The 111,631-nt window shown below is 63.1% G+C and carries 111 protein-coding genes and 4 pseudogenes (1 of these 115 cut by a window edge); 75 read left to right on the plus strand and 40 right to left on the minus strand.

The window, feature by feature from the left end:
- From ACSR1C_RS14110 to ACSR1C_RS14120, 3 genes and pseudogenes are all read right to left on the minus strand, one after another.
- Positions 1-121 (minus strand): annotated as a pseudogene (locus tag ACSR1C_RS14110) (electron transfer flavoprotein subunit beta/FixA family protein); the annotation flags it as partial.
- Between the two features lie 55 nt (positions 122-176).
- Entirely contained in the window at positions 177-1,304 is a 1,128-nt protein-coding gene (locus ACSR1C_RS14115) for a CaiB/BaiF CoA transferase family protein (RefSeq protein ID WP_460260020.1), read from the minus strand.
- Positions 1,301-1,885, minus strand: a pseudogene (locus ACSR1C_RS14120) (SDR family NAD(P)-dependent oxidoreductase). The gene ACSR1C_RS14115 and the pseudogene ACSR1C_RS14120 overlap by 4 nt, the downstream one beginning before the upstream one ends.
- Here ACSR1C_RS14120 and ACSR1C_RS14125 point away from each other — a divergent pair.
- From ACSR1C_RS14125 to ACSR1C_RS14160, 8 genes are all read left to right on the plus strand, one after another.
- A complete protein-coding gene (locus tag ACSR1C_RS14125; protein WP_460260021.1) occupies positions 1,845-2,276 on the plus strand; it encodes a hypothetical protein in 432 nt (143 codons plus the stop codon). The pseudogene ACSR1C_RS14120 and the gene ACSR1C_RS14125 sit on opposite strands and share 41 nt — an antisense overlap.
- A 10-nt stretch (positions 2,277-2,286) precedes the next feature.
- Positions 2,287-3,444 (plus strand): acyl-CoA dehydrogenase family protein, encoded by a 1,158-nt coding sequence (locus tag ACSR1C_RS14130; RefSeq protein ID WP_460260022.1) that lies wholly within the window; start codon positions 2,287-2,289, stop codon positions 3,442-3,444.
- Positions 3,445-3,545: 101 nt separating this feature from the next.
- The gene (locus tag ACSR1C_RS14135; RefSeq protein ID WP_460260023.1) at positions 3,546-4,778 is read left to right on the plus strand and encodes an ABC transporter substrate-binding protein; all 1,233 of its coding nucleotides are present in this window, start codon (positions 3,546-3,548) and stop codon (positions 4,776-4,778) included.
- A 230-nt stretch (positions 4,779-5,008) separates the two neighbouring features.
- Positions 5,009-5,704: a branched-chain amino acid ABC transporter permease gene (locus ACSR1C_RS14140; RefSeq protein ID WP_460260024.1), complete on the plus strand. Its 696-nt coding sequence runs from the start codon at positions 5,009-5,011 to the stop codon at positions 5,702-5,704.
- Between the two features lie 4 nt (positions 5,705-5,708).
- Positions 5,709-7,781 carry an ATP-binding cassette domain-containing protein gene (locus tag ACSR1C_RS14145; RefSeq protein ID WP_460260025.1) on the plus strand — a complete coding sequence of 691 codons (2,073 nt, stop codon included), beginning with the start codon at positions 5,709-5,711 and terminating at the stop codon, positions 7,779-7,781.
- A 143-nt stretch (positions 7,782-7,924) separates the two neighbouring features.
- Positions 7,925-9,184, plus strand: coding sequence for a cytochrome P450 (locus tag ACSR1C_RS14150; RefSeq protein WP_460260026.1), 1,260 nt, complete (start codon positions 7,925-7,927; stop codon positions 9,182-9,184).
- A gap of 18 nt (positions 9,185-9,202) precedes the next feature.
- Entirely contained in the window at positions 9,203-9,517 is a 315-nt protein-coding gene (locus tag ACSR1C_RS14155) for a 2Fe-2S iron-sulfur cluster-binding protein (protein ID WP_460260027.1), read from the plus strand.
- Positions 9,518-9,617: 100 nt separating this feature from the next.
- On the plus strand, positions 9,618-10,559 hold the full coding sequence (locus ACSR1C_RS14160) for an AraC family transcriptional regulator (RefSeq protein WP_460260028.1): 942 nt from the start codon (positions 9,618-9,620) through the stop codon (positions 10,557-10,559).
- Positions 10,560-10,573: 14 nt separating this feature from the next.
- On the opposite strand, the gene ACSR1C_RS14165 is transcribed toward ACSR1C_RS14160, so the two are convergent.
- The 6 genes from ACSR1C_RS14165 to ACSR1C_RS14190 form a co-directional block, all read right to left on the minus strand.
- The gene (locus tag ACSR1C_RS14165; protein WP_460260029.1) at positions 10,574-11,668 is read right to left on the minus strand and encodes a cytochrome P450; all 1,095 of its coding nucleotides are present in this window, start codon (positions 11,666-11,668) and stop codon (positions 10,574-10,576) included.
- A 155-nt stretch (positions 11,669-11,823) separates the two neighbouring features.
- The gene (gene ribB / locus ACSR1C_RS14170; RefSeq protein WP_460260125.1) at positions 11,824-12,912 is read right to left on the minus strand and encodes a 3,4-dihydroxy-2-butanone-4-phosphate synthase; all 1,089 of its coding nucleotides are present in this window, start codon (positions 12,910-12,912) and stop codon (positions 11,824-11,826) included.
- Between the two features lie 260 nt (positions 12,913-13,172).
- On the minus strand, positions 13,173-13,400 hold the full coding sequence (locus ACSR1C_RS14175) for a hypothetical protein (RefSeq protein ID WP_460260030.1): 228 nt from the start codon (positions 13,398-13,400) through the stop codon (positions 13,173-13,175).
- A 19-nt stretch (positions 13,401-13,419) separates the two neighbouring features.
- The gene (locus ACSR1C_RS14180; protein WP_460260031.1) at positions 13,420-13,731 is read right to left on the minus strand and encodes a hypothetical protein; all 312 of its coding nucleotides are present in this window, start codon (positions 13,729-13,731) and stop codon (positions 13,420-13,422) included.
- Complete coding sequence (locus ACSR1C_RS14185; protein WP_460260032.1) at positions 13,719-14,003, minus strand: hypothetical protein; 285 nt, start codon at positions 14,001-14,003, stop codon at positions 13,719-13,721. Before ACSR1C_RS14185 ends, ACSR1C_RS14180 begins: the two co-directional genes overlap by 13 nt.
- Positions 13,942-15,018 (minus strand): phytoene desaturase family protein, encoded by a 1,077-nt coding sequence (locus ACSR1C_RS14190; protein WP_460260033.1) that lies wholly within the window; start codon positions 15,016-15,018, stop codon positions 13,942-13,944. The genes ACSR1C_RS14185 and ACSR1C_RS14190 overlap by 62 nt, the downstream gene beginning before the upstream one ends.
- 277 nt (positions 15,019-15,295) lie before the next feature.
- On the opposite strand from ACSR1C_RS14190, the gene ACSR1C_RS14195 reads away from it, so the two are divergent.
- The gene (locus ACSR1C_RS14195) at positions 15,296-15,739 is read left to right on the plus strand and encodes an acyl-CoA dehydrogenase family protein (RefSeq protein WP_460260034.1); all 444 of its coding nucleotides are present in this window, start codon (positions 15,296-15,298) and stop codon (positions 15,737-15,739) included.
- Positions 15,740-15,930: 191 nt separating this feature from the next.
- Positions 15,931-16,455, plus strand: a complete 525-nt coding sequence (locus ACSR1C_RS14200) for an acyl-CoA dehydrogenase family protein (protein WP_460260035.1) — start codon at positions 15,931-15,933, stop codon at positions 16,453-16,455.
- Between the two features lie 86 nt (positions 16,456-16,541).
- Here ACSR1C_RS14200 and ACSR1C_RS14205 read toward each other — a convergent pair whose 3' ends face one another.
- On the minus strand, positions 16,542-17,033 hold the full coding sequence (locus ACSR1C_RS14205; RefSeq protein WP_460260128.1) for an SDR family oxidoreductase: 492 nt from the start codon (positions 17,031-17,033) through the stop codon (positions 16,542-16,544).
- A 15-nt stretch (positions 17,034-17,048) separates the two neighbouring features.
- Between ACSR1C_RS14205 and ACSR1C_RS14210 the strand changes: the two genes are divergently transcribed.
- The 6 genes and pseudogenes from ACSR1C_RS14210 to ACSR1C_RS14235 all read left to right on the plus strand — a co-directional run bounded on the left by ACSR1C_RS14210 (position 17,049) and on the right by ACSR1C_RS14235 (position 19,956).
- The gene (locus ACSR1C_RS14210) at positions 17,049-17,360 is read left to right on the plus strand and encodes a zinc-binding dehydrogenase (protein ID WP_460260126.1); all 312 of its coding nucleotides are present in this window, start codon (positions 17,049-17,051) and stop codon (positions 17,358-17,360) included.
- Positions 17,360-18,154 carry an SDR family oxidoreductase gene (locus tag ACSR1C_RS14215; protein ID WP_460260036.1) on the plus strand — a complete coding sequence of 265 codons (795 nt, stop codon included), beginning with the start codon at positions 17,360-17,362 and terminating at the stop codon, positions 18,152-18,154. Before ACSR1C_RS14210 ends, ACSR1C_RS14215 begins: the two co-directional genes overlap by 1 nt.
- Positions 18,129-18,722 (plus strand): annotated as a pseudogene (locus ACSR1C_RS14220) (alpha/beta fold hydrolase); the annotation flags it as partial. The gene ACSR1C_RS14215 and the pseudogene ACSR1C_RS14220, both read left to right, overlap by 26 nt.
- Positions 18,723-18,762: 40 nt before the next feature.
- On the plus strand, positions 18,763-19,035 hold the full coding sequence (locus ACSR1C_RS14225; protein WP_460260129.1) for an alpha/beta fold hydrolase: 273 nt from the start codon (positions 18,763-18,765) through the stop codon (positions 19,033-19,035).
- Between the two features lie 74 nt (positions 19,036-19,109).
- Complete coding sequence (locus ACSR1C_RS14230; RefSeq protein ID WP_460260130.1) at positions 19,110-19,556, plus strand: hypothetical protein; 447 nt, start codon at positions 19,110-19,112, stop codon at positions 19,554-19,556.
- Complete coding sequence (locus tag ACSR1C_RS14235) at positions 19,546-19,956, plus strand: MaoC family dehydratase (RefSeq protein ID WP_460260037.1); 411 nt, start codon at positions 19,546-19,548, stop codon at positions 19,954-19,956. Before ACSR1C_RS14230 ends, ACSR1C_RS14235 begins: the two co-directional genes overlap by 11 nt.
- A gap of 9 nt (positions 19,957-19,965) precedes the next feature.
- On the opposite strand, the gene ACSR1C_RS14240 is transcribed toward ACSR1C_RS14235, so the two are convergent.
- Complete coding sequence (locus tag ACSR1C_RS14240) at positions 19,966-20,682, minus strand: GntR family transcriptional regulator (protein ID WP_460260038.1); 717 nt, start codon at positions 20,680-20,682, stop codon at positions 19,966-19,968.
- A gap of 385 nt (positions 20,683-21,067) precedes the next feature.
- On the opposite strand from ACSR1C_RS14240, the gene ACSR1C_RS14245 reads away from it, so the two are divergent.
- The 3 genes from ACSR1C_RS14245 to ACSR1C_RS14255 are packed head-to-tail and all read left to right on the plus strand — an operon-like array spanning position 21,068 to position 24,711.
- The gene (locus ACSR1C_RS14245; RefSeq protein WP_460260039.1) at positions 21,068-21,850 is read left to right on the plus strand and encodes an enoyl-CoA hydratase-related protein; all 783 of its coding nucleotides are present in this window, start codon (positions 21,068-21,070) and stop codon (positions 21,848-21,850) included.
- An 18-nt stretch (positions 21,851-21,868) separates the two neighbouring features.
- Positions 21,869-23,524: an AMP-binding protein gene (locus ACSR1C_RS14250; RefSeq protein WP_460260040.1), complete on the plus strand. Its 1,656-nt coding sequence runs from the start codon at positions 21,869-21,871 to the stop codon at positions 23,522-23,524.
- Positions 23,525-23,580: 56 nt separating this feature from the next.
- Positions 23,581-24,711 (plus strand): acyl-CoA dehydrogenase family protein, encoded by a 1,131-nt coding sequence (locus ACSR1C_RS14255; RefSeq protein ID WP_460260041.1) that lies wholly within the window; start codon positions 23,581-23,583, stop codon positions 24,709-24,711.
- Between the two features lie 19 nt (positions 24,712-24,730).
- On the opposite strand, the gene ACSR1C_RS14260 is transcribed toward ACSR1C_RS14255, so the two are convergent.
- The gene (locus tag ACSR1C_RS14260) at positions 24,731-25,726 is read right to left on the minus strand and encodes an amidohydrolase family protein (protein ID WP_460260042.1); all 996 of its coding nucleotides are present in this window, start codon (positions 25,724-25,726) and stop codon (positions 24,731-24,733) included.
- Positions 25,727-25,951: 225 nt separating this feature from the next.
- Between ACSR1C_RS14260 and ACSR1C_RS14265 the strand changes: the two genes are divergently transcribed.
- A complete protein-coding gene (locus ACSR1C_RS14265) occupies positions 25,952-27,166 on the plus strand; it encodes an MFS transporter (protein WP_460260043.1) in 1,215 nt (404 codons plus the stop codon).
- Positions 27,167-27,175: 9 nt separating this feature from the next.
- On the opposite strand, the gene ACSR1C_RS14270 is transcribed toward ACSR1C_RS14265, so the two are convergent.
- The gene (locus ACSR1C_RS14270; RefSeq protein ID WP_460260044.1) at positions 27,176-27,859 is read right to left on the minus strand and encodes a GntR family transcriptional regulator; all 684 of its coding nucleotides are present in this window, start codon (positions 27,857-27,859) and stop codon (positions 27,176-27,178) included.
- An 87-nt stretch (positions 27,860-27,946) separates the two neighbouring features.
- A complete protein-coding gene (locus ACSR1C_RS14275; RefSeq protein WP_460260045.1) occupies positions 27,947-28,501 on the minus strand; it encodes an NADPH-dependent FMN reductase in 555 nt (184 codons plus the stop codon).
- A gap of 139 nt (positions 28,502-28,640) precedes the next feature.
- Here ACSR1C_RS14275 and ACSR1C_RS14280 point away from each other — a divergent pair, with 139 nt between their 5' ends.
- The 3 genes from ACSR1C_RS14280 (at position 28,641) to kce (ending at position 31,167) form a co-directional block, all read left to right on the plus strand.
- The gene (locus tag ACSR1C_RS14280; RefSeq protein ID WP_460260046.1) at positions 28,641-29,498 is read left to right on the plus strand and encodes a fumarylacetoacetate hydrolase family protein; all 858 of its coding nucleotides are present in this window, start codon (positions 28,641-28,643) and stop codon (positions 29,496-29,498) included.
- Positions 29,499-29,551: 53 nt separating this feature from the next.
- Complete coding sequence (locus ACSR1C_RS14285) at positions 29,552-30,148, plus strand: VOC family protein (RefSeq protein ID WP_460260047.1); 597 nt, start codon at positions 29,552-29,554, stop codon at positions 30,146-30,148.
- Positions 30,149-30,234: 86 nt separating this feature from the next.
- Complete coding sequence (gene kce, locus ACSR1C_RS14290; RefSeq protein ID WP_460260048.1) at positions 30,235-31,167, plus strand: 3,5-dioxohexanoate:acetyl-CoA acetone transferase; 933 nt, start codon at positions 30,235-30,237, stop codon at positions 31,165-31,167.
- Positions 31,168-31,226: 59 nt separating this feature from the next.
- On the opposite strand, the pseudogene ACSR1C_RS14295 reads toward kce, so the two are convergent.
- Positions 31,227-31,371 (minus strand): annotated as a pseudogene (locus ACSR1C_RS14295) (IS3 family transposase); the annotation flags it as partial.
- Positions 31,372-31,710: 339 nt separating this feature from the next.
- Here ACSR1C_RS14295 and ACSR1C_RS14300 point away from each other — a divergent pair.
- Positions 31,711-32,403: an alpha/beta fold hydrolase gene (locus tag ACSR1C_RS14300; RefSeq protein WP_460260049.1), complete on the plus strand. Its 693-nt coding sequence runs from the start codon at positions 31,711-31,713 to the stop codon at positions 32,401-32,403.
- Positions 32,396-32,902, plus strand: coding sequence for an SDR family NAD(P)-dependent oxidoreductase (locus tag ACSR1C_RS14305; protein WP_460260050.1), 507 nt, complete (start codon positions 32,396-32,398; stop codon positions 32,900-32,902). The genes ACSR1C_RS14300 and ACSR1C_RS14305 overlap by 8 nt, the downstream gene beginning before the upstream one ends.
- A 146-nt stretch (positions 32,903-33,048) precedes the next feature.
- Here ACSR1C_RS14305 and ACSR1C_RS14310 read toward each other — a convergent pair whose 3' ends face one another.
- Complete coding sequence (locus ACSR1C_RS14310; RefSeq protein ID WP_460260051.1) at positions 33,049-33,435, minus strand: hypothetical protein; 387 nt, start codon at positions 33,433-33,435, stop codon at positions 33,049-33,051.
- A 373-nt stretch (positions 33,436-33,808) separates the two neighbouring features.
- Here ACSR1C_RS14310 and repA point away from each other — a divergent pair, with 373 nt between their 5' ends.
- From repA to ACSR1C_RS14355, 9 genes are all read left to right on the plus strand, one after another.
- Positions 33,809-34,987, plus strand: coding sequence for a plasmid partitioning protein RepA (repA, locus tag ACSR1C_RS14315; RefSeq protein WP_460260052.1), 1,179 nt, complete (start codon positions 33,809-33,811; stop codon positions 34,985-34,987).
- Entirely contained in the window at positions 34,987-35,961 is a 975-nt protein-coding gene (gene repB / locus ACSR1C_RS14320) for a plasmid partitioning protein RepB (protein ID WP_460260053.1), read from the plus strand. The genes repA and repB overlap by 1 nt, the downstream gene beginning before the upstream one ends.
- A gap of 202 nt (positions 35,962-36,163) precedes the next feature.
- Positions 36,164-37,390, plus strand: coding sequence for a plasmid replication protein RepC (gene repC, locus ACSR1C_RS14325; RefSeq protein ID WP_460260054.1), 1,227 nt, complete (start codon positions 36,164-36,166; stop codon positions 37,388-37,390).
- Between the two features lie 504 nt (positions 37,391-37,894).
- On the plus strand, positions 37,895-38,797 hold the full coding sequence (locus ACSR1C_RS14330) for a VOC family protein (RefSeq protein WP_460260055.1): 903 nt from the start codon (positions 37,895-37,897) through the stop codon (positions 38,795-38,797).
- 120 nt (positions 38,798-38,917) lie between these two features.
- Positions 38,918-39,880, plus strand: a complete 963-nt coding sequence (locus ACSR1C_RS14335; protein WP_460260056.1) for a fumarylacetoacetate hydrolase family protein — start codon at positions 38,918-38,920, stop codon at positions 39,878-39,880.
- A gap of 2 nt (positions 39,881-39,882) precedes the next feature.
- Complete coding sequence (locus ACSR1C_RS14340) at positions 39,883-41,193, plus strand: aromatic ring-hydroxylating oxygenase subunit alpha (RefSeq protein ID WP_460260057.1); 1,311 nt, start codon at positions 39,883-39,885, stop codon at positions 41,191-41,193.
- Between the two features lie 13 nt (positions 41,194-41,206).
- Entirely contained in the window at positions 41,207-41,689 is a 483-nt protein-coding gene (locus tag ACSR1C_RS14345) for an aromatic-ring-hydroxylating dioxygenase subunit beta (RefSeq protein ID WP_460260058.1), read from the plus strand.
- 73 nt (positions 41,690-41,762) lie between these two features.
- Positions 41,763-42,635 carry an SDR family NAD(P)-dependent oxidoreductase gene (locus ACSR1C_RS14350; RefSeq protein ID WP_460260059.1) on the plus strand — a complete coding sequence of 291 codons (873 nt, stop codon included), beginning with the start codon at positions 41,763-41,765 and terminating at the stop codon, positions 42,633-42,635.
- Between the two features lie 36 nt (positions 42,636-42,671).
- Positions 42,672-43,859: an acetyl-CoA C-acyltransferase gene (locus ACSR1C_RS14355; protein ID WP_460260060.1), complete on the plus strand. Its 1,188-nt coding sequence runs from the start codon at positions 42,672-42,674 to the stop codon at positions 43,857-43,859.
- Positions 43,860-43,978: 119 nt separating this feature from the next.
- On the opposite strand, the gene ACSR1C_RS14360 is transcribed toward ACSR1C_RS14355, so the two are convergent.
- The 6 genes from ACSR1C_RS14360 to pcaH all read right to left on the minus strand — a co-directional run bounded on the left by ACSR1C_RS14360 (position 43,979) and on the right by pcaH (position 47,830).
- Positions 43,979-44,185, minus strand: coding sequence for a 2Fe-2S iron-sulfur cluster-binding family protein (locus tag ACSR1C_RS14360; protein WP_460260061.1), 207 nt, complete (start codon positions 44,183-44,185; stop codon positions 43,979-43,981).
- A 17-nt stretch (positions 44,186-44,202) separates the two neighbouring features.
- The gene (locus ACSR1C_RS14365) at positions 44,203-44,976 is read right to left on the minus strand and encodes a cytochrome P450 (RefSeq protein ID WP_460260062.1); all 774 of its coding nucleotides are present in this window, start codon (positions 44,974-44,976) and stop codon (positions 44,203-44,205) included.
- Positions 44,861-45,388: a hypothetical protein gene (locus tag ACSR1C_RS14370; protein ID WP_460260063.1), complete on the minus strand. Its 528-nt coding sequence runs from the start codon at positions 45,386-45,388 to the stop codon at positions 44,861-44,863. The genes ACSR1C_RS14365 and ACSR1C_RS14370 overlap by 116 nt, the downstream gene beginning before the upstream one ends.
- A 294-nt stretch (positions 45,389-45,682) precedes the next feature.
- Positions 45,683-46,507 (minus strand): 3-oxoadipate:acetyl-CoA acetyltransferase, encoded by an 825-nt coding sequence (locus ACSR1C_RS14375; protein ID WP_460260064.1) that lies wholly within the window; start codon positions 46,505-46,507, stop codon positions 45,683-45,685.
- Between the two features lie 50 nt (positions 46,508-46,557).
- Positions 46,558-47,124: a protocatechuate 3,4-dioxygenase subunit alpha gene (gene pcaG / locus ACSR1C_RS14380; RefSeq protein ID WP_460260065.1), complete on the minus strand. Its 567-nt coding sequence runs from the start codon at positions 47,122-47,124 to the stop codon at positions 46,558-46,560.
- The gene (gene pcaH, locus ACSR1C_RS14385; RefSeq protein ID WP_460260066.1) at positions 47,114-47,830 is read right to left on the minus strand and encodes a protocatechuate 3,4-dioxygenase subunit beta; all 717 of its coding nucleotides are present in this window, start codon (positions 47,828-47,830) and stop codon (positions 47,114-47,116) included. The genes pcaG and pcaH overlap by 11 nt, the downstream gene beginning before the upstream one ends.
- Positions 47,831-47,997: 167 nt before the next feature.
- Here pcaH and ACSR1C_RS14390 point away from each other — a divergent pair, with 167 nt between their 5' ends.
- The 3 genes from ACSR1C_RS14390 (at position 47,998) to ACSR1C_RS14400 (ending at position 50,689) form a co-directional block, all read left to right on the plus strand.
- Positions 47,998-48,888, plus strand: a complete 891-nt coding sequence (locus tag ACSR1C_RS14390; RefSeq protein ID WP_460260067.1) for a helix-turn-helix domain-containing protein — start codon at positions 47,998-48,000, stop codon at positions 48,886-48,888.
- A 149-nt stretch (positions 48,889-49,037) separates the two neighbouring features.
- Positions 49,038-50,264 carry a CoA transferase gene (locus ACSR1C_RS14395; RefSeq protein ID WP_460260068.1) on the plus strand — a complete coding sequence of 409 codons (1,227 nt, stop codon included), beginning with the start codon at positions 49,038-49,040 and terminating at the stop codon, positions 50,262-50,264.
- Positions 50,265-50,287: 23 nt separating this feature from the next.
- A complete protein-coding gene (locus tag ACSR1C_RS14400; RefSeq protein ID WP_460260069.1) occupies positions 50,288-50,689 on the plus strand; it encodes a carboxymuconolactone decarboxylase family protein in 402 nt (133 codons plus the stop codon).
- Positions 50,690-50,695: 6 nt separating this feature from the next.
- On the opposite strand, the gene ACSR1C_RS14405 is transcribed toward ACSR1C_RS14400, so the two are convergent.
- From ACSR1C_RS14405 to ACSR1C_RS14415, 3 genes are all read right to left on the minus strand, one after another.
- Positions 50,696-51,109 (minus strand): MarR family winged helix-turn-helix transcriptional regulator, encoded by a 414-nt coding sequence (locus ACSR1C_RS14405; protein WP_460260070.1) that lies wholly within the window; start codon positions 51,107-51,109, stop codon positions 50,696-50,698.
- A gap of 280 nt (positions 51,110-51,389) precedes the next feature.
- Positions 51,390-51,590, minus strand: coding sequence for a hypothetical protein (locus ACSR1C_RS14410; protein ID WP_460260071.1), 201 nt, complete (start codon positions 51,588-51,590; stop codon positions 51,390-51,392).
- Between the two features lie 32 nt (positions 51,591-51,622).
- Positions 51,623-52,615 (minus strand): ABC transporter substrate-binding protein, encoded by a 993-nt coding sequence (locus ACSR1C_RS14415; RefSeq protein ID WP_460260072.1) that lies wholly within the window; start codon positions 52,613-52,615, stop codon positions 51,623-51,625.
- 237 nt (positions 52,616-52,852) lie between these two features.
- Here ACSR1C_RS14415 and ACSR1C_RS14420 point away from each other — a divergent pair, with 237 nt between their 5' ends.
- From ACSR1C_RS14420 to ACSR1C_RS14445, 6 genes are all read left to right on the plus strand, one after another.
- Positions 52,853-54,190, plus strand: coding sequence for a Rieske 2Fe-2S domain-containing protein (locus tag ACSR1C_RS14420; RefSeq protein ID WP_460260073.1), 1,338 nt, complete (start codon positions 52,853-52,855; stop codon positions 54,188-54,190).
- Positions 54,191-54,298: 108 nt separating this feature from the next.
- Positions 54,299-55,207 (plus strand): DMT family transporter, encoded by a 909-nt coding sequence (locus ACSR1C_RS14425; protein WP_460260074.1) that lies wholly within the window; start codon positions 54,299-54,301, stop codon positions 55,205-55,207.
- A 121-nt stretch (positions 55,208-55,328) separates the two neighbouring features.
- Positions 55,329-56,264, plus strand: coding sequence for a TAXI family TRAP transporter solute-binding subunit (locus ACSR1C_RS14430; RefSeq protein WP_460260075.1), 936 nt, complete (start codon positions 55,329-55,331; stop codon positions 56,262-56,264).
- Between the two features lie 138 nt (positions 56,265-56,402).
- Positions 56,403-58,304 carry a TRAP transporter permease gene (locus ACSR1C_RS14435; protein ID WP_460260076.1) on the plus strand — a complete coding sequence of 634 codons (1,902 nt, stop codon included), beginning with the start codon at positions 56,403-56,405 and terminating at the stop codon, positions 58,302-58,304.
- A 73-nt stretch (positions 58,305-58,377) separates the two neighbouring features.
- Positions 58,378-59,325 (plus strand): PDR/VanB family oxidoreductase, encoded by a 948-nt coding sequence (locus ACSR1C_RS14440; RefSeq protein WP_460260077.1) that lies wholly within the window; start codon positions 58,378-58,380, stop codon positions 59,323-59,325.
- On the plus strand, positions 59,315-60,529 hold the full coding sequence (locus ACSR1C_RS14445; protein WP_460260078.1) for a Gfo/Idh/MocA family protein: 1,215 nt from the start codon (positions 59,315-59,317) through the stop codon (positions 60,527-60,529). The genes ACSR1C_RS14440 and ACSR1C_RS14445 overlap by 11 nt, the downstream gene beginning before the upstream one ends.
- A gap of 23 nt (positions 60,530-60,552) precedes the next feature.
- Here the strand turns inward: ACSR1C_RS14445 and ACSR1C_RS14450 are convergent, their stop codons facing one another.
- Together ACSR1C_RS14450 and ACSR1C_RS14455 are read right to left on the minus strand one after the other, a co-directional pair.
- Complete coding sequence (locus ACSR1C_RS14450; RefSeq protein WP_460260079.1) at positions 60,553-61,617, minus strand: OmpP1/FadL family transporter; 1,065 nt, start codon at positions 61,615-61,617, stop codon at positions 60,553-60,555.
- A 476-nt stretch (positions 61,618-62,093) separates the two neighbouring features.
- The gene (locus ACSR1C_RS14455; RefSeq protein WP_460260080.1) at positions 62,094-62,546 is read right to left on the minus strand and encodes an Lrp/AsnC family transcriptional regulator; all 453 of its coding nucleotides are present in this window, start codon (positions 62,544-62,546) and stop codon (positions 62,094-62,096) included.
- A gap of 172 nt (positions 62,547-62,718) precedes the next feature.
- On the opposite strand from ACSR1C_RS14455, the gene ACSR1C_RS14460 reads away from it, so the two are divergent.
- The 9 genes from ACSR1C_RS14460 to ACSR1C_RS14500 all read left to right on the plus strand — a co-directional run bounded on the left by ACSR1C_RS14460 (position 62,719) and on the right by ACSR1C_RS14500 (position 73,678).
- Positions 62,719-63,948 (plus strand): thiamine pyrophosphate-dependent enzyme, encoded by a 1,230-nt coding sequence (locus ACSR1C_RS14460; RefSeq protein WP_460260081.1) that lies wholly within the window; start codon positions 62,719-62,721, stop codon positions 63,946-63,948.
- 1 nt (position 63,949) lies between these two features.
- On the plus strand, positions 63,950-64,963 hold the full coding sequence (locus ACSR1C_RS14465; protein ID WP_460260082.1) for an alpha-ketoacid dehydrogenase subunit beta: 1,014 nt from the start codon (positions 63,950-63,952) through the stop codon (positions 64,961-64,963).
- 2 nt (positions 64,964-64,965) lie between these two features.
- The gene (locus ACSR1C_RS14470) at positions 64,966-66,252 is read left to right on the plus strand and encodes a dihydrolipoamide acetyltransferase family protein (protein ID WP_460260083.1); all 1,287 of its coding nucleotides are present in this window, start codon (positions 64,966-64,968) and stop codon (positions 66,250-66,252) included.
- Positions 66,249-67,634, plus strand: coding sequence for a dihydrolipoyl dehydrogenase (gene lpdA, locus ACSR1C_RS14475; protein WP_460260084.1), 1,386 nt, complete (start codon positions 66,249-66,251; stop codon positions 67,632-67,634). Before ACSR1C_RS14470 ends, lpdA begins: the two co-directional genes overlap by 4 nt.
- A 70-nt stretch (positions 67,635-67,704) precedes the next feature.
- Positions 67,705-68,856, plus strand: a complete 1,152-nt coding sequence (locus tag ACSR1C_RS14480) for an isovaleryl-CoA dehydrogenase (protein WP_460260085.1) — start codon at positions 67,705-67,707, stop codon at positions 68,854-68,856.
- Complete coding sequence (locus ACSR1C_RS14485; RefSeq protein ID WP_460260086.1) at positions 68,853-70,454, plus strand: carboxyl transferase domain-containing protein; 1,602 nt, start codon at positions 68,853-68,855, stop codon at positions 70,452-70,454. Before ACSR1C_RS14480 ends, ACSR1C_RS14485 begins: the two co-directional genes overlap by 4 nt.
- A gap of 4 nt (positions 70,455-70,458) precedes the next feature.
- Positions 70,459-72,387: an acetyl/propionyl/methylcrotonyl-CoA carboxylase subunit alpha gene (locus ACSR1C_RS14490; RefSeq protein ID WP_460260087.1), complete on the plus strand. Its 1,929-nt coding sequence runs from the start codon at positions 70,459-70,461 to the stop codon at positions 72,385-72,387.
- Entirely contained in the window at positions 72,387-72,839 is a 453-nt protein-coding gene (locus ACSR1C_RS14495) for a MaoC family dehydratase (RefSeq protein WP_460260088.1), read from the plus strand. Before ACSR1C_RS14490 ends, ACSR1C_RS14495 begins: the two co-directional genes overlap by 1 nt.
- Positions 72,836-73,678, plus strand: coding sequence for an HpcH/HpaI aldolase/citrate lyase family protein (locus tag ACSR1C_RS14500; RefSeq protein ID WP_460260089.1), 843 nt, complete (start codon positions 72,836-72,838; stop codon positions 73,676-73,678). The genes ACSR1C_RS14495 and ACSR1C_RS14500 overlap by 4 nt, the downstream gene beginning before the upstream one ends.
- Before the next feature lie 8 nt (positions 73,679-73,686).
- Here the strand turns inward: ACSR1C_RS14500 and ssuE are convergent, their stop codons facing one another.
- A complete protein-coding gene (gene ssuE / locus ACSR1C_RS14505) occupies positions 73,687-74,259 on the minus strand; it encodes an NADPH-dependent FMN reductase (protein ID WP_460260090.1) in 573 nt (190 codons plus the stop codon).
- A 380-nt stretch (positions 74,260-74,639) separates the two neighbouring features.
- Between ssuE and ACSR1C_RS14510 the strand changes: the two genes are divergently transcribed.
- The 5 genes from ACSR1C_RS14510 to ACSR1C_RS14530 all read left to right on the plus strand — a co-directional run bounded on the left by ACSR1C_RS14510 (position 74,640) and on the right by ACSR1C_RS14530 (position 79,694).
- Complete coding sequence (locus tag ACSR1C_RS14510) at positions 74,640-75,266, plus strand: glutathione S-transferase family protein (protein WP_460260091.1); 627 nt, start codon at positions 74,640-74,642, stop codon at positions 75,264-75,266.
- Between the two features lie 20 nt (positions 75,267-75,286).
- Positions 75,287-76,159 (plus strand): fumarylacetoacetate hydrolase family protein, encoded by an 873-nt coding sequence (locus ACSR1C_RS14515; protein ID WP_460260092.1) that lies wholly within the window; start codon positions 75,287-75,289, stop codon positions 76,157-76,159.
- Positions 76,160-76,479: 320 nt separating this feature from the next.
- Positions 76,480-77,181 carry a GntR family transcriptional regulator gene (locus tag ACSR1C_RS14520; RefSeq protein WP_460260093.1) on the plus strand — a complete coding sequence of 234 codons (702 nt, stop codon included), beginning with the start codon at positions 76,480-76,482 and terminating at the stop codon, positions 77,179-77,181.
- Positions 77,182-77,218: 37 nt separating this feature from the next.
- Entirely contained in the window at positions 77,219-78,403 is a 1,185-nt protein-coding gene (locus tag ACSR1C_RS14525; RefSeq protein WP_460260094.1) for an acyl-CoA dehydrogenase family protein, read from the plus strand.
- Between the two features lie 67 nt (positions 78,404-78,470).
- Positions 78,471-79,694 (plus strand): acyl-CoA dehydrogenase family protein, encoded by a 1,224-nt coding sequence (locus tag ACSR1C_RS14530; protein ID WP_460260095.1) that lies wholly within the window; start codon positions 78,471-78,473, stop codon positions 79,692-79,694.
- A gap of 148 nt (positions 79,695-79,842) precedes the next feature.
- Here ACSR1C_RS14530 and ACSR1C_RS14535 read toward each other — a convergent pair whose 3' ends face one another.
- Together ACSR1C_RS14535 and ACSR1C_RS14540 are read right to left on the minus strand one after the other, a co-directional pair.
- Entirely contained in the window at positions 79,843-80,169 is a 327-nt protein-coding gene (locus ACSR1C_RS14535; RefSeq protein ID WP_460260096.1) for a DoxX family protein, read from the minus strand.
- A 121-nt stretch (positions 80,170-80,290) separates the two neighbouring features.
- Positions 80,291-80,614, minus strand: coding sequence for a 2Fe-2S iron-sulfur cluster-binding protein (locus ACSR1C_RS14540; protein WP_460260097.1), 324 nt, complete (start codon positions 80,612-80,614; stop codon positions 80,291-80,293).
- A 356-nt stretch (positions 80,615-80,970) separates the two neighbouring features.
- Between ACSR1C_RS14540 and ACSR1C_RS14545 the strand changes: the two genes are divergently transcribed.
- The gene (locus ACSR1C_RS14545) at positions 80,971-81,537 is read left to right on the plus strand and encodes a VOC family protein (RefSeq protein ID WP_460260098.1); all 567 of its coding nucleotides are present in this window, start codon (positions 80,971-80,973) and stop codon (positions 81,535-81,537) included.
- 122 nt (positions 81,538-81,659) lie between these two features.
- Here ACSR1C_RS14545 and ACSR1C_RS14550 read toward each other — a convergent pair whose 3' ends face one another.
- Complete coding sequence (locus tag ACSR1C_RS14550) at positions 81,660-82,340, minus strand: CerR family C-terminal domain-containing protein (protein ID WP_460260099.1); 681 nt, start codon at positions 82,338-82,340, stop codon at positions 81,660-81,662.
- Positions 82,341-82,516: 176 nt separating this feature from the next.
- Between ACSR1C_RS14550 and ACSR1C_RS14555 the strand changes: the two genes are divergently transcribed.
- From ACSR1C_RS14555 to ACSR1C_RS14565, 3 genes are read left to right on the plus strand one after another with little or no spacing between them, the layout of a single operon-like run.
- Positions 82,517-83,611 carry an efflux RND transporter periplasmic adaptor subunit gene (locus ACSR1C_RS14555; RefSeq protein ID WP_460260100.1) on the plus strand — a complete coding sequence of 365 codons (1,095 nt, stop codon included), beginning with the start codon at positions 82,517-82,519 and terminating at the stop codon, positions 83,609-83,611.
- Complete coding sequence (locus tag ACSR1C_RS14560) at positions 83,608-84,681, plus strand: efflux RND transporter periplasmic adaptor subunit (protein ID WP_460260101.1); 1,074 nt, start codon at positions 83,608-83,610, stop codon at positions 84,679-84,681. Before ACSR1C_RS14555 ends, ACSR1C_RS14560 begins: the two co-directional genes overlap by 4 nt.
- On the plus strand, positions 84,678-87,734 hold the full coding sequence (locus tag ACSR1C_RS14565; protein WP_460260102.1) for an efflux RND transporter permease subunit: 3,057 nt from the start codon (positions 84,678-84,680) through the stop codon (positions 87,732-87,734). Before ACSR1C_RS14560 ends, ACSR1C_RS14565 begins: the two co-directional genes overlap by 4 nt.
- On the opposite strand, the gene ACSR1C_RS14570 is transcribed toward ACSR1C_RS14565, so the two are convergent.
- Positions 87,719-88,930 carry a multidrug effflux MFS transporter gene (locus tag ACSR1C_RS14570; RefSeq protein WP_460260103.1) on the minus strand — a complete coding sequence of 404 codons (1,212 nt, stop codon included), beginning with the start codon at positions 88,928-88,930 and terminating at the stop codon, positions 87,719-87,721. The two genes, ACSR1C_RS14565 and ACSR1C_RS14570, sit on opposite strands and share 16 nt — an antisense overlap.
- Positions 88,927-89,409 (minus strand): MarR family winged helix-turn-helix transcriptional regulator, encoded by a 483-nt coding sequence (locus tag ACSR1C_RS14575; protein WP_460260104.1) that lies wholly within the window; start codon positions 89,407-89,409, stop codon positions 88,927-88,929. The genes ACSR1C_RS14570 and ACSR1C_RS14575 overlap by 4 nt, the downstream gene beginning before the upstream one ends.
- 160 nt (positions 89,410-89,569) lie before the next feature.
- On the opposite strand from ACSR1C_RS14575, the gene ACSR1C_RS14580 reads away from it, so the two are divergent.
- From ACSR1C_RS14580 to ACSR1C_RS14590, 3 genes are all read left to right on the plus strand, one after another.
- A complete protein-coding gene (locus tag ACSR1C_RS14580; protein ID WP_460260105.1) occupies positions 89,570-89,803 on the plus strand; it encodes a type II toxin-antitoxin system CcdA family antitoxin in 234 nt (77 codons plus the stop codon).
- A complete protein-coding gene (locus tag ACSR1C_RS14585) occupies positions 89,803-90,102 on the plus strand; it encodes a CcdB family protein (protein WP_460260106.1) in 300 nt (99 codons plus the stop codon). The genes ACSR1C_RS14580 and ACSR1C_RS14585 overlap by 1 nt, the downstream gene beginning before the upstream one ends.
- Positions 90,103-90,280: 178 nt before the next feature.
- Entirely contained in the window at positions 90,281-91,024 is a 744-nt protein-coding gene (locus ACSR1C_RS14590) for an SDR family NAD(P)-dependent oxidoreductase (protein WP_460260107.1), read from the plus strand.
- A 53-nt stretch (positions 91,025-91,077) separates the two neighbouring features.
- On the opposite strand, the gene ACSR1C_RS14595 is transcribed toward ACSR1C_RS14590, so the two are convergent.
- The 7 genes from ACSR1C_RS14595 to dctP all read right to left on the minus strand — a co-directional run bounded on the left by ACSR1C_RS14595 (position 91,078) and on the right by dctP (position 99,107).
- Positions 91,078-92,112 carry a cupin domain-containing protein gene (locus tag ACSR1C_RS14595; RefSeq protein WP_460260108.1) on the minus strand — a complete coding sequence of 345 codons (1,035 nt, stop codon included), beginning with the start codon at positions 92,110-92,112 and terminating at the stop codon, positions 91,078-91,080.
- 52 nt (positions 92,113-92,164) lie between these two features.
- Positions 92,165-93,634, minus strand: a complete 1,470-nt coding sequence (locus tag ACSR1C_RS14600) for an aldehyde dehydrogenase family protein (protein WP_460260109.1) — start codon at positions 93,632-93,634, stop codon at positions 92,165-92,167.
- 96 nt (positions 93,635-93,730) lie between these two features.
- Positions 93,731-94,720: a dihydrodipicolinate synthase family protein gene (locus ACSR1C_RS14605; protein WP_460260110.1), complete on the minus strand. Its 990-nt coding sequence runs from the start codon at positions 94,718-94,720 to the stop codon at positions 93,731-93,733.
- A gap of 530 nt (positions 94,721-95,250) precedes the next feature.
- On the minus strand, positions 95,251-96,093 hold the full coding sequence (locus ACSR1C_RS14610; RefSeq protein ID WP_460260127.1) for a PaaX family transcriptional regulator: 843 nt from the start codon (positions 96,091-96,093) through the stop codon (positions 95,251-95,253).
- Positions 96,094-96,235: 142 nt separating this feature from the next.
- The gene (locus ACSR1C_RS14615) at positions 96,236-97,543 is read right to left on the minus strand and encodes a TRAP transporter large permease (RefSeq protein ID WP_460260111.1); all 1,308 of its coding nucleotides are present in this window, start codon (positions 97,541-97,543) and stop codon (positions 96,236-96,238) included.
- The gene (locus ACSR1C_RS14620; protein ID WP_460260112.1) at positions 97,543-98,049 is read right to left on the minus strand and encodes a TRAP transporter small permease; all 507 of its coding nucleotides are present in this window, start codon (positions 98,047-98,049) and stop codon (positions 97,543-97,545) included. Before ACSR1C_RS14620 ends, ACSR1C_RS14615 begins: the two co-directional genes overlap by 1 nt.
- Before the next feature lie 83 nt (positions 98,050-98,132).
- The gene (dctP, locus tag ACSR1C_RS14625; RefSeq protein ID WP_460260113.1) at positions 98,133-99,107 is read right to left on the minus strand and encodes a TRAP transporter substrate-binding protein DctP; all 975 of its coding nucleotides are present in this window, start codon (positions 99,105-99,107) and stop codon (positions 98,133-98,135) included.
- A gap of 477 nt (positions 99,108-99,584) precedes the next feature.
- Between dctP and ACSR1C_RS14630 the strand changes: the two genes are divergently transcribed.
- From ACSR1C_RS14630 to ACSR1C_RS14680, 11 genes are all read left to right on the plus strand, one after another.
- Entirely contained in the window at positions 99,585-100,361 is a 777-nt protein-coding gene (locus tag ACSR1C_RS14630; RefSeq protein ID WP_460260114.1) for an alpha/beta fold hydrolase, read from the plus strand.
- A 57-nt stretch (positions 100,362-100,418) separates the two neighbouring features.
- Positions 100,419-101,225, plus strand: a complete 807-nt coding sequence (locus ACSR1C_RS14635) for an enoyl-CoA hydratase/isomerase family protein (RefSeq protein WP_460260115.1) — start codon at positions 100,419-100,421, stop codon at positions 101,223-101,225.
- Positions 101,226-101,227: 2 nt separating this feature from the next.
- A complete protein-coding gene (locus tag ACSR1C_RS14640; protein WP_460260116.1) occupies positions 101,228-102,406 on the plus strand; it encodes a thiolase family protein in 1,179 nt (392 codons plus the stop codon).
- 16 nt (positions 102,407-102,422) lie between these two features.
- Positions 102,423-103,922 (plus strand): bifunctional 3-(3-hydroxy-phenyl)propionate/3-hydroxycinnamic acid hydroxylase, encoded by a 1,500-nt coding sequence (locus ACSR1C_RS14645; RefSeq protein WP_460260117.1) that lies wholly within the window; start codon positions 102,423-102,425, stop codon positions 103,920-103,922.
- Positions 103,923-103,975: 53 nt separating this feature from the next.
- On the plus strand, positions 103,976-105,652 hold the full coding sequence (locus ACSR1C_RS14650; protein ID WP_460260118.1) for an acyl-CoA synthetase: 1,677 nt from the start codon (positions 103,976-103,978) through the stop codon (positions 105,650-105,652).
- 48 nt (positions 105,653-105,700) lie between these two features.
- Entirely contained in the window at positions 105,701-106,201 is a 501-nt protein-coding gene (locus tag ACSR1C_RS14655) for a MaoC/PaaZ C-terminal domain-containing protein (protein WP_460260119.1), read from the plus strand.
- The gene (locus ACSR1C_RS14660) at positions 106,198-106,977 is read left to right on the plus strand and encodes an enoyl-CoA hydratase-related protein (protein WP_460260120.1); all 780 of its coding nucleotides are present in this window, start codon (positions 106,198-106,200) and stop codon (positions 106,975-106,977) included. The genes ACSR1C_RS14655 and ACSR1C_RS14660 overlap by 4 nt, the downstream gene beginning before the upstream one ends.
- 16 nt (positions 106,978-106,993) lie before the next feature.
- The gene (gene pcaF, locus ACSR1C_RS14665; RefSeq protein WP_460260121.1) at positions 106,994-108,193 is read left to right on the plus strand and encodes a 3-oxoadipyl-CoA thiolase; all 1,200 of its coding nucleotides are present in this window, start codon (positions 106,994-106,996) and stop codon (positions 108,191-108,193) included.
- Between the two features lie 14 nt (positions 108,194-108,207).
- Positions 108,208-108,975: an enoyl-CoA hydratase-related protein gene (locus ACSR1C_RS14670; RefSeq protein WP_460260122.1), complete on the plus strand. Its 768-nt coding sequence runs from the start codon at positions 108,208-108,210 to the stop codon at positions 108,973-108,975.
- A 2-nt stretch (positions 108,976-108,977) separates the two neighbouring features.
- Positions 108,978-110,519 (plus strand): 3-hydroxyacyl-CoA dehydrogenase, encoded by a 1,542-nt coding sequence (locus tag ACSR1C_RS14675; protein WP_460260123.1) that lies wholly within the window; start codon positions 108,978-108,980, stop codon positions 110,517-110,519.
- A gap of 272 nt (positions 110,520-110,791) precedes the next feature.
- On the plus strand, positions 110,792-111,631 hold part of the coding region annotated (locus ACSR1C_RS14680) for a substrate-binding domain-containing protein (RefSeq protein ID WP_460260124.1) (this coding region is incomplete at its 3' end). 292 nt of the annotated region lie beyond the right edge of the window; 840 of 1,132 annotated nt are visible.

Consider the following 111,631-nt stretch of genomic DNA (forward strand, 5'->3'; position numbering starts at 1 on the left):
TCTCGTCAAACGGGTTCATCGACATCTTCACATTCGCAAGATCAACGCCGCCGCCATCCGCCTTAACACGAACCTTGACGTTATAGTCGATCACACGTTTGACAGGTACAAGCACCTTCATTCCGTATCCCCCCACTCAATTCCAGTTAACGGGCGGACGGCCCCGCCGCAACAGTTCATACCGTGCCTACCCCGCCCCGCACCCCCGACCAACGGGCAAGGGCGTCGGGCATCGCAAGCGTCCGGCCCGCGCGGATCGCGCCCGGTGTTTCCGAAAAACGCGGCGCCGGGGACGGGTGCACGAACCCGTCGCGGCGCACAAATGTTTCACGCGCCGCGTTATGCGGGTGTTCGGCGGCCTCCAGCAGATCAAGGACGGGCGACACGCAGGCATCGGTTTCGGCAAAAAGCGCGGCCCAGTCGTCGCGGCTACGGCTGCGGAACCGTTCGGCAAAGGTCGCGCGGGTTCCGGCCCAGGCGCTTTTGTCCCATTGCGGGAAATCCGCCGGGTTCAGTCCCAGCCCGTCCAGCAGCGCCTTGTAAAACTGCGGCTCGATCGCGCCCACAGCGACATGGCTGCCATCCGCGCAGTCGTAACAGCGATAGAACGGCATCCCGCCATCCAGCAGGTTGGCGCCGCGATCCGCCGTCCAGCCGCTGCCCTGCCGCAGCGCCAGAAACAGGCTCAGCAGCATGGCGACGCCATCTGTCATCGCCGCATCCACGACCTGCCCCCGGCCGGTGCGCTGCGCCTCGATCACACCGGCCAGAACACCCATCGCCAGGAACATCGCACCACCGCCATAGTCGCCCACCAGGTTGAGGGGCGGCACCGGCGGGCGACCGGGTTCGCCCATCATGCCAAGCGCGCCGGAAAGCGCGATATAGTTGATGTCATGCCCCGCCCGCGGTGCCAGCGGGCCGGTCTGGCCCCAGCCGGTCATCCGGCCGTAAACCAGCGACGGGCGGCGCCCAAGGCAGATTTCGGGCCCCAGCCCCAGCCGTTCCATCACACCGGGGCGAAACCCCTCGATCAGCGCGTCGGCCCCGACGATCAGTTCCAGCGCGCTAGCGCGGTCGGCGGGATCCTTCAGGTTCAGCGCGACCGTGTCGCGCCCGCGATGCAGGATCGTGGCGCCCACATCCTCATAGGCACCCTGCCCGCCCGTGCGCGCCAGGCGCAGGATATCGGTCCCCATATCGGCCAGCAGCGTCGCGCTGAGCGGCACCGGCCCGATCGCGTCCATCTCGACGATACGGATACCGCTGAGCGGCCCTTTGCGTTGTTCGCCCGCGCCCGTCATTTGCTGTCGATCCTGTTGGCCGCACTGCTTTTCGAGGTGGCAAGGTTCGCACTGATCCCGCCGTCCACCAGCAGGTTCACCCCAGTGATATGGCTGGCCTCCGGCCCGGCCAGAAACCGGATCGCGCGGGCCAAATCTTCGGGCGTGCCGACGCGGCCCAGCGGGATTTCGGCGCCGCGCTGCGCCCGGATTTCCGGGTCGTCATACGAGGCCGCGGTCATCGCCGTATGCGTGGGCCCCGGCGAGACACAGTTGCAGCGGATACCGTCGGGGCCCCATTCAGCGGCCATTTGTCGCACCAGCATGACCAGCGCCGCCTAGCTGGTGGAATAGCAGCCAAGCCCGACGGTCGGCTGTTCCGATGCGGTCGAGGCGGTGGCGACAATCGTGCCGCGCGCCGCCGACAGGTGCGGGTGCGCGGCCTGCGCGATCATCAGCGTGGCGCGGACATTGATGTTCATCAGCATGTCGAACTGATCGGCGGTCATGTCCGTCAGTGGCACCATATGGATCGCGCCGGCATTGCTGATCAGCGCGTCGATGCCGCCGAATTTCGTCAGGGTCTCGGCGCCGATCGCCATCACCGCCTGCGTGTTCGAAGGGGTGCAACTGCCCTATGACATGGCGCAGAACGTGGAATGCAAGCATTTCGCCCGGCTGCTGACCGGCCCGGTGGCGCGCAACCTGATCCGCACGACCTTCCTGAACAAGGGCAAGACCGACCGGCTGGGCGCGCGGCCCAAGGGCCATGACAAGGTGGAGGCCAGCAAGGTCGGCATCCTGGGCGCGGTGCTGGGCTGGGGGTTCCCGACCTATACCGGCGGCACCATGTCGCTGATCGACACGGTGGGCGTGGCGACGTTCGTTGCGGAATGCGATGCGCTGGCCGACAAATATGGCGAACGCTTCTGCCCCTCGGACTGGCTGCGCACCCGTGCCACCGGCGATATGCCCTTGTTCGCGGCGGCATGACGGCATGGCCATGAAACGCATGATTTTCGAGCCGGACCACGAGCAGTTCCGCGATATGGTCCGGCGGTTCTTTCAAAACGAGATCGGCCCGCGGGCCGAGAAATGGCGCGATCAGGGTTTCGTTGACCGCGACGCCTATCTGAAGGCCGGCGAGCTGGGCCTGCTGCTGCCCTGGGCGGACGAGGCTTATGGCGGCGCCGGCATGGCGGATGTCCGCTATCAGCAGATCATCTCGGAAGAGAATATGCGCCACGGCGACCCGGGCTTCTACATCCATCTGCATTCCAGCCTGGTCGCACCCTATATCGGCGGGCTGGGCACTGAAGAGCAGAAACAGCGCTGGCTGCCCGGTTGCATCACCGGCGAAACGATCCTGGCCATCGCCATGACCGAGCCCAATTGCGGCTCGGATCTGGCGGCGATGCGCACCACCGCGGTCGAAGATGGCGATAACTGGATCATCAACGGCTCCAAAACCTATATCTCGAACGGCCAGATCGCCGATCTGATCGTGGTCGCGGCGCACACCTCGACCACTGAAAAGCACAAGGTCGGCCTGTTCGTGGTCGAGCGTGGCATGGACGGGTTCGAGCGTGGCAATCGGCTGAAAAAAATGGGGCTGGAGGCACAGGACACGTCCGAGCTGTTCTTCAACGATGTTGTGGTGCCCAAGGTCAATGTGCTGGGCGATCCGGCGCGCGGGTTTCATCATCTGACCGATTTCCTGGCCGGCGAGCGTGTCGTCGGCGCGATCGCCGCCATGGCCGCCGCGCAGACCGCGTTCGACCTGACGCTGGAATTCGTCAAAGAGCGCCGCGCCTTCGGGCGACCCATCGGCACGTTTCAGAACTCGCGGTTCAAGATGGCCCAGATGCGGGCCGAGATCGACGCGATCCAGACCTTCGTCGATCAATGCGTGATGGCCCAGAACCAGCGCGAACTGGCCGCCGACACCGCCGCCGCCGCCAAACTTCTGGCGACCGAGTTGGAGGGCCGGGTGATGGACACCTGTGTGCAGTTGCATGGCGGGGCCGGTTACATGCAGGAATACCGGATCTGCCGGATGTATACCGATGCGCGGGTATCGCGGATCTTTGCCGGCGCCTCCGAGATCATGCTGGAAATCATCGGCCGCAATCTGGGGCTGGACGACCGCAAACTGAACTGAGCCCCGGCCTACCTATCGAAAGAAAGTATCGCAGGGGAAAGGCACGGACCTAGGGTTCCGGTATCGGCGGCGCGGCCGCCCATCCCTGGGGAGGAATCGCAATGTTTGGAACAGCATGTCTTGGCCGTGTCGCGCATGGGCTGGCCCTGGCCGCCGCACTGGCGCTGCCGGGGGTCGCGCAAACCACCACCGGCGTCACCGACGATGAAATCCTGATCGGCATGTTCGAGCCCCTGTCGGGCCCGCTTGCCGCCTATGGCACCGATCCGATGAATGCTGCGCGCGCCTATTTCGACGACATCAACGCCAAGGGCGGCATCCACAGCCGCAAGATCCGCTATCTGGTCGAAGACGACAAATGCACCCCGTCCGAGGCAAACGCGATTGCCCGAAAATACATCAATGTCGACAAGGTGTTCTTGCTGTTCGGCGGCGCGTGCTCGGGGTCGACCGTGTCGATCCAGGAACTGGTGAACCAGGAAAAGATCCCGCATTTCATGATGAACGCCTCGGGCGATGCCGGGGTCTATCCGCCCAGTATGTATCAGATCGGGGCCGCACCGGGGACGCAGCGCGCCACCCTGGCTGCCGTGATGATGTATGCGATCGAGGGGCTGGGCGCCAAATCCGTGGGCGTTCTGGGGCCGGACGATGCAATGGGCACCTCGGCGATGGAAATGATCCACGCCATGGCCGACAAATACGGCGTCCGGATCGTGGCCAACGAGATCGTGCCGAACAACGCCACCGATGTCACCGTGCCGGTGCTGAACGTTCAGGCCGCCAATCCCGATGTGATCGTGCTGACCACCTATGTCCCGCCGACCACGCTGATCATGAAGAAGTTCGTCGAATTCGGGATGCTGTCGAAGCCCGTCATCTCGGCCATTCAGGGCGTGTCCAACCCCGAGGCGTTCCTGAGCAGCCTCAATGGCGACACCACCGGGCTGGGCAAATTCTATTACGCGCATCCGCTGGTCGGCGAATCCATGGACGACCCGGCGTTGAAGCCGTGGAAGGATCTGATGGTCAAATACTATCCCGACCGGCCCAATCCCGGCATCATCGGCGCCTATGGCTTCCCCCATGCCATGGCGATCGTCGATGCGCTGGACCGCGCCGGGCCGGATCTGTCGCGCGAAAGCTTCATGGCTGCGGTCGAGCAGACCAGCCTTGAAACCGGCGTGATGGCCGCGCCCACCGTAATCGCGCCGGGGCGGCGCGATTCCAACCGCGGGCAGGTCATCGTCAAGTTCGACGGCACCACCGTCACCCGCGTCGGCGGCCCCTATATCTGGGACCGGATCATCGACCCCGAGGTGTTCGCGCGATGACGCCGCACGCGGGAGGGGTCTGAGAATGTCCACCCATCTGGCGCTGGTGATCCTCAGCGGGATCGTCACCGGATCGGTCTATGCGCTGATCGCGCTGTCGATCGTGATTGTCTACAAATCCTCCGAGGCGGTGAATTTCGCCGCTGGCGAATTCGTGATGGTCGGCGCCTATATCGCGCTGTTCTTCACGGTTGCCACATCGGCCCCCTATGCGCTGATCTTTTCCACTGGTGGCCGGCGGCACCTTCGTGCTGGGCGCCGGGTTCGAGCGGCTGGCCATCGTGCCGATCACCCGCCGGATCAGCGGCCGCGAAAGCCCGCTTGTGCCGATTGTCATCGCCACCTTCGGCCTGTCGCTGATGCTCAAGGGGCTGGTCCGGGTCATCCCCTATACCGAGGAGGTGCGCTCGTTGCCGCCGATGCTGTCGGGGCCACCGCTGTTCATCGGGCGGGTGCCGGTCCTGCGCACCGATATCGCCATCGTCACGGTCGCGGTGCTGGCGATCCTGGGGTTCTGGCTGTTCTTCAACCACACGCTTCTGGGCCGGGCGCTGCGCGCCTCCAGCCAAAATCCGCACGCCGCCGCGCTGTCGGGAATTCCGGTGACACGGATGCGGATGACGGTCTGGGGTATCGCCGGCACCATGGCCGGGATCAGCGGCGTACTGGTCGGTCCCAAGCTGGGGCTGACCCCGGATATGGGCGGGATCATCATGATCGCGCTGGCCGCGGCGGTGATCGGCGGCTTCACCAACCTGCCCGGTGCGATCGTCGGCGGGTTCATCGTCGGCGTCGTGCAAAACCTGATCGGCTATGTCTTCGGCTCGCAGACCATCGCGGTGGCGCCGTTCCTGATCATCATGGCGGTGCTGGTACTGCGCCCGCAGGGGCTGTTCGGCGGTGCCGCGCATGTAAAGAAGGTCTGAGCGGATGTATGGAACCCTTTCGCGCGGCGAAGTCGTCTGGCCGCTGGCCTTCGTCGCGGTGGCGATGGTGCTGCCGCTCTATCTGAACAATTACCTGCTTTATGTCGGTTGCACGCTGATGGTCTATGCGGTGCTGGCGCTGGGGCTTGACGTGATCATGGGCCATGCCGGGCAGTTCGCCTTCAGCCATGTGGCGTTTTATGGGATCGGCGCCTATCTGACGGCGATCCTGCAGGACCGGTTCGGCATCCCCTTCCCCGCCGGCCTGCTGCTGGCGGTGCTGGTCTGCGCCGGGTTGGCGGCGCTGGTGGCCGTGGCGTCGGTCCGGCTGCGCCATATCTATCTGGGCCTTGCGACGGTGGCCTTCGCCTCGGCGGTGAACTGGGGCTTTCAGACCTGGAAAGCGGCAACAGGCGGGGTGGACGGGCTGCGGGTGCATCCGTCAGAGTTCATCCTGTTCACCTCGAACAGTGACGCCAGCAATTTCCGGGTGCTGGCCGTGATCTTTGCGGTGATGCTGCTGGCCACCTTCCTGCTGCTGCGCTCGCATCTGGGCCGGTCGATGGCCGCGATCCGCGACAGCGAGCATGTGGCCGCCGTTTCGGGCATCAGCGTGCGCCGGACCAAACTGTGGGCCTTCGTCATTTCCAGCGTCTATGCCGGTGTGGCGGGCGGGATGCTGGTGGTGTTCAACAGCTTCATCAGTCCCGAGAATTTCACCTTCGCCCCGGCGGTCCTGTTGCTGACGATGCTGGTGGTGGGCGGCATGGGCACGGTGCCCGGCGTGATTCTGGGGGCGGTCATCCTGGGCCTGCTGCCCGAGGTGCTGCGCGCCGTGATGAAGGATTTCCTAGTCTGGCAGGAATTCGTCTATGGGCTGATCCTGGTGCTGTCGATCACCCTGATGCCCCAGGGGGTTTACGGGGCGCTGCGCGGGCTGACCGCACTGGACCGACTGTCGCTTGAGGTCGAACAGGGCACGATCCACGCGCTGATCGGCCCCAACGGCGCGGGCAAATCCACCGCTTTCAACGCGATCACCCGGGTCTATAACCTCAGCGCCGGGCGGGTACGGTTCGACGATCAGGTAATATCCACCCTGCCGCCGCACAGCCTGGCCGGACGCGGCCTGTCCCGCACCTTCCAGAATATCGAACTGTGCGGCCGCATGACCGTTCTGGAAAACGTGCTGGTGGGCATGAGCACCCGGATTCCGCGCTACATACCCCTTCTGCCGGGCCGCAGCCGCAGCCGGGCCGAAGCCGCCGCGCTGCACGAGGCAGAGGCGCTTCTGGAACGCATGGGCCTGTCCGAGGTACGCGACACCAAGGCCGGCGCGCTGGATTTCGGGCGCCAGAAGATGCTCGATATCGTGCGGGCGCTGGCATCGAAGCCGCGGCTTTTGCTGCTGGACGAACCCGCCGCCGGGCTGCGCAACCGCGAGATTGCCGCGCTGGACGCGCTGCTGGGGGCCAATGGCGCGGGCAAAAGCACGACGCTGAACTGTATCAGCGGTCTGGTGCCCCTGCGCGGCGGCGCGATCAGGTTCGAGGGCGAGCGTATCGATGGCCTGAGCCCCGAGGAAATCGTGCGCCGCGGCATCGCCCAGGTGCCCGAAGGGCGCGAGATTTTTCCCGACATGTCAGTGGCCGACAACCTGCTGCTGGGCGGCTGGATCCACCGTGGCGACCGCCGCCAGCTGCGCCACGATCAGGAACATATCTATGATATCTTCCCCCGGCTGAAAGAGCGTGAGCAGCAGCACGCCGGCACCCTGTCGGGCGGCGAGCAGCAGATGCTGATGATCGGCCGGGCGCTGATGTCGCGGCCCCGATTACTGCTGATGGACGAGCCCAGCCTTGGCCTGTCGCCGGTGCTGGTGAAAACGCTGTTCGACGTGATCGTGCGGCTGAACCGTGACGGGCTGACCACCCTGATCGTCGAGCAGAACGCCGAACTGGCGCTGACGGTCAGCCAATATGGTTATATCCTCGAAAACGGCGAAATGGCCTTCCACGGACCCTCGGGCCAGTTGCATAGCGACGACAGGATCCGCGACGCCTATCTGGGCACCTGACGCCCCAAACCCCCGTATCCGAACGATCAGCCGCTCATTGCGAACGCTCGGGGCTGTCGCAAAGCGAAGGGATCTAACAAAGTATGTCGTCACTGCGGCCCGCCCGAAAAGCGACCGCTGCTGGAAAACGGGAGGAGATTTCCATGACGATACAAGACGCCCAGGCTATTCGCCTCGAAGATCTTGATCCGGCCCATGTGGTCGATCTGGATCTCGGTGATGACAGCATTATCAAAACCAAGGAAATTCTCAGGCTGATGCGGGAGTGGGCGCAAAAAGAGCCCTTCTACTGCACCCGCAGCGGCGTGCCCATCGTGGTCTGCGGCCGCTATGAGGATGTCAAAGCAGTTTACAGCGACACCGATGATTATTCCATGGTCGCGCCGGATCTGCCCGGCTACTATATTTTCGACTTCTTCGCCGGGCTTCAGGCCGTGGCCCAGATGGACGGCGAAGATCATCTGCGCGTCCGTCGTCTGATGGCGCCCGCATTCATGCCCGCCGGGGTCAACGCGCTGAAGGAAGCCACCCAGAAGATCGTCGATGAAAAGCTCGACGCGATCGAGGCCAAAGGCGACCGTTTCGACGTGATGGCCGATTTCGCGGGGGACATCATCACCCGCGTTCTTCTGGACGCGGCCTTCAGCCTGACCGAAGAACAGCAAAGAGCGTTCGAACGGGCGCATGAAGGTTTTGCGACCATGGTGGATTTGGGCCCTGACGACGAATACCCGACGGAATTCATGGCGCTGATGATCAACCATCGCGAAATGATGATGGGCGTGATCGAGGATCGCCGCCGCAACCCCACCAATGACGTACTCGGAAAACTGATCAGCGCCACCTACGAGGAAGACCGGCTGTCCAACGAAGAACTGTTCGGCCAGATCAACGCGCTTTGCGGCGCGGCCCTTGGCACGACCACATCAAGCTTCGGCAATGCCATGCTGGTGCTGGGCCGCAATCCCGATCAGCTTGAACTGCTCAAGTCCGATATGTCGCTGCTGGACAGTGCGGTTTCGGAATGCCTGCGCTATCAGTCTACCGGCTATTTCGCATTTCCGCGCTATGCCAAGAAAGACACGGTGCTGAACGGCGTGAAGATCCCGAAGGACATCCCGGTTCTGGCCTCCAGCCAAGGCGCGCATTTCGACCCGACCATGTTCCCCGATCCCGATCGTTTCGATATCCGTCGCAACCCCCAGGGCATCCTGACCTTCGGCATCGGCCCGCATCATTGCGTCGGCAACCGGCTGGGCCGTATGGTCATCCAGACCAGCCTTGAATCGATGCTGAAGCGCTTCCCCAAGCTGCGGCTTGAGGATCCGGCGTTCGAACCCGAATACAAGGCCAACTTCTTCGGGGAACTGACCCCCAAGACCGTGCCGATGCTGATCAACTAAGCGGGGAAATAGGACCGAATGCCTGTTTTGACTGTAACCGACCGCGACGGCTCCGTCCGTGCGGTCGAGATGAAGCCGCAAGGCGATCTGATGCTGGCGCTGCGCGAGGCGGGGTATCACATCCGTGCCGAATGTGGCGGTGCCTGCGCCTGTGGCACCTGCCACATCTATGTCGACGAAAGCTCGTTCGCCAAGCTGCCGCCAGCGGCCGAACTCGAAACCGAGATGGTCAGCTTTCTGCTCGAAAGCAAACCGACCTCGCGACTGGCCTGCCAGGTCAAGGTGGAAGACACCCCCGATGGCATGTCTCTGACCATCGCGCCAGAGGAATAGGCGATCGGCACCCGGCTTGTGAACAAGGCGGGTGCGGCGCAGTATGTGCCGCACCCGCCGCCCCCTCGGGCACAGGGCTGGGCACCAACTGCAGGTTCCAATGACGCGCGAGACTGACGCCCCCATCATCGACATTCCCCCGGGCGCAACCGCGTCTCCGGGCCCGGAACTGCCCGCCGACCCGCATCACAGCTGGCAGGCGGTGACCAACCTGCTCGACAATATCCATTGCGAGGCGACCTCGTTCTACTACGCCACCTATACCGCGCCCTGGTCGCTGCAATCCATGGGGCCGCGCGAAGTGCTCAGCTATCTGATCGAACAGGGCGGTGCGGTGCTGGACCTGGCCGGGGCCCGGTTCGAGCTGGACGTGGGTGATCTTCTGGTGATTCCGCACGGCACGCGGCACAGGCTGTCGTGCCGTGACAACAGCAACGGCGCCGAACTGGGCCACGCCAATCTGCGCATCGATACCGACCGGGCCGCCCCGCTGCTGCGAATGCTGCCGGTCGCCATCGTGTTTCGCGGTGAAAACGGCCAGGTCGCCGCCTGGCTGCGTCCGATGATCCAGTTGATCAATCAACTCCGCGACGCAAGCGATGCCGGCGATCAAGCCATCGTGCGCCGGTTTTCCGAGGCGGCGATCATCCGCGCGATCCAGGAATATCTGCACTACGCCCATGTGCGGGGCGGCGCACTCAGCCGGTCGCAACTGTTTCGCATCGCCCCGGCGGTGCGGGCGATTCACCACGCGCCCGACCGCAAATGGAGCGTGGCCGCGCTGGCGCGCGAATCCGGCATGTCGCGCACGGTCTTCGCCACCAGTTTCACCGAGGCGATGGGCGAACCCCCGGCGCAATACCTGCTGAACGTCCGCATGGCGATGGCGCAGGAGCTGCTGCGCACAAGCCCCCTGCCCCTGTCGGATGTCGCCTACCGCGTGGGCTATGCCAACGAAGGCGCGCTGGCCCGCGCCTTCAAGCGCCGTTTCGGCCTGTCGCCGGTCGGCTTTCGCAACGCGCAGACCGACGACCCCGACTGACGCAGGCCACGCGCTCAGATGTCGAAGCGCACGTTGCGCGGCCCCTTGTTGAACGCCAGATGATCGTTGGCCGGACGGCGCGACAGATCGGCCGCATGGGGGCAGGCATATTTCACGGGATCGCGGTTCGCCGCCGAATGCAGCAGGATCATCCGGTCGCCCGCCTTGATCTGTTGCCCGGCGATCTCTGTTGCTTCATTGGCGATGCGGAACCGATACATGACCGAGCCGTAAAGCCGCATTGCCTCTTCCACCGCTACGGGCAGCGCCGCGTCGCGATCCGTGGTCAGCGCGGCGCGCACCGCGTCATCGGTCAGGGTCAGATACAGCAGGTTGGCAATACCATGCACCGTGGTATCGGCGCCGCCCAGAAACAGCTCGCGGCAGATCGCGACGGCGTCGGCCTCGGTCAGGTCATCGCCATAATCCGACGGCGCCTCGGTCCAGACCCGGCTGATCAGATCGTCCTGCGGATTATCGCGACGGGCCCGGATATAGGGCAGCAACATCTCGTTGATCTCGGCCGACACGCGCAGCCCCTTCTGGCGCAGCTCCTCGGTGCGAAAACCCGATCCGATCACCTCCATGATTTCCTCGTGCAGATGCAGGATCCGCGCCACCAGCGCATCGTCCTGCCACGGCATCCCCAGCAGCGCGGCAATCACCCGCGGCGGAATCTGATCGCCGAAATCGCGGGTCAGATCGGCCCTGCCGGTGCCTTTGGCCAGGATCCGGTCCATCAGCATGTCGATCACGGGCACGACCTGCTTTTCACGGTATCCCGCCACCAGCTGCGGCGTCAGCAGCTTCATGAAGAAATGCCGCATCCGGCGATGCTCTTCACCGCCCAGAACGGTGATGTTGCGGCCGCCGCCCTTGATGTCGATGATGACCTGCGGCACGTCCTGATAGGGGTTGCGGAACAGCGTCTCGTTCATCTCGATCTGCGCGCAATGCTCATAGCTCAGCACGATCCAGCCGCCCATCACCTCGTCCCAGACAAGGGGGCCGCGCACGCGAAGCTGATCGTAATAGTCCCATGGCTCCCTGTCTTCGGTTACCGTGACCGATACCGGCCCCTGATCAAGATCTTCCTGACGCTCCAGCATGACATCCTCCCTCGAAAACCACGCGTTTCAGCGGCAAGTGTCCCGCAAAGCGCGGTATCAGACCCCTGTCGAAGGATAGGCCGGTCTTGTACGCCGGATGTGAAACGGGCCCCTTCCGCAAGGAAGAGGCCCGTTTCACAAACCGATATGGCGGATCAATCGATCGCGCGCTCGCCAGAGATTGTCAGCCCATAGGCGTCAAGTCCGACCAGGCTGTGATGCGTATTGGTCAGCAGGATCATCTCATGGATACCCAGCTCGGTCAGGATCTGCGCGCCGACACCATAGTCGCGCATGTCGTCGGTGTGCGAATTGCGCTCGCCCCGGTGCAGCTGAATCGCGCGGGTGATATAGTTCGGCGCCACCTTGTTGAGCACGACAACCACCCCGGCACCTTCTGCCGCGATCGCATCCATCGAACGCGACAGCATATCGCTGCGCTCGCCGATCTCGCCGAAAATATCCGCGAAGGGGGTGACCTGATGCATCCGCACCAGCGTCGGCTTGCTCGGATCGACTTCGCCCTTTTGCAGCGCCAGTTGTTCGGTGCCATCGGCGCGGTTGTAGAACGCCTTGACCGTCCATTCGCCGCCCCAGCGGCTGACGAACTTCTGCTCGGTCAACAGGTCGATGATCCGGTCGTGCTGACGGCGATAGGCGATCAGATCGCGGATCGTACCGATCTTGAGGCCGTGCGCCTTGGCAAATTCCAGCAGATCGTCAAGCCGGGCCATCGACCCGTCCTCTTTCATGATCTCGCAGATCACGCCCGACGGGTTCAGCCCGGCCAGCCGCGACACATCGACAGCGGCCTCGGTATGACCGGCGCGCACCAGCACGCCGCCATCGCGGGCGATCAGCGGAAACACATGCCCAGGCGTCACGATGTCCTGCGCGGTCTTGCCCGGGTCGATCGCGACATTGATCGTGCGCGCGCGGTCATGGGCGGAAATGCCGGTGGTCACGCCCTCGCGCGCCTCGATCGAGACGGTAAAGGCGGTTTCATACTGGGTTTCGTTCTTCGGGCTCATCAGATTGAGCCCCAGCGCATCGACCCGCTGTTTGGTCATCGCCAGACAGACCAGCCCGCGACCATGCTTGGCCATGAAGTTGATCACATCAGGCGTGGCCATCTGCGCGGGGATTACCAAATCGCCCTCGTTCTCACGGTCCTCGTCATCGACCAGGATGAACATCCGGCCGTTGCGGGCCTCTTCGATGATCTCTTCAGGGCTGGAAATCATGCCGCTGGGCGCGGTGCCGGCATTGGCCGGTTTGGCGGCGGGACGATTCCTGGGCACGGCCCCGGCCGTGACTTCGGACTGGTCGGCCTCGTCAATACCGGCCGCTTTGGCGATCTTGTTCAACAAGTCTCCTCTCATCTTCGGCACCTCCCCAACGCCTCTCCGCTTCCATCGGAAACGGGATGATGAATAAGCGGTTGCGGCGCCGGAACGCCGCACCCTATAGGATTTATATCACTTACGCACTGACACGGCGCGGGTCAATCTTTCTTCTTGCCGCGCAAGGCGCCCTTGATCAGCAGGACCGGAAAGCCAAGCCGCGTCTTCCACGACAGCATCTTGAAGGACGCCCACAGATCCTCGGGGCCGATATGCATGGTGGCGTTCATCGCCCCCATCATCTTGCCCTTGATGACCAGAAGGTCGCCCTCCTTGCTGATGGACTTCACGTCCATCAGCTCCATCCCGTCCTTGCTATGTACTTTCATTCGTTTTTATCCGTTCCGTTCAGCCGATGATCTTGTCGAAATCGAGCCCCAGATCTTCCATCACGACCTGGGCCACATTGCGCCCCGAACCGCCGGTGACACCACCGCCCGGATGAGTACAGGACCCCGACATGTAAAGCTTGTCCACCGGCGATTTATACTGCGAATAACCCGGAACCGGGCGGTTGCCGCCCAACTGCCAGGAATAAAGCCCCAGATGGCCGATATCCGCATTGATCATCGACGGATTGCCGCGTTCCATGTCCAGCGGCGTATAGAAATGCGTCCCGATGATGTTGTCCTTGGTCATGTTGGTGGTCATCGCGGACATGTCGTCGATGAACCCCTGCGCGACCTCGCCACCGATTTCATCCCATTTGCCTTCGCGCCCTTCAGGTTGTAGGGCGCGAAGGCATAGATATGCATCATGCTTTTGCCCGCCGGAACGCGGTTCGGGTCGACCTTGTGCTGGCCGATATAGGCCGCGAAGTCGCGCCGCGGAATACCGTATTCCATATCGCGGAACGCCTGCTGGAACTCTTCAAGATCCGCATGCGCGAAGATCCGCATGCGCGCGCTCGACCCAGAAGAAGTCATCGACACTGTTGCCGACCTTGTATTTGGGCTCTTCCTCCAGCGCCAGGTGGATCACCATCGGCTGGATGCTGGCGTGTTTGCCGACGGCGACGCGATGGGTGAAAGATTCGGGAATGTTCTTGGCGCCCGGCACCATATACGGGAACACCTGCTTGACGTGCAGGTTGGCGATGACACCCTTGCTGCCGTCAATCTCTTCGCCGCTTTCAAGGATCACGCCGGTGGCCTTTTCACCCTCGACCTTGATTTCCTTGACGGTGCTGTTGACCTTGATGGTGCCGCCATTGTCGAGAAGACATTTTTCCAACGCGGCGGCCAGGGCGCCCGAGCCGCCCAGCGGAATACCAGAGCCATAGCGGTGCATGAAGGGCAGGATGATGTAAAAGCCAAAGCCGGTGCCGTTGTCGAACGGGTTCGACATCGCCTCGGACGCATAGCGCGCCAGCGCGATCTTGATCTTCGGATGCTCGAACCATTCGTCGATCAGATCCCACGAACTGATCTGCTGCAGCCGCATCATTTCCTGGCCTTCGGGGCTGCCGTCCATCATCATGGCCTGCATGCCGGGGGACGGCGGGATCGAGAACATGCCCATCACGATCATGTCCAGCGCCTGATGCACCATGTGGTTGAACTTGCGGTAAGCCTCGGCATCGCGCGGCGAGATTTTGGCGATCGAGGCGCAGGTGTCTTCCAGGCTGGTGTGGAATTCCAGAATTTCGCCATCATCGAAAATCGCGGCGGTGAACTTGTCGGGATTTACATATTTCAGGCCGTATTTCGACTTCAGCTCCAGCTCGTCGTTCTGCATCAGCGGGTTGGCCTGAATCATCGTATGCGCAACCGAATGCGTGTCGTTCAGGAATCCCGGCGCGATGTCTTCGCGGGTGATGACCCCACCGCCGACCTTGTCATTTTGCTCGACCACACAGACCGACAGCCCGGCCTTGGCCAGATAACACGCGGCGATCAGCCCGTTATGGCCACCGCCTGCAATCACGAAATCATAAGTATCAGCCATGTTTCCTCCCTAGGCCTCTCTCCCCGGCGCCCGAACGGGGGCGCTATTTCCTTTCGCACATACTGAACACGCCGGTCGGCGGCGCAAACCTTTCCAAAGGTAGGCAGGGATGGAATTTGGGCGCGTGACCCACCGCCACAGTTCCGCCCGCGCCACCCCACCTGCCGCTCGATAGGGACAGAGCCGCCGGAAAAGTGCGACAGATACTCAGCCGATTCTCTGAACCCAGGGCGCAGGCGGCCGAAAAGATAAAACTGCCAGATGTGAGGACAGTAATATGGCGACTCTCTTGAAAGCGGACTCGAAACCGACATCCTTTGCCGATCACAAGCTTCCGGGCTTTCTGGAACAGGCGAAGGCGTTGCAGCCGCTCTTGGCTAAAGAGGCCCCCGAGGCCGAAAAGCTGCGCACCCTCACACCGGCGGTCGATCAGGCGCTGTCGGACATGAACATTTTTTCGCTGCTGTTGCCCGAACGTCTTGGCGGTGCTGGCCTGTCGCTCAGCTCTTTCGCGCGTATCCAGATGGAGATCGGCAAGGGCGACCCATCCGCATCCTGGGTCGTGCAGATCATCAACGGCACCACCTGGATCGCCTCGCTGGCCGCCGACGCCATTCAGGACGAATTGTTCGCCGACGGCCCGACCCGGGTGTGCGGCGCCTATAATCCGCCGGGCAAGGCGCTGCGCGCCGAGGGCGGCTTCAGCGTCACCGGCACCTAGCCCTATACCTCGGGGTCGCGTCAGGCCAACTGGGCGCAATGCGGCATCCTGTTCGAGGGCGACGATACCCCCAGCGCGCCGGGGATCAGCATGGCCTATATCCCGATGGATCAGATCGAGATGAAGGACAGCTGGTACGTCACAGGCATGCAAGCCACCCGTCGGATACCAGTTGTGCCACCGATGTCTTCGTGCCCGAAAAACTGATCGTCACGATGGACAAGCCGTACGGTATGATCGTGCCGGGCAAACGGCATTTCGGCGCGGCGTCGGACTGGCTGTCCCCGGTGCCCAGCGTCCGCGCCACCGGTCTGGCCCAGCTTCTGGGCGCGGCCCGCAAGATGCAGGAGATCTGCGAGGAAGACTCCAAGAAAAAGGCGATCGTCACCACGGTCTTCAAGACCCGGACGGAATCGGCCGTTTTCGTGCAGGAACTGGGCCGGATCGCGGCCCAGCTGGACGCCGCCGAAACCCTGCTGTTCGATGCGCTTGGCACCCTGGACGCCATCGCGCTGGACGGGCGCAAGCCCGATGTCGCCACCTGCAGCAAGCAGCGCGCGCAATGCGCCCAGATCGTCGAGTTGATCCATTCCTCGATTGAAAAGATCATGTTCGTGTCGGCCTCGTCGGCCTTCATGCTCGGCAATCCGCTGCAACGCTATTGGCGCGACAATCTGGGCGCGCTGCCGAATATCACGCCGGTCGGCGCCTATTAAGCCTCCCTTTGTCCTGCAGCGCAGCTGTGGGGCAAAACCTGACCGGGGCCCTTCTCCAAGGCCCCGGTCTTTTTATGTCTGCCGCGTCAATTGGTGGGGATTTCGCGGTCGAACCGCTCCATGTCGTCGATGTGATGCTGATGCGGATCGACATCTGTGCGCACCTGAACCTCCCAGCTTTCGCCGGTCTGATACTGGGCCAGATATTTCGCCCCCAGCACGTCCGGGTCACCATGCGGATCGCCCTTTTCAACCAACAGGCCAAGCGTCATGCAATGCGCGCGCACGCCATGTTCCTTGATCCATTCGTTCAGGCTGAACATATAGTTGCGGGCTGCCGCGAACCCCATCGAGGTGGGGGTCAGCGTCGCGATCGGTTCAATCGCCGAGGTGGTCACGGTCATGAACAACGCGCCCGAACCGCGCGCGGTCATGTCATGCACGACCTGCTGCATACAGGCCACGCCCGAGAAACAGCAGATATCCATCTGCGCGCGCATCTCGTCATCGGGCATGTCCGTGGGCGACCACTTGATCAGATCGTCGATCAGCGGCGGCTGCGGATTATAGGACAGCACATCGGGGGTGCCCAGCTGATCCTTGATCTGGGCAAAGGCGCGTTCCCCGGCTATGCGCGGGCGCTGAACATGGGCGCACGGGTGGTGATCTACGGCTCGACCGGCGGCCCTAAATTCGAGGTCAACGCGCCCGAATTCTTTCTGCGCCACGCCACGATCCACGGCACCGCCATGGGCAATCTGGACGATTTCGCCGCGATGCTGGCCTTTGTCGGGGAAAAGCAGATCGCGCCGGTGATCGAACAGACCTACGCGATCGGTGATGTGGCTGCGGCCTTCGCCGATCTTCAGGGCGGCCATTTCGGCAAGATCGTGGTGACGATCTGATGGCGGCGGATTTCGACATATCGAACCTGTTCGGCATCTCCGGCAAGGTGGCGCTGGTCACCGGCGGCGCCAGCAGCCTGGGCCGGATGATCGCCGAAGGGCTGGTTGCCGCCGGAGCGCGGGTCTATTTCACCTCGCGCAAGGCGGATGATTGCGCCGCCGCCGAACAGGAAATGTCGGCGCTTGGCACCTGCTACGGGGTCGTCGCCGATATCTCCACCCCCGAAGGCACCACCGCGCTGGCCCGCGACATCGCCGCGCGCGAACCGGCGGTGCATATCCTGATCAACAATGCCGGCAAAAGCTGGGGCGCCCCGCTGGCCGAGTTTCCGGACAAGGCCTGGCCCTCGGTCATGGCGGTGAACGTGCAGTCGCCCTTTACCCTGGCGCGCGATCTGCTGCCCAACCTGAAAGCCGCCGGTGCGGATGGCGACCCCGCGCGCATCATCAATATCGGTTCGCTGGCCGGCGAAGGGGTCGAGCGGCTGTCGGCCTATTCCTATGCCGCCAGCAAGGCCGCGATCCATCATCTGTCGAAAGTTCTGGCCGCAGACCTGGCCGAGGAGAACATAACCGTCAACGCCGTTCTACCCGGGTATTTCCCGACCAGAATGACCTCGCATATCCGCGCCGAAGAGGACGCGCTGGCCGCGCTGGTTGGCCGGGTGCCGTTGGGGCGGCTCGGCGCGGCCTCGGACATTGTCGGCACCTGCATCTTTCTGACCTCCAGGGCCGGGGCCTATGTCACCGGCACCAACCTGTCGGTGGATGGAGGTATGCTTGGCTGCCGCTAGGCCACCCGATTTTCCCCGCACACCCATCGTGCCGGGGCATCTGACCGTTCCCGGTAAGATTCGGCTGGCGGTGGATATCGCCGGCTCGCCGTGGAATCACCGGCTGCTGTTCGTACATGGTGGCGGGCAAAGCCGCCGGTCCTGGCGCCGGGCGCTGGCCAATATGGCCGACGCGGGGTTTTCGGTCATGTCCTATGATCTGCGCGGCCATGGCGAAAGCGGCTGGGCCCGCGACGGCGACTATTCGCTCGACGCCCATGTACGCGACCTCAGCGCCATCGTGCGCTCAATGCCAAGCCCGCCCAGCCTGGTCGGCGCGTCGCTGGGCGGGCGCGTCGCGTTGCAGACCGCCGCCGATCTGGGCCCCGATTTTGTGCGCGATCTGGTGCTGGTCGATCTGACCCCACGGCTGAACCCGGATGGGCTGCACCAGGTCGAGGAATTCCTGAAAATCAGCCTCAACGGCTTCGACAGTATCGAACACGCCGCCGCGACGCTGGATAAATATGCCGAGCGCAAGATCGGCCGCAATTTCTTCAAGCTGCGCCATTCGGTCCGCATCGGCCCGGACGGGCGGATCTATTGGCGCTGGGATCCGAATGCCGCCAATGACGAACATCTGGCCCCCCCCCGGCGTCGAGGAGCGCCTGTCGCGTGCGGCGGCACAGCTTCGGGTGCCCTGTCTGCTGGTGCGCGGCACCGAAAGCGATCTGGTGACCCAGGACTGCGTCGATCATTTCCGCACCTGCCAGCCAGACGCCCGGGTGTTCGACATTCAAGGCGGCGGTCACCTGATGAAGACCCAGGACCTGACCGTGTTCTGTGCCGCAACGATGGAATTCCTGCAACGCGGCGCGACCGGTTCTTCCGGCGGCGCGTGACGCCCTATCGGCGGGCAGGTGCGGCCCCGACCCGTCCGCGCGACCATGGGCCAAGCTTTGCAAGAGGGAGCAAGATGACGATACCCGATCTTCCCGATGTCGTCGGCCATTCGCTGGACGGCACGACATTCACGATCGCCGCCGAAGAAAACCGCGCGCTGTGCGAATCACTTGGCGTCGCCCCCCACCCGGCCGGACAGGCCCACCCGATCTATTTCTACATCGCCAGTCAGGTCGGTATGGGCGAAACCGTGGCCGGGCTGTGCACGGTCTGCGATTTCGCCATTGATGACGGCCCGATGATGGGCGGCTGCAACCCGACCTTCCACAAGCCCCTGATAACCGGGCAGACCTATCAGGTCCGCGGCCAGATCGACGGCATCATCCGCAAGGAAAGCCGCAAGCTGGGGGTGATGGACATCATGACCTACACGCTGCATCTGGACCTGCCCGGCGGGGAGCGGGCCTGTTCGACCACCAATTCCTGGATTTTCCCGCGAGGCCACGCCGATGCAGATTGAAACCGGAACCATCCTGCCGCCCCGGCGGATCGATTGCGTCAGCCCCGAGGTGATGAAGACCTGGGCGCCGATCCTGCGCGACCCGAACCCGATCCACCTTGACCGCGACGCGGTAAAGGCAAAGGGGCTGGGCGACAAGGTGATCAATCAGGGCCCGATCAATCTGGCCTATGTCATCGACATGCTTCAGGCCGCTTTTCCGACCGGCACGATCCTGACCATGGCCAACCGCTTTGTCGATAATGTCTATGAGGGTGACGCGGTCGTGGCGTCGGGCAGCATCACCGGGGTCACGTCCGCGGGCGACATGCTGCATGTGGCCTGCGATTTCTTCCTGAAGGCCGATGCGCGCGACCTGGTGATCACCGGTCAGGCTGTCGTCGCCGTGCCCGCCGGCTGACCGGGCCGCTTACGCCCCCCCGCCGGTAGCCGCCGCGCCGCTGTTCACCTCCGCGTCGGACAGGGGATCGGCAGCGCCCATCGACACATATTCAGCCAGCGCATCGCCCTGCACGGTGGTGTGCTGCTTGAACACCTCGGACGCGGTATCGGCGTCGCAAGTCAGAATCGCGTCCAGAACCGCCTTGTGGCCCTGCAGGTTCGCCTCTGACCGGCCGGGATAGCGCAACTGGAACCGGCGATAGGGCACCAGCTGAATGCCGACCCGGTTCAGCGTGTTGATGATCTCTTCGTTATGGGTGCCCTGGATGATCTGCATGTGGAACCGGTGGCTGAAATCATAATAGGCGTCCTGGTCCCCGGCGCGGTAGGCTTCTTCGCTTTTGCGGTGGAGCTCGGCCAGCTTCTGGCGTTCCGCCGCCGTCATCCGCCGTGTCGCCAGGCGGGCGCAGATAGCTTCCAGTTCGGACATCAGCTCGAACAGCAGGATCAGCTTGTGAATATCGATCCGCGCCACGATGCTGCCCTTGCGGGGCAGTTTTTCCACGATGCCCGAATGCGCCAGTTGCAGGATCGCCTCGCGCACGGGGGTGCGTGAGACGCCGAATTTCTTGGCGATCTGATCTTCGTCCAGCGGTGATCCGGGGCGCAGCTTTCCATTGAAAATATCTCTCTCGATCGCACGCCGGATACTTTCAGATTGCGAACCTGCCCGATCACTTTTCATTTTGCGTTTCCTCGAAAATCAACTTCACAGACGCACTGTATACAAACGGAATAGCGACCTCAACGTGGTGCGCCCGCCATCGTGTATTTACGCCCCAATCAGTGGAAAATCACGCAAATCGCGGCACAAAAGCGCGGCACTCACGACAGCCCGATGCGGTCAGATCGAATTGACACTGTTGTATTCCCTCTTTACTTATATATTTATAAAAGTCAAAAATACAAATAACAAAGAAGGAGGCGTCCGTTGATCATCTCAGCGCATTCGCAAGGTCTGAAAACCGCAGATGCAGCGGCACGGTTCGCATCTGTTTGCCAAAGGCCGGTGACAGGTCATTCCTTCGGGACTGGCACCGAACATATCTGAAACGGAAGGACTGTTGGCCATGCGCGACGCACCATCATTCAGCGATCTGATATTTGAGCAAACCGGGCCCGTTGCCCGGATCACGATCAATCGCCCCGACCGCCTGAACGCCATGACCGGCCACACGATGGACGAACTGCGCCTGGCACTGGAACATACCGCCACCGATCGCACGGTCGGCGTGGTGGTGCTGACCGGCGCGGGTGACCGGGCGTTTTCGGCCGGCGGCGACATTCACTGGGAATCGGGCGGCGGGTTGGAAGGGTACGACTGGCATCTTGGCCGCATACTCGTCGATCATCCCAAACCGATCATCGCCCGGGTCAGCGGCTATGCGATCGGCGCGGGCAACCACCTGGCCTATTTCTGCGACTTCACCATCGCGGCCGATCATTCGATCTTCGGCCAGAACGGCCCGCGCGTGGGCTCCCCGGCGGGCGGCTATGTCGTGTCGCATCTGGCCAGCGTGCTGGGGCACAAGCGCGCGCGCGAAATGTGGATGCTGTGCCGCCGCTACAGCGCACAGCAGGCATTGGACTGGGGGCTGATCAACGCCGTCGTTCCCGCCGCCGATCTGGACGCTGAAGTGGCCAAGTGGTGCGACGAGTTGCTGTCGCTCAGCCCGACCGTGCTGCGGGTGGTGAAGGCCTCGTTCCGCAATCACATGGAAAGCTACATGGGCGCGAATGTCTCGGACATGGTCGATAAACACGCGCCGGGTTTCTTCGAAACCGGCGAGCAGCAGGAAGGCGCCTCTGCCTTTCTGGAAAAACGCGCGCCCGATTTCTCCAAATGGCGCTAACTTAGAAAGGTTGCCGAAGTGCGACAGACCCTTCCCCTGACATCGCCCGAAAAGATCCGCGAATATCGTGAAAACGGATACTGGCAGGATGTGAACCTTGTTGAAAAGTTCATGGCCGCCGCCGACCGCCTGCCTGAAAAAATCGCGATCATCGAGGGCGAGCGTCGTTTGACCTATGGCGCGATGCGCCAGACGGTGGACAATATCGCCGGCAACCTGATCGAACTGGGGATGGAACCGGGCCAGGTGGTTGCGCTGCAATCGCGCAACTGCGCCGAGTTCATGATCCTGCACATGGCGGCGCAGCGGATCGGCTGTCTTTACATGCCGCTGCACGATTCCTGGCGTCATACCGAGGTGCGGCATCTGCTAAATCAGGCGCAGGCGCGGGTTCTGATCACCCCCGGCATCTATCGCGATTTCGACTATGCCGCGATGATAGATGAATTGCGGCCCGACCTGCCGCATCTGGCTCATGTGTTCCGGCTGGACGGTGCCTCCGACGGATTTGCCGCTTTCGCCGATCTGTGCCGCCCCTCGCCCATCGATCCGCAGGCGTTGGACGCGCGGATGCCCGACCCGGACGCACCCGGCGCGATCATGCTGTCGGGTGGGACAACATCGCTGTCCAAAATCAGCCGCTACAGCAGCAACAACCTGCTGAACATGTTCAACGCCTTCAGCGATGCGGTCGAATTTCAGGAAAGCGATATCGCCGCCGCGCTGGCCCCCGGCGGCACCGGCGCCACCGGGTATATCTATCCGATGCTGATGCCGATCCTGCACGGGGCCACCGCCGTCATCTTGCAAAAATGGGGCGACCCGGAAGAGGCCATCGACCTGATCTTGCGGGAAAACTGCACCTATGCCGTCGGCATCCCGACCCAGTTGACCCGGATGCTTCCGGGCCTGGAAAAGCGCAGCTCGGACGACTTTTCCAGCTTCCGCGCCTTCACCAATGCCGGCGCGCCGCTGGCCTATGACACCGCCGCAAAGATCGAGGCGTTGATGGGCTGCCGTGTGCAGACGATCTATGGTGCGACCGATGGCGGCACGCCCACGATGACCAGGCTGACCGATCCCGACGACAAGCGTCTTGGCACCGTCGGCAAGGTCATGCCGGGCCAGGAATGCGATCTGCGCGATTCCGCCGGCGTCCCGGTGCCTCTGGGCGAGGTGGGCGAGGTTTACTGGCGCGGGCCCGACAAATCCTGGGGCTATCTTGGCGACGAAGCCGCGACCGAGGCCGCCTTTACCCAGGACAATTTCTATAAAAGCGGCGATCTGGGCCAGTTCGACCCCGATGGGTATCTGCGCATCGTCGGCCGCGTGCGCGACATGATCCTGCGCGGCGGGCGCAACATCTCGCCCCGCACGGTCGAAGAGCTGATGGTCAAACATCCCGCGATCCTGGAGGTCGCCGTGGCCGCCATGCCCGATCCCGAACTGGGCGAACGCGCCTGCGCCTTCGCGGTTCTTCGGTCCGGCGGCGCACTGTCCTTTGACGACATGATCGGCTTTCTCAAGCAGCACAATCTGGCGGTCTGGCAATTGCCCGAACGGCTGGAACTGATGGCCGAACTGCCGAAATCGACCGGCGGCAAGATCAAGAAGGACGAGCTGACCCGGCATGTCACGGAAAAGCTGCGGGCCGAGGCGGGCACCTCGGCCTGATGGCCACCGCCCGGCCAACCCGCAGCACACGCATATACAGATGATGGAGAGAGTGAGTGAGAACAGTCTTCACGCCGGACCATGAGCTATTTCGCGACTCGGTCAGAAAATTCATCGCGGCAGAGATTGTCCCCTTTCACGAGGAATGGGAAAAGGATGGCTTCGTCCCGCGCGACCTGTGGCGCAAGGCGGGCGAGATGGGCCTGCTGCTGACCAGCATCCCCGACGAATACGGCGGCGCGGGCGGCGATTTCAGCTTCAGCGCCGTCGTGATCGAGGAACTGGCCCGCGTGAACGCAAGTGGCCCCGGCTTTTCGATGCATTCCGACATTGTCGCGCATTACTTCCTGCAATACGGCACCGAAGAGCAAAAGCAGCGCTGGCTGCCGCCGATGGCGCGCGGTGAAATGATTGGCGCCCTGGGCATGACCGAACCCAATACCGGCAGCGACGTAAAGGCGATCCGCACCACCGCCGTGCGCGACGGCGACCACTATGTCATCAACGGTCAAAAGACCTTCATCACCAACGGTCACCACACCGATCTCATCATCCTGGCGGTCAAGACCGCCCCCGATCTGGGCCGCAAGGGCATCAGCCTGATCGTCGTCGAGGGCGGGATGGAAGGGTTCAACAAGGGCCGGAACCTGAAAAAGATCGGCCTTCTGGCCCAGGACACGGCCGAACTGTTCTTCGACAATGTGCGCGTGCCCGCCACCAACCTGCTGGGTGAAGAGAACGAAGGCTTCGGCTATCTGATGCACAACCTGCCGCAGGAACGGCTTGTCATTGCCCTGCGCGCCGCCGCGTCGATCGAGGCGATGCTGGAAAACACGGCTGAATATGCCAAGGAAAGAAAGGTCTTCGGCAAACCGCTGTTCGAGCTTCAGAACACCCGTTTCTCGCTGGCCAGCATCAAGGCCCAGTCGGAAATGCTGCGCGTCTTCGTCGATCATTGTCTGGGCCTGTTGCTCAGGGGCGAACTGACCCCCGAACGCGCCGCGATGGCCAAGTTGCTGGCCTCGGAGATTCAGAACCGCGCGCTGGACGATATGCTGCAGCTCTACGGCGGCTATGGTTATATGGAGGAATACGTGATCGGCCGCGCCTGGCGCGATGCGCGGATCATGCGGATCTATGGCGGCAGCTCCGAAATCATGAAGGAAATCATCGCGCGCGGCATTTGACCTGCGGCGCGCCGACCCCTCACACCCCGAACAGCCGCGCCGCGTTATCGTGACGGATCTTGGCGATCATGTCCTGCGGCAGATGGGCGATGGTGTTGAACGGCGCACCGTCATGCTGCGGCGCCGGCAGATCGGTGCCCAGGCACAGCCGGTCGGGCCCGAACCGCGCGATCAGGAAATCGACAATGCCGGTGTCGTAAACCACATTGTCCCAATACAGCCCCGCGACCTGTTCCGCCGGCGGCCGGCCCGCCAGATCCGACAGGCCCGGTATCGTGCGCCAGCCATATTCCAGCCGGGGCAGCACATAGGGAAACGCCCCGCCGCCATGCGCCACCGCGATCTTCAGCCCCGGATGCCGGTCCAGCACCCCCGCAGTGATCAACGAGGCCAGCGCGAAGGACGTATCGCACGGGTGCGCAACCAGATTGGCCAGAATCCCCGGTCCCACCAGACGCTCGCGCCCGACGGGGCGTTCGGGGTGAATGAACAGCACCGCCCCCAGTGCCTCGGCCGCGGCGAAGACCGGCGCGAATTGCGGCGCGCCCAGCGGCGCGCCATCCACATTGGTCCCCAGCTCGACACCCCGGAACAGGCCGGTGGCCATCAGCCGCTCCAACTCGCGCACCGCAAGGTCGGGCGCCTGCATCGGCAGTCCGCCCAACCCGATCAACCGGTCCGGCGCATTGGCGATCATCGTCCCGATCGCATCGTTGACATGGCGGCACAGCACATCCCCGTCCTGCGCCGTCAGCCAATAGGAAAAAAGTTCCGGCAGCGGCGAAATCACCTGCTGCTGCAAGCCGATTTCATCCATGATTTCCAGCCTGTCGGCCACGTCCCACGCCTGCGACCCCATCGCGCGAAACACCCGTCCGTCAATCAGCATGGTCCGCTTGCGGCAGCCGCAGGGCTCTTGCCAGGCGGGCCAGTGCGGTGTCGCCGCATGGCCCAGATAGCGCGGGAATTTCGCCGGAACCACATGGCTGTGAATATCGATCGCCCCGATTGTCATTGAACGCCCCCCGTTTTGCGCCTGGCGCTTTTGCCGCCATATACCCCACCTTCCCTTCTGCGGTGTCGGGCATAGCGGGCGCAACATTAAATTGCATATTTTTGGCGCTCTTTAAAATAACCGATGTTTTAGATTGACCCTGTCATAAAATCGATGATGCTGAGGGCAGAGGCGACAAGACCGGCCAGCAAGGCCGGCATGCGCGCGGCAAATGGGGGGACTGAAATGCACCGTAAGGCGAATATGAATCCGTGGCTGGTGGTCCTCGGATCTGCCCTCGCGCTGACCACAAGCATCGGCGTGACCCAGTCCTTTACCTTCAGCTTGTTCATCGAGCCGATCTCGGACGAATTCGGCTGGTCGCGCGCGCTGATCTCTCTTGGCTACAGCGCCGTGGTGCTGGTCACCGCGATCGGGTCGCCCGTGGTCGGCAGGCTGCTGGACCGTTTCGGCGTGCGCCGTGTGCTGACCGTGGCTATTCCGCTCTATGCGTTGTCGCTTGGAATGATCGGCTTCGTGCCTGCCCTTCCGGTGGCGTTCATCGCGCTTTACGCCGTGGCGGGAATTTTCGGCGCTGCCCATTCGCCCCTGCCCTATGTCAAGGCCGTCGCCGGCTGGTTCGATGCCCGGCGCGGGCTGGCGCTGGGAATTTCCATGGCCGGAATCGGCCTGGGCGGAATGTTCGTTCCCGCAATAACCGCGCTGGTCCTGGAGCACTGGGGCTGGCGCGCCGGATATTTCGCACTTGGCACCGCTGTCGTGGTCATCGCGCTGCCTGCCGTCCTGCTGCTGGTCCGGGAAAACGCACCGGCTCATGCCCCGTCGACGAAACGGCCGGACCTGCCCGGCCTGACGATGCATCAGGCGGCCAGGGATTCCCGCTTCTGGCTGATTCTGGGCTGCGTGTTCCTGACCGCCATGGCCATCAACGGCAGTGCGGCCCATGCGGTTCCGGTGCTTGCCAGCCACGGTCTGACGCGCGGCGCGGCCGCTGCGATGCTGCCCGCGCTTGGCTTGGCCAGCCTGCTTGGCCGACTCGGGGCCGGGTTCCTGCTCGACCGGGTCTTCGCGCCCCGTGTCGCCGCCGGGGCCTTTGTGATCGCGCTGGCCGGGATCGGGCTGCTTTGGGGGGCCGATGGAAAGGCCGCGCTGCTGCTCGGTATGTTGCTGCTGGGGTCCGCCCTGGGGGCAGAGATTGATCTGATCGGCTTTCTTATCTCGCGCTATTTCGGGCTGCGCAAATTCGGAGAGCTGTTCGGCTATGTCATCGGCACCTTCTCCCTGGCCAGCGCCCTGGGCGCCGCCCTCATGGGCGTCAGCTTTGACACGACCCAGTCCTATGGCGCCGCACTGGGGGGCTTCGCCGCCGCCACCCTGATCGCGGCGGCCCTGATCCTGCGGCTCGGGCCCTATACCTATCCGGCCGTCGCAGAGAAATAGACGCCCAGGCTAGGCGATTTCGCGGTTCAGCGTTTCGGTCAGCGCCAGAACATCCGCCGTTGTCCGGTTGGTGTGATCGGCAATCGCCTGACGGGCCGCATCCACATCCCGCGCCAGCGTGGCCTCCATGATCCGCTTATGCTCGCTGGCCACGTCGCGGTCGCGCGGTCCCTTGTGCAGCGACACCGACCAGTGGCGATAGCGTTCGCTTTGCGCATAAAGCTGTTCGCGCAGATGCAGCAGCAACAGGTTCGGACAGGCCGCCACAAGCGCGTCGTGAAAGTCGCGATGCGCCTCCGACCATGTCTCGTTCAGCCGGATCGTGTCCCCCACCACGTTTTCGGGAATCCGGCTCAGCTTGTGAAACGCGGCGACGATCCGGCTTTCCCATTCCACGTCGCCATGTTCGATCGCCTGTGCCAGGCACATATTCTCGATCTCGATCCGGGCCTCGGTCAGATCGGTCAGTTCCTTGCGCGAAATCGGCGCGACGGAAAAGCCCTTTTGCGGCTCGGTTCGCACGATTCCATCGGCCACCAGCCGCGACAGCGCTTCGCGCGCGGCGCCCAGACTGACCTCGTATTTGGTGCAGATATCGTTGATCTTGATCTTGCCCGAAGGCGGCAGCCGGCAGGCAAGGATATCGCTGCGCAGATTCTGGTAAACGTGACCCGCCTGGGTGTTTCGCGGCATATGCACCTTGCTCCGAATGATTTAGGCGCGGACCCTAGCGAAAGATTCTGAGGCCAACAATATATTATTTAGATATCAGATTGCGGCTCAGCCCTGCAACCGCGCGACATAGCCGGCGAACCGGTCGATATAGGCTTTCAGAAACGCCTTGGTCGAATCGTCGCCGATATCGCCATCCTCGCTGATCAGGTCCGGGCTTTTGAAGCTGATATAGGACTCGCCCGGCATCACATGGGCGCCCAGCACCGCCAACACCTGGCGCAGATGCTGCTGCCCCACCGCTGTGCCGATCGCCCCGGGCGAAGTGCCGGTCGATGTCACCGGCATGTCGCGCCAGACATTCGCCTCCATCGGCTTGGAGGCCCAGTCGATCGCGTTTTTCAGCACCGCAGGGATCGAGCGGTTATATTCCGGGGTCACGATCAACACCGCATCCGCCGCTGCGATGGCGCTGGTGAACCGGGTAATCGCGTCGGTGCGACCGGGTTCCAGATCACCATTATAGAACGGTAAATCCGCCATCGGCACCTGCTGAAAGCGCAGCGTTTCAGGCGCCAGCCTGACCAGCGCATCGGCCAGCCTTTGGTTCAGTGATCCGGTGCGAAAGCTGCCGACAAGCAAGGCAACATCATACTGCGACATGGTTTTCCCTTGTGAAAATTTCACTGCTTCGATCTTCGCAAAAATTCTTCTTGCTGTCAAAAATATATTTTATTGTTGACTTCATCCGCGCCATCCCCGACAGAGAAACCAAGCATGGAAAGACCGAGGGAGGGACACAGTGCGGTTTGCCTCTATCCGTAAGGGCGGAAAATCGGGCATTGCGCTATGCGATGCGGATGGGGGCTGCCGCGCGGCTTTTGCGGGCGACGCCACCTATCCCGGCAGCCTGGACGCGCTTGTGGCCCAGGGCCCCGACGCGCTGAAAGCGGCCGGTACGGCGCTGGCTTCGGCCCCCGATATCGGCCTGGATGGCGTCGAATTCCTGTCGCCGCTGGTGCAGGCCCCCAAGATCATCTGCATCGGCCTGAACTATAAGGCGCACGCCATGGAAAGCGGGCTGGACCTGCCCGAATACCCGGTGATCTTCGCGCGCTACAATTCCAGCCTGATCGGCCATAACGCCCCGATCATCCGGCCCCGCGTGTCGGAACAGCTTGATTACGAAGGCGAGCTTGTCGTCGTCATCGGCAAAGGCGGCCGCGACATCCCCGAGGCCGACGCGCTGGACCACGTCATCGCCTATTCGGCGTTCAACGACGCCTCGATCCGCGACTATCAGCTGAAGACCCATCAGTGGACCATCGGCAAGACCTTTGACGATACCGGCGCCTTCGGCCCCTGGCTGGTCACCCCCGACGAACTGCCCGCGGGCTGCAAGGGACTCAAGCTGGAAACCCGCCTGAATGGCGAAGTCGTGCAAAGCACCCTGATCGACGATCTTATCTTCGACGTGCCCCGGCTGATCGCCATCCTCAGCGAGGCGATGACGCTGGAACCCGGCGACGTGATCGTGACCGGCACGCCCTCGGGCGTCGGCATCGCGCGCGACCCGAAGCTGTGGATGAAGCCCGGCGATATCTGCGAGGTCGAGATCGACGGCATCGGCATCCTCAGCAACCCGATTGCCGACCAATAGACTGACACCATCCCGCCGGGCCAACCCGCGCAGGACCAAGCGGAGGAGAGAAAATGACCACCCCCATCATCAAGCCGAAGATGCATCATGTGAACCTGAAAACCACCCGTCTTCAGGCCATGATAGACTGGTATGGCAACGTAATCGGCACCCGGCCGCTCTATCAGTTCGAAGGCGGCGCCTGGCTGTCCAATGACGATGCGAACCACCGCGTCGCGCTGATCGCCCCGCCGGGCCTGTCGGACGATCCCGAAAAGACGACCCATACCGGCATGCACCATTCGGCCTTCGAATATGACAGCCTCGACGATCTGCTGCACAGCTTCGAGCGGCTGGTCGCCCTTGGCATCAAGCCGCACATGACCCTCGATCATGGCATGACCACCTCGTTCTATTACCTCGATCCCGATGGCAACAGCGTCGAACTGCAGTCCGACAATTTCGGGGATTGGAGCGAATCCGCCGCCTTCATGATCGAGTCCAAGGAATTCGCCGCCAACCCGATCGGCGTTGCCGTCGATCCCGCCGCGATGCTGGCCGCGCGCCGCGCCGGCCGGTCCGTCGAAGAGGTCCAGAAGGCCGCCTATGCCGGTGAATTCCCGCCCTCGGAACCGCAGGATCCGCAGATGCCGATTGAAATTCCCGCCTGACAAGGGTTCTGTGCCCGGGGTCCGTCCTTTTCGGCGGGCCCCGGCACCCGATACGACCGGACATCAGGCTTGGAGGAGGCCCAAAAATGAAACGTAACAGCAAAGTCATCATCAGTTGCGCCATAACTGGCTCGATCCACACGCCCAGCATGTCCCCCTATCTGCCGATCACGCCTGAACAGATCGCCGATCAGGCGGTGGGCGCGGCCGAGGCCGGTGCCGCGATCCTGCATCTGCACGCACGCGTCCCCGAAACCGGCGAACCGCTGGCCACGCCCGAAGGTTATGCACGCTTCCTGCCCTCGATCGCCGAACGCAGCGACGCGATCGTCAACATCACCACCGGCGGCGGGCTTGGCATGTCGCTGGACGAACGATTCGCCGCCGCGAAATGGGCCGAACCGGAACTGGCCTCGATGAATATGGGGTCGATCAACTTCAACATTTCGGCCGCCGCCGGCAAGGTGAAACAGTTCAAGTACGACTGGGAACGGCCCTATCTGGAACGCACCAAGGATTTCATCCTGACCAACACCTTCGACCAGATCGAGCACGGCATGCGCGAGCTGGGCGATCTGGGCACCCGGTTCGAATATGAATGCTACGATGTGGGCCATCTTTATAATCTGGCGCATTTCGCCGATCGCGGCATCGTCAAGCCGCCTTTCTTCGTGCAAAGCATCTTCGGCATTCTGGGCGGGATGCAGCCCGAGCCGGAAAACCTGATGCATATGAAAGCGACCGCCGACCGGCTGTTCGGCGAAGATTACTATCTGTCCGTCCTGGCCGCCGGCCGCCATCAGACACCGATGGTGACGATGGGCGCCATTCTGGGCGGCAATGTACGCGTCGGGCTGGAAGACAGCCTTTACCTGTCCAAGGGCAAGCTGGCCGAATCCAATGGCCAGCAGGTCGCCAAGATCCGTCACATCCTGGAAGAGCTATCGCTAGAGATCGCCACCCCGGACGAGGCGCGCCGGATGCTGGGCACCAAGGGGCGTGAAAACGTCGCCTTCTGATCCGCCACGCGGAGCAGTGAACACAGTTCAAAACCTGCGGAACCGCGGCGTATCCCGCCGCGCCGAAGCCGGTCATTCTCTTGGGCCAGCCTCAAATCGTCTTTCGACACCCAAGTCATCAGCAACCTGCTTGCGCGTCAGTCCGCTGGTCAGCGCGATACGCACTGCATCCTGACGGAATTCGTCCGTCCGTTTCAGTCCCATAGTCAGTCTCCTTTGTTGCAGTAAATGCTATCAAAGGAGCGGCATCAAACCGTGACAGGTCCAATCTGGCGCCGATACGGCTGACCCAAACCGGAGAGACCCCAATGCCAAGCGGACCTTTCGCACATGTCTGCCTTCTTGTGCACGATCTCGACCGTGCAATCGCGGACTGGACCAAGATTCTGGGTCAGCTCGATCCGGGGCAGACCGAGCACCCCATCGTGCGCTACGAAGATTTCGAGGGCGGCGAAGACAAGATGCGGTGGGCCACGTTCGTGTCCGATCACGGGTCAGAAATCCAGTTGATCGAGCCAGGCCCCGATACCCCGCTGTGGCGGCATGGGCGGCTGGACCTGGAAATATGTCCGCGAATTGCTGCGCGCCGCCGGGCACGAGGTCTTTACCCCCAGCTATACCGGCTTTGCCGAACATGAACACCTGATGTCCCGCGACACCACCAATGCGGTGCATGTGCACGACATCGCCAACCTGCTGGAATACGAAGATCTGCACGATGTGGTCCTCGTCGCCCACAGCTATTCGGGCACCGTCGCCCCCGGCGTGGTCAAGGCCCAGCCGAACCGCGTGGCCCGCGCGATCTATCTTGACGCACTGGTGCTCAACAGCGGCGAGCGGATCAACGCGCTGATGGGGATGCCGCCCGCCGAGGTCGAACAGCTCGACGCGCTGCTGGCCTCGGGCGAGGGGCCGGTCGGTTCGGGCGTGCATGAAATGCAGCGCGGCATGGCCAAGGAGCATCCGTTCCTGATGCCGGCCGAGCGTCAGGACTGGCTGCTCAAGCACCTGTCGGACATGCCGCTGCGCTGCACCACATGCCCGGTCGAGGTGGGCGCCGAAACCCTGACCGTCCCGGTCGATTACGTTGCCGCCGCGCATTCGATGATGGGCCCGATGCACGACCGCGCCCGCGCGCTTGGCTGGACGATGCATACCCATCCCGGCGACCACGCGCTGCTGGTCGGCGATCCCGAAGGCACCGTAAAGCTGATCACGGACATCACCGATGCCTGATCCAGGCGCGCGGGTCTATGCCTGCGCCCGCACCGCCGACCGGCTGGACACGGCGGTGGCGGCGATCAGGGCCGAAACCGGCGGCGACATCGTCGCCCTGCCCGGCGACGTGGCCTCGCTGGACGGCATCACCGCGCTGATCGCCGATCTGGCCGCGCATGAGGCGCATCTGGATATCCTGGTCAACAACGCGGGCACGATCTGCGACGCGCCGCTGGACGACTACCCCGAGGATAGCTGGGACAGCACCGTCGATCTGAACCTCAAATGTTGCTTCTTCCTGACCCAAAAGGCGCTGCCGCTGCTGCGCGCGCAGGCCCGCCCCGAACGGCCCGCCACCGTGATCAATATCGGCTCTGTCGGCGGCATCCGCATCGGGCCGCGTGAAACCTATGCCTATGCGGCGGCCAAGGCCGGGCTGGCCGTCTTTCTGGCCTCCTCCGCCGCCGCCTATATGACCGGCACGGTCATCCCGCTTGAGGGTGGCATGTCGCTCTAGCACACCCGCGCCGGTCGTTCGCCGGATCAGTCGTGGGGGTTCGCCGGCAATGGATCGACAACGCCAAGCGCCATCACCATCCCCAGAACATCGGCGATCGAGAAGATGCGGTAAATCTTGCCCTCTTTCATGGTGATCGTCGAATATCACCAGACGTTGATCTCGGCCCCGCTCGGCTCCTTGCCGAAATAGCGCGCGCCGGTGTGCTTGCCGTGGTGATGGCACAGCACGGTCACCTGCTCGTCGCCCTTGCCCCAGGCATCCACCGTCCGATAGACGCAGGGCGGAAAGATATCCCACAGCTTCATCGGCGACACTTTCCAGCTTTCGTAAGAGCCAAGATCGGGCCGGTTCGGGTTGCCATAGGTCATTTCAGGATGAAAAAAATCGTCCATCGCGTCGAAATCGCCCCGGTTCAGCACATCATGCAGATCCATCCAAAAGCGCACGATCTTTTCCTGCGGCGCGGTCAGGCCGGTGCAAATCTCGGCCCGCTTGGCCTCGGAAAGCGTGAAATCCTCGATATTGGTCATTGATCCTCTCCTCGCTGCTATTTCAGTTCGATTCGGCGCAGGCTTCCAGCCCGAACGGCACCGCCCCCCCCTGCCCTCTTGCGCCCGGACTTCACCAGAATCGGGCGCAAGTTGGACCTATCGAAAGGCGGGGCGGCCCGATCGCCACCCCGAATCGGGCCCCCCTGCCCCGCTTTGCGTTGCCAGCCGGACCGCCCGCCACCATGATGAACATGAGGAATCTGCTTGGATCTGGTGGTCTGACAGCGGGTAAACACAAGATACAGCAGATTTTTCTTGCCAGAATCCCCCGCTGCGTTCATTCAATTACGGAAACGAGTGAATAAAACGGCATATTTCGTAACAAACGGAAGCCGAGCAGAGAGCAGGCAGAATGGCCCAGACCAAGGAACGTATCGATCAACTGGTCGGAGAGCACGCGCGAAAACTGTCCGAGCGGCTTCAGGCGCATCGCGAACAGCTGTTCCCGCCCAATGCCCGCAAAGAGCTGCGCACCTTCACCTCGGGCGAAGCGGCGGATTTGCTGGGCGTCAAGGATGCCTATCTGCGCAAGCTGCATCTCGACGGCAAGGGCCCCTCGCCCGAGATCCGGGGCGGCGGCCGGCGGTTCTATTCGCCGCAGGACATTCAGGCGCTGCGCGTGCTGCTGGAACAGGGTGCCAAGGTGCCCGGCACCTATCTGCCCGGCCGGCGCGAGGGCGACCACCTTCAGGTGATCGTGGTGATCAACTTCAAGGGTGGCTCGGGCAAGACCACCACCGCCGCGCATTTGGCCCAGAAAACCGCGCTTGACGGCTACCGCGTGCTGGCGGTCGATCTCGACCCGCAGGCCAGCCTGTCGGCGCTGCACGGGTTTCAGCCCGAATTCGACCTGCTTGATGGCGGCACGCTTTATGACGCGATCCGCTACGACGATCCCGTGCCGCTGGCCGACATCATCCAGAAGACCTATTTCACCAATCTCGACATCGTGCCCGGCAACCTGGACCTGATGGAATTCGAGCATGAAACCCCCCGCGCCCTGTCCCAACGCGACGGAACGCTGTTCTTCACCCGCGTCGGCGATGCCCTTTCCACGGTCGAGCAGAATTACGACCTGGTGGTGATCGACTGCCCGCCGCAGCTCGGGTTCCTCACTATGTCCGCCCTGTCGGCCGCCACGGCGGTGCTGGTCACCGTGCATCCGCAAATGCTGGATGTCATGTCGATGTGCCAGTTCCTGCTGATGACCTCGGACCTGCTGGGCGTGGTGTCAGAGGCCGGCGGAAACATGTCCTATGACTGGATGCGCTATGTGGTCACCCGGTACGAGCCCGGCGACGGGCCGCAAAATCAGATGGTCAGCTTCATGCGCTCGATGTTCGGGGAATATGTCCTCAATCATCCGGTTCTGAAAAGCACCGCGATTTCCGACGCCGGCATCACCAAACAGACCCTTTACGAGGTGGAAAAGGGTCAATTCACCCGCGCGACCTATGAGCGCGCGATGGAGTCGCTGAACAATGTGAATGGCGAGATCGAGGCCCTGATACAGCAGGCATGGGGGCGCTGATGGCACGTAAGAACCTTTTGAAGGATTTGATGACCCCGCCCCCGGACACGGGCGTGGACAAACCGGCCGAACCCGCCGCGCCGCCCCGTTATACCAAGGGTGCGATCGGTGCGGTAAGTCAGTCGATTGCGGCTCTGAAAAGCCGATCAGTCAATGAAATAGACCCTGCCCTGATCGACGCTGGCGGCCTGACCGACCGGCTTGACGACGACCCGGCCGATCACGCGGCACTGGTTGCCTCGATCCGCGATTACGGCCAACAGGTACCGGTTCTGGTGCGCCCGCATCCCGACAACGCCGATCGGTTTCAGGTGGTCTATGGCCGCCGCCGGGTTCTGGCGCTGCGCGATCTGGGCCAGCCGGTCAAGGCGATGGTCCGCAATCTGGACGACCGCGAACTGGTCATGGCCCAGGGGCAGGAAAATTCGGCCCGCAAGGATCTGACATTCATCGAAAAGGCCAACTTTGCCCGTCAGATGCGCGATGCCGGATATGACCGCAAGGTGATCTGCGACGCGCTTCATGTCGATAAGACGTTGATATCACGTATGATTTCGGTTACCGACCGGATCCCGATGGATCTGATCGAGGTCATCGGCGCCGCGCCTTCCGTCGGGCGCGACCGCTGGCTGGCGCTGGCCGATCTGCTGGAAGTCACCGAAACCGACACCACCTCGGCAATCGGGCTGGTGAACCTTCTAACCGATGGCGACACCTCGGACAAACGGTTCGAGGGCGTGTTTGCCGCGCTCTCCCTGCCCGACCGGCAGGCGCAGGCGACCAAGGCCCAAAGCAAGGGCAAATCGAAATCCTACCTTCAGGGCGACAATGGCGCCAACCTCGCGCAGATCAGCCGCGCGGCGGGCAAAACCACCCTGATCTTTCAGAAGAAGACCGCCGACGGGTTCGACGATTGGCTGGTCGAGAATTTCGCAGAGATTCACCGCCAGTGGCAACAAAGCCGCGGCGAATGAAGAGGCCCGCCCCGGCGGGATAATTGAGCAGTAAACAAGGAGGCACAAAGAGACAGCCCAAACAAAAAGCCCCCGAGGAATGACATCCCCAGAGGCCTTGAGTTCGTGTTTTCGCACTTCCGAATTTAAGGGCTAAGGTTGACAGCTGTCAACAGGCGTCGAGTCCGACGGGCGTGAAAGTTTTGTCTCGTGACAATAAAAAATGGATGTAATCACCACGACGCCCTTCGGGCGGCGGCCGTTGACGGCTGCCCTGATGAAAAACGCCGAACGCGCCCGCGCCGAGGCCGCGATCAGCCACATCAACAAATGGGATCTGTTCCGCGAGCTGTGCACCGCCCGCGCCGCGTTCGGCGTCAGTGATCGCGACCTGACGGTTCTGAATGCGCTTTTGTCCTTTCACCGTGGCGCCACGCTTGAGGATGCGGGCTCACTGATCGTATTCCCCTCGAACGCCACCCTATCGGATCGCGCGCATGGCATGGCCGAAAGCACCCTGCGCCGGCACCTTGCCGCCCTGGTCGAGGCCGGGCTGATCCAGCGCCATGACAGCCCCAACGGCAAGCGTTACGCCGCCCGGGACCGGTCGGGCGATGTGGTGCGGGCCTTCGGGTTTGACCTGCGCCCCCTGCTCGTCCGTGCCGCCGAGATCGTGCGCAACGCCGCGGAAACCCGCGCCGCGACGGACCGGTTCAAACACCTGCGCGAGGAAACCTCCCTGCTGCGTCGGGACGTCTACAAACTGATCGACTTTGCCCGCGCGGAAGACCTTGTCGGAAAATGGGACGAAGTCGAAACCCGGCTTGCAGAGTTTTCCAAAGCCCTGCGGCGCAAACTTTCGATGGATCAATTGCGGGAAGTTCATCTGAAACTGACCGACCTGCGGCAGATCGTGACCCAACGTCTGAGTGATTTCCAAAGCGCCGATACAGAAGAAATGGGCGGCAATGACCGCGAAAATGAGCGGCACTATCAGAATACAAATACAGAAACTTATGAATCTGAAGATGCTGTGGAAAAGGTCGAACCCACAACTGTTGCGACTCAGGCTCAGGCAACAAACCATGTAGAAAAGAAAACCCACGACAAACGCGATACCCGGCTGCCGCTTGCCGTGATCCTGAAAGCATGTCCCGATATCCTGCCATATCATCAGGATGCAATCCGGCATTGGCATCAGCTGGTCGGGGTCGCGGGCTTTCTGTGCGGGATGATGGGAATCAAACCCGACCTATGGGCCCGGGCGCAGGCCGCCATGGGTGCCGAAAACGCATCGATCACGCTTGCCTGTATCTTGCAAAAGGTTTCGGAAATCCGAAGCCCGGGCGGGTATTTCAGAACCCTGATCGAACAAGCCGAGGCCGGCAGGTTCACGCCGGGGCCGATGGTCATGGCGCTGTTGAATACCTCGGAGCAACAAGCGGCATGAAGGCGGCGGGGCAGGGAGTTGACAGCTGTCAACCAGGCGATTCTGGTTTTGGGGGCGGGGGGACCGATGAAAATTCGGGTTCCAACCGTCCCGGCGGGGGTCTCTGGCGAAGAGCGATGCAAAATGTTTCGATAATGCATGTTGAAGAGGTAACCCATTGAAATATGGTGGAAACCAATCGGTAAATTGACCCGCCCTATGCGCCGAGCTTGCCGGTACGCATCGCGGCCCCGCAGGTTATTCCGTGGGGTACACAGACACCGACAACGCCCAAACCTTACCGCATCCCGCCCCCAAGGCCACAGTCCCATTTGACAAGCACCAGCGCTGTGGCCTGTATACCGTCATCCCTCTGCCAATACCCAGCCAAGCGTCTGATATGCGGTTCGGTCCGACCCTCTGGAATCAAAGCGCTTGAATAATTTTATATTGTCGATAATTTGGATGATAATATAGGATTCCCGATATTCAGCGGGAGCAGACTCAACGATCTGGGAGGATTGAATGTTACGATACAAAAAGCTCGGCTATGTCGAATTGAACGTCTCGGACATGGCACGCTCACGCGATTTCTATGAGCGTGTCATCGGACTTGAATATGTGGGGCAGGGGGCCGATGGCGCGGTTTTGCTGCGCTGCGGGGACGATCCCTATAATGTTGCCCTGCGCAAAGCACCCGAGCCGGGCCACAAGCGCGCAGGCTGGATGCTTGAAAGCGTCGACCAGTTCGATGTGCTGGAAAAGCAGCTTGCGGATAATGGCGTTCCGTTCGAAATTCTGTCCGACGGGGAATGCAGCGAGCGTGGCCTTTTGCGTGCGACCCGGATCATCGAGCCCAACACCCAGGCGGTGGTCGAATTCTATCTGAACACCCCGCCGGATGCGCATTACTTCTTTCAGCCGACCGTCGCCAAGATTCAGCGTCTGGGGCATGTCGTCTATGCCACGCCGAATTTCGACGCGGCGGTGTCCTTTTACAAGGACGTGCTGAATTTTGCTGAATCCGACACGATCGACGATACCTTTACCTTCATGCGCCCATTCCCGAACCCGTACCACCACGGAATCGGCATCGGGCGGGCGGAAAAGAACGTCTATCACCACACGAATTTCATGGTGTCCGAGATCGACGATGTCGGCGTGGCGATACACCGGCTGAACAGTGAAAACGTGCCGATCGTCTTCGGACCGGGGCGGCACCCTGCCTCGGGCAGTGTGTTTCTGTATTTCCTCGACCCCGACGGGCTGACCTGTGAATACAGCTTCGGGATGGAAGAATTCTCCGAGGATTTCGCCCGCGCGCCGCGGCGACTGACCCGCCGGCCCCAGGCCGCCGACAGTTGGGCGGCCCCCCTGGACCCGCGCATGGGCAAGATCGGCAAGATCGAGGATTACGCAATCGGTTGAGCGCGCCACGGAGGGGCGGCGAGGGGAGGACCTTGCCGCTTTTTCGGTCTTGCCAAAATAATCGATATTATAGATTGACTTGGCAATAAAATCGATGATGCTGGATATGGGAGGATTACTATGAGAATTGTTCAGTTTTTGCTGGATGGCGTACGCCGGATCGGTGTGCGCGACGGCGACGAGGTTGTGGATCTTTCGGTGGCCGCGCCGGATTTGCCGCAAGAGATGAACGCATTTCTGGCCGCAGGGCCCGAGACGCTGAAGGCGGCAGCGGCGGCCGTGGCCGGGGCGCCCGATGCGGCGCGGCATCCGTTTTCGGGGCTGCACTTTCTGCCGCCGTCGGACCGGCCCAGCAAGATCGTCTGCCTGGGTGCGAACTATATGGCCCATGCCCAGGAGGGCGCGGTGCATCTGGGCCAGATTGGCGCGGATGAGGAGATCGCCGAGCCGGAGTTTCCCGCCGTCTTTCTGCGCGGCCCGTCAAGCCTGACCGCGCATGAACAGCCGCTGGTGCGGCCACATGCGTCGACCCAGCTTGATTTCGAATGCGAGCTGGCCTTCGTCATCGGCCGCGAGACCCGCCACGCCACCCCCGACGAGGCGCTGTCCTGTGTTGCGGGCTATGCCTGTTTCAATGACGGATCGCTGCGCGACTTTCAGTTGCGCACCTCGCAATGGGCGCTTGGCAAGAATTTCGATGAAACGGGCGCCTTTGGCCCCGAACTGGTGACCCCGGACGAGTTGCCTGATGGCGCGGCCGGGCTGCGGATCCAGACCCGGCTGAACGGCGAGGTGATGCAGGATGCCAATACCGGCGACATGATCTTCGGCGTGGCCCAGGCGGTGGTGATCCTGTCGGAATGCATGACCCTTTATCCGGGCGACGTGGTGATCATGGGCACATGCGAAGGCGTCGGCCTGACCCGCAAGCCGCCGGTCTATATGGCGCCGGGCGATGTCTGTGAGGTCGAGATCGAGGGTATCGGCATTCTGCGCAACACGATCGTGGCCGAAGGCTGCAAGCCGGGCTGTACCGGCGGCTGCGCCGGTCAGCGCGCGGCACAGGCAATCATGGGAGGTTGATCATGGAACTGCATATGAACGAGGTCGACGCACCGGTCGTCATCGATGACTTGGCAAATGCGACATTCAAGGTAAACCGCCAGGCCTTTACCGACCCGGCGATCTGGGAACTGGAACGCCAGCGGGTGTTCGATCAGTGCTGGCTTTATGTCGGTCACGAGTCCGAGCTGACCGAGGCGGGGTCGTTCCTGACCCGCAAGGTCGGCGGGCGGCCGGTGATCTTCGTGCGCGACGGCGAGGGCGAGGTTCGGGTCTTTTTCGACAGCTGCCCGCATCGCGGCAATTCGGTCTGCCGCGGCAGTCGCGGTCAGGCCGACCGGTTCACCTGTTTCTATCACGGCTGGGCCTTCAACACGAAAGGCGAACTGGCCGTGGTGCCCGATCCGGTGGGTTATGGGCCGGGGCTGGACCGTTCCAAGCTGGGGCTGGGCCGGCCGCCGCGTCTGGAACACTACCGCGGGCTGTATTTCCTGAGCATGAAACCCGATATCGTCGATCTGCGCACCTATCTGGGCGGCGCGATCCCCTATATCGACTCGATGCTTGATATCGCGGTGGCCGATCCGGTCATCGCCGCCGGCGAGCAGGCCTATAACATCAAGGCCAACTGGAAGCTGCTGCTGGAAAACAGCGCCGATATTTATCACGGGCATTTCACCCATATGCGCTTTTTCACCGAGTTTCTGACCGACGTGGGCGCCGATCTGGACGCCTGGCGCAAGATCGCCCGCGGGGATGATCAGAACCGGGTCGAAACCTTCGATTACGGCCATGCGGTGATCGACACGCCGATCGGGCCGCTGCCGCTGTTTTCCGACAAGCCCGAGGTGTTCGCCAAGCTCAACAAGGCGCTGGTCGAAAAGTTCGGCGCCGATCGGGCCGCCCAGTTGTTGGGCCGCAGCCAGAACCTGCTGATCTTCCCCAATACGGTGATGATTTCGTCTTGGCGCACGATCCGTACCTTCTATCCGGTGGCGCCCGACGACCTGGAGTGCCGCGCCTGGGCGATTGTCGGGGCCGAAGACAGCCCCGAACTGCGCGAGGCACGGTTCGGCAACTTCATCTCGTTCCTTGGGCCGGCCGGTTTCGGCACACCCGACGATGTCGAGGCGCTGGAAAACTGCCAGCGCGGGTTCGCCGCCGCCGGTGTGCCGTATAACGACCTGTCCAAGGGCATGGGCCGTCCCGGCGGGGCGGTTGCCAATGACGAGCTGCAGATGCGTGCGGTGTGGCGTCGCTGGGCCGAGTTGATGGACCCGGACTTCGAACCCGGCATCGAAAAAAGCGCCGCCATGCTGGCCGCGGCCGAATAAAGGAGTTCGCGCCATGACAACCGATACCTACAGAGCCGTCGAGCAGTTCCTGTTCGACGAGGCCGCGCTGCTTGACAGCTGGCAGCTTGCCGACTGGCTGAAGCTGTTCCGCGAGGATGCAATCTATTGCATCCCCTCGCTGGACTCGCCCGAGAAGGGGCCGCAGGACAGCCTTTATCTGGTGCATGACGACATGACCCGGCTGGGATCGCGGGTGAACCAGTTTTCCGGCCGTTCCATGTGGTCGGAAAATCCGCGCTCGCGCACCCGGCGGCTGGTCTCCAACCTGCGGATCCTGTCGCAGGATGCGGACGAGATCGTCCTGAGCGCCAACTTTGCGGTGTTCCGTATGCGGCATGGGCGGATGGACACCTATGTCGGGCATTACGAGCACCGGATCGCGCCCGTGCAGGACGGTTTCCAGTTCATCGAGCGCAAGGCGGTTCTGGATCTTGAGGTGCTCAATCCACAGGGCAAGGTCAGTATCATCATCTGAACTTGTTCGCCGCGGTCCCTCCACTCTCCCCGGCGGGGCCGCGTGCCACCCCAATTGCGAAAGATCCGATCCGGTGACCAGCCAAACCCCAAACGACACTGCGCCAATGACGGCGCCCTATGCCGTGACCACCCAATGCCGCCGCCTGGAGGGTCGCAGCGCGATCGTGACCGGTGCCGCCCAGGGGCTGGGCCGCGTTATCGCCCGCCGCCTGGCTGAGGAAGGCGCCGACCTGCTGTTGTGCGACATACAGGAGGCACGCCTGGCCCGTACCGCCGAGCGGCTGCACCGCGAAACCGGCCGCCGCTTTGCCACCATGATCGGCGATCTGTCCGAGCCCGACCTGGCCGAGGCGATGGCCGCCCGCGCGGTGGATGAATTCGGCCGGATCGACACGCTGGTGAACAACGCCGCCGCCCTGATCCGTATGCGGCTGGAGGATTTTTCCGAAGACTTGCTGCAAAAGGCGGTCAACTGGAACGTCTGGAACACGCTGCGCTGCTGCAAGGCGGTATTGCCGCAGATGCAGGCGCAGGGATACGGGCGCATCGTCAATGTCGCGGGCGAGGCCTGGCGGCTGGGCACCCCGTTTCACACGGTGCTGGGGGGCGTGGGCAAGGGGGCGATGGTCGGGCTGACCGCGACGCTGGCCGGCGAAAACGCGCGCCGGGGCATTACCGTCAACTGCGTTTCGCCCGGCGGCATCGACTCTGCCGCAGATGGCGACCCGGAAGCGGCCAGCCTGGGTGCGCCGCGCGATCCGTCCTGGAACCCGCCCGAGGTGATGCAGGATCTGGCCGCGATGGCCGGGGCCAGTCCCACCGCCATCGGTCGGCTGGCCCACCCGACCGAAGTTGCCGCCGCGATCGCCTTTTTCGCCGCGCCCGAGTCCGCTTATGTCACCGGCCAGCATATCGGCGTGTCCGGCGGCATCGCGATGATCTGACACCATGGGCCGGGATACAGGGAAGGATTTCACCTTATGAGGGAAGCGGTCGTCGTCTCCTACGCGCGCACGGGATTGGCGAAATCCGTGCGCGGCGGGTTCAACACCACACATGGCGCAGCCCTTGGCGGTCATGCGATCAAACACGCCATCGCGCGGGCCGGGATCGAGCCCGGCGCGGTCGAGGATGTGACGATGGGCTGCGCCCATCCCGAGGGCGCGACCAGTTTCAACATCGCGCGGCTGTCGGCGATGTGGGCCGGATGTCCGGTCAGCACGGCGGGGGCCACGGTCAGCCGGGCCTGTGCCTCGGGGTTGAATGCGGTGGCGATCGCGGCACGGTCGATCATCCATGACGGGCTGGAGGTGGCCGCGGGCGGGGGGGTCGAATCCATTTCGCTGGTGCAGATGGGCGGCCACCGCAACATGCATCACTTTACCGAAGATCATCTGATGGCGACCCGGCCCGCGCTGTGGATGCCGATGGTCGAGACCGCGGACGTGGTGGCGCAGCGCTATGGGATCAGCCGCGCGGCGCAGGACGATTATGCGCTGACCTCGCAACAGCGGGTCGCGGCGGCGCAACAGGCCGGGGTGTACGACGACGAGATCGTGCCGATGACGGTGAACATGATCCGCAAGGATCGCGACACCGGCGCAGAAAGTACCGAACAGGTCACCGTCGCGCGCGACGAATGCAACCGCCCCGACACGACGCTGGAAAAGCTGGCCGGGCTGGACCCGGTGCGCGGGCCGGGCCAGTCGGTCACGGCGGGCAATGCGTCGCAGTTTTCCGATGGTGCGGCGGCGCTGGTGCTGATGGAAGCGCGCGAGGCCGAACGGCGCGGGCTGGCGCCGCTGGGTGCCTTTCGCGGGTTTGCCGCCGCCGGGGTCGAGCCCGACGAGATGGGGATCGGCCCGGTGGTCGCGGTGCCCCGCCTGCTGGCGCGGCACGGGCTGACGGTGGACGATATCGATCTGTGGGAGTTGAACGAGGCCTTCGCTTCGCAGGCATTGTATTGCCGCGATACGCTGGGCATCGATCCGGCACGGTTCAACGTCAATGGCGGGGCGATTTCGATTGGCCACCCCTATGGCATGACCGGTGCGCGCTGCACCGGCCACGCGTTGTTGGAAGGGCGCCGGCGCAAGGCCAGGTATGTGGTCGTGACCATGTGTGTGGGGGGCGGCATGGGGGCCGCGGGCCTGTTCGAGGTGTTCTGAGCGGACGACCCGCACCCCTTTATCCAGGGTCATCCGTCCACGGCGCGCGCGGGGGGATGGCCCGGGTCAGGGGCGGATAGCGCTGTTCAGGCACTATCCGCCCCAATTTTCAGGTGGGTTCAGTACTGGCGGTCGGGAACCCGCACCACCAGCCCGTCCAGCGCCTCTGTAACCTCGATCTGGCACGACAGGCGGCGGCCTTCGGCATCGAGCCCTTCGAGCATCGATTCTTCGAGCACTTCGGGCGCGGGCACCTTGGCGGCCCAGGCGGGATCGACAAAGACCTGGCGGGTTCCGTCGGGCTGCACATAGGTGATTATTGGCACGTCTCTATCCTTCGGGTTCAGGCGGCTTGCCAGCGCAGCGGCAGATCGACGGGGGTGATCATGCCCAGGCGAGTCATCGGAACATGGCCTTCGGCCTGACGGAATTCGGGGATGTTGGCCAGGAACTCTTCCATCGCGATGCGCATTTCACGCCGCGCCAGATGCATCCCGACGCACAGATGCGGCCCGTAGCCGAAGCTCAGCCCCCGCGCCGCACGTTCAAAGCGGACCTCGTCGGGGTTCTCGAACTCTTCGGGGTCGCGTCCGGCCAGGGTCGTGCTCATCACCACCTTGTCGCCCGGCATCATCTTCACGCCCTTGATCTCATATTCCTTGATGCAGGTGCGGAAAGTGGTGACGGCAGGATAGGCGCGCATCATCTCATCGATCGCCGCCGGGATCAGCGTGGGCTCGGCGCGCAGTTGCGCCTGATGTGCGGGGTGGGTGGCCAGGTGCCGGAACTGAAGGCCCATATGGGTCGAAACCGTATCGAGCCCGCCGATGAACAGGTTGAAGCAAAAGCCCAGCACTTCGTCCTCGGTCAGGTTGCGCCCGTCGATTTCGGCCTGGACGCCATAGGTGATCAGGTCGTCGCGCGGGGTGGCGCGGCGGTCGGCGATTTCGCCACGCAGGTAATCGACCACCTTGCGGGTGGCCCCGGCGATGACCTGAAGGTCATTGCTGTGCAGCAGGCCGGTTTCCCATTCCAGGAATTCGGCAGTGCGGTCCTGCGGCAGGCCCATCAGTTCCATGAACACCTTGATTGGGAATTCGAAGGCGAAATCGCCCATGAATTCGCATTCGCCGGCATCCTTGAAGCCCAGAACATATCTGCGGGCATAGTCGCGAATCTTGCCTTCCAGCGCGGTCATCGCCTTGGGGGGTGAAGATCGGGTTCACGAAGGCGCGGTACAGCGCGTGCAGGGGTGGATCGGTTTCGGCCGGAACGCTGCCCCAGGTTTCGCCGATCAGCCGTGCGAAGGGCGAAAACCCCTTGTTCGAGAAATGCTCGGTATCGAAATAGACCTTTTTCAGATCCTCGGCGCGGCGCAGAACCCAGGCGGGCGTGGCGCCGGGATAGGCATGGGGCGCATAGAAGATTTCCGGCCCCGCATGCACCGATTTCGCCAGATCGGTAAAAGGATCCTTGTCAGTGGTCATGCCGAAAATGAACGGGAACGGTTGTACCAGCTCTGCGGGCACATGCGCTGGCGGTTCCACTTGGGGAAGTTCGAATGCCGTTGGGGTCCTCCTGTCAAACGGGATCGGCCGGGGGTATCGGTCTGTGGCCGGTATTTTACGCCATTCAAACAGCATCACGAGCGGGGCATAACCTATCTATCGTTGGGGCATTTGCGCAGAAGGCATGGCGCAGGCCGGCGAACCGGGCCTTTCGGCCCGACGGGCAAAGAGGATTTGGGCTTATTCCAGGGGCCGGACCCCGCTGCGGCGTTCGCGCAGCGGGGTCCGGCGCACAAGGTTACCGGGCGGCCCGGTTCAGGCGGGCAGGCCCAGAAGGCTGCGGGCCTGGGCGGGCGAGGCGGGTTTATCGCCGTGTTCCCGGATCGTGCGCGCTGCGATTTCGACCAGCGCGGCATTGCTGGGGGCCAGTTCGGTGGCGCTGATGCGGATGTTATCCTCCAGCCCGGTGCGGACATGGCCGCCCATTTCGACCGCCCAGCCGGCGACCTCGGCCTGATGCCGGCCGATGGCGGCGGCGGTCCAGGTGAAATCGCCCAGAACGCGCCGCGCCTCGGCCACCAGCAGCTCCAGAATGGGGCGTTCGGCAGGCAGGGCGTTCTTGATGCCGAAGACGAATTGCAGATGTGGCGTGCCGTTCAGCAGGCCCTCTTCGATCAGGCTGCGGGTGGCGTGGATCATCGACAGATCGAACACCTCGATCTCGGGTTTGATGCCGAATTCTTGCATGTCGCCGGCAAGGCTGCGCACCAGCGTGGGCGGGTTTTCGAAAATGATGTTGGGGAAGTTGACCGAGCCGGTGGACAGCGATGCCATGTCGGGTTTCAGATACAGCGCGCTGCCGCGTGCCTGGGGGTCGCGACCACGCCCGCCGGTGGAAAACTGCACGATCATGCCGGGGCAATGCTTGCGGATACCGTCCTGCACCTGGGCGAACAGTGCCGGGTCGGAGGAGGAGGATTCGTCGGGGTTGCGCACATGGATATGCACCAGCGCGGCGCCGGCCTCATAGGCCTGATGCGTTGATTCGATCTGTTCTGACGGCGTGACGGGCACCGCGGGGGTGTCCTTCTTTTTCGGGACCGAGCCGGTGATCGCGACCGAGATGATGACGGGTCTCATGGAATGTTCTTTCTTTTTGAGTGTCCGATGGCGCAGGGATGCGGCGGGCGTCAGACCGAGAAGAAGACGGTTTCGCCGTCGCCCTGCAGCACCACGTTCCAGTGCCATTCTGCCGGATTTGTCCCGCTTTTGCGAGCCATCATGGTGGGGCGGCGGGCCGGGTCGATCATGTTCAGCACCGGGTCTTCGTCATTGGCGGGATCGCCTTCGAAATAGATCCGCGACACCAGCCGCCGGACCAGCCCGCGCGCGAAGAAGGCGGTGTCGATATGCGGTGCCTGCAGCGTATTGCCGGGGCCGGGCACGCGGCCCGGAATGATGGTGTTGAAGACGAACGTGCCATTGTCGCCAATGGCGGCGCGGCCGAAGCCGGCGAAGTTTTCGTCATGATCGGTGCCGCGGTCATCGTCGGGATGGGCGAACGCGCCGAAGCTATCGGCCTGCCACAGCTCGAACATGCCGTCGGGCACGGGCTGGCCCAGCCCGTCGGTCACGGTGATGACCAGGCGGATATGCTGGCCCTTGGTCGCGTCGGTGGCCATGTCGCCGCCGCCTTCCCAGGGCAGTGCGTGATGGAAGAACGGGCCGACGGTCTGCCAGATCGATTCAGTGCTCATGGGTGTCCTCCTCGAACGGGGTTTGCGCACGGCCCCGCAGGACGATGTCGAACCGAAAGCCGATCCCGATCTCATGATCGGTGATACCATAGTCGAAATGCGAGATCAGCTTGTGGCGGTGCGCCTCGGGCACCTGAAGATAGATCGGGTCATAGGGCAGCAGGGCGTCGCCCTCGAAATACATCTGCGTCACCAGCCGGGTGATGAAGCTGGGCCCGAACAGCGAAAAGTGGATATGCGCCGGGCGCCAGGCGTTTTCATGGTTATGCCACGGATAGCGGCCCGGCTTGATGGTGATGAAGCGGTACCAGCCATCGTCATCGGTCACGGCGCGGCCGCCGCCGGTGAAGTTCGGATCCAGCGGCACGTCGCGGGTGTCGTTGGGGTGGAAATAGCGGCCCGCCGCGTTGGCCTGCCAGATCTCGATCAGCGTGTTGCGGATCGGACGGTCGTTTTCATCGGTTACACGGCCCATGACGATGATCCGGTCGCCGATCGGCGGGGCCTTGCCCTGACGGGTCAGGTCGCTGTCGTTGGGGCGCAGCCGGTCGTGGCCGAAGACCGGGCCGGTGATTTCGGTCAGGGTCTGGGGCAGGGGGATCAGCGGCTTCGAGGGCGCGCGGCCCACGGATGATTTGTAATCGGGGTACAGCAACGGCGGCTGCACGCCCTCTTCCTCGTGGTTATACGGGGTTATCAGTGACATCGGTTCCTCCCTTTTCGGGGCTGGCCGGGGTATCCCGGCGCGACCTTCGAAAATAGCTCTTAGCTCCCTATGCAATTTTGTCTATATTGCCCGGAAATGGAATGGACACTCGGAAGTTTGACTTGGACGAAACCGGGTGGACCGCACGCGCGTTCAGGGGGGAACCGATGCAAAGAGGCGCCGATGTGCCCGTTGTCGGGCTGTATGGATATGACGAGCAGCCTGAAAGCGACGGGCTGGCCCATATCGAAAGAATCGAACACAGCCCGGCCACCGCGTCGTGGAATGTGGGGATGCACCGGCATCTGGAACTGTATCAGGCGATCTGGCTGGAAAGCGGCGCGGGTCGTGTCACCGTCGACAATGACGCGCATGACATTCCGGCGGGCACGGTGGTCTGGCTGCCGGCGGGGGTGGTGCACGGGTTCACGTTCGACAACCCCAGCAAGGGGCTGGTGCTGACGGTATCGACCGACTATCTGGCCGCGGCCATTGCGCAGGCGTCGGATGAAACCTTTCTGCGCGCGGTGATGCAAAGTTTCGTGTGCCGCACGCTGACCCCGGATCAGCCGGACGGCGCGGCCCTGCCCGATCTGCTGTCGCTATTGGAAAAAGAGATACGGGACCGTCGGCCCCATAGCCGGGGCGCGGTCGAGGCATTGTTGCGGCTGATGCTGATCGGCGTGGGCCGGCTGGCGATGATCCAGACCGTCAGCCGGCCGGTCAAGATCACCGATGCGCGGATCTATCAGCAGTTCCGCGATCTGAACGAGGCCCATTTCAAGGAGCATTGGCCGATCGCCCGCTATGCCGGGGCTTTGGGTGTGACGCCCGACCGTCTGCATGCGGTCTGTGTCGCGACGGTGGGGCAGGGGCCGCGCAAACTGTTGCACACCCGGCTGTTGATGGAAGCAAAGCGGCTGCTGATCTATACGCCGCTGTCGGTGGCCGAGATCGGGTTGCAACTGGGGTTCAACGACCCGGCCTATTTCTCGCGTTTCTTTGCGCAAAAGGCAGGGCGCAACGCGACCGCGTTTCGCGGCCAGCACCGGCGCTAGGCCGGAACTGTCCAAGTAATCGGGGGGGCCGGTCCATTCCCTATCCGGGTGCCGGAGCCTAGACAGGCAGCGATGAAACCCTCAGACCTTCCTAGGGTGCAGCCCTGCCGGGCGATGCGCGCCGCCGGACCAACCAGAGAAGATTTGCCATGTTTCAGATCCTGACCGGAATGCGTGTCGTCGAAGGCGCGTCCTTTATCGCGGGGCCGAGTGCCGGCATGTATCTGGGCCAGCTCGGGGCCGAGGTGATCCGGTTCGACCATCTGGGCGGTGGGCCCGACTATGGGCGCTGGCCGCGCACCGGGACCACCGGCCACAGCCTGTATTGGGAAGGGCTGAACAAGGGTAAGAAATCGGTAGTACTGAACCTGAAAAGCCCCGAGGGGCGCGAGCTGGCGCTGGCGATCGCCACCGCGCCGGGACCCGAGGCGGGCGTGTTCGTGACCAACCACCCGGCCGAGGGGTTCCTGTCGCATGCGGCGCTGACGGCGCGGCGGGCGGATATGATCACGGTCCGGGTGATGGGCTGGGGCGACGGGCAGAACGCGATGGACAACACCGTGAACGCGGCGGTGGGTATCCCCGACCTGACCGGATTTGCCGACAGCGACCGGCCTGTGAACCATGTTCTGCCGGCCTGGGATTTGTTGGCCGGGGCCTATGCTGCCTTTGCCCTTCTGGCGGCCGAGCGGCACCGGCGGATGACCGGCGCCGGGCAGGAGGTGCGGGTGCCGCTGGGCGATGTGGCGATTGCGGCGGTGGCCAATCTGGGACAGTTCGGCGAGGTCGCGCTGAGCGGCGCGGACCGGGCGCGCCATGGCAATGATCTGTTCGGCGCGTTCGGGCGGGATTTCGTGACCGCGGACGGCCGCCGGATCATGCTGATCGCCCTGACCAAACCGCAATGGCGCAACGCGGTCGCCGCGCTGAACCTGGGGGATCAGGTGGCGCAGGTCGAGCGTGCGCTTGGGGTCGAACTGGGCACCGACGAAGGGCTGCGATTCACCCATCGCGAGGCGTTGTTCCCGCTGTTCGAGGCGGCGATTGGCAAGCTTCGCTTTGACGATCTGACGGCGCTGCTGGCGGCGCACCGTGTGACCTGGGGACCGTATCAGAGTTTGAAACGGGCGCTTGACACCGATCCGCGGTTTTCAGCGGCTAATCCGATGTTGGCCGAGATCGAACAGGCCAGCGGCACGCGCTATCTGTCGGCGGGGTCGGCGGCGAGCTATTCCAGCGGCGACCGCGGGGTGCCGGTGCGCGCACCGAAGCTGGGCGAACATACCGAACAGGTGCTGGCCGAGGTGCTGGGCCTGTCGGGGCGCGAAATTGCGGGGCTGCGCGACAGATCGGTGATCGCGGGCACCTGCGACTGATTTCAGGAAATGGAGGATGCGAGATGACGACCGACACATATGAAGCGGGCATGAAGGTGCGGCGCCAGGTTCTGGGCGACGCCCATGTGGATGCGGCCAACAAGGCGATCACGCCGCTGAACAAGGATTTTCAGGACTTCATCACCCGCTATGGCTGGGGCGAAATCTGGACCCGGCCGGGTTTTGACCATCGCACGCGGCGCATTCTGGTGCTGGGAACGATGATGGGTCTGGGCCGGTGGGAAGAGTTCACCATGCACCTGAAGGCCGCGCTGCGGGCGGGCATGAGCGTCGACGATATCAAGGAAATCTTTATGCAGCAGGCGATTTACTGCGGTCTGCCGATCACCAACACCGCGTTTCACCACCTGGAACCGGTGATCGAGGAACTGAAGGCCGAAGGGGTGCAGATCGTCGGGCTGTAACGCCCGTCAGATCGCGATGTCGTCGTTGCCGTTGGCGTGTTTGGAAAGCTCTTCGGATACGTTGCGCTGCACCGCGCCCAGCATTCGCAGCAGTTGTTCACGCTCTTCGTCGGAAAAGCCGTGCGTGGCATTGGCAATGACGTTGTGGGCGGCGGGCAGCAGGATCTGGCGCAGGTCCTGTCCGCGGGGGGTCAGGTAAATATTGATCTTGCGTCGGTCGGCGTCGTTGCGCACGCGGCGCACGATGCCGGCGGCCTCCATCGCCTTGATGGCGTTCAGGGTCGTCGGCTCCATCGTGCCGACGGTGGTGGAAAGTTCCTTTTGGGTCTGACCGTCCTCGGTCCACAGCGCGCGCAGGAAATACCACATGCCCAGCGTTACGCCGTGCGGTTCGATCTGCTTGGCCAGATGCCGCTGCATCAGCCGATGGGTCAGGCGGACCTGATAGCCAAGGCTTTTCTCGAATTTCGGCAGATCGCCCAGGATCTCTTCTTGTTCGCCCGCGGAAAGGTTCAGTTTCGTTCCCAGCGTCGTTCCTCCGAAATGCGCGGCCCGGCAGGAGCGTCATTCAAGCTGTGCGGGCGTGATAGATGATTGAATGTAGTCAAACGATAGAATCGCCACAATACAACCACATTCTTTACAGGGAAAGACAGCGCGCTTTCCCATTCGGGGCCGTGTTACGGTGCGTCAGGGACGGTTATTTCGCGATTTCTGGCGCGCCCGGGATGCTGGCATTCGCCGAAATCGTCGCAATTGCGTCGGTTTCGGCTGCTGCGGCCGTCATGTAACGCGGTTCGGTCGTCACAAAGGGGCGCGCGGATCCTTCGGGATAGTAGATTTCGAGGAAATACAGGCCGGATTCGATATCCAGCATCGGTTCGATGCGAAGCAGGGCCATGGAATTCTCCTTTTAAGGCGGGCCGGGGTGGATCAGACCTTGAACCGTTCCAGCGTGCTGGGCACGAACAGCTCATTGATGCTCAGCGCCCGGTCGGCGGTGCCATGTTTATGGGCGTATTTCACCATCGCTTCGAGCGCGGCAATATTGGGGTCGATGCCATAGGGCCAGAAATCGGCACCGAACAGCTTTTCGGTATCTTCGATATGCGCCATCAGCCAAGGCAGGGTGACCTTCAGCGCGGCGGTGTCGTGCATTGCTTTCAGGGTTGCGGCCTTGGCGTCGACGAAGGCCGAATAGACCGAATTGGCCAGCCAGGGGTGCGCCTCGACCAGATCGCGGCGGATGCCCAGAACATGCATGATCGGGAAAATTCCGGTTTTTTTGTAATAGGCTTCCTCGGCGGTGCGGTAATCGGGGAACAGGCGCTGCACCTTGTCATGGCCTTCGGAAAAGCAGCGCGGCGGGCGCGGCGAGACCAGCGCGTCGATCTCGCCCGCGGCCAGCATCGCGTTCAGATTGGCGTCGGCGGGGATGTTTTCGATGATCACATCCGCCGGCAGATTGAGGTTGATCTTTTCCACCCGGCCGGATTCGTGCAGCCCGCCGCGCATCCATGAAATATCGCCCGGCGCCACCCCATATTCACTGTCCAGCAGAACCCGCACCCACAGACAGGCGGTCAGCTGATATTCGGGGACGCCGACGCGCTTGCCCTTCAGATCCTCGGGACGGGTGATGCCCCGATCGTTGCGAATGTAGATCGCCGAATGGCGAAACAGCCGCGACAGGAAGACCGGCACCGCGATATAGGGGTTCTTTCCGCGCGACACACCGAGCAGGTAGGAGCTGAGCGACAGTTCGGCCACATCGAATTCGCCATGGCGCAATGCGCGGAAGAACAGTTCTTCGGGGCCGAGTTCGAGGAAATTGACCTCGCACCCCTGAATGTCCACCTCGCCGCGGCGAATCGGCTGAACGCGGTCGTAATTCTCGCAGGCGATGGTGAGCGAAAGCTTGGGCATGGGAACCTCCCTGGGGTCGTTTGCGGGGTTCCGTACGCGGAACCGTGGTGGGGTCGGGCGACCCGGAGCGGGCCAACCTATTAGGCAACTAACTAATTTAAGTACGCGGCCTTCGTCAAACCCAATCGGGCCCCGCGCCGAAATGATCCCTCTGTGGCGCGTCGGCTTGACAGAGGTGGGAAGGAATAGTAGTTAGATGACTAAGCTTTTTCGAGACAGATTTCGGGAGGACCGCAGATGCTGACCAAAGACGAAAACGAACTGCTGTGCCGGGTCGAGGGCGACGCCCCGATGGGCCAGTACATGCGCCGCTACTGGGTGCCGGCCGTGTTGTTGGAACAGGTCGAGACGCCGGGCGGCAAGCCGGTACGGGTGCGCCTGTTCGGCGAGGATCTGGTGGCGTTCCGCAATACCGAAGGTCGCGTCGGCGTGATCGGCGAATTCTGCGCGCATCGCAAAGCATCGCTGGTTTACGGCCGGAACGAGGATTGCGGGCTGCGCTGCCTGTATCACGGTTGGCTGTTCGACCCGGATGGCAACGTGACCGATATGCCGTCCGAACCAGAGGGCAGCGGCTTTGCCGACAAGGTCAAGCACAAGGCCTATCCGGTACGCGAAGCCGGCGGTTTCGTCTGGGTCTATATGGGCCCCGAAGGCGAGATGCCGGAATTCGAGGCCCCGGCCTGGGCGCCGAGCGACAAGGCCAAGGTCAGCATCGTCAAGATCGAGTTGCCCTGCAACTGGGCTCAGGTTCTGGAAGGGCAGATCGATTCAGCCCATTCGTCCAGCCTGCATTCGTCGGACATGAAGCCGGCCCGTACCGACGGCGCCAAATCGACCGAGGCGGGCTGGACCCGGCCCTCGACCGACAAATGCCCGCGCATTCAGGTGCAGCTGACCAATTACGGGATGCGCTATGCCGCGATCCGCAAGCCGCTGCTGAACCCGCAGACCCATGACTATGTGCGCATCACCACCTATATCGCGCCGTTCACCGCGTTGATCCCACCCAACAACGCCTATTACATCACCAGCGTGATCGTGCCCCGCGACGACACCAGCACCTATTTCCACTTCATCGCCTGGAGCGAGGAAGAGGGCATTGATCAGGATGCCTGGCGCCAGTTCAACCGCGCCACCGTGGGTGTCGATCTGGACGAGCATTACCGCAGCGTCGCGCGGACGCCGGACAACGATTACGGCCAGGACCGCGACTTGATGGCGGCGGGGAATTTCACCGGCATCACCGGCATCCCGCATCAGGATATCGCCATGTGGGAATCGATGGGCGTGATCGCGGATCGCACCTCGGAGCGGCTGGGCGCCAGCGACATTGCGGTGGTGCAGTTCCGCCGCCTGATGCTGAGCGCGCTGCAGAAGTTCCAGCAGGGCGCCGTGCCGCTTGGCCTGGTCGAGCCACACATTCCGACCGCCGATATCCGGTCGTATCAGGGGCTTGCGCCCAAGATCGACGATTGGCGTTATCTGGGCGTCATGGAAAAGGAAAAGCTGCTGTTGGACAATCTTGAACTCGACGATGTCGAGAAAGAGATGGCCGAGGCAGCCGGGTCCTGACCGGCGCGTATTCCTGACTTAGACGGACCGCCCCGCGCGTTTGCGTGGGGTGGTCCTGCTTGGTGTGGCGTGCCAGAAGGCGGGTGCGGCAGCGGACGGAGGTTCTGCGTGATCGGTGAACTCTTCGCGGTCTTTGCGGCGCTGGCCTTCGCGGTTTCCGGCATCGCCATCGCCAAAAGCGCCGCGACCGAGCGGCCGAGCGGCGACAATGGCGCGTTTCTGTCGGTGCTGCTTACCGCCACGTTTTCCTTTCTGTTGTGGTTGTTGTTCAGCCCGCCGCAAACCGGCACGCTGTCGCGGCCCGAATGGGCGGCGGGGATCGGTTTCTTCCTGCTGGCGGGGGGGCTGGCCACGGTGATCGGCCGGCTGGCGATGTTCGAAACCGTGAAACTGGCGGGCGCGATCAATGCCAGCATCCTGCGCCGCCTGGTGCCGTTCTTCGCGACGATCCTGGCCTTCGTTTTCCTGGGCGAAGCCATTTCATGGCTGACGGCGGCCGGGATGGCGGTGATCCTGGGCTCGATCCTGGTGGTGATCTTTGAAAAAGCCCCGGCCGGTGCGGTGCTGGCGGGGCGGCAGGGGCTGCGGTTCGGGCAGATCCTGGGCGTGGCCTCGTCGCTGTCCTATGCTGCGTCTTTCGTGGCGCGCAAACTGGGGATGTCCTATATTCCCGACCCGTTTCTGGGCACATGGGTCGGCGCGGTTTCGGGGCTGATCTGGTATGCCGGGGGTGCGGCCTGGGGCGGGCGCTATCGCGACGCGGTGCTGCATGTGTTCCGCGATACGCGCGGCTGGCAGCTGCTGGCCGCGGTCACCATGTCGGTAGGGCAGATTTGCCAGTTCACCGCGCTGCGCCACGCGGATGTGGCCACCGTGTCGATCATTGGCGCGTTCGAGGTTTTCGTCAGCGCCTTTCTGGCCGCCTATGTGTTTCACACCGAGCGCAAACCCAGCCTGATCACGATCGCGGCCTCGGTCGTTGCGGTCTGTGGCGTGGCGCTGGTGGTCCTGTCTTAAGCTGCAGTGCGGCAAGCCTTTGTGGCGTCATAATTAAATTTTCTAGACGGCGGGTCGGGTTTGGCTCATCCTCTAACAGTTAGCCTGCTAACTAATAAGTGACTTCAAAGGGAGGAGAACCATGCGAAAGCTGGTCAAGACTGCTGTTTTCATGTTGGCGATGTCGGTGGGGTCCGCCGGGGCGCAATCACTGGGAATCGGCGCGGGATCGCAAGGGTCGCAGAATTATGCGCTCAACGCGGCCATCGGGAAATTTCTGAGCGAAAAGGCGGGGCTGGACGTGCGCGTCCAGTCCTTCGGCGGATCGGGGGGATCCATGCCGCTTATCGATGCCGGGCGATTGGATCTGCAGGCGATTGCGGCGCCGTCGGTCTATTCGGCGGTTCTGGGGGAGGAGCCGTTCGTCGGGCGGGCGATGGAAAACCTGCGCGTGCTGGGCGTGGTCGGCCCGTCCAGCTACGGGATTTTCGTGCGCAAGGATTCACCCTATCGGACGGTCGCCGATCTGAAGGGAAAATCGATCACCTACGGCTTTACCAACCAGCCGTCGCTGACGGCGCAGGTCGATGGCATCCTGGCCAATAGCGGGCTGAGCATCGACGACCTGAAGCCGGTCATGGCGCCATCGGTCACGCGGGGTATCGACGATTTCATCGCCGGAAACGCCGACGCGGCCTTCATGTCGCTCAACAGCGGCAAGACGCAGGAGGCGGACGCCGCTGTGGGGGTGCGCTGGCTGGCGCTGAAACACGGCCGGGACGGGGAAGAGGCGATGCGCAAGCATGTGCGCGGCGCCTATGTCCAGACCATCGAGCCGTCGGACAAGGTGTTCGGCATCGACGGGCCGACGCCGATGATGTCGTATGACTACATCATCATCGCGGGCGCGCATGTGGATGACGAGACGATTCATACCATCGTCAAGGCGATCGGGGACAATGCCGACGACTTTCGCACGATCCACAAGACCGCCGCCGGTTTCAGCCGCGACACGTTTTACAAGCCGATGGACGGGCTGATCTATCATCCCGGCGCGCTTCGGTATTTCTCCGAATAAACGCGCCGGCATCACCATCACGAGCTAAGGCAAGGGGGCCGTGCCAGTTTCGGCGCGACCCCCCCGAGAGCCATTGGAACAACGTTCACGGATTGCCGGGCGTGTTCCGTACCGCATCTTTGAAACAGGGGACCGCACGTGTTCACTTCTCCATGCCGGACTATTCGCGCAGGGCTGCAAATCGCCATTGTCCTGGCGGCCGTTTTCTATGCGCTTGATCTGTTCCGAAAGTTTTTTGACCTGACGATTTATGGCGAGCAGTTGCTGGCACCTTGTCTGGGTGCGGCGCTGGCCGTCACCTTTCTGGATCTGGTCATCCGGGCCGAAACGCGGCGCGTGATCCCGCACGCGCTGTATCTGGTCGCGGCCGGGCTGGCCGTGGCCGCGTCGGTCTATCTGGCGCTGAGCTATCCGCGGCTGTCGATGCTGGCGACGATGCTGCCCCGCGACGGGCTGATCGCCGGGGCGATCCTGTTGGTGTTGCTGCTGGAGGGGCTGCGCCTGGCGGCCGGTCTGGGCATTCTGGTGGTGGTTCTGGCCTTTCTGTCCTACGGGTTTCTGGGTCACCTTTACCCCGGTCAGTTCGAGGCGCGCTATACCAGCCCGGCAGAGCTGGCGGTGTATCTGTCAATCGACGCGAACGGGATGCTGGGCGTTGCGTTGCAGGTCGCCGTTGTGGTCGTGGTGCCCTATGTGCTGTTCGGCCAGATGCTGTCGCGGCTGGGAGCGGCGGATTTCTTCAACGATGCGGCGATGTCGGTCATGGGCCGCTATCGCGGCGGCACGGCGAAAGTGGCGGTCGCGGCGTCGGCCCTGTTCGGCAGCATTTCGGGCAGCGCGGTGGGCAATGTCGTCGGCACCGGGGTGGTAACGATCCCGATGATGAAACGCGCGGGCGTGCCCGGGCGCTATGCCGGGGCGATCGAGGCGGTGGCCTCGACCGGCGGACAGCTGGTGCCGCCGGTGATGGGTGCGACCGCCTTCATCATGGCCGATTTTCTGGGCGTGTCTTATGGAAAGGTCATGCTGGCCGCCTTCCTGCCGGGCGTTCTGTATTACCTTGCGCTGTTCCTGCATGTCGATCTGTTGGCCGCGAAGGACGGGGTCACGTCGGTGGACAAGGCTGATCTTCCTTCGGGTAAGGCGACGCTGCGCGGCGGCTGGTATTTCCTGCTGCCCTTCGCGGCGCTGTTCTATCTGCTGTTCGCCAAACACATGCGCCCGGAAATGGCGGCGATGTGGGCGGCGGCGATCCTGCTGACCGGGCATCTGATCTTCGGCTACAAGGGCAGGCGGATCGGGCTGGCCGCGCTGCCCGGCGTGGTCGCGGGTGCGGGCGGCGCGGCGACGCAGCTAATTATCGTCTGCGCGGGGGCGGGTGTGATCATCGGCGTGCTGAACCTGAGCGGCCTGGCGTTCAACCTGACCATGCATATCATCGGCGCGGCCGGCGGCAGCCTGTTGTTGCTGGCGTTGATCACGGCGGTAATCAGTATCGTGCTGGGCATGGGGATGCCGACGGTGGGCGTTTATATCCTGCTGGCGACGCTGGTTGTGCCGGCGCTGATCGAGGCCGGTATCCCGGACATGGCGGCACATCTGTTCGTCTTCTATTTCGGGCTGATGTCGATGATCACGCCGCCGGTCGCGCTGGCCTCTTTCGCGGCGGCGAATATCGCCCAGGCCAGCGCGTGGCAGACAAGCTGGGCGTCGATCCGTCTGGGCTGGACCGCGTTCATCGTGCCGTTCCTGTTCTTGTTCGCGCCGGCGCTGCTGTTGGAGGGCGATCCGGTGACGGTCGGCTGGGCGGCACTGACGGCATTGGCGGGCATCTATGGGGTGACGGTCGGGATGGTCGGGTTCAACTGTGTGCGGCTTGGCCCGGCGACCCGTCTGGGCTTTGTCGCCGCCGGGTTTGCGTTGTTGATCCCGAGCGAACTTTTCAACGGTGCGTTGGTGCTCAACCTGGTGGGGCTGGTTGTCCTGGCCACGGCGCTTGTGCTGTGTCAGGTGCGGCGTCGAAGGCAGGGGCGAACCTGATCCGCCTGGCCCCGTCTTGACATGAATAATTAGACTGCTAAGTAATAAGCGGTTTTGAAGCAGGAGGGTGATCGTGAGCGAGCAATCATTTCATACGATGCGGGTGGCGCAACGCCGTATGCTGACCCCGACGATTTGCGAGTTCACATTGCTGCCCGAAGACGGCGGTCCGCTGGTCGGGTTCGCTCCCGGCGCGAATGTCACGGTGGAAACGCCGTCGGGGGCGATGCGGCGCTATTCGCTGGTCAATGACGGGCGTGCGCCGGAAAGTTATGTGATCGCGGTCAAGCTTGAACTACGTTCACGGGGCGGGTCGTCGTCAATGCACGCGGATGCGGAGGAGGGTACGGTCCTGCGTGTTTCGACGCCGGAAAACAGTTTCCCGCTGAAAGACGCCGCAGAGTATCTGCTGATCGCCGGCGGCATCGGCGTGACGCCGATCTATGCGATGGCCCGGCATCTGAAGCGCGAGGGCAAGCCGTTTCGCATCGTCTATTGCACCCGCGCGGCGGAAGAGACGGCCTATCGCGATGAAATGGCCCAGGCCTTTGGCGATGCGGTCACCTTTCATCACGATCAGGGCGACCTGTCGCAGGTCTATGATTTCTGGCCCGAATTCGAAGAGCCGGGCAAGCAGCAGGTCTATTGCTGCGGGCCGCAGCCGCTGATGGAAGAGATCACCGCGCTTTCGGGGCACTGGCCCAAGGGCGCGGTGAATTTCGAGGATTTCAAACCGGTCGATGCGGTTCGCGACGATGACACGCCGTTCACGGTCGAGATCGTCAATCTGGGCCGGACGGTAGAGATTCCCGCCGACCGCTCGATCCTTGAGGCACTGCGCGAGGCGGGGATTGCGACGGTCAGTTCCTGCGAAAGCGGCACCTGCGGCACCTGCCGCTGCAAACTTGTTTCGGGCAAGGTGGATCACCGCGATCTGGTGCTGAACGACGCTGAACGCGCGGACAGCATCATGATTTGCGTGTCGCGCGCCGCCGAGGGGGATCTGGCCATTGAATTGTGATCCGTCAGCGCCGCTGCGTCTGGGTGTCGTCGGGCTGGGCCGGGCCTTCATGCTGACGCTACCGACGCTGCGCGCGGATGATCGGGTGCGGCTGGTCGCGGCCTGCGATCCCCGCGCCGAGGCCCGCGCGGCGTTCGAGGAAGAATTCGGCGGCAAGGGCTATGATGAGATCGAGGCGCTGTGCCGCGATCCGGCGGTCGAGGCGGTTTATATCGCCACGCCGCATCAGCTTCACCCCGCGCATGTGGCGGTCTGCGCCCGGCACGGCAAGCATGTTCTGGTCGAAAAGCCGATCGCGGTGTCGATCGAGAACGGGTTGCAGATGGTCGCGGACTGCCGTGCGGCGGGTGTGCATCTGATCGTCGGGCCGAGTCACAGTTTCGATCAGCCGGTCGGGCAGGCGCGCGCGGTGATCCGCAGCGGCGCGCTTGGCGCGGTGCGGATGATCCATGCGCTGAACTATACCGATTTCCTGTACCGCCCGCGCCGACCCGAGGAATTGCTGACGGCGCAGGGCGGCGGCGTGATCTTCAGCCAGGCGGTGCATCAGGTGGATGTGGTCCGGGTGCTGGCGGGCGGCAGGGTCGACAGTCTGACGGCTGCGGTCGGAATGTGGGATCCGGCGCGCGGATCCGAAGGCGCCTATACTGCGATGCTGCGTTTTGCCGGGGGTGCCGTGGCGACCCTGACCTATTCGGGCTATGCGCATTTCGACAGTGACGAATGGCAGGACTGGGTGGGCGAGACCGGCCACCCCAAGAATGTCGGTTCCTATGGCGCGGCCCGGCGCGGTCTTGCCCGGCTGGACAGCCCCGAGGAGGAGGTGCAGGCCAAATCAGCCCGCACTTATGGCATGGCCCCGGCGGCCCCGGCGGCGCCTTATAGCGAGCAGTTCGGCCCGGTCATCGTGTCATGTGAAAAGGGCGATATCAGGCTGACGCCCAAGGGAATTTGGATCTATGGCGACGAGCGCAAGGAATTTCGCCCGGCCGCTGCGCTGCCCGGCCCGCGCGCGCCGGTGCTGTCTGCGCTGATCGCTGCGGTACGCGACGGGATCAGCCCGTTGCAGACCGGGGCCTGGGGTGTCGCCAATCTGGAGGTTTGCCACGCGATCCTTGCGGCATCGGCCAGTGGTGCAAGCGTGGCGTTGGCCCATCAGGTTGCCGCGCCGGAGTGCGACGGGCAGGGGCCTGCGAGGGGATAAGGCCACCCCCCGCAGGCTGTTTTTCAGAACTTGTAGGCGACCTTGGCGCCCAGACCCCAGGCCGAGTTGCCGGTCCAGCTGCCGGTTGCCGGGTTCACGGCATCGCCGATGTCCAGATAGTTCACACCCACGGTGTACTGGGCCTTGTCCGCGTTATAGATCGCGGCCAGCGCAACGCTGGTGAAGCCGTCCACCGGGTAAAGCGGGTCGAAGCGGGAATTGGTGCCGGGTTCATAACCCAGTTCCACCACGCCGATCCAGCGGGGCGAAAAGATGCGGCCAGCCCCCAGACGATAGGTCGTCAGGTTTTCCACGTCCTGCAACAGGAAGCCAGACACCGGCAGGGTCGGTTTGACATCGTCCCAGTTCACCCAGCGGGCACCGCCGAAGATGAAGGTCTGCGGGTTGAGGCCGGTCTGAAACTCGAAATTCACCGATTCCGGGAATTTGGCCTTCCAGGTGCCGGGAACGCCCATTTCGACGACGTCATGTTCGTGCTCGATGCTGGAATGATAGGTCAGCGAGGCGCGAAGATGGATCTTCGGGATCTCATAAGCGGCGCCCACAGTATAGCCGAAGGCCCAGGCGGTGTCGGTGGTGAAGTTGTAGTTCGGGGTCGGCCCCAGGTTGGGGGACATGAGCAGCGGAACATACAGGCTCGTCTTGTGCGACTGCGCCCGCAGGCCGCCATAGACGCTCCAGTTCTCATCGAACTTGTAGCGCAGCAGGGTGGTTACGGCGCTCGTGTTGATTTCTGCGGTCAGGCCTTGATAAATGCTGGGGCCGCGATAGGCGGCCTCGGCGTAGAACGGTTTGTCCAGGATAATGGCATAGGACAGTTTTTCGTTCAGATCCGCCTTGATCGCGGCGGTGAAGAAGGTCGGATCGCCGGCAGCTTCCCCGGTGTCACCGCCAAGGAAATCCTTACCCGAGACATCCGATTGCGCGATCGTCATCCCGAGTTCGACGTGGTTTCCGGTTTCAAACAGCGGGGTAATGCTCTGGCCCGACAGGTCCTGGTTGCCGCCGCTTGCGGTTGTGGTCGCCATAAGGAGCGTAATGCCCGCAGCGCCAATTGTATTTTTCATGTCTCTCTCCCTCATTTAAGTGTCGATACGTTTTGGCCGCCGGTGCCCGGCAACCGGGCAAACGCCGGCCCTGTGAATCGGGGCAGTTGATCTGCCCTTGCGCGTAAAGTGCGATTTCGTGCTCTCTGTCCTCCTCCGGCGCGACTGTCTTTGGCGATGCCGATCAGACGGTCATCTCGCGCCACTCCGCGCTCGCGGCTTTCGCGGGGGTTCATCATCACCCCTGCCAACCGCATGAGCGGAACGTCCGTGCTATTTTCCTCCCCTGTTCTTACCGGGCCGCAGGTCGTGTGGATGGTCAGTGGACCCACGTATTCTAGATGGTAAGCTGACTAAGGGAAATATTACGTGACGTAATCATATACTATATAATATTAATATCGATATTTTGGGTGTGGCGAAAACGCCACCACACCGCCGCCCGATTACCCGAGGCGGGGGCATATGCCGGGCAACCCGTGCGTCCGGGGGGATGTTTAGATTGGCAAGGCGGTCGTCATCTTCACGCGCTTGAGCGCGAAGCTGGAATTGATCGACGCCACGCCGGGCAGGTGCAGCAGCACCTTTTTCAGGAAGGTCTCATACTCGTCTATACTGCCCGCGACGACGCGCATGACATAGTCGCTTTCACCGCTCATGGAAAAGCATTCCACAATCGACGGGTAGTTCTGCGTCGCACGCTCCAGCGCTTCCAGCGTTTGTTCGTCGTGCTGTTTCAGGCGGACATGGGCGAAGACATCGACGCTGAGGCCCAGCAGCTTGGGGTCGAGGATCACCGCGCGCCCGACGATCACGCCGTCTGCCTCCAGCTTTTTCAGCCGGCGCCAGCAGGGCGTGTGCGACAGGCCGACCTTCACCGCCAGTTCGGCGATGGGAAGGCTGGGGGAGTTCTGCAGGTGGCGCAGAATGTTGCGATCTGTCTCATCCACGCGATTCGGATCCTTCATGTTCAATTCATCGATTCAGGCGAAATTCTATCCTAATAGTGCGCCTGTTTTCGCTGTGAGCATCCTAATATAGGATGTGGAAAGGATAAAAAAGCAAAGAAAATTCCGGCAACCGATGGCATCCTAGCGCGAACTGAGAACGCGGGAGGTCCTCATGTCCAATCTGCCCAAGCTGCAACTTCATGTGCCAGCGCCACCGGCGCGCCCGGGCGATCCGGTCAGCTTTGATCATATCGAGATACCCGAGGCCGGGTCGGTGCGCTGCCCCGACATTGCCGTGGCCGAAGCCGAAATTCGCGATTTGCCTTATACGTTGGTGCGTGTGCTGGACGATGACGGCGCGGCGGTGGGTCCGTGGGATCCGAAACTGTCGCCCGAAACCCTGCGCATGGGGCTGCGCGCGATGCTGTTGACCCGCGTGTTCGACGACCGGCTGTTCCGGGCCCACCGCCAGGGCAAGACCAGCTTTTACATGAAATCCACCGGCGAAGAGGCGATCGGCGCGGCGCAGTCGCTGGCGCTGGGGGCAGGGGACATGTGCTTTCCCACCTACCGGGTGCTCAGCTGGCTGATGGCGCGGAACTATCCGCTGACCGATCTGGTAAATCAGATATTTTCCAACGAAAAGGACCCGCTGAAGGGCCGCCAGCTGCCGATCCTGTACTCGGCACGCGACTATGGGTTCTATTCGCTGTCGGGCAATGTCGGCAGCCGCTTCGGCCATGCCGTGGGCTGGGCGATGGCGTCTGCCTACAAGGGCGACGACAAGATCGCGCTGGCCTATATCGGCGACGGCACCACCGCCGAGGGCGATTTTCACGAGGCGCTGACCTTCGCTGCGGTCTATCGCGCGCCGGTGGTCCTGTGCGTGACCAACAACCAGTGGGCGATCTCCAGCTTTTCGGGCATTGCCGGCGCGAACGAGACGACCTTCGCCGCCAAGGCGATCGGCTATGGCCTGCCGGGTTTGCGGGTCGACGGCAACGATTTCCTGGCGGTCTGGGCGGCGACCCAATGGGCGCAGGAGCGGGCGCGCACCAATCACGGCGCCACGCTGATCGAATTCTTCACCTACCGCGCCTCGGGCCATTCGACCAGCGACGACCCGACCAAATACCGCCCCGCCGACGAGCCCGAACACTGGCCGCTGGGCGATCCGCTGGAGCGTCTGAAACAGCATCTGATCGGCTTGGGCGAGTGGGACGACGCGCGCCACGAAGCCCTGACCGCCGAGCTTGACGATGCCGTGCGCGCCGCCGTCAAGGAAGCCGAGGCCGTGGGCACGCTTGGCAAATCCAAGCCCAGCGTCAGCGAGATGTTCGAGGATGTCTTCGCCGAGCCCGACTGGCGCCTGATCGAACAACGCCGCGAACTGGGGATCTGACATGCCGGTAATGAACATGATTCAGGCGCTGAACGATGCGCTGGATGTAATGCTGACGCGGGACCCCGACGTTCTGATCTTCGGCGAGGATGTGGGCTATTTCGGCGGCGTGTTCCGCGTTACTGACAAGCTGCAGGAAAAGCACGGGCTGACCCGCTGTTTCGACACGCCGATTTCCGAGGGCGGGATCATCGCCACCGCGATCGGCATGGGGGCCTATGGCCTGCGCCCGGTGCCCGAGATCCAGTTTGCCGACTATATCCTGCCCGCCTATGATCAGCTTGTGTCCGAGGCCGCGCGGCTGCGCTATCGCTCGGGTGGCGAGTTCACCGCGCCGCTGACGGTGCGTTCGCCCTATGGCGGGGGCATCTTCGGCGGCCAGACGCACAGCCAGAGCCCGGAGGCGATTTTCGCCCATATCACCGGCCTGAAGACGGTGATCCCGTCCACGCCCTATGATGCCAAGGGCCTGTTGATTGCGTCGATCGAATGCGACGATCCGGTGATCTTTCTGGAACCCAAGCGGCTTTATAACGGGCCGTTCGACGGCTATCACGACCGGCAGCTGAAAACCTGGGCCGATCATCCCGCGGCCGACGTCCCCGAGGGGCATTATACCGTGCCGCTGGGCAAGGCCGCGACGGTGCGCGAAGGCGGGGATGTGACCGTTCTGGCCTATGGCACCATGGTGCATGTGGCCCTGGCCGGGATCGAGGAAAGCGGCGTCGACGCCGAGCTGATCGACCTGCGGTCGATCGTGCCGCTGGATATCGACGCGATCGTGGCCTCGGTGCAGAAAACCGGGCGCTGCATCATTTTCCACGAAGCGTCGCGCTATGGCGGTTTCGGCGGCGAGCTGTCGGCGCTGGTGCAGGAGCGTTGCTTTTATCATCTGAAAAGCCCGGTGGACCGTGTGGCGGGGTGGGACACGCCCTATCCGCATGCGTTCGAATGGGATTACTTCCCCGGCCCCGGACGGCTTGCCGCCGCCCTGCGTCGCGCGATGGAGGGTTGAACATGGGCCGCTATCTTTTCCGGATGCCCGATGTGGGCGAAGGCGTTGCCGAGGCAGAAATCGTCGTCTGGTATATCGACGTCGGCGACGAGATCGCTGAGGATCAGACCATGGTCGATGTCATGACTGACAAGGCCACCGTGGACATGACATCGCCGGTTGCGGGCAAGGTGATTGCCCTGCATGGCGAGGTGGGCGAGATGGTCGCCGTCGGCGCGGCCCTTGTCGAGCTGGAGGTCGAGGGCGAGGGCAATGCCGCCGATGCACCCGAGCCCGCCCCGAAGCAAGTATCTGCGCCCACCCCGGAGAAAGCGCCGGAACCCGCCGCGAAACCGGCGCCCGCGCCTGCCGCGACATCCGCCCCGGCAAAGCCTGCGGCCGCGCCCGCCGCGGTCGCCAGGATGCGTGCGCTAGGGGACGAACCCCTTGCCGCCCCGGCCACCCGGCACCGCGCCTATGAACTGGGTATTCCGCTGCAATTCGTGCCTGGCACCGGCCCCGGCGGGCGGATTACGCCCGACGATCTGGACGCCTATATCGCGTCGGGCGGGGCGGCGGCCGTGTCGTCCGGCCCGGTCCGGCGGACTGCGGTGAACGAGCAGAAAGTGATCGGCCTGCGCCGCAAGATCGCGGAAAAGATGCAGCAGTCCAAACGCAACATCCCGCATTTCGGCTATGTCGAGGAATTCGATATGACCGAGCTGGAAAATCTGCGCAAGGCACTGAATGCCGACCGCGTCGAGGGCCAGCCCAAGCTGACGCCGCTGCCGTTCTTCATGCGCGCCGTCGCGCTGTTGCAGCCCGAGTTTCCGCATGTGAACGCGCGCTACGACGATCAGGCGGGGATCGTCTATAAATACGAGGGCGTGCATGTCGGCATCGCCACCCAGACGCCCGGCGGGCTGATGGTGCCGGTGGTGCGTCATGTCGAGGCGATGAATATCTGGGATTGCGCGCGCGAATTGACCCGCGTCACCACTGCCGCCCGCGACGGCACCGCCAGCCGGGACGAGCTGACCGGCTCGACCATCACGCTGACCAGTCTGGGCACGCTTGGCGGTATCTCGGCCACGCCGGTGATCAACGCGCCCGAGGTGGCGATCATTGGCCCGAACAAGCTGGCCGACCGCCCCGTTGTGCGCGACGGGCAGGTCGTGATCCGCACCATGATGAACGTCTCGACCGGGTTCGATCACCGGATCGTCGATGGCCATGATGCGGCGCTGTTCGTGCAGCGGCTCAAGCGGCTGATCGAGACACCCACCCTTATCTTTCTGGAGCGGCCATGAGCGAGATCATCAAAACCAAGGTTCTGATCGTCGGTGGTGGCCCCGGTGGCTATGTCGCGGCGATCCGCTGTGGCCAGCTGGGGCTGGACACCGTGCTGGTCGAGGCAAGCCGCCTGGGCGGCACCTGTCTGATCCGGGGCTGCATCCCGTCGAAGGCGCTGATCCATGCGGCCGGTGAGTTCGAGGCGATGGCCGCCGCCGCCGCGGCACCGCGCTTCGGCATCTCGCTGGCATCCGCGCCCGCGCTGGATTTGGCGCAGACCGTGGCCTGGAAGGAAACCGTGGTGGACCGTCTGAACGGCGGTGTCACGGGCCTGTTGAAACGCGCCAAAGTAAAGGTTGTCGAGGGCTGGGCCAAGTTTTCCGACGCCAAGACCTGTCAGGTGGAAACCGACGACGGCCCGGTCACGATCACGGCCGAGCATGTGGTGCTGGCCACCGGTTCGGTTCCGGTCGAGTTGCCCTTCCTGCCGTTCGGCGGCAAGGTCATCAGCTCGACCGAGGCGCTGTCGCTGCCGGAGCTTCCGAAAAAGCTGGTGGTTGTCGGCGCGGGGTATATCGGGCTGGAACTGGGCATCGCATTCGCCAAGCTGGGCAGCGCGGTAACCGTGGTCGAGGCCGCAGGCAGCATCCTGCCGCTTTACGACGCCAAACTGGTGGAGCCGGTCCGGCGCTGGCTGGATCAGCATGGTGTCACGCTGCATCTGAACGCCAAGGCCAAGGGGGCCGAGGGTGCCGGGCTGGCGATCGAGACCGCCGAGGGCGAGGCGCTGGTTCTGCCCGCCGACAGGATTCTGGTCACCGTCGGGCGCACGCCGCTGACCGCAGGGTGGGGGCTGGAAGACATGGCGCTGGCGATGGACGGCCGGTTCGTCAAGGTCGATGACCGCTGCGCCACCTCAACCACCAATGTCTGGGCGATCGGCGATCTGGTGGGCGAGCCGATGCTGGCGCACAAGGCCTCTGCCCAGGGCGAAATGGTTGCCGAGGTGATCGCCGGCAAGCGCCGCCGCTTCGACCCCGTTGCCATTCCGGCGGTCTGTTTTACCGAGCCCGAGATCGTCAGCGTCGGTCTTGGCCCGGACGCCCCCGATACGGTTGCGGGCGTCTTTCCCTATGCCGCCAACGGGCGCGCTCTGTCGATGGATGCGGGCGATGCGGGCGGATTTGTGCGGGTGATCGCGCGCAAATCCGATAACCGGATTGTCGGCGTTCAGGCCGTGGGGCCGCATATCTCCGAGCTGTGCGCCGCCTTTACCACAGCGATCGAGATGGGTGCGGTGGCCGAGGATATCGCCGGGATCATCCACGCGCACCCGACGCTGAGCGAGGCGTTCCACGAGGCCACGCTGAAGATTCAGGGGCACGCGATTCATATTTAACAGTTCGGCCCCGTGCCGGATTGCCAATACTGCGTTCGCCCCGCAAGATGGGCGGCAAGGAGGAACAGCCATGACAGATTTTGACTTCGGCCTCGGCGAAAACGCCGAGATGATCCAGGACACCGTTTCGCGCTTTGCCACGGATCGCATTGCGCCGCTGGCGGCCAAGGTGGATGCGGAGGACTGGTTCCCGCGCGAGCTGTGGCCCGAAATGGGCGATCTGGGCCTGCACGGCATCACCGTCGAGGAAGAATGGGGCGGTATTGGTCTGGGCTATCTGGAACATGTGATCGCGGTCGAGGAAGTCTCGCGCGCATCGGCGTCGGTCGGGCTGTCCTACGGCGCCCATTCCAACCTGTGCGTCAACCAGATCCGGCGCTGGGGTAACGACGCGCAGAAGGCGAAATATCTGCCCAAGCTGATCTCGGGCGAGCATGTGGGGTCATTGGCGATGTCCGAGGTGGACGCCGGATCCGACGTGGTGGGCATGAAGCTGAAGGCCGAAAAGAAGGGCGATGCATATGTCCTGAACGGCACCAAATTCTGGATCACCAACGCGCCCTATGCCGATACGCTGGTGGTATACGCCAAGACCGACTCGGCCGCCGGATCGCGCGGGATCAGCGCGTTTCTGATCGAAAAGGACATGCCGGGCTTTTCCATCGGTCAGCATATCGAAAAGATGGGGATGCGCGGCTCGCCCACTTCGGAACTGGTGTTCCAGGATTGCGAAGTGCCCGCCGAAAACATCATGGGGCCGGAAAATGGCGGCGTGTCGGTCCTGATGTCGGGGCTGGATTATGAACGCGCGGTGCTGTCGGCGATTCAGCTGGGTATCATGCAGGCCTGTCTGGATGTGGTTCTGCCCTATATCCGCGAGCGAAAGCAGTTCGGCAAGCCGATCGGTTCTTTCCAACTGATGCAGGCCAAGGTGGCGGACATGTATGTCGCGCTGAACTCTTCGCGGGCCTATGTCTATGCCGTGGCGCGCAATTGCGACATGGGCAAGACCACCCGTTTCGATGCGGCGGGCGCGATCCTGCTGGCCAGCGAAAACGCGGTGAAGGTCGGGCTGGAGGCGATCCAGGCCCTGGGTGGGGCCGGCTACACCAAGGAATGGCCGGTCGAGCGTTTCATGCGTGACGCCAAGCTGCTGGATATCGGCGCGGGCACCAACGAGATCCGGCGTATGCTGATCGGGCGGGAGCTGATCAAAGGATGAGCGCGCCCGTTATCGACACCAAAATCTCGCCCGAGAGCGAGCCGTTTCAGCGTGCGGCGCAGCATAACCGCGCCCTGCGCGACGAACTGCGGGCCCGCGTGGCCGAGGCCGCCCTGGGCGGGTCCGCGCGGTCGCGTGACAAACACACCGCACGCGGCAAGCTGTTGCCGCGTGAACGGGTCGAGCGGTTGCTCGACCCCGGCGCGCCCTTTCTTGAGATCGGTCAGCTGGCCGCGGGCGATATGTATGGCGGCGAAATCCCCGGCGCGGGCGTAATCGCTGGCATCGGCCGGGTGTCGGGCCGCCAAGTGATGATCGTGTGCAACGATGCCACCGTGAAGGGCGGCACCTATTACCCGATGACCGTCAAGAAGCATCTGCGCGCCCAGGAAATCGCCGAGGCAAACCATTTGCCCTGCGTTTATCTGGTCGACAGCGGCGGCGCCAACCTGCCGCATCAGGCCGAGGTGTTCCCCGACCGCGAGCATTTCGGGCGCATCTTCTTCAATCAGGCCAATATGTCGGCCAAGGGCATTCCGCAGATCGCTTGCGTGATGGGATCGTGCACCGCAGGCGGCGCCTATGTGCCGGCGATGTCGGATGAAACCGTGATCGTGCGCAATCAGGGCACGATCTTTCTGGCTGGCCCGCCGCTGGTCAAGGCCGCAACGGGCGAGGAGATCACGGCCGAGGATCTGGGCGGCGGCGATTTGCACGGGCGCAAATCCGGCGTGGTCGACCATGTGGCCGAAAACGACGAGCACGCCCTGACCATTGTGCGCGACATCGTGGCGACCCTGCCCAAAAGCAAAACCCCCGACATCCCGTTGGAGCAGCCCCGCCCGCCGGTTTATGATCCACAGGATCTGTACGGGATCATCCCCGACGATGTGCGCGCGCCCTATGACGTGCACGAGGTGATCGCGCGGGTCGTCGATGGATCGGAATTTCACGAGTTCAAGGCGCTTTACGGCACCAGCCTGGTCTGCGGGTTTGCTCATATCTGGGGGATGCCGGTGGCCATTTTGGCCAACAACGGCGTGCTGTTCAGCGAAAGCGCCGTGAAGGGCGCGCATTTCATCGAGCTGGCCTGCCAGCGGCGGATTCCGCTGCTGTTCTTGCAAAACATCTCGGGCTTCATGGTCGGCGGGAAATATGAGGCCGAAGGCATCGCCAAGCACGGCGCCAAGCTGGTGACGGCGGTGGCCACGGCCACGGTGCCCAAGATCACGGTGCTGATCGGCGGCAGTTTCGGCGCGGGCAATTACGGCATGTGCGGGCGGGCCTATTCGCCGCGTTTTCTGTTCACCTGGCCAAATTCGCGGATCAGCGTCATGGGCGGCGAACAGGCGGCGTCGGTTCTGGCCACCGTGCATCGCGACGCCGATAGCTGGACGCCGGAACAGGCCGAGGACTTCAAGGCCCCGATCCGCCAGAAATACGAGGACGAAGGCAACCCCTGGCACGCCACCGCGCGGCTGTGGGACGATGGGGTGATCGACCCCGCGCAGACCCGCGATGTGCTGGGCCTGGCCTTTGCCGCAACGCTTAACGCGCCCATTCCCGAACGCCCGGCGTTCGGCGTATTCAGGATGTGATGCGATGATCAATTCTCTTCTCATCGCCAACCGTGGCGAAATTGCCTGCCGGATCATCCGGACGGCGAAAAAGCTGGGCGTGCGTACCATCGCGGTCTATTCCGATGCGGATGCGGCGGCGCTGCATGTGCGCATGGCCGATCAGGCGGTGCATATCGGCCCCTCGCCGGTGCGCGAAAGCTATCTGCTGGGCGACAAGATCATCGCGGCGGCCAGGGAAACAGGCGCTGCGGCGATCCATCCCGGTTATGGCTTCTTGTCGGAAAACGCCGAATTTGCGCAGGCGGTGATTGATGCGGGGCTTGTCTGGGTCGGGCCGAACCCGTCGTCCATCACCGCGATGGGGCTGAAGGACGCCGCCAAAAAGCTGATGCAGGACGCGGGGGTGCCGACCACGCCGGGCTATCTGGGTACGGATCAAAGCGTCGCGCGCCTGACGGCCGAGGCTGACGCAATCGGATATCCGGTGCTGATCAAGGCCGTGGCCGGCGGCGGCGGCAAGGGGATGCGCAAGGTCGATGCACCCGGCGATTTCGCGGATGCGCTGCTGTCATGCCAGCGCGAGGCCGCGTCGTCCTTTGGCAACGATCAGGTGTTGCTGGAAAAATGGATCACCAACCCGCGCCATATCGAGGTGCAGGTCTTTGGCGACAGCCACGGCAACGCCGTGCATCTGTTCGAGCGGGATTGCTCGTTGCAGCGCCGCCACCAGAAGGTGATCGAAGAGGCCCCCGCGCCGGGTATGGATGCCGACACGCGCGACGCGATCTGCGCCGCCGCCGTTCGGGCCGCCAAGGCGGTCGATTACGTGGGTGCCGGCACGATCGAGTTCATCGCCGATGCGTCTGATGGGCTGCGCGCCGACCGGGTCTGGTTCATGGAGATGAACACCCGGCTTCAGGTCGAACATCCGGTGACCGAGGAAATCACCGGCCAGGATCTGGTCGAATGGCAGTTGCGCGTCGCCAGTGGCGAGCCGCTGCCCAAGACGCAGGACGAGCTGTCGATCACTGGCTGGGCGATGGAAGCGCGGCTTTATGCCGAGGATCCGGCGACCGGCTTTTTGCCCTCGACCGGGCGGCTGGAGGCCTTTGCGATCGCCGATCCCGCCGCACGGATCGAAAGCGGGGTCGAGCAGGGCGCGGAGATCTCGCCCTTCTATGACCCGATGATCGCCAAGATCATCACCACCGGGGCCACCCGTGACGAAGCGCGGTCGCGGCTGGCCGATGCGTGTTCGGCGGTGCTGACCTGGCCGGTCAAGAACAACGCGGCCTTTTTGGTGCGTCTGGCGCGGCATCCGGGGTTCGCCACGGCCGAGATCGACACCGGCTTTATCGCGACCCATATCGACGCGCTGACCGCGCCCGAACCTGCCGACGAGGCCGGGCTGGTGGCGGCGGGCTATCAGCTTGCGGTCGATTTCGGCGGGCTTGGCCCCGCCACGCTGAACCCCGAGGCGGGGCCGGCGGCGTTCCGGGGGCCGTGGCGCGATGTCATCGGATTTCGCGCCAATGCGCCGGCCCGCGCGACCATGCGGCTGCGCGTGGATGGCGAAGGGCATGTGGTGCCGATCGCCCGCGCCGCCCGGGACGCGCCGCCGATGCGCGACGTGCGCGACGGTGTCGTGGTGGCCGACAAGGGCTGGACCCGGCATGTGACCCTGGACGTGGTGCGCGGCGGGGCCGCGGCGGCGGTGGGTGACGGTGCGATCCTGTCGCCGATGCCGGGCCGCATCATCGCGGTATCGGTTGTGGCCGGGGCTGCGGTGACCAAGGGCCAGAAGCTGGTGACGCTGGAGGCGATGAAGATGGAACACAGCCTTGTCGCGCCCTTCGACGGCACCGTGGCCGAACTGGAGGCGTCCGAGGGCGGGCAGGTGTCCGAGGGGATGCTGCTGGCCCGGATCGAAAAGACAGAGGAGGGCGTCTGATGGCGGGCAAGTATTTCGACCAGTGGGTCGTGGGGGAGACGATAACCCACCCGATCCGCCGCACCGTGACCGAGACCGACAATCTGTTGTTTTCGACCATGACGCATAACCCACAGCCGCTGCATATCGACGCCGAGGCGGCGGCGGCCAGCGAGTTCGGACAAATTCTTGTCAACGGCACCTTCACCTTCGCGCTGATGGTGGGGTTGTCGGTGGCTGAAACCACGCTGGGCACGCTGGTGGCCAATCTGGGATATGACAAGCTGCTGATGCCCAAGCCGGTGTTCATCGGGGACACGCTGCGCGCCGAGACGGATGTTGTCGCGCTGAAGGAAAGCCGGTCGCGCCCGACCGCCGGGATCGTGACCTTTGGCCACCGTCTGCTGAATCAGCGTGACGAGGTGGTGTGCCAATGTGTCCGCATGACTTTGATGCACAAGGCCCCGGAATGAGGTTGCGCTCGCTTCTGTTCGTGCCTGCCGACCGGCCGGAACGTTTTGCCAAGGCGCAGGCCAGCGGTGCCGATGCGCTGATCCTTGATCTGGAGGATTCGGTCGCGCCCGAGAAGAAGGCCTTGGGCCGCGGTGCCGTGGCCGACTGGTTGCGCGGGGCGGATCGGGCGGTTCCGGTTTTCGTGCGGGTCAATCCGCTGGACAGCGGGCTGGTGCGGGACGATCTGGATGCGGTGCTGGGGGCCGGGCCGGATGGGATCATGCTGCCGAAGGCCGAAGGCGCGGCAGATGTGACTGCGCTGATTGACCTGATGGGCGATGCCGCGGTGCCGATCCTGCCGATTGCGACCGAAACCCCCGCGGCGGTGTTCGAGCTGGGCAGCTACCGTGCCGTGGCGGACCGGATCGTGGGCGTGACCTGGGGGGCCGAGGATTTGCCGGCCGCGATCGGCGCCACCACATCGCGCAATCCCGATGGCAGCTATACCGCGCCCTATGAAATGGTGCGCGCGCTGACGCTGTTCGGGGCGCATGCCGCCGGGGTGGCGGCGATTGAAACGGTGTTCCCCAATATCGGCGACATGGCGGCGCTGTCGGCCTATGTCGGGCGTGCGCGGCGCGACGGGTTCACCGGCATGATGGCGATTCACCCGGCGCAGATCGCACCGATCAATGCGGGGTTCACGCCCAGCGAAGACGAACTTGCCCATGCCCGCGCCGTGGTGCAGGCCTTTGCCGACAATCCCACAGCGGGTGCGCTGAAGCTGGACGGCAAGATGATCGACCGGCCGCATCTGAAACAGGCGCAGCGTATTCTGGCGGCGGGTGCGGCGGACTGAACCGGGGTTCAGGCGTTCGGGCGCGGGTGACCCAGCAGCCTGGTGTCTTCCGCCGCGCTGAGCGAATAGAGGAAGTTCTTGATCGCCTCATTCAACGGGGTTGTGGCCATCGGTGACAGGTCGAAGCCATCGTCCTGAATGATGTCGCTTTCGCAGACGAAATGGGACTGAACCACATGCCGCGCGCCCATTGACTGCAGGATCGGGCGCAGCCCGTAATCAAGGGCCAGCACATGCGCGATGCTGCCACCCGTGCCCAGCGGCAGAACCGTTTTGCCGGCAAGGCCGAACTGTGGCAGCAGATCCAGCCCGATCTTCATCAGGCCGGAGCAGGACGCCTTGTAAATCGGGGTGGCGATGACGACGCCGTGCGCCGCTGCGACCTTTTGGGAATAGTCGATGATGCACGGATCGTCCCATTTCGCCATGATCAACGCTTCGGGGTCGAGCGAGGCCAGGCGGATATGTTCGACGCTGATATCGTCAGAGGCGAGTTTTTCCAGAACGTAATCGGCCAGCAGCGCGGATTTCGATGTCGCAGACGGGCTGCCGGACAGGGCGATTACGGTTTTCTTGGGCATCTGGGTCTCCGAAGGGCGTGAACCGCGGGTGTGCGATATCGGTTTGCGTATGTGATCGTCCATACCGGAACAAGAGCAGGGCCGGCCAGTTGTTTTGGGGCTGTTCCCGGCGTCCGGGTCGCGGAAGCTGGGGTGCAGTTCATCCAATCCATCATATAGGATAATGAGCGTATTCTTCGCAAGACCGAAATAACCTTACGGAAGGAGCGGGGTGGTAATGTTGTGAACCTGCAAAGCTCCTGTCGCCTGATGGTAAATCGAAAAAGGCAGTGACAGCGAAGAAATGCGTTGCCAGCCAATGTGGTGGCCTTTAATAAAATCATATATCTTTAAGAAATACCGCTGGACGGTATCGACTGATATCCAAGGGAGGGGATAGCATGATCGAAATCCATCACATGCCGCTGACGCGTTCGACGCGGGTGATCTGGGCGCTTGAAGAGCTGGGTATCCCCTATGAAAAATCCGCGGCACAGCTGCCGATCCAGGTGAACCAGCCCGAGCTGTTGGCGCTTCACCCTGCCGGGACGCTGCCGGTGGTTCTGGACGATGGCGACGTGCTGATCGAATCCCTTGCGATCTGTGAAATCCTGTCGCGCCGCCATGCGGGCGGCAAGTTGCTGGTCGAGCCTGGCGACCCGGCCCATGAGGAATATCTCAAATGGCTGTGGTTCGGCGAAGCCAGCCTGGCGCCACAGCTTGGGCCCGCGATGCGCTATGGGCCGTTCGTGCCGCCCGAGCAGCAGATCCCGAATGTGGTGGCCGATGCGATTGCGGCGTTCGGACAGCGGATGCCGGTGCTGGAACGCGCGCTTGAGGATGGGCGCGAATTCCTGGCCGGGGACCGGCTGACGCTTGCCGATCTTTCGGTGGCGTTCGTGCTGTTTGTCAGCCGGATTGCCGGCGCGGGCGAAACCATGGGGCCGAAAGCGTCTGATTATCTGGCCGGCATTGCCGCGCGCCCGGCCTTTCTGGCGGCGATCGCCGATGCACCGGCCTTTGGCTGAACCCGAAAGAGGAGAAGAATATGCGGCTTTTGGCCTTTGATGTTGCGGGCGAAGCCCATGTCGGGGTTCGGTTGGGCGAAGAGGTCGTTGACCTGACTGTTGCCGCCCCGGATTTGCCCAGGGATATTGCCGGGCTGTTTGCCGCCGGCGACGCCGCGCTTGCCGCTGCGCAGGCGGCGGCAGAGGCGGCGACCGAGCGTCTGCCGCTGTCGGCGATCCGCCATCTGGTGCCGATCCCGAACCCTGACAAGAATATCGGCCTGGGGCTGAACTATCTGAAACATATCCGCGAGATGAAGCCGGATTTCCCCGACCCCGAGTTTCCGGGCATGTTCATGCGGATCCCCAGTTCGATCGTGGCCCATAATCAGCCGATCGTCCGGCCGAAGATCTCGGACACGCTGGACTATGAGGGCGAGCTGATGGTGGTGATCGGCAAGGCCGGGCGGCACATCCCGCTGGCGGATGCGTTGGACCATGTCGGCGGCTACACCTGCCACAACGATGGCAGTGTGCGCGAATACAACCAGTGGCCGATGGCGATCACCGCAGGCAAGAATTTTTACCGCACCGGTGGTGTCGGGCCTGAGATCGTGACGGCGGATGAACTTGCGCCCGGATGCAAGGGCCTGCGGCTGACGACCCATGTGAACGGCGAACTGCGCCAGGATGTCGACCTGAGCGAAATGCATTGGGACGTGGCCGCGCTGGTGCATCGGATGTCGCAAATCATGCCGCTGTTTCCCGGTGATCTGCTGACAACCGGCACGCCGGACGGTGTTGGCGCGGCCAAGAAGCCGCCGAAATTTCTGCAGCCGGGCGATGTCGTCGATGTTTCGATCGAAGGCATCGGCACGCTGACGAACCCTGTCGCCGACGAGGGCGACGCCTAAAAAACCCGCATCTGTTTTGCGGGTGGATGAGATCGCGCCAAGCGGGAACGTTTTGGCGGCGCGGAGGCTTTGTCTGTTCGCGCCGTCTTTCGTTTTGTCTTCTCGATATGATAGGCAGAGCCATCGCCTTTCACATTTCAGGAGAACAAAGAATGGCTGACTCGAATGGGTTCAACATGCCCGGGGGCCGGTACGCCTGTGTCGCCCTTGGAGAAAATTCCGCAGGCAGGCCCGACCTTTGCGGATCATATATAATGCATTGCCATTCCGGAATGATCATATATGATCCTACAGTTAACGCAGACGGGGAAGTGTGAGCCATGAGCGCTAAGAGGATTGGCACAAGAGTTGTTTCGTCCGGCTCCCTGTCTGGAACCGTTTATGAAAAGATTCGCGGCATTCTGCTGCGGCTCGAGATCGAGCCGGGTCAGCGGATCACCATCGATGAAATTGCCCAGAAACTGGAAGTGTCGCAAACCCCCGTCCGCGAGGCGCTCAGCCGCCTTGAGGCTGAAGGTCTTGTGCGCCGGATTCCCAATGTGGGCTATTGCGTCGCCGATGCGCTGACGCCCGATCAGGTCGCCGAAATGTACGAGTTGCGGCAGTTGATCGAGCCCTTTGCGCTGCGCCGCGCCTGCGAACGGATGAGCGAAGAAGACATGGCGAAGATGACCGAGGTGCAGCGCCGCACCCGGCGCATGTTCGTCGAGGGGCGCGCCAACCGGTTCGAGAACTTCATCGAACTGGATTCCGCCTTTCACAAGCTGATCGCCAAGGGAAGCGGCAATGTCTTCGTGTCGGAACTGATCGATCGGGCGCATGACCAGCTACAGTTTTTCCGGCTTCTGTTTGACGCGAACCTGTCGCTGGACGCCATCAACGAGCATGACGCCGTGCTGGATGCCTTGATCGCGCGGGATGCCCCGCAGGCCGAGGCCGCCATGAGGATTCACCTGGAGAATGCGAATGCACGTGTGCGGCATTTTCTGGAGGAAAGGCAAAACGCCGAACAGCGGGAATAGGCTCCCGCCAGAATTCGCCTTAAGGAGGAGGACGACAATGAATGTCATGAATATGCAGCCATTCCACTCGACCAAGGGGGGGTCCCCGGTCTTGGACGCGGTCAGGGAGTTTCTTCCCGAGATTGCCGACGAGGCGGAGAACATCGAGAAGAATGGCGGCCTGTCCGCTGAGCTGAACGAAAAGCTGCGGGCAGCAGGTGCGTTTCGTATGCTGATGCCGAAAGCTAGCGGCGGCATGGAGATGGACCTCCTTCAGACCATGAATGTCGTCGAGGAGATTGCGCGCGCGGATGCGTCCGCGGCGTGGACCGCGATGGTCGCTACGGGGTTCAACGCAATTTTGCCGTTGTTCCCCGACGCAACCATCAAGGAAATTCTGACCCCGGATGGCGATGTGATGATCCGGGGCGCGCTGGCGCCGAAGGGTGTCGTGACCAAGGTCGAGGGCGGCTATCGCGTTACCGGGCAGTGGCCCCTGGGCAGCGGCAGCTACCCGTATAAATGGGTGATTGCGCACGCCATGCTGCTGGATGGCAAGGCGCCGATGATGGGCGAAAACGGTATCCCGGTCATGAAGATGGTCATCGTACCCGCCGAAGAGGCCACGTTCCTGGACACCTGGCATTCCGTCGGCCTGCAGGGCAGCGCGAGCCACGATTATGTGCTCGACGATGTCTTCGTGCCGGAAATCCGCACGGCCAGCCTGTTTGGTAAGGCGACCCTGAAAAGCGATGTCAACAACCTGTCGTTCCGCGTGATTACCGGCACCCAGCACACTGCCGTCAGCACCGGCGCCGCACTGGGCGCGCTGGCCGATCTGAACGAACTGGCGCAGACCAAGCGCCCGTCGTTCCGCCCGACCATTAGCCTGGTCGAAGACCCGGTGTTCCGCCATCGCTATGGCGAGCTTGTGACCAAGCTGGACACGTTGCGCGGCGTCGCCCGTTGGCATGCCGAGGAATACATGGAACTGGCCCGCGCCGGTGGACCCGTGGGCCCGGCCGATGAATTCCGCCACGGCAGCATGGTCGCCTATGTGTCGCAGGGCTGTGTCGAGATCATCGACGAGGTGTTCCGCCTGGCCGGGGCGTCGGCCTGCTATCGCTCTAACAGCATTCAGCGCCGGTGGCGTGATGCGCGGGTCGCGGCCCAGCACGCAGCAGCCAGCACAGACAATTATCAGGGTCTGGCTGAAGCCGAGCTCGGTGTAACCCCCGAGTAAGCCGCGCGATTGCGTCACAACGGGCAGCGCGCAACCGCTGCCCTTACAAAATTGAGGAGGAACCTTAATGTCTAGTTTGGATATAAGCGGTGCTGCCGCAAAGACGTCGACCGCGTCGATCCCGACGCCCGAGGATATGTATGCGCGTGCCGAAGCCATGGTCCCGATGCTGCGCGAGCGTGCCCGGGAAGATGCCGCCAATTGCAACGTGCGCCGCGAAACCGTCGAAGCCTATGATGAGGCCGGCTTTCAGCTGATGATGATGCCGAAGCGTTGGGGCGGCTATGAAATGTCGCCGCGCGTTGGTCTGGAAGTCGGGCGGATTCTGGCGCGGGGTGATCTTTCCGTGGCGTGGATTCACGGTATCTATTCGACCCATTCCTATCACCTGGCAATGTTCTCGAACGAGGCGCAGGAGGAAGTTTGGGGCACCAGCCCGCTTGCCCGTATCGTGTCGCCCTATGCGCCCGAAGGTCAGGCCGAGCCCGTGCCCGGCGGCGGCTACAAGTTGAGCGGCCATTGGCATTATTCCAGCGGCAGCGCCCACAGCGACTGGGCGATGATCGGCGCATTCATCATGCACGAAGATTTGCCACCGGAATATCGCGTCGTTCTGATCCCGCGTTCCGACTACACGATCAACGAAGTGTGGGACGTGACCGGGCTGGAAGCCACGGGCAGTAACGAATTGATCGTCGAAGATGTTTTCGTTCCCGAGTACCGGACGCTGCCTTGCGATGCGCTTGATGACCTGGGTCGGGCTGAACGCAACGGAAATCCGGGCTGGACCTATAAGGTTCCGTATTTCCAGATCGGGTTCCGCAGCCTGTCCACCGCGCCGCTTGGGGCACTTGAGGCACTGTGCGAGGCTGCGATGGATCTGAACAAGATGCGGCTTAGCAGCATCGGCGGAAGCGCCAAGAAAGATCCTGATGCGCAGTTGGCGATCGCAGCCGCGGTAAGCGGTGCGGACGAGATCCGGGCCGTCATGAGCCGTAATCTGGACGTGATGGAGCGCCTTGCGCAGGAGGGGGGTGTGCCGACGGTCGAAGAGCGTCTGCGCTATCGCTATCAGTCGTCCTATGCGGCGCAGCGGGTTTTCGAACTGGCGACGAAAGTGTTCCAGACGGTCGGGTCGCGCTCGATCCTGGCGGAATATCCGTTTGACATGATCTATCGTAATATCATCGCGGCTCGTGCGCATTTCGCAAATAACGATGCCGAGTTCGGCCGGGCCTATGGGGCGGTTTTGTTGGGGGCTAAGCTGCCGCCGATGGATATCCGCCTCTGATCCCGGACTGCGGGTAAGCGAATGAAACCGCGCGGACGCCCAAAGGGTTCGCGCGGTTTTTTGTGCGGCGGGGCCAGAAGGGTGGATACAAAAAAGCACCCGGAAAAGCCGGGTGCTTTTTAGGCTGACGGGGTGGCGGTGACGTGATCTAGAGGTTGACGCCGATATAGATCACGGTGGCCAGAAACAGCAGGCAGGGCGCCAGCGGCTTCCATTCCTTGTTGATGACAAGAGAGACCGAGGCCGCAGCCAAAACCGCACCCAGAAGCAAAACGCCGGCCAGACGGGTGGCGGGAATAACGACCAGCACCGCGCCGACAAGCTCCAGCACGCCGGTGACAATATGCCAGTAGGGCGGATACCCCATCTTGGTAAAGCTTTGCCGGACGGTTTCCGTTCCGCTGAGATTATGAATGCCGGCACCGACGCAGATAACTGCGATCAACCAACTTGCGATTTCCGGGGCAGAACCCATGACGACCTCCTTTATTTTATAATATACGATATTATCGCCAAATAATAAACGGACTGCGCACAGGTCCGGCAACAGGGTCTGTGGCTGTTCTCTGTGGGGGCTGTCGCGGGGGCGGGTGTCGTTACCGCTGACTTTCGGGCAGGCGAAGGACGATCCCGTCGATTCCATCCGTCACCGCGATCTGGCAGGACAGGCGCGAATTTTCTTGCCGGGGCGACTTTGCGAAATCAAGCATCGCCTCTTCCATTGCCTCGGGTTTGCCAACCTTTTCCATCCATTCGGGGTCGACATAGCAATGGCAGGTCGCACAGGCGAGTGTCCCGCCACATTCACCGACAATGCCGGGGACCGAGTGCTTGATCGCCGCTTCCATGACCGATTGATCGGGTTCGGCGTCGATCGTGTGTTCCTGTCCGCTATGCTCGATGTAGGTAATCTTGGTCATGCTGGGTCTTTTCTCGGTAGCTTGGATATATTTAGCGCAGTCATCGCAGACTATATCCTATATTGCAACGCCAATGTTGCGCGCGCCGCCGCCGCCCGGGCCGGGTTTGATGCGCTCCGGGTGACAGTGGAAGCGGTGGATTTCTTAAGAATTGCCGGCTCTTTGATCAGTATATGTGGGGGTGGATGGCTGTATCGCAATAATCGGCCTATTGCATCATCAATGCTGTTGCAAAACATTGAATTCGGATTTTTAATATCCTATACAATCGGTCAGGTGCATTAAGACGCTTTGGGGACTCAAGGATGGGGTTCCTTATATGCGCCCTTGCGAACAAGTTAAACGGAGGAGGAAACATGCCTGGAATTACCGAACGGTCGACCAAAGAGCCGGTGCTCAAGGTTAAACAGCTGAACCATGGAACGCTCGGCTGCACGGACCTCGCGAAAACGCGGCGTTTTTACGAAGAAGTTCTGGGCCTTGACGTGGTTCAGGGCAGCCCGGTGTCGATGATGGTGCGGCGCGGCAACGATTTCACCTATGCTGTTGTCGAGACGCCCGCCCATACGGGTGGGATGGGTCTGCTTGGTCACAACGGATTTGAGGTCGAGACCTTTGAAGAAGTCGAAGAAGCACATGCGGCGATCATGGCGGTCAAGGACGAATGGGGCCTGAAGGTTATGCCGACCCGGACGGTTCATGGCTCGCACACCTTCTACTTCGAGGATTTCGACGGGAACTGGTGGGAAGTCGTGTCTGCCGGCAAAGGCGGCTATATCGAAGCCTTCCATGACGAGAGCTTCGATATTACCGGGCGGCACGAGCTGGATGACTGGACCGAACATTTCATCAAGACCAAAGAGCTCAAGCATACGCAGGAACCCAAGGATCGTGCCGAAGTGATCGAGCGCTGCGGCCTGTAATCCGCGCCTCATGCAGTCGGGGTTTCTGCACTCGACTGATCTGAGATATAGGATAGTCACCCGCCGGTTCATAAACCGGCGGGTGTTTTCATCGGCTCGGTCGAGCTGCGCGCGATCCGGCGTCAGGTTTGCCGGGGCTCTGCCAGAGGCAGCCGGAATTCCCCGAATGCCAGCCGGTGGATGGACGCCCGCAGCTCTTCCAGCCTGTCCTGGCTGACCTCATCCCATCCAAGGATCGCTTTGGCCAGGTTCCGCTGGCTGCGAAAGCCGATATACAGGGTCATCACCGTGGCAATCTGAATGCGCAGCCCATCATCATCGGGGTCGCAGTTCCGGGCGTTCGCGACGGTCAGGGTCAGCCCCTGCACAAGGTGGCCGATGGCAGTGTCATAGATAATTCGGAAGGCTTCATCCGCCTCCTTTTCGCAGCGCGAAAAAAACTGCATCCAGGCCGCCGGTTCCTGATCCGACATCAAAAGTTGAAACGTCCGGTCCAGGGCCAGATCGATGCGCTGTACCGGGTCGGGTTCGGATGTGTCGAGCAGGCCGGTAATGATCGGGTCAAGCTTGGTACGGATATGGGTGGCGATCGCCTGGGCGGCTGCGATGTAGAGTTCGCGCTTGCCGCCGAAGTGATACGAGACGGCGGCCAGGCTGACGCCGCTTTGCTTTGCCAGGCCGCGGATACTGGCGCCGTCATAGCCGATCGTACCGAACACCTCGATCGCGGCGGTGATCAGCCGGGCGCGGGTGGCGGCGCTGCGGGCCGCATGGCCGTTTTTCTCATGGAACCGATCGGTCATGTTTGTGTTGTTTCAGAACACCGCAGCGTTTTCAACAGAATTTGGAACGGTCGTTTTTATTTTGGTTGACAGTCTTAATTTGGCATTGATACGACGCAGTGTAAGAAAGACCCGGCTGGGGCAGGGGTTCTGTGTTGCCGGCATCGGCAGGCGCATGACGAGTAGGAACGAGAGCGTTGAACAGACCCGTATTTCTTGCGTGCCTGATGGGGATCGGCTTGGCCGTTGCCGCGCCGGTATCGGTGGCCTTTGGACAGGCGACGAAAACCGCCCAAACCGGCGACGTTGTTTCCGTTGAATTGCTGCGCGCCCATTTCGCCCCGGCGGTTCTGGAACTTGCCTTGACCGGCGAGGTGGAGCCGCAGGAAACCGCGCGGCTTTCGTTTCGCGACGGTGGTCGCATCCTGTCTGTCGATATGGATATCGGCGACCGGGTCGCCCGTGGGCAGGAACTGGCGCGGATCGATCCGACCCAGGCCCGCGAAAAACTGCGCGAGGCCGAGGCGGCACAGGAAGCCGCCACCGCCGACCTGACTCGTGCGCAGCATGAATATGACCGCCAGAGTTCGCTGTTTCAGCGTGGGGTGACGACGCAGGCCGCGCTGGATACCGCGACCGAGGATCTGCGCACCAGCGAGGCCGACGTTCAGCAAGCCGAAGCCGAGATCGAACAGGCCCGCATCGCCGTCGAGGAAACCGTGCTGCGCGCACCCTTCGCGGGCCAGGTCACCTTGCGGGTGGCAGAGCCGGGCAATATCGCGGGGCCTGCCTCGCCAGTGTTGGAACTGGCGTCCGAGGATGGTCTGGACGCGGTGTTTTCGGTGCCTGACGCGTTTCTTACGGAATCCGTGGCCGATCGGGTGATCGAACTGTATCTGCTGGATCAGCCGGACATGCGCATGACCGGGACGATCCGGGAAATCTCGCCGATCCTCGACCCGCAGACCGGCAGCGTCACGGTGCGAACCGCGATCACCAACCCGCCGCGTGAAGTGGGGTATGGGGCAACTGTCGTGGGCACGGTGAACTATACCGCCAAACCCGCCTTCGAGTTGCCCTGGACCGCGCTCAGCGCCACGGCCCAGGGGCCAGCGATCTGGGTCGTCAACGAGGCGGACATGACCGTCACCCTGCGCCCGGTCACGGTGTCCCGCTATGCCACCGGGCGGATTTACCTGTCCGCCGGGCCGGAAGAGGGGGACCTGATCGTGGGGGACGGGTCGCACAAGCTGTTTCCCGGCCTTCGGGTCCAACCGATAAAGGCTGAATGATGCGTCTGATAGCCCTGTTTTCCGTTCTGGCCCTGTTGTCGACATGCGGCGAGGAAAAGCCCGAGGCACCGCTTGCCCCCCGGCCGGTCGTGTCCGAGATCATCCGCGCCAATCCGGTCGAGGCGCGCGATTTCACCGGGGTCGTTGCCGCCGGAACCGAGGTCGATCTTGGTTTTCAGGCCACCGGGCATATCACCAGCCAGCCCGCCTCGGTCGGGGATCTGGTGACGGAAAACGATGAACTTGCCAATCTCGACCCAGACGATCTTGAAACCACGCGGCGGGCGGCGGCGGCGGGCGTGACGGCGGCGCAGGCGCGGCTGGTCTCTGCGGGAAATGCGGCGGCGCGGGTGCGCGAGCTGGTGTCGCGCGGGGTTGCGTCCGATGCGCGGTTGGAAGAGGCGAACCGCGCCCTGACCTCGGCCAGGGCCGAGGTGGAGCGCGCCAGGGCCGCGCTGATCCGGGCCGAGGATGCGCGCGGGTTTGCCTCTTTGATAGCTCCGATGGATGGGGTCATCACCAAGGTTTACGCCGATATCGGCACTGTGGTTTCGGCGGGCGAGCCGGTGCTGCGCCTGGCCGGAATAGACGTGCGCGAAGCGGTGATCGACCTGCCCGAGGCGGCGATCGACGCGCTTGGCCCCGATGCCGAATTCGACGTGCGGCTGCGCACGCTGCCGTCGGTTCGCGCGTTGGCGCGGGTGGACGGGATCGATCCGGTGGCCGATACCTCGACCCGGACGCGGCGGGTGCATCTGACGCTGACGGATCCGCCCGAAGGGATGCGCCTGGGCGCGCTTGTACTGGTCCAGCTCACGGGCGGGGGGCAACCGATGGTAACGGTCGACAAGACCGCGGTCTTCACGCGTGACGGTACGCCGCATGTCTGGCGTGTGCAGCGCAGCGGCGACGACAGCGCCACGGTCGAGCCCGTCGCGATTCAGACCGAAAGCATGAATAATGGCCGGTTGCGGGTCTTGTCAGGCCTCAAAGTGGGCGACGAGGTCGTGGTCAAGGGCGTCAACAGTCTTGAAGCGGGGCAGGCCGTCGGCCGTCGGGCGATACAATGAAGCAATTCAATCTTTCCGACTGGGCGCTGCGGCACCGGTCCTTCGTATGGTTCCTGATGATCCTGTCGCTGATTGCGGGCGCGGTCACCTATCTGAACCTCGGGCGCGAGGAAGACCCGAATTTCTCGATCAAGACGATGATCATTTCCGCGGCGCTGCCCGGTGCCGATATCAACGAGACGCTCAATCAGGTCACGGACCGGATCGAAAAGAAGCTTGAGGAACTGGACGAGATCGACGCCACCCGTTCGGTCACCATGCCGGGCGAGACCGTCGTTTATGTCGATCTGCTGCCGACCACCCCGGCGGGCGAGATCCCGCGCATCTGGCAGCGGGTGCGCAACATGATGGGTGACATCGAGGCCGACTTTCCCGCCGAGTTCGCCGGGTTTCAGTTCAATGACAGCTTCGGCGACGTGTTCGGCAATATCTATGCCTTCACCGCCGACGGCTTTTCCCCGCGCGAGCTGCGCGATTATGTCGAGGCCGTGCGCACAGAGGTGCAGGCCCTGCCCGATGCCGGCAAGGCCACGCTGATCGGCACCCGTGACGAGGTGATCTTTCTTGAATTCTCGGCCCGGCGCATCGCGGCACTTGGGCTGGATCAGCGGCAGGTGCTGGCGACGCTGTCGGATCAGAACGCAATCGTTCCCTCGGGTGTGATCAATGCCGGTGACGAACGCGTTCTGGTGCGGGTGGGCGGCCAGTTTTCGGATGCGGACAGTCTGGCGGCGGTCAACCTGCGGGTTGGCGACCGGTTCTTCAATCTGGGCGATGTCGCCGAAATCCGGCGCGGATATCAGAACCCGCCCCACGATTTGTTCCGCTATAACGGGCAAGAGGCCATCGCCCTGGCCATCGGGATGCGGGACGGCGGGAATATCCTGGATTTCGGCAAGGATCTTGACGAGTTGATGCGCAGGGTCGAGGCGCGGCTGCCGGTCGGGGTTGGTCTGTATCATGTGGCCGACCAGCCGCATGTGGTGGAATATGCGGTCGGGCATTTCGTTCAGGCGCTGGTCGAGGCGATCGTGATCGTTCTTGCCGTGACCTTCGTCAGTCTGGGCCTGCGCGCGGGCTTTGTGGTGACGCTGACGATTCCGCTGGTGCTGGCGATCACCTTCGTGATCCTCGATTATTACGGCATCACGTTGCAGCGTATTTCGCTCGGGGCGCTGATCATCGCGCTTGGGCTGCTGGTGGACGATGCGATGATTGCGATCGAGACGATGATTTCGCGGCTCGAACTGGGCGAATCGCTGACCAAGGCGGCGTCCTATGCCTGGACCTCGATCGCTTTTCCGATGCTGTCGGGCACGCTGGTCACCGTTGTCGGCTTCATCCCCATCGGGCTGAACAGCTCTGCCGCCGGGGAATACACCTTTTCGCTGTTCGTGGTGATCGCCGTGTCGCTGCTGGTGTCGTGGGTCGTGGCCGTCCTGTTTGCGCCGCTGCTGGGCGTGACCTTTCTGTCAAAAAAGCTGGCTCATCATGACGGCACCCCCGGCAGGCTGCGCCGGATGTTTCATGTCCTGCTGCGCGCCGCGATGCGCTTTCGCTATCCCACGGTGCTGCTGACGGTCGCTGTTTTCGGGCTGTCGGTCTGGGGGCTGAGTTTTATCCAGATACAGTTCTTTCCCAGCTCCGACCGCAGCGAGCTGGTCGTCGATGTCACGCTGCGCCAGAACGCGACGATTGACGAAACCCGCCGCCAGATGGACCGGCTGGAGGCGCATTTCGCAGATGACGACGATATCGATTACTGGACCTCTTATGTCGGGCAGGGCGCGCCGCGCTTCCTGCTGACTTTCGAGGGACCGACGCCCGCGCCCTATGTCGGACAGATCGTTCTGAAAACCGGGTCGGTCGAGGCGCGTGATCGGGTCAAGGCGCGGATCGAGGCGCTGGCCAACACCGAGTTTGCCGGCGTCGACATTCTGGCCAAGCTCTTGGAGCTGGGGCCGCCGGTGGGCAAGCCGGTGCAATACCGGATTTCCGGGGCCGATACCGGCATTCTGCGCGACCGGGCGCGCGATCTTGCCGCGATGCTGTCCACTGACCCGCGCCTGACCGCGATCACCCTGGACTGGAGCGAGCCCGCGCGCGTTCTGCGTCTGGATATCAATCAGGACAAGGCCCGGCAGCTTGGCGTGTCGGTCGAGGATATCGCCCTGTCGCTGAACGCGATCTTCAACGGCCAGACCATCACCCAGCTGCGCGACGAAACCTATCTGGTGGATATTGTCGTGCGCGGTCGTGACGAAGACCGCCAGATGGTGGAGTCACTGAACAATCTGCAGCTTGCCTCGGCGTCGGGGGTGATCATTCCACTGGCCAGTCTGGCGACGATGCACCCGGAAATCGAACAGCCCGTGATCCGGCAGCGCAACCGGCTGCCGACCATCACCATCAAGGCCGCGATCGCAACCGACGATCAGCCCGCCACGATTGTCGGGGGGCTCAAGGCCGCGGTTGCCGAGTTTTCCGACGCATTGCCGGTCGGATATTTCATTGAAACCGGCGGTGCGGTCGAGGAAAGCGGCGATTCCCAGGGGCCGATCTGGGATGTGGTGCCACTGATGGTGGTGGGTATGCTGATGCTGGTCATGATTCAGATGCAAAGTTTCCGGTTGAGCCTGGTGGTGCTGAGTGCCGCCCCGCTGGGGCTGATCGGCGTGGTGGTGGCGCTGGTCCTGTCGGGGGCGCCGCTGGGCTTTGTGGCGATCCTGGGCGTGCTGGCCCTGATCGGGATCCTGGTTCGCAACTCGATCATTCTGGTGAACGAGGTGGAAGAGTTGCGCAAGAAAGGCCGCGACCGCTGGAACGCGGTGTTCGAGGCCAGTGACAGCCGCGCCCGCCCGATCTTGCTGACCGCCGCGGCGGCCAGTCTGGCGCTGATCCCGATTTCGCGGCAGGTGTTCTGGGGTCCGATGGCCTATGCGATGATGGGCGGCATCATCGCCGGTACGCTGGTCACGCTGCTGTTCATCCCGTCGCTTTACCTGCTGGTGTTCCGGGTGCGGGGGCCTGAACCGGATCAGGCGGAAGAATAGGCCGCGTCCCGGCGAAAGATTCCGTAACAAAGCGATGCCAGAAGTGCCATTGCCGGAATCAGGGTTGCCATCGCCATGCTGGTATCCCCGAACAGCGCGCCGACCGTACCCACGACAAGGCCGGTGCCCAGTTGCATGAACCCCATCATCGCCGCCGCCGCGCCGGCATTGGTGGGAAAGGGGGCTAGGGCCGCGGTGGTCATGACCGGCATCACGAAGGAGATGCCGAAGGAATAGAGGCTGACGGGCAGCATCACCCGAAGAAAGCTTGGCTCCCATATCAGCAGCATGGCGTTTCCGCATCCACCCAGCAGCAAGAAGCCCAACCCGACCCTGACAAGCGTGTCGCCGCTGAACCGGGGCATCAGCGGGCGCATCGACAGAGAGCCCACAAAGAATGCGCCCGAATGCATCAGCATCCCGACACCGAACTGCGTCGGGGTCAGCCCGACCTCGTCCATCAGGATGAAAGGCAGGAAGGTGGTTTGCGCGTAAAGCGCGCCAATGGCCCCGGCCACCACGAAGGTCGCGCTCAGGAACTGCCGATGCGTCAGAAGCTGGCCGTAGGACCGCAACAGTTGCAGCGGCTTCAGGCGCTTGCGGTCGGGAATGACGGTTTCGCGCAGCGTGAGCGAGCTGATCAACAGGACGGCCCCGCCCAGAAACAGCATCAGCACGAAAATGGACCGCCAGCCGAACAGCGCCAACATCGCACCGCCCACCGTCGGGGCGAATGCGGGACCGACCGCCAGGATGATGCCGATCAGGTTCATGATCCGTGAGGATTGAGCGCCTTTGAACAGATCCCGAATGATGGCGCGCGAAATCGCGATGCCTGCCGAGGCCCCCACGCCCTGCACGAAACGCGCGGCGATCAGGGCCTCGATGCTTGGCGCGAACAGGGCCATCACGGTCGCTGCGCAGAAAATGCCGATGAAGGTGAACACGACCGGGCGGCGGCCAATCGCATCCGACAATGGCCCGGCCACAAGCTGCGCCGTCGCGAACCCGCCGAAATAGAAGGTCAGCGTCAGCTTTACCATCGATTCGGTCGTGTGGAAGGCCTGCGTGATCTCGCTCATCGCGGGCAGGTAGAGCGTCATCGCCAGCGGGCCCATGGCAACCAGCAGCGCGCCGATCAGGCTGACCTGACGCTCGCTCATGATCGGGATCGGAACGGCGGTTGTGACAGTCATGGCTGTTTGGGCTTTCCGATGGCGGGGCAGGCATCCCGGTTGCGCAGGTCCAGAAGGTTGTGGCGCGCGGTTTCGGCGATCGTGTTGAAAGTTTGCCAGTCGGCATCGGACACCGCGCCGCGCGCGGCCTGGCGGGTGGCCCCGCCGATGACATCCAGCGCGGCCAGCATGGGCTTGGCGGCCTCTGTCAGATCAACCAGTTTCGCGCGCCGGTCCGCCGGGTCAGGCTGGCGGCGGATCAGGCCCGCGGTTTCCAGACGGTCGATGAATTCTGTCGCGCTCATTCGGGCGATGCCAAGCTTGGCGGCAAGGGCCTGCTGCTGCATCGGGCCATAGCGGCGTAGCGCGGCCAGAATGCGCGCTTCGGCCGGTGTGATGCCAAGCCCGGCTTCGCCCACGCCGCGCTCGATCTCGGCGCGGAACAGCCGTACCAGATCGAACAGGACATAGATCAGGTTGTCAAATTTCGGGGGTTCCATGCCGGCCTTGATGACGTGCGGTATAACCTTAACATAAGGCTACCTTACAAAATGTCAAAGCCTTGTTCCACCGGCATGGGCGCGTCAAATATGCGTGTATAGCATGCGCATATTTGACGCGCATGACGGATGTGTGTATTCTGTGTTCAAGGAGATCGCCATGCAAAACGCCCAGCCCAGAAAATCCACAAATCTGTCCTTGGACAGCGGTTTGCTGTCCGAAGCCAGGGCGCTGAAGGTCAACCTGTCGCGCGCGGCAGAGGATGGGATTCGCGCGGCGGTTCTGCGCTCGCGCAGCGAACGGTGGAAAGCGGACAACCGCGCCGCGCTCGACAGCTCCAACACCTTCGTTGAACAGCGGGGTTTGCCGCTTTCGGGTCTGCGGCAATTCTGATGGCGAAATACGATGTCTATGCGTTCGACAAGGGCGACGGTCTGCTGCTGGATGTGCAGGCGGGACTGCTGGATCATCTGAATACCCGCGTTGTCGTGCCGCTGTTGCCCCGGCATCTTGCGCCGGATCCGGCCAGCCGCCTGAACCCGGTCTTCGAGATCGACGGCACGGCCTATGTCATGGTCACACAGTTTCTGTCCGCCGTGCATATTGGCGAATTGCGCCAGCCGGTGACCAGTCTGGAACCGGATTTCGCGGAAATAACCACCGCGCTGGACATGTTGTTTCAGGGGTACTGAGAACAGAGTTCGGATATATAAGTTAACATAAGATTGATTATACGCTTTTAGGCGGGTCTGCGCGGACGTTGCTATCGGCCAATTGTTTCTCAGATCCGCTGTTCGCCGGCTGGACCGTTGTCAGACCAAGGCGTCCCCGCCACCCTGCCCGCATCCAGTGTCTGGAAAGGGTATCAAAATGAAGCGATTCGAGGATAAAACCGTTATCGTGACCGGTGCGGGGTCCGGGATCGGCCGCGCCACCGCGCTTGCTTTCGCGGCAGAGGGCGCGCGGCTTGTTGCCACTGATGTCAACCCTAGCGGTCTTGATGCCCTTTCGGGCGCGGTTGGTGCGGCGCGGGTTGAAACGGTCGTGGGCGATATCACCCTAGAAGAGACCGCGCAGAACATCATGGCCGCCACGGACGGGCGCGTGGATGTTCTGGCGAATGTCGCGGGGATCATGGACGGGTTCCTGCCCGTGGGCGAGGTTGACGACGCCACATGGAGCAAGGTCTTTGCGGTCAACCTGACCGGGCCGATGCGGCTGATGCGTGCCGTTCTGCCGGTGATGGCGGCGGCGGGCAAGGGTGTGATCGTGAATGTCGCTTCTGAGGCGGGGCTGCGTGGTTCGGCCGCCGGGGCCGCCTATACCGCCTCCAAACATGCGCTGATCGGGCTGACCAAGAACACGGCTTATTTGTATGCGCCGCAGGGCATCCGCGTGAATGCGGTCGCGCCGGGGCCGGTCGATACCGGCATGGATGCACCAATGAAATCGCAACTGGCGGCGGAACGTGTTGGCGCGCTGATGGAGTTGATCCTGCCGCCGAGCGCGCGGCCTGAAACCTTGGCGTCGAATATCCTGTGGCTGGCAAGCGACGACGCCGAAAACATCAACGGTATCGTGCTGGCGTCAGATGGCGGCTGGTCCGCGATCTGATACCTGTGGCTGTCATGGCGGGTCGCCCCGCCATGACGATGATTTGCAGGACCTCAGCCCTCAGTGGTTTCCGACAGCAGGCCCAGCCGCTTGAACACGTCGCGATTGCTGACCGTGAAAAAGCGCGCCTTGTCGGTTTTCGCGCTGTGGCTGGCCAGGCTGCCGGCCGGGATGGTGAAGACCGCGTTCTTTGCCCAGGCGATCGTCTTGCCGCCGATCTCGCTCTCGCCTTCGCCTTCGGTCACCACGCAGACGGTGCTGGCCGAACTGCGGAACGGCTGTGTGGTCCTGCCGCCTTCGATCTGCACTATCGCGCAGTCCAGCATCGACATTACCGGTTCGCCGGTCAGCGGGTTGACATAGCGCACGCGGCGCAGCCCGTCGGGGCCGGCCGGTGTGGCCTCTAGCGCCTTGACGGCATTTGCGGCGCGATAGCGGAACAGCGGCGAATGGGGCCGCGTGCTCAACTCCAGATCGGGCAGCATACCGGGCGCTGCGAAGACTTCGTCGTCAACCTGCGCGGGGATATTGCTTGCCGGTCCCGGCTGGAACTTGCTGGTGCCCAGAAACTGGTGCAGCGCCACATCCAGCACATCGATCCAAAGCGTCGGCTTCGTCCCGGTGTTCTCATGCTCGTGCCAGCACCAGCCGGGCGTCAGGATCAGATCGCCCGGTTCCATCTCGCAGCGTTTGCCATCTACGATGGTCGCGCCTGTGCCATCGCCCTCGACGACGAAGCGGATCGCGTTCATCGAATGGCGGTGCGCCCGTGCCCGCTCGCCGGGCAGGATCATCTGCAAGCTGCAGGTGATCGCGCCGGTGATGGCCTCGTCCATTTCGGATTTCGCATCCGGCCTGACGAACATCAGGGCGCGGCGCATGACCGCCTCCGGGTCGGTGATTTCGGCGGCCCGCTCCATGATGGGACGGGTCAGGTCCCAGGGCCAGACATGCGCCTGATCGGGTTCGTCGGTCAGGGCATTCGGGCTTTCCCACAAGGGTACGATATGTGCTGCCTGCAGGTCTTTCTTGAGCTCTGGTTGCATCGTGCCCGTCGCCGTTTCCATTTGGTCCGTCTTGACGTTCATAACGATTTCCTCCTGATCAAATATTGTGCCTGTATTTCACAAAGGCATGCGCTTACGACCGTTTGAGCGACGGCGCCTTGAGCATGATGTTGATCGTTTTCGCCTCGGTGTAGGACAGCAGATCCTCAAGACCCTCTTCGCGGCCTACGCCGGAATTACCCACGCCGCCGAAGTTCACCCCGATGAAATGCGCGGAATAGCCGTTGATCCAGTGATAGCCGGATTTCACCCGCTTGGACGTTGTCAGCGCGTTGTTGATGTCGTTGGTCCAGATCGCGGCGGTCAGGCCGAATTCGGTCGCGTTGGCGATCTCGACCGCCTCGTCGATCTCGGACCATTTCAGCACCGACAGGATCGGGCCGAACACCTCTTCCTGGGCGATGCGCATGTCCTTGGTCACGCCGCTGAACACGGTCGGTTCGATCCAGTAGCCCTTTTCGAACATCGCGCCCTCGGGCCGCTTGCCGCCGGTTTCCAGCTTGGCGCCGTCGGCCTTGGCGATCTCGACATAATCCTGCACCTTCTTCCATTGCCCGGCCGAGTTGATCGGCCCCATGTCGGTGTCATCCAGCAGCGGATCGCCCAGGCGCAGGTTCTTGACGATCGTGACCACCCGTTCCAGCACCGCGTCATAGATGTCGGCATGGACCATCAACCGGCTCATCGAGCCGCAGGACTGCCCCTGCCAGGTGAAGTTCATGGCATTCACCGCAGCCTGCGCCACCTCGTCGATATCCACGTCGGGGAAAACGATCATCGGGTTCTTGCCGCCCAGTTCCAGCGTCACGTTCTTGACGCAGGTTTCGGCGGCGGCGCGCTGAATCGCCAGACCCGTCGGGACCGAGCCGATGAAGGCCAGGCGCTTGACCTTGGGGTGACGCGAAATGGCGTCGCCCACCACACGGCCGTCGCCGGTCACGATGTTGAACACGCCTGCCGGGAACACGTCCTTGGCGATTTCGGCCAGGATCAGGGTCGACAGCGGGCTGGTTTCGGCCGGCTTCACGACCACGGTGTTGCCGGCGACCAGTGCCGGTGCGGTGCGCGAGACGGCGAACATGACGGGGTGGTTGAAGGGCAGGATCTTGCCCACCACGCCGTAAGGTTCACGCACGGAAAAATGCAGGTTCCCGGGCGTTGCGGGCACGGATTCGCCCTTCATCTCCAGCCCCAGGCCAATGTAGTATTTCAGGCTTTTGATCGCCCAGTTCACATCGCCCCGCATCGGCGTGATCGTGTTGCCGGTGTCCAGCACCTCGACCTCCAACAGTTCGTCGGCGCGCTCGGCGATCCGGTCGGCGAAGGTCATCAGGATTGCGGAACGTTCATCGACGGTCATCGCGGCCCAAGCCGGAAACGCGGCGTCGGCTGCGGCAACGGCGCGGTCCACATCCTCTTTGGTGGCAGCGGGCGAGCGGCCGATCACCTCTTCATTCGCCGGGTTGACCGACAGGTCCCATTTCCCGTCCGAGCTGCCCACCAAAGCGCCGCCAATCAGCATAAGGTCTTGTTTGATCTTCATGTCTTTCTCTCCTCCACGGCTGCCATGCGTTCTGCCGGTCAGCCTGTCCGATCATTGTATGGCCCGGGCCGGCGCGTCCGGCCCGGGATGGCCGCCTCAGGCGGTCAGAAGCTCGGGGCTTTGCGCGTATTCTTCCTGCACTTCCCGCATCCGGCGCCCAGCCTCGATTCCGGCGGCGACGAATTCCTCGGGGGCATCGACATAGGGCGGGCGTGCGGGGCCCGGATCGATCAGGCCCGCGCCCTTGAACCGGCCATGGCCGATCTGGATGCTGTAGGGCATGAATTTGGCCAGATCGCCCTCGGGGAACTGCGCCGACGCAGCCCAGGACAGGCGTTCGGCGATGGTCTTGGCCCGGGTCCAGTCGCGCTTTTCGATGGCCAGCGCCAGCGCACCGATCGGCGCCGGGCAGCAAGCCACGTTGCCGGACCAGGATGCCGTGACCCGGTCGGGGAACTGCTGCGCGGGTTCAATCCAGGCGGTGTCGATCGGCAGAATACGCATCTTGTCGCCCACGGCCGCCACATCGCCGGCCAAGGCCGGGCCGCCGGTGTGTTTGGTGCAGACAAGCTCGGGGATGTTGGCCAGCGCACGGTAGACATCGGTCGACATCTTGCCTTTGAACGCCATCGGGTTGTCATAGGCGATCAGCGGCACGCCTTCGAACGCCTCGGCCAGATCGCGGTAATATTGCACGATGCCCGCGTCATCCAGCGGCAGCCACATCGGCCGGCCCAGGAACAGCCCATCCACATCGGGGAACTTGTCCAGAATGGCCCGGCCACGGGCGACGGTTTCGCGCGTGTTCAGGGTGGTGACCCCGATGAACAATGGTTTTCGCTTCTGGTTGGTCTGGACGATGACATCGACGAAATCCAGAACCTCCTCCTCCAGCAACGAGGAGCATTCGCCGAAGGTGCCGGTGGTCATCAGGATGTTGATGCCGGGAACCTGAACCGCCTGGATCATCTTCGCGGTTTCGGCGCGGTTGATGGTACTGGTGCTGGTCCATTTATCCGCATCGGGCGTGGCCGGTGTCGGCACGATCCCGACAACGCCATTGATATCAGCGGGTACGATCTTCATGGGGTCATCTCCTTGTCACGAATTGCGTGTGGGGTGCGGCATTCCGCTTGTGCGGCGCCGCAGTTGTCGGGGTGCTGGAGGCCGGGAGCGGCAGCCCGGATCGCGCGATCATCAGCATGCCGGAGACGACAAGCACCGCGCCCGTCATCGCATCCGTTCCGTATCCATGGGCCGGCCCGCGCGGTTGGGCGCCGGTCTGTTCGTGGTGTGATTGTCGCATTCCTCCCCGACGCTGGGACCGCGCCCACCCCCGCCCTGACCAGGGCGATGGGGGGCCTCAGGCCATGCCAACGCACCCTCGATTATTGTGTTGCCCTCCCGGCGGCCAATAAAGCTTAGGTAGCGAAGAGTATATGCGGCCCTCTTGCCCTGTCAATAAAGGAATTCAAATCCTATATAATGTAAAGGGTAAGGTGTGTCGGGCTGCAAAGTTTCAGGCAAATTTTACGCGAGCCCGGCTTCAATCGGCGCGTTCGGTGAATTTTTGTCGATATTTCAATAATTAAGCTGAGAAAATCGCAAATTTCAGCTTAAAGGGCCATGGTCACTGCATGGCCGCGAAAATATTGGGCGGCCCGATGATATAGGATTTTCTGAAGCTCCAGGAAAATCTCGATAGCCTCCCTTCGCTGCCATTCGACGCCCAGAACCTCGTCGGGGATCTGCGGATCCAGGGTGGTCAACAGCCGGAACATCTCGATCATTCGGGTGCGAAGAACGAAGACCTCGCTGTCTTGCAATGCCTCATGAGCGCCTGGCGACATATAGGGCCCGAACTCTTCGACGAAGACGTCGTACATCTGTTTCAGGTCGTCGATCTTCCACGCCTGGCGGATCAGCGGATCCAGATCGGCGTTTTCGCCCAGATCACCGACAAAGATCAGAACGTATTTGTCCAGGCCCAGCCGTGCGGCCAGCGCCGCCACGTCCTTGCGGGTATTGCCGGGGCAGATCCAGGTGCCATCCTGCAACGAGCCATAGGCCCGCAGGCTCAACCAGCGCCCGAACCGCCCGCGCTGAAGCCGCTGCTCTTCGGGGATCGTGTACCAGACCAGGGTCCACTGGCCGGTCCAGTCAAGATCGACCACCGGCGAAAAGGTGCGCCGCCGGCCCTCTTCGTGGATAAGCTCCAGGCGCGGGGTGATCGAATAGAAGACGAGCCGCCCCTCTTTTTCGGGCGCCAGCAACCCGCGCGCGATGACCCGGTTCAGGGCAACGCGTGACGCCGGAGCCATGAATCCCAGATCGCCCAGCAGATGGACCAGCCCGCCGGACCAGGCCCGCTCCTTCAGCCCGACATACTCGCCAAACAGACCGAGGATCACCTCCTGTGGCTGCAGATTGCCAAATCGTTCCAGGGGTCCCTGTGTCATCCGTTTCAAGACTGTGCCGTCCTCATTGTTTGTCTGTGGGCCCGGCGCGCGGATACAAGGGCCGGAACGCCGGACGCCGCCCGGGTTCAGACGGTTATAAACACCCGAACCCGGACGGCGAACCCTTTCGGCTCTTTGAGGATCAGAAAATGCTTGTCAATCCCGGAAACAGGACAAGCAGCAACACCATAAGGACGGTGCACAGCAGATAGGGCAGCACCGCCAGACTGACTTGCGGCAATGTCGCCCCTGCTGGCGCGACGCCCAGCATGACGAACAGACACAGGCCGAAGGGCGGTGTCGCCAGTCCGATTTCAAGTGCGATCAGGTTCAGAATGCCGAACCAGACCGGATCGAACCCCAGCGACAGCGCCAGCGGAAAGAAGATCGGCACCGTCAGCATCATGATCGAGACCGACTCCATCAACATGCCCAGAAACAGCAGCGTCAGGAACATGATCGCCAGGATCGTGTAGGGCGAAACCTGCAAGGAGGTGGCCCAGCTGATCACTCCATAAGACGCCCCCGACAGCGCCAGCAATTCGCTGAACGAGGTCGACCCGAGGATGACCAGAAACACCATCCCGCTGACCCGCGCCGCGCCGGTCAGGGATTTGGCGACGGCCTGCCATGTCAGCGCCCGGAACAGTACGGCCACGATCAGCACCCCCAGAACGCCAAAGGCGGCGGATTCGGTCGGCGTGGTGATGCCCAGCACGATCAACCCGATCACCATGAACACCACAATGCCCATCGGCAGCAGATCGGTGACGATCAGCCGGATCTTTTCGCCCCAGAGCGCGCGCGCGGTCACATATTGCGGCGCGGCGTCGGGATCCAGCCGGACCGACACGAACACCACCAGCGCGAACAGCGCGGCCAGCATGACGCCCGGCACCACGCCCGCGATCAGCAGATCGCCGATGTCGATCCGCGCCAGGCTGCCCAGCAGCACCGCCAGCGCAGAGGGCGGGATCAGGATCGCCAGCCCGCCGGTGGCGATGATCGGCCCCATCGACACATGGGGTTTGTAGCCGCGCCGCTGCATCTCGGGCAGAAGCGATGACCCCAGCATCGCGGTATTCGCCATGCTTGATCCCGACAGCGCCCCGAACAGCGCCCCGCCGCTGATCACCAGATAGGACAGTCGCCCCCGGACATTGCCCAGCAGTTTGTCGAATACGTCAAAGACGCGGCTGGCGATGCCGGTGTGAAAGAACAGCTCGCCCATCAGAATGAACAGCGGCACCGCGACCAGCGTGAAATGGGTGATCGAACTGGTCATGTTGGCGACAAGCTGTTTCAGTCCCACATCGCCGCCGATCAGAAAGACCAGCCCGACCACATCGGCCAGCAGAAACGCAAAGGGCACCGGCACCGACAGCGCCATCAGGAACACCACGGTGCCCAACAGCAGCGCCCCGGCCATATACCATTCCATGCCGCCCATCACATGCCGTCCTGTTCCGCGATCCCGAGGGTCGAAAAATCCCGCAAGATCAGCAGCCGGGCGAATTCAAGCGTGCAGAACCCGAACCCGGTGACAAGAAAGGCGAACGGCACCCAGCGCGGGATCGCGACCGCGCGGATGTCCATTTCGCCCCGGCCCAGGGCCTCCAGCCCCATTTTCGCGGCGTAATAGGTGACGGTGGCGCACAGGCACATCGACAGCACTATTACCAGCGCGGTCAGCGCGCGTGCGGCCCCCGCGGGCAGGGCCCGCAGCAGTGCATCCACCACGATATGGCTGTGGCTGCGCACCAGCACCGGCGCCGCCATGACCGCAAGGAACAGCATCGCATATTCCAGCAGCGTGCTAGTGGCCGCAGGCGGCTGGAACCCCACCGTCCGCAGTATGACGTCATAGATCGTCGCAAGCGCCGTGAAGGCGACCGTGGCCGCCGCGATGAACAGAAAATCGCGCGTGATCAGCGCGTCGTAAAGCCGTAAAAGCACCGGATCCTCCCTGACTGCCGATGAAAGGGCCGGTTGCATCCGCCTGGTGGGACGCAACCGGCCAGATCGGGATGGTTCGCGCCTTATTCTTTATAGAACGCGGCGCGCAGCGCGTCGTAATGCTCGGGCGAGCGGGTCTTGAGCCGGGTCCAGATCGTCTCGTAGGCGAGGTTCACATAATTGTCCCGGCGGGCACCCTCCAGCACCAGAAACTCCGCGCCGGCGGCTTGCAGAAGTTCGCCTTCGGCTTGGGCCACCTCTTTGAAGGTCCGGCCGGTCTCCTCCTCATGCTCGATCGCGGCCTGGTTGATGATCGCCTTGGCGGCGTCCGGCAGGGCATCCCACTTGTCGGCGTTCATGATCACCAGCACGTCCAGTTGCCAGACCGGCGGCGAGATGCGGTATTTGATGAATTCGGATACGCCGGTGTCGGCAAAGTTGATCCCGGGCGAGCCAAGCCCCTGCACCATGCCACGCTCGAAGGCCGAGAACGTGTCCGGCATGGAGATCATGACATTGGTTGCGCCAAGCGCTTCGAACCACTCCTTGTAGGCCGAGGCCGAGCGCAGTTTGAGCCCGTGCAGGTCAAGCTGATCGTCGGTGAATTTCGGCTCTTCGCTCAGATAGATGTGAAAGCCGATACCGCCGCTTTGCCAAGCCACGAAATGGGCGTTCAGCTTTTCGCGCCAGATGCCTTCCAGAACGTCGATGGCGCCATTCGCGCGGGCCTCGGCGGGGGTGATGTTCGACGCGAACAGCGCATCGCCCTCGGGCACGACGCCGTTGTAATAGGACGCCGATCCCATTTGCATGTCGAACAGCCCGTTGCGCAGCGCGGTATCCTGCTGCGCGGGCGGGATGACCTCGGGGCCGCCGATCAACTGGATTTGCACGACCCCCTCGCCCACCGCGTTCACCCGTTCGATGAATTTCTGGAATTGCTTGGTCAGTTCGAACGACGTCGGCCATGCGGCGACCGCGCGCAGCGTGACCTCTTCGGCAAGGGCGCCGCCGCACATGGCAACGGACATGACCGCCGATAACAATAGCTTTTTCATGATATTTTGACCTCCCTGGTATTGCGCGGCGCAGGTGCGCGCCGCGTCTTTCAGATACCCGCACGGGCTCCGGTTCCTCCAACCGCCTGTGTGGGTCGTTCTCCCTGTCAGTAAATACTTAGTGAGCTAACATTTATATGCTGATCAAAAATGCCGGGCCCTGTCCAGAAAAATACGTGAATCCGTGCTGGAAGTTTCATGAACAAAGGGCTTCGGCACGAGAATCCACAACGCTGCGGGAATTTACGCGCCACGCCACGCCCGGTTCGATTCGCGCCGCATCCTCCCCTGCGCTTGAACGACCTGGTCCGACTTTGCAGAAAAGACGATACATCGAACAGGATTCATATCAGAAAAGTGAAGTGTATAACAAATGGCGGCATCAATTGTTGTCATGTCGCCATGTTGACGTGATATATAAAACCTGTTTATTTGCCTCCGACGCCCGCAGCCGGGCATGACCAAAGGGGGGCCGACATGACAACCGATACCGGACGGGTGCGTTTCGAGACGTCGCGCGGCATTCAGTTTGAGCGTCGCGGCGCAGGCCGGACCGTCATCCTGCTGCATGGCTGGTGCCTGAACCGGCGCCTGTGGACCTATACCGAGGAAGAGCTGATCGGCGGCTATGACGTGATCACCCCCGACCTGCCGGGTTTCGGCATGTCCGCCGGGCTGGCCGGCCCCTATACGTTCGATCGCTACGCCGCCGAAATCGTGACGATGCTGGAAGAGCTGGACCTGAAAGATGTGGTGCTGGTCGGGTTCGCTTTTGGCGCCGCCGTGGCGCTGGCCGCCGCCGCCAGGGACAACGCGCGGATCGCCGCGATCGTTTCGGTCGCGATCCCCAGCGCCTCTGCCTCGCCCTATGAAAAGATGCCGCGCGCGATGCGCCGCGACTGGCCGAATTTCGCCCGCAAATCCGCCGAGGCGCTGTTCCACAAAGATCACAGCGAGGCCGAGATCGGCTGGCTGGAGCGGCTGTTCGGCGGGGCCGCCCTGCCGGTTGCGATCGAAACCGTGAATGCGCTGGCCGGGCTGGAGCCCGAGCCGCTGGCCGCCGCCGCCAAGGTCAGGCAATTCTATATCCACGCCGATCAGGATCTGGTCGCGCCGGTCGCCCTAGGCGAAGCCTGCGTTGCCGCCGCCGAAGATGCCAGCATCGAGGTCATCAAGGATTGCGGCCACCTGATCGTGCTGGATGACAAGGCGTCGTTCCATGCCTGTCTGAACGCGTTTCTGGACACTCTGTAAGCGCGGGCTGCCGGGGCTGACCGGCCCTTCCCGCGGGATATGAAAAAGGATTCACCGATGTCGTCAGATCAGAACATTCTGGAAATCAAACCCGGTGCGGGCTTCCAGACCTGGTACATGAATTTTGCCCCGGCCAACGCGCTGCACCCCGATTTCCTGAAGGCGATGGACGGTGCGCTGACCGCCGCGATCGAAGACCCGGATGTATCCGTCGTGGTGCTGACCAGCGGGCTGAAACTGTTTTCCGCCGGGGGTGATGCCGCCTGGATGAAGGAAATCGTCGAGGCCCGTGGCAAGCAAGGACTGGTCGAGGAATTCAACGCCACGATGGACACGTTCCGTGCGCTGTGCATCCGTATGCGCAAGGCGCCGATCCTGTTCGTGGCCGCCCTGAACGGTCACACCCTGGCCGGCGGGCTGGAGCTGGCCGCGGCCTGCGATCTGCGCTTTGCCTCCAGTTTCGAGCGGATCCTGATTGGTGTGCCGGAAATGGACCTGTTCGGCGCGGTGCCCTCGGGTGGTGGCGGCGGGCAGTTTCTGGCCCGCATCCTGGGTCCGGCGAAGGCGCTGGAATTCATCCTTGAGGCCAAGCCGATCTCGCCGCAGGCCGCATTGCAGTTCGGTCTGGTCGAGCGGCTGTACGAATCCGGCGAGCTGATCGAAAAGACCGAGGAATTCGCGGCGTCGGTCGCCGCGAAGGCCGGGCGCACCGGTGTCTTTGCGGCGAAACGGCAAATCCTCGGCGGGGTCGAGATGTCCTTTGACGATGCGATGATGCTGGACCGCGCCGTGCATTGGGACAACATGCGGCGCGGCAAGTTCGTGCCGGGCATCGACGATTTCATCGCGCAGTTCGGGGGCTGAGGATGACCCGGTCCGATCTTGCCATCATCGGCGCGGGGATGACGCGGTTCGCGAAATTCCCCGACCGGTCGCTGAAATCCCTGGGTCGCGAGGCGATCAAGGCCGCGATCAAGGATGCGGGCATCGAGCCGGGCGAGATCGACATGGCCTTTGTCGGCAATTCGATGTCGGGCACGATCACCGGCCAGACCGCCGTGGTGGGCCAGACCATCCTGCGCGACATGGGGTTTGCCGGCATTCCGGTGTTCAACATCGACAATGCCTGTGCCAGCTCGTCAAGTGCGTTCAATCTGGCGGTGCAGGCGATCCGCGCGGGGGCCGCGGAAACGGTTCTGGTGGTCGGCGTCGAAAAGCTGGTCGTGACCGAGGACAAGACCCGCGCCTATGCCGCGCTGAACGGTGCCGCTGATCCCGAATTCGTGGCGGCCAGCGGCATCGATGTGGGGCGGCAGTCGGTTTTTGTCGCCGCCGTCTATCCTGAGCGCCTGAAAAACTATGCCGACCGCTATGGGCTGGAGGCCGAGACGCTGGCCAAAATCGCGGTCAAGAACCGCCAGAACGCGGGGCTGAACCCGGTCGCGCAGTTCACCGATCCGATCACGGTTGCGGATGTGCTGGCGTCACGCCAGATCGTCGGGCCGGTGACGATGCTGATGTGCGCGCCGATCGGGGATGGCGCATCGGTGGTGATCGTGACCCGGGCCGACAAGATCCGCAAGGACCAACGCCCGGTCAAGGTTCTGGCCTCGGCCATCGGCATGGGTGTCTCGCCGGGCGGCGAAACCTCCATCGGAATGACGGCGAAACGCGCCTATGCGCAGGCCGGGATCGGGCCACAGGATATCGACGTGGCCGAGATGCACGATTCAATCTCGTTCAACGAGCTGCTGGCCTATGAAGAGGTCGGATTTTGCGCGCCCGGTCAGGGTCGCAGCCTTGTGGACGAAGGCGCGACCGCGCTTGGCGGGCGGATCCCGGTCAACCCCAGCGGCGGGCTGGAATCGCGCGGCCACCCGGTGGCGGCGACCGGTCTGGCCCAGCTTATCGAACTCACGACCCAGCTTCGGGCAGAGGCCGGGGCGCGTCAGGTCAATGGTGCGCGGATCGCGCTCGCGGAAAACGCGGGTGGATTTGCAAAGGATGATACCGCGGCGATCGCGATCACCATCCTTGGTGTTTAACACGGGAGGAAGACCCATGGATTATGATGTTGCGGTTATTGGCTTCGGGCCGGTCGGTGCGTGCTTTACGGGGCTGATCGCCAATCACGGTCTTCGTGTCGTCGTGATCGAGAAGGAAGAGCAGGTCTTCCCCCTGCCCCGCGCGGCCCATACCGACCACACCGGCCTGCGGGCGGTGCAGGAGGTCGGCTGCCTCGACGACGTGCTGGTCGATATGGTGCGCAACAAGCGGCTCGATCTGCTGAACGCCGATCTTGACGTTCTGGTTCGTGTTCCGGCCGATCAACCCAGCGTTTCGGGCCTGCCGACCAGCATCTATTTCTATCAGCCCGATTTCGACACCGCGCTGCGCAATACGGCCGGGGCGCACCCGAATGTGGATGTGAAACTTGGCGTGGAAATGACCGCGCTCACCGATCAGGGCGACGGGGTTGTGCTGACCGCGCGTGCCAAGGACGGCACCCAAGAAACCATTCGCGCCAAGTGGGTGGTCGGCTGCGACGGTGCCTGGAGCCCGGTGCGCGAAGCGGTGGGGATCAAGTTGCACAGCCTCAACTTTGACGAACAGTGGCTGGTGGTCGATCTGGTGCTGGAAAAGGCGCAGCCGCAACTGCGGATGGATCATGCGCTCGAGATTTGCGATCCCGCGCGTCCCTATCTGTCGACACCGATTTCCGCCACCCGGCACCGGTTCGAGCTGATGCTGCTGCCCGGCGAGGATCGCGACAATATCGACAAGGACAAGGTGGTGGGCGAGCGGCTCAGAACCTGGTTCCCGGATGGCGGTTACAGGATCGAGCGGTCGGCGGTCTATACGTTCCACGGCGTCGTGGCCGAAGCCTGGCGCAAAGGCCGGGTGCTGATTGCCGGTGACGCGGCGCACCAGACCCCCCCGTTCCTGGGTCAGGGGATGGTTGCGGGCTTCCGCGATGCGTCCAACCTGGCGTGGAAGCTGGCAGATGTGGTGCAGGGCAAAGCCCCCGAAAGCCTGCTTGACACTTATGAAAGCGAGCGCAGCCCGCACGCCACCAAGGTGATCGAGGCCGCGATCCGCATCGGCAAGGTGATCTGCGAGCTGGACCCCGAAAAGGCGGCCAAACGTGACGCGCTGCTGCTGGCCAACGATCCGACCACGCATAAGTCGCTGGTCTTTACCATTCCGCCGCTCGACACGGGGCCGCTGGTTCTGGACGGTGGCGGCCGGTTGTTCATCCAGCCCCAGGTCGATGGCAAGATGTTCGACGATATCGTCGGGTCGCGCTTTTTGGTGCTGGCCCGAACGCCGGCGGCGCTTGGCAGCACCGCCGGCTGGTGGCGCGACGTGATGGATGCGCGGGTCGCGCTGGTGTCGGAATTCGACACGCCGGACTTTGACAGATGGTTCGACCGCAAGGGCGCGGATGTCGTGGTTGTGCGCCCCGACCGCTATGTGTTGGGCGCCGGGGATAATCTGGACAAGATCACCGAGGCCGCCATGGATAAGATAAGCGCCCCGGCCCCGGCTGCGGCTTCCTGATCCGGCCGCATCGCACCCCCCCGTGACCGAACGAAAGTGACGACGTAAGCAAGATGAAAGACACGTACCCTTTGAACACGGCCTTGCCGTCCGACTGCCTGGTCGCGCCGGCGCAGCAGCCGGACTATGCCGATGTCGCCCTTCCCGACCCTGGCGCAGGGTGCAATGTGGGCGACCGTCTGGCCGATGCCCATGTACGGGCCGGGCGCGGTGCGCTGGTTGCGGCGATCCAGGCGGAGACCGGCAAACGCTTTACCTTTGCTGATCTCGCGGGCGAAAGCACGCGGCTGGCCGCCGGGCTTGTCACGCTGGGGGTGAAGCCGGGCGACCGTGTCGCCTTTCAGGCGCCGAACGATCCCGAGGTGCTGATCGTCATGATCGCGATCTGGAAGGTCGGCGGCGTGGTCGTTCCGATCCCCGCCTATGCGAACGAGGCCGAGGTACAGTATTTCATCGCCGATACCGGCGCGCGGTTCCTGCTGGCCCATGCCAATACCGGCACGGTGGCGGATCGTGTGACCACGGTCGCGCAAACCGCGCTGGAAGGGGTCTATGCCTTCGGTCCGGGGCACGACGACATCGCGGTTCCGTCGTGGACCAGCCTCAAGACCGATGATGCGGTTTCCCTGCCTACGGTCGATCCCGATCAGGTCGCCATTCTGTGGCACACCGGCGGCACCACGGGGCACCCCAAGGGGTGTTACCACACCCACCGGCGGTTCCTGCTGGGCGGCTATGCTTTTGGCGCGGGCAACGCGGTTGCCCCCGGTCAGAACTGGGCGGTGACCACGCCGGTCGGCCATGCGCTGGGGATCATCTACAACACGATCTTCACGGTCCTGCACGGCGCCACCGCCGTGATGATCGAGAATTTCTCGGACCCCAAAACCGTGCTGGGCGCCGTGGCCGACCACAAGGTCACCACGCTGACCGGGCTGATGGCGTCCTGGGCCAAGATGACCGATTTCATCCGCAAGGGCGCGGACGGGATGCCGGTCGATACAACCTCGCTGACCCGTTGTTTCGCCATGTGGCAGGCGGCCTCGGCGGCGGATGTCTATGATTTCTGGCTGGATCGCGGGGTCGAGCTGCTGAACAATTTCGGCAGCACCTCTTTCGCGAACTGGGTCCTGGTACCGCCGCCGGGCGAAAAAGCCCCGCGTGCCGCCCTTGGCCGCTCCCTGCCCGGCTATAGCCCGGCAGCGGTAGAAGCCACCGAGGGTAAGGTGCGGATCCTGCCGGCGGGCGAGATAGGCCAGTTGGCCGTCAAGGGTCCGACCGGGCTGACCTATTGGAACCGGCCCGATCTGCAGGCCAGCGATGTGCGCGACGGCTGGACGCTGTCGGATGATCTGGTGCGGTTCGATGCGGATGGCTTTGCCCATTACCTGGGCCGCACCGACTATATGATCAGCACCGGCGGCTTCAAGGTCGCCCCGGGTGAGGTCGAAGAGGCGCTGGTCCGCCACCCTGCCGTGCGCGAGGTCGCCGTGGTGCCCGCCCCCTGCCCGACCCGCCTGGAAAAGGTCGTGGCCTATATCGCCCTGCTGCCCGACATCGCCGAAAACGACGCCCTGAGGCAGGAGTTGAAGGCGATGGTGAAGGGGCAGCTTGCCTTCTACAAGACCCCGCGCGAGATTGTCTTTGTCGATGCGCTGCCGCGCGACGCGGTCGGCAAGGTGCAGACCAAGATCGTCAGGGATTGGGTGCTGCGGGACCTGTCGGAATGATCCGATGCTGAACCGCACTGACATCCCGGCGTGGACCGGAGGACGGTTATGATTGCAGTGCCCGTTTTGACGGTCGCCTCGGATGCGCTGGGATATTTCGATACCCTGACCGTCGGGCGCCGGTACGCGGTCGGGTCCACCACGATCAGCCCCGCCGACGCGATCGCCTTCGCCGAGATCTATGATCCGCTGGGGATTCACCTGTCCGAGGCGGCGGCGACCGAGTCGATCTTCGGCCGGATTATCGTCAGCGGCTATCAGACGCTTTCGACCGTCCACGCGCTGCGGATCAAGGGTGGTTTCTTGCGGGAAGAGCATGTCGTCTGCGGGGCCCAGGTGGATGCGCTGCGCTTTCTCAAGCCGGTTTTTCCCGGCGATGTGCTGTCCGTCAGCGCCGAGATTGTCGATCTCAAACCACCCCGGCGCCCTGGCGGTTTCGGGATAGTCGGGCTGCTGTATGAGGTCAGAAATCAGGACGGTGTGCTTGTCCTGCACAGCACCGACCATCACGTTCTGAAACTCACGCCCACCGGGCAGGGCGGCGCATGACAGATGCTTTGGTCACACGGTCGGATGCGGGCGGGGTCGTGACCCTGACGCTGAACCGGCCCGACAAGCTCAACAGCTTCAATGCCGCGATGCTGGCCCGGTTGCGCGCGGCATTTGACGCTATCGCCGCTGATCCCGCCCCGCGTTGTGTGGTGCTGACCGGATCCGGGCGCGCCTTTTCCACAGGTCAGGATCTGGGCGATCGCGAACCCATCCTGCGGGGCGAGGGTATCGATCTGGGCGCCGCGCTTGACGCGGGCTTCAACCATATCGTGCGCACCATCGCGGGGCTGCCGATCCCGGTGATCTGCGCCGTGAACGGCGTGGCGGCGGGGGCCGGGGCCAATCTGGCGCTGGCGTGCGACATCGTGGTGGCGGCGCATTCGGCGAAATTCGCGCAGCCCTTCACCCGGATCGGCCTGATCCCCGACAGCGGCGGCACCTGGTTTCTGCCCCGGCTGGCCGGCACCGCCAAGGCCAATGCGATTGCCCTGCTGGCCGAAACCGTGACCGCCGAAGAGGCCGCGCAAATCGGTCTGATCTGGAAGGGCCTGCCCGACGATGCGCTGATGCCAGCCGTGTTCGAAATGGCCGCGACCATCGCCGGCCGCCCGCGTCAGGCGCTGGCGCTGACCAAGGCGGCGCTTCAGGCCTCGGCCCGCAACACGCTGGATGCCCAGCTTGATCTGGAACGCGACTATCAGCGGCAAGCGGGCCGGACCGACGACTATCGCGACGCAGTCGCCGCGTTTCTGACCAAGCGGCGCGCGACATAACCGAACGGAGCCACCCATGCCCCAAGTTTTCATCTGCGACACCGCCCGCACAGCCATCGGCCGCTTTGGCGGCACCCTGTCCTCGGTCCGCGCCGACGATCTGGCCACGGTCCCGATCCGCGCGCTGATCGAGCGCAACCCGGCCATCCGTAATGCGATCGACGAGGTGGTGCTGGGCTGCGCCAATCAGGCGGGCGAAGATAACCGTAACGTGGCGCGCATGGCCGCCCTGCTGGCGGGTCTGCCGCCGGAAATCGCGGGCACCACGCTGAACCGGCTCTGCGCCTCGGGGATGGATGCGGTGGGCTATGCCGCGCGGTCGATCAAATCGGGCGAGATCGAGCTGGCCATCGCCGGCGGGGTCGAAAGCATGAGCCGCGCGCCCTTCGTGATGCCCAAGGCCGAAACCGCCTTTTCCCGCGCAAACGAGGTGCACGACACCACCATCGGCTGGCGCTTCGTCAACCCGTTGATGCAGGCGCAATACGGCGTTGATTCCATGCCAGAAACGGCGGAAAACGTGGCCGAGGATTTCGGCATTTCCCGCGCCGATCAGGACGCTTTCGCGCTGCGCTCGCAGATGCGTGCGGCGGCGGCGCAACAGGCGGGCGTGTTCGGGGACCGGATCGTGCCCGTCACCGTCAGGCAGCGCAAAAAAGAATTCACCGTCACGCAGGATGAACACCCCCGCGCCGATACCACCGCCGCGACGCTGGCGAAGCTGCGCCCGATTGTGCGCCCAGACGGCACGGTGACGGCTGGCAATGCCTCGGGCGTCAATGACGGGGCGGCGGCGCTGATCCTGGCCTCGGAACATGCGGTCGAAAAACACGGCCTGACGCCCTGTGCCCGTGTTCTGGGCATGGCCACCGCCGGGGTGGCGCCGCGCATCATGGGGATCGGGCCGGTGCCCGCCACCCGCAAGCTGATGGCGCGCCTGTCGCTGGAAATTTCCGCCTTCGACGTGATCGAGCTGAACGAGGCTTTCGCCAGCCAGGGCCTGGCCACCCTGCGCCAGCTTGGCCTGCCCGATGATGCGGATCACGTGAATCCCAATGGCGGCGCGATCGCGCTGGGTCATCCGCTGGGCATGTCGGGCGCGCGGCTGGTGATGGATGTCACCCGGCAGTTGCAGGTCAGCGGTGGCAAGACCGGCCTTGCCACCATGTGCGTGGGGGTCGGCCAGGGCGCGTCGCTGGCGGTGGAACGGGTCTGAACGGGAGCAGAACGATGGTTGTACTGACCGAACCACAGGGCGACGGCGTCGTCCTTGTGACGCTGAACCGGCCCGATGCGCTGAACGCGCTGAATGACACGCTGCGCACCGCGCTGGCCGAACAATTCACCGCGTTCGCGGCTGATCCGGGCGTGCGCTGCGTGGTGCTGACCGGCTCGGACAAGGCTTTTGCCGCCGGGGCCGATATCGCGGCGATGGCCACGGCCGGTACGGCCGAGGTTATGCTGCGCGCCCGCGAAACGATGTGGCAGCCGATCAAGGACTTTCCGAAACCGTTGATCGCGGCGGTCAACGGTTGGGCGCTTGGCGGTGGGTGCGAACTGGCGATGCATGCCGATATCATCATCGCGGGCGAAAGTGCGCGGTTCGGTCAGCCCGAGATCAAGGTAGGCACCATTCCCGGCGCGGGCGGTACCCAGCGGCTGGTGCGCGCGGTGGGCAAGTTCAAGGCGATGAAGCTGCTGCTGACCGGCGCACCGGTCACCGCGCAAGAGGCCGAAGCGATGGGCCTGATTAGCAAGGTGGTGCCGGATGATCAGACCCGCGCCCACGCGCTGGCAATGGCCAAAAAGATCGCCGCCCTGCCGCCACTGGGCGCGCGCAAGATCAAAGAGGTGGTTCTGGCCGGGGCGGATCTGCCGCTTGAGGCTGCATTGCTGGTGGAACGGCAGGCGTTCCAGCTTTTGTTCGACACCATGGATCAGAAAGAGGGCATGGCCGCCTTTCTGGAAAAGCGCAAACCGAGTTTCCGGGGGAAATGATCATGGGCACCGTCGCGAAGGATTTTACCATCGGCATCGTCGGTGCGGGCGTGATGGGGCGCGGGATTGCCCAGATCGCGGTCGAAGCCGGCTATCCGGTCATTCTGGCCGATATCAGCGCCAGCGCCGCGCAGGACGGTGTGGAATTCTGCACCGGAATGATCCGGCGCCAGGCCGACAAGGGCCGCACGACGCCAGAGGCCGCCGCCGGTGCCATCGCCCTGTTGCGGCCCGCCACCGTCGCCGATGCAGACAGTTACGGCGTCTTTGCCGGTTGCGCGCTGGTGATCGAGGTCGTGGCCGAGCGGATGGATATCAAACACGCGGTGCTGGCGCAGTTGGAGGATGCGGTGGCGGAAAGCTGTATCATCGCCACCAACACTTCGTCCTTTTCTGTCACCGAATTCGCGGCACCCGCCCGTCTGCCGAACCGGATCGCGGGCTTTCACTTCTTCAACCCGGTGCCGTTGATGAAGATCGTCGAGGTGATCGGCGGCGCGTTGACCGACCCCGATATCCTTGCGACGCTGAGCGCCGTCGCCGCCCGCATGGGCCATTTTTCGGTCAAGGTCACCGACAGCCCCGGTTTCCTGATCAACCACGCTGGCCGCGCCTATGTGACCGAGGCACTGCGCATCCTGTCTGAAGGCATCTGCGACGTGGCCGATCTGGACCGGATCATGACCGGGGCCGCGGGGTTCCGCATGGGGCCGTTCGAGCTGCTGGATCTGACCGGGCTGGATGTGTCGCAAGGGGTGATGGAATCGATCTATCACCAGTTCTACGAAGAGCCGCGCTTTCGCCCCTCGGCGATTGCGGCCAAGCGGCGCGCGGCGGGCCTGTTCGGCCGCAAGACCGGGCGCGGCTTTTACAGCTATGAAAAGGGCAAACCGCACCTGCCCGAAGAACCACCCGCGCCGCAGATTGATGTCGCGGGGGCAAAGATCTGGGTCAGCAATGCGCATCCCGAATATGCCGCTGCGTTGCGCGGGTTTCTGGCTGGGATCGAGGCGCAGGTCGAAACCGGCGGCAGGCCGTCGGATCAGGCGATCGCATTTTTCACCCCGCTGGGTCAGGACACGACCACCAGCGCCATGGCCGAAGGGGTTGATCCGAAACGCGCGGTGGCGGTGGATATGCTGTTGGGGCTGGCGGGCCACCGCACCCTGATGCGCACGCCCGTCACCGATGCGGATGTGCTGGCCCGCGCCTATGCGATGCTGGCCGCCGATGGCGGCAAGGTCACGGCAATTCATGACAGCGCCGGGTTCGTCGCACAGCGCATGCTGGCCTGCATTGCCAATGTGGGGACCGATATCGCGCAACAGCGGATTGCAGCCCCCGGTGACATTGACCGGGCGGTCGAACTGGGGCTGGGCTATCCCAGCGGGCCGCTGAAACTGGGCGATACGCTGGGCGCTGGCCGCGTACTGGCGATTCTTGAAGGCTGTCAGCATTTCTACGGCGATCCGCGGTATCGCCCCAGCCCGTGGCTGAAACGCCGGGCCCTGCTGGGCGTGTCGCTGACAGTGGACGAAGGCTAGCCCCTGAGCCGCGGCGGCACGGACAGGTTTCTGTGGCGGTCATTTCGTTGCCCCGAACCGACCCGGTTTTCCGGGCGCGCTGTTTTCGGAACGGGAACACCAATACATATAACAAGTCATCCCTATTGGGTGTTGACTGATGGATGCATAGGGGGCTAATCATAGATGCCGCTGCGGACCCCGCCACAAGGATCGGGTCCGACGGCGTGGAATGGCCGGATGGGCGAACCGTTTCAACCCGGTTTGACCTCGTTAGGGATGGAAAAAGTGCTATGTCGGATGTGAAACTGACCGTCGCGGTTGGCGACTACGATCAGATGCGGGATCTGCAAAACGGGCGGGTCCGCGTCAACGGCATCGACATGACACTGCTGAACTACGATGTGGAGGAAATCTTCTTTCGCTTCCACGACCGGCTGGAATGGGAAGTGTCCGAACTGTCGATGGGCATGTATACCTCTGCCATCTCGCGCGGCGACAATCGGTTCATCGCCATTCCGGTCTTCCCCTCGCGCGTCTTTCGCCATTCGGGCATCTATGTGCGTTCCGACGGGTCGGTGAAAAGGCCCGAGGATCTGGCCGGCAAGGTCGTCGGTTGTCCGCAATGGTCGCAGACCGCGACGATCTATGTGCGCGGTTACCTGACCGATACCGTGGGCATTCCGCTGAGCGCGATCAAATGGGTGCAGGCCGGCGTGAACGATTGCGGGCGCGACGAGCCGTCGAAGCTGAAGCTGCCCGAGGGCGTCGAGATGGCGCAGATCAACGACCGCACGCTGAACGACATGCTGCTGGACGGCACGGTCGACGCGATCATCACCGCCCGCCCGCCGAAATCCTTCACCGCCGGCGACGCGCGGATCCAGCGCCTGTTCCCCGATTATCGCCCGGTCGAAGAGGACTATTTCCGCGTGACCGGCATTTTCCCGATCATGCACACGGTCGCGATCAAGCGCGAAACCTATGAGGCCAACCGCTGGATCGCCCGCAACCTGTTCCAGGCGTTCGAAGAGGCCAAGAACCGCAGCGTCAAGCGGTTGCAGGACATGACAGCCGTGCATGTGCCGCTGCCCTGGGTGCCCGACCTGATGGAAAAGGCCGACGACCTGCTG

The sequence above is a fragment of the Actibacterium sp. D185-2 genome, from assembly GCF_054954595.1.

Bases quoted from the DNA above. Each gene is read 5' to 3' on its own strand.
- ACSR1C_RS14540 (WP_460260097.1), bottom strand. From the start codon at position 80,614: ATGACCAAGATTACCTACATCGAGCATAGCGGACAGGAACACACGATC.
- repA (WP_460260052.1), top strand. From the start codon at position 33,809: ATGGCCCAGACCAAGGAACGTATCGATCAACTGGTCGGAGAGCACGCG.
- ACSR1C_RS14485 (WP_460260086.1), top strand. From the start codon at position 68,853: ATGAGCGCGCCCGTTATCGACACCAAAATCTCGCCCGAGAGCGAGCCG.
- ACSR1C_RS14180 (WP_460260031.1), bottom strand. From the start codon at position 13,731: ATGTCCGCGATGACCACCAACATGACCAAGGACAACATCATCGGGACG.
- ACSR1C_RS14275 (WP_460260045.1), bottom strand. From the start codon at position 28,501: ATGTCGCAGTATGATGTTGCCTTGCTTGTCGGCAGCTTTCGCACCGGA.
- ACSR1C_RS14480 (WP_460260085.1), top strand. From the start codon at position 67,705: ATGACAGATTTTGACTTCGGCCTCGGCGAAAACGCCGAGATGATCCAG.
- ACSR1C_RS14570 (WP_460260103.1), bottom strand. From the start codon at position 88,930: ATGACTGTCACAACCGCCGTTCCGATCCCGATCATGAGCGAGCGTCAG.
- ACSR1C_RS14605 (WP_460260110.1), bottom strand. From the start codon at position 94,720: ATGAAGATCGTACCCGCTGATATCAATGGCGTTGTCGGGATCGTGCCG.
- ACSR1C_RS14310 (WP_460260051.1), bottom strand. From the start codon at position 33,435: ATGACCAATATCGAGGATTTCACGCTTTCCGAGGCCAAGCGGGCCGAG.
- ACSR1C_RS14415 (WP_460260072.1), bottom strand. From the start codon at position 52,615: ATGCCCAAGCTTTCGCTCACCATCGCCTGCGAGAATTACGACCGCGTT.
- ACSR1C_RS14550 (WP_460260099.1), bottom strand. From the start codon at position 82,340: ATGACCGATCGGTTCCATGAGAAAAACGGCCATGCGGCCCGCAGCGCC.
- pcaF (WP_460260121.1), top strand. From the start codon at position 106,994: ATGCCCCAAGTTTTCATCTGCGACACCGCCCGCACAGCCATCGGCCGC.
- ACSR1C_RS14410 (WP_460260071.1), bottom strand. From the start codon at position 51,590: ATGGCCCTGCTTCGCATCGAACCGATGCTGGATATCGAATCCGGCCTG.
- ACSR1C_RS14635 (WP_460260115.1), top strand. From the start codon at position 100,419: ATGTCGTCAGATCAGAACATTCTGGAAATCAAACCCGGTGCGGGCTTC.
- ACSR1C_RS14660 (WP_460260120.1), top strand. From the start codon at position 106,198: ATGACAGATGCTTTGGTCACACGGTCGGATGCGGGCGGGGTCGTGACC.
- ACSR1C_RS14420 (WP_460260073.1), top strand. From the start codon at position 52,853: ATGCTGACCAAAGACGAAAACGAACTGCTGTGCCGGGTCGAGGGCGAC.
- ACSR1C_RS14375 (WP_460260064.1), bottom strand. From the start codon at position 46,507: ATGAGACCCGTCATCATCTCGGTCGCGATCACCGGCTCGGTCCCGAAA.
- ACSR1C_RS14630 (WP_460260114.1), top strand. From the start codon at position 99,585: ATGACAACCGATACCGGACGGGTGCGTTTCGAGACGTCGCGCGGCATT.
- ACSR1C_RS14575 (WP_460260104.1), bottom strand. From the start codon at position 89,409: ATGGAACCCCCGAAATTTGACAACCTGATCTATGTCCTGTTCGATCTG.
- ACSR1C_RS14125 (WP_460260021.1), top strand. From the start codon at position 1,845: ATGCCGCCGAATTTCGTCAGGGTCTCGGCGCCGATCGCCATCACCGCC.
- ACSR1C_RS14560 (WP_460260101.1), top strand. From the start codon at position 83,608: ATGATGCGTCTGATAGCCCTGTTTTCCGTTCTGGCCCTGTTGTCGACA.
- repB (WP_460260053.1), top strand. From the start codon at position 34,987: ATGGCACGTAAGAACCTTTTGAAGGATTTGATGACCCCGCCCCCGGAC.
- ACSR1C_RS14115 (WP_460260020.1), bottom strand. From the start codon at position 1,304: ATGACGGGCGCGGGCGAACAACGCAAAGGGCCGCTCAGCGGTATCCGT.
- ACSR1C_RS14500 (WP_460260089.1), top strand. From the start codon at position 72,836: ATGAGGTTGCGCTCGCTTCTGTTCGTGCCTGCCGACCGGCCGGAACGT.
- repC (WP_460260054.1), top strand. From the start codon at position 36,164: ATGGATGTAATCACCACGACGCCCTTCGGGCGGCGGCCGTTGACGGCT.
- ACSR1C_RS14285 (WP_460260047.1), top strand. From the start codon at position 29,552: ATGACCACCCCCATCATCAAGCCGAAGATGCATCATGTGAACCTGAAA.
- ACSR1C_RS14230 (WP_460260130.1), top strand. From the start codon at position 19,110: ATGACGATACCCGATCTTCCCGATGTCGTCGGCCATTCGCTGGACGGC.
- ACSR1C_RS14655 (WP_460260119.1), top strand. From the start codon at position 105,701: ATGATTGCAGTGCCCGTTTTGACGGTCGCCTCGGATGCGCTGGGATAT.
- ACSR1C_RS14215 (WP_460260036.1), top strand. From the start codon at position 17,360: ATGGCGGCGGATTTCGACATATCGAACCTGTTCGGCATCTCCGGCAAG.
- ACSR1C_RS14235 (WP_460260037.1), top strand. From the start codon at position 19,546: ATGCAGATTGAAACCGGAACCATCCTGCCGCCCCGGCGGATCGATTGC.
- ACSR1C_RS14340 (WP_460260057.1), top strand. From the start codon at position 39,883: ATGGAACTGCATATGAACGAGGTCGACGCACCGGTCGTCATCGATGAC.
- ACSR1C_RS14145 (WP_460260025.1), top strand. From the start codon at position 5,709: ATGTATGGAACCCTTTCGCGCGGCGAAGTCGTCTGGCCGCTGGCCTTC.
- ACSR1C_RS14525 (WP_460260094.1), top strand. From the start codon at position 77,219: ATGAATGTCATGAATATGCAGCCATTCCACTCGACCAAGGGGGGGTCC.
- pcaG (WP_460260065.1), bottom strand. From the start codon at position 47,124: ATGAGCACTGAATCGATCTGGCAGACCGTCGGCCCGTTCTTCCATCAC.
- ACSR1C_RS14510 (WP_460260091.1), top strand. From the start codon at position 74,640: ATGATCGAAATCCATCACATGCCGCTGACGCGTTCGACGCGGGTGATC.
- ACSR1C_RS14345 (WP_460260058.1), top strand. From the start codon at position 41,207: ATGACAACCGATACCTACAGAGCCGTCGAGCAGTTCCTGTTCGACGAG.
- ACSR1C_RS14615 (WP_460260111.1), bottom strand. From the start codon at position 97,543: ATGGGCGGCATGGAATGGTATATGGCCGGGGCGCTGCTGTTGGGCACC.
- kce (WP_460260048.1), top strand. From the start codon at position 30,235: ATGAAACGTAACAGCAAAGTCATCATCAGTTGCGCCATAACTGGCTCG.
- ACSR1C_RS14335 (WP_460260056.1), top strand. From the start codon at position 38,918: ATGAGAATTGTTCAGTTTTTGCTGGATGGCGTACGCCGGATCGGTGTG.
- ACSR1C_RS14545 (WP_460260098.1), top strand. From the start codon at position 80,971: ATGCCTGGAATTACCGAACGGTCGACCAAAGAGCCGGTGCTCAAGGTT.
- ACSR1C_RS14305 (WP_460260050.1), top strand. From the start codon at position 32,396: ATGCCTGATCCAGGCGCGCGGGTCTATGCCTGCGCCCGCACCGCCGAC.
- ssuE (WP_460260090.1), bottom strand. From the start codon at position 74,259: ATGCCCAAGAAAACCGTAATCGCCCTGTCCGGCAGCCCGTCTGCGACA.
- ACSR1C_RS14650 (WP_460260118.1), top strand. From the start codon at position 103,976: ATGAAAGACACGTACCCTTTGAACACGGCCTTGCCGTCCGACTGCCTG.
- ACSR1C_RS14160 (WP_460260028.1), top strand. From the start codon at position 9,618: ATGACGCGCGAGACTGACGCCCCCATCATCGACATTCCCCCGGGCGCA.
- ACSR1C_RS14355 (WP_460260060.1), top strand. From the start codon at position 42,672: ATGAGGGAAGCGGTCGTCGTCTCCTACGCGCGCACGGGATTGGCGAAA.
- ACSR1C_RS14245 (WP_460260039.1), top strand. From the start codon at position 21,068: ATGCGCGACGCACCATCATTCAGCGATCTGATATTTGAGCAAACCGGG.
- ACSR1C_RS14645 (WP_460260117.1), top strand. From the start codon at position 102,423: ATGGATTATGATGTTGCGGTTATTGGCTTCGGGCCGGTCGGTGCGTGC.
- ACSR1C_RS14395 (WP_460260068.1), top strand. From the start codon at position 49,038: ATGTTTCAGATCCTGACCGGAATGCGTGTCGTCGAAGGCGCGTCCTTT.
- ACSR1C_RS14515 (WP_460260092.1), top strand. From the start codon at position 75,287: ATGCGGCTTTTGGCCTTTGATGTTGCGGGCGAAGCCCATGTCGGGGTT.
- lpdA (WP_460260084.1), top strand. From the start codon at position 66,249: ATGAGCGAGATCATCAAAACCAAGGTTCTGATCGTCGGTGGTGGCCCC.
- ACSR1C_RS14565 (WP_460260102.1), top strand. From the start codon at position 84,678: ATGAAGCAATTCAATCTTTCCGACTGGGCGCTGCGGCACCGGTCCTTC.
- dctP (WP_460260113.1), bottom strand. From the start codon at position 99,107: ATGAAAAAGCTATTGTTATCGGCGGTCATGTCCGTTGCCATGTGCGGC.
- ACSR1C_RS14300 (WP_460260049.1), top strand. From the start codon at position 31,711: ATGGGCGGCTGGACCTGGAAATATGTCCGCGAATTGCTGCGCGCCGCC.
- ACSR1C_RS14150 (WP_460260026.1), top strand. From the start codon at position 7,925: ATGACGATACAAGACGCCCAGGCTATTCGCCTCGAAGATCTTGATCCG.
- ACSR1C_RS14365 (WP_460260062.1), bottom strand. From the start codon at position 44,976: ATGGGCGATTTCGCCTTCGAATTCCCAATCAAGGTGTTCATGGAACTG.
- ACSR1C_RS14460 (WP_460260081.1), top strand. From the start codon at position 62,719: ATGTCCAATCTGCCCAAGCTGCAACTTCATGTGCCAGCGCCACCGGCG.
- ACSR1C_RS14530 (WP_460260095.1), top strand. From the start codon at position 78,471: ATGTCTAGTTTGGATATAAGCGGTGCTGCCGCAAAGACGTCGACCGCG.
- ACSR1C_RS14225 (WP_460260129.1), top strand. From the start codon at position 18,763: ATGACGAACATCTGGCCCCCCCCCGGCGTCGAGGAGCGCCTGTCGCGT.
- ACSR1C_RS14520 (WP_460260093.1), top strand. From the start codon at position 76,480: ATGAGCGCTAAGAGGATTGGCACAAGAGTTGTTTCGTCCGGCTCCCTG.
- ACSR1C_RS14535 (WP_460260096.1), bottom strand. From the start codon at position 80,169: ATGGGTTCTGCCCCGGAAATCGCAAGTTGGTTGATCGCAGTTATCTGC.
- ACSR1C_RS14390 (WP_460260067.1), top strand. From the start codon at position 47,998: ATGCAAAGAGGCGCCGATGTGCCCGTTGTCGGGCTGTATGGATATGAC.
- ACSR1C_RS14600 (WP_460260109.1), bottom strand. From the start codon at position 93,634: ATGAAGATCAAACAAGACCTTATGCTGATTGGCGGCGCTTTGGTGGGC.
- ACSR1C_RS14585 (WP_460260106.1), top strand. From the start codon at position 89,803: ATGGCGAAATACGATGTCTATGCGTTCGACAAGGGCGACGGTCTGCTG.
- pcaH (WP_460260066.1), bottom strand. From the start codon at position 47,830: ATGTCACTGATAACCCCGTATAACCACGAGGAAGAGGGCGTGCAGCCG.
- ACSR1C_RS14430 (WP_460260075.1), top strand. From the start codon at position 55,329: ATGCGAAAGCTGGTCAAGACTGCTGTTTTCATGTTGGCGATGTCGGTG.
- ACSR1C_RS14590 (WP_460260107.1), top strand. From the start codon at position 90,281: ATGAAGCGATTCGAGGATAAAACCGTTATCGTGACCGGTGCGGGGTCC.
- ACSR1C_RS14260 (WP_460260042.1), bottom strand. From the start codon at position 25,726: ATGACAATCGGGGCGATCGATATTCACAGCCATGTGGTTCCGGCGAAA.
- ACSR1C_RS14240 (WP_460260038.1), bottom strand. From the start codon at position 20,682: ATGAAAAGTGATCGGGCAGGTTCGCAATCTGAAAGTATCCGGCGTGCG.
- ACSR1C_RS14135 (WP_460260023.1), top strand. From the start codon at position 3,546: ATGTTTGGAACAGCATGTCTTGGCCGTGTCGCGCATGGGCTGGCCCTG.
- ACSR1C_RS14130 (WP_460260022.1), top strand. From the start codon at position 2,287: ATGAAACGCATGATTTTCGAGCCGGACCACGAGCAGTTCCGCGATATG.
- ACSR1C_RS14330 (WP_460260055.1), top strand. From the start codon at position 37,895: ATGTTACGATACAAAAAGCTCGGCTATGTCGAATTGAACGTCTCGGAC.
- ACSR1C_RS14675 (WP_460260123.1), top strand. From the start codon at position 108,978: ATGGGCACCGTCGCGAAGGATTTTACCATCGGCATCGTCGGTGCGGGC.
- ACSR1C_RS14450 (WP_460260079.1), bottom strand. From the start codon at position 61,617: ATGAAAAATACAATTGGCGCTGCGGGCATTACGCTCCTTATGGCGACC.
- ACSR1C_RS14465 (WP_460260082.1), top strand. From the start codon at position 63,950: ATGCCGGTAATGAACATGATTCAGGCGCTGAACGATGCGCTGGATGTA.
- ACSR1C_RS14405 (WP_460260070.1), bottom strand. From the start codon at position 51,109: ATGCAGCGGCATCTGGCCAAGCAGATCGAACCGCACGGCGTAACGCTG.
- ACSR1C_RS14400 (WP_460260069.1), top strand. From the start codon at position 50,288: ATGACGACCGACACATATGAAGCGGGCATGAAGGTGCGGCGCCAGGTT.
- ACSR1C_RS14195 (WP_460260034.1), top strand. From the start codon at position 15,296: ATGGCGACTCTCTTGAAAGCGGACTCGAAACCGACATCCTTTGCCGAT.
- ACSR1C_RS14670 (WP_460260122.1), top strand. From the start codon at position 108,208: ATGGTTGTACTGACCGAACCACAGGGCGACGGCGTCGTCCTTGTGACG.
- ACSR1C_RS14495 (WP_460260088.1), top strand. From the start codon at position 72,387: ATGGCGGGCAAGTATTTCGACCAGTGGGTCGTGGGGGAGACGATAACC.
- ACSR1C_RS14165 (WP_460260029.1), bottom strand. From the start codon at position 11,668: ATGCTGGAGCGTCAGGAAGATCTTGATCAGGGGCCGGTATCGGTCACG.
- ACSR1C_RS14490 (WP_460260087.1), top strand. From the start codon at position 70,459: ATGATCAATTCTCTTCTCATCGCCAACCGTGGCGAAATTGCCTGCCGG.
- ACSR1C_RS14610 (WP_460260127.1), bottom strand. From the start codon at position 96,093: ATGACACAGGGACCCCTGGAACGATTTGGCAATCTGCAGCCACAGGAG.
- ACSR1C_RS14595 (WP_460260108.1), bottom strand. From the start codon at position 92,112: ATGAACGTCAAGACGGACCAAATGGAAACGGCGACGGGCACGATGCAA.
- ACSR1C_RS14580 (WP_460260105.1), top strand. From the start codon at position 89,570: ATGCAAAACGCCCAGCCCAGAAAATCCACAAATCTGTCCTTGGACAGC.
- ACSR1C_RS14470 (WP_460260083.1), top strand. From the start codon at position 64,966: ATGGGCCGCTATCTTTTCCGGATGCCCGATGTGGGCGAAGGCGTTGCC.
- ACSR1C_RS14640 (WP_460260116.1), top strand. From the start codon at position 101,228: ATGACCCGGTCCGATCTTGCCATCATCGGCGCGGGGATGACGCGGTTC.
- ACSR1C_RS14270 (WP_460260044.1), bottom strand. From the start codon at position 27,859: ATGCCGCGAAACACCCAGGCGGGTCACGTTTACCAGAATCTGCGCAGC.
- ACSR1C_RS14190 (WP_460260033.1), bottom strand. From the start codon at position 15,018: ATGGCTGATACTTATGATTTCGTGATTGCAGGCGGTGGCCATAACGGG.
- ACSR1C_RS14155 (WP_460260027.1), top strand. From the start codon at position 9,203: ATGCCTGTTTTGACTGTAACCGACCGCGACGGCTCCGTCCGTGCGGTC.
- ribB (WP_460260125.1), bottom strand. From the start codon at position 12,912: ATGATTTCCAGCCCTGAAGAGATCATCGAAGAGGCCCGCAACGGCCGG.
- ACSR1C_RS14265 (WP_460260043.1), top strand. From the start codon at position 25,952: ATGCACCGTAAGGCGAATATGAATCCGTGGCTGGTGGTCCTCGGATCT.
- ACSR1C_RS14175 (WP_460260030.1), bottom strand. From the start codon at position 13,400: ATGAAAGTACATAGCAAGGACGGGATGGAGCTGATGGACGTGAAGTCC.